Here is a 115,343-nt window from a genome sequence, read left to right as displayed (position 1 = left end):
AGGGCTAGGAGGGGATAGATGATTACTGTAGGCCCGTCCAGCAGGAGGGCAGGAACTTGAAAGCACAAAGATTTTCCGGCACCTGTGGGAAGGAGAATAATTTGCCTGCCCCGCATAATTCCATCCTCATCGTAAAGGGACGTTATTTTTTCTTCTTCGGTGTTTGAGTTAATTTTTTGCAGCAATTTTGTTTTTGCATCCTTGTCCGAATCTTCCTCATCTTTATTTTTAAGTTCGGTTTGTTCGGCTTCAATGCGGGCTTCCACTGCGTGAACCGCATCTAAGATATTGGCTATTGCAAGCCTCTGCCAAGGATAGAGCGACGGAATACCGAAAACGTTTTTTGCACAAACTGCAACGGCATCTTCGGTTTTTTCCAAACTGTATTCGGGATTATCGGTCTCGCAGACAAAGGGACAATAAAGGTCATCCGGCGTATCCTCCAATCGGTACAACTCTTCGTTTCCTTTTAAATTTTGATTTTTCATTTTCACCTCTCAATATTATTGTACGAGATAGATGAAAGAAATAGTAATTTTTTAAAAAGAAATCTAAGGAAAACCTCAAAAAACTGAAGTTTTTCAAGGTTCCCTATACATAATATTTTATGCCTCTGCCGCGTCCTTCTTTTTGAACATAGTTTTTTTCAAGCAAAGAACCGATAAGTCTTACAACCTTATTCTTTCCAAAACCGCTTTTTAAAACCAGCTCACTGCTGGATAATCGTATTCCTTTTGACAAAATTTCCAGAATAATCATTTCATCCGAATTTACTTCTTTTTTTCGGTCGACAACGGGAAGAGTTACACAAATATTGTTTTCTGAAATATCAAAAATCGGTTTTACCTCATATTCTTCATAGCAGTCCATGATACGCTTGATACCTGTTCCAAACATTTCTATTAGGTGTAATCTAAAAAAAACATTGGCTATAATTGGATTCCGCAATCTGGAGATATAGCCCTTCAAATATTCTTCCTTGCTGATACCTGAGGGTAATCCGCCGGGGGAATATATTTCTATTCTATCGGGGTACATAGCAATACGAATATGTGCCGGAATATCCCAGACCCTATGAACGATTGCATTAGCAAGAGTTTCTCGGAAAGCTTCTATCGGTATGCGTTCAATTAAAATCCGCTCCATTCCTTCAATTTTTTCATATTGATAATATTTTTCAAAAAAGAAAATTGCCTGATTATATTCTTCTAAGATTGATTTATTTGTCAAAATATCCCTATCTAAAATTTCGCTGATTGAGGCTCCGAACCGAACCATATCAATACCGGAGAAGTTATTTTTATCTGCAAATAATGCAGCAGCATGATTAAACTCTCCTTTTTTCGTATAAAAGCCGAGAGTCTTTAGGACATCGGTACTTAAGCTTTCCAGTTTTAATTTTTGTTGAATAATCCGAAAAAAGGACTCAAAGGTCAAATCTTGTGCAGGGGACGGCAGCTCCTCAAAGGACATGTTGTCTCCCATAAAAAGTCAACAAACAAAATCGACTTTCTTAAAAAAAATTAAAATAGATGGCAGATAAAAATTAAACTGCAAGATTCATACGGTTGTATGTTCCTTTCATCTTTTCACAGTCAAAATCTTCTTTATTGCTGAGCATTGCCCATACAATCTCTGCCAACTTCCTCGCAGCGGCTATGATTGACTTTCCGCTGCCCTTATGTGTTTTCATATATTCATAACGCTGCATTAAACGCCAACAGGCAGTATCTTTGCAACGTCTTATACCCATTACCAATTGTACAAAGCTCACTCTTAATTCCTGCGGGCCTCGCTTCGTAATTTTTCCATGCCTAATACTTTCATTAGAATCAGACACCCATGGAACAAGTCCGCAAAAGGCTGCATATTTTTTTGCACTTGCAAACCTTCCCATATCCTCAGTATAGGCTCTTATAGTCCATGCCGTTATCTTTCCACAACCTCGTATACTCAAAAGACGATTTACCATTTGATCATCCTTTGTCAATTCTGTAAGTTGTTTTTCTATTATCTTGACACTTTCTTCCATTTGCCTTATAATTTCAAACATCAGTTGTACTGATTGTGCCTCGAGCACGTTGTCGTTATTCGACTCAAGGACGTCCAGAACTCTCTGGCGTCCTTTTTTTTACTTTGTAGGCTCCTGCTTTCATCTTTTAGCCCCATACTTACCAAAAGAGCATGAACTTCATTCTTTTGACCTACTATCGAGCGAACCAGCCTTTCCCTAGACTTTAAAAGCCGCCTCATATTTTCAGTTTCTTTACTGCAAAGATAGCTTTCAGGTAGCATGTCTTTTGAAAGAAACTCTGAAATTGTACAAGCATCATGCTTATCAGTTTTTTTAGCAGATTCAGTTATAACCTTGAACTTCAAAGTATTTATGACTGTAACTTCTGCTCCGGCTTTTTCTACCTCGTGTTTGAAAAAACGGGTGTTCCCTGTTGATTCAACTCCAATTTTTACAACAGCTCCGATTTCTTTGTAAGCTTTTATTCTTGTCATAAAGTCGGCATAACCTTTGTCATCAGTTTTATATTGTCTTATCTGATTTAGGGTTTCAGACCTTTCTTCCGTTCTTACATGAACTGTAAACTGTGTTTTGTGCAAATCCACGCCAATAAAAAATGTCATTTCGACCTCCCTCCCTTTGTGTTTCAGCGGAAAGTCTTTTCGGTAATATATTCCAATCTCCCATTCAGTCTTTAACGACTACTGTATGATGCGGCAAAAGCTCTTCATTCTCCCATTCGGAGGTCATTGCCTCCACTAAACATGACGAACTATTGCCTGGTTTCCACTGAACTTCTTTTTAGTTCAGTTTATCACATTACCGTTTGTTTGTTTACTATTTTATCATACCTCCCATTAAAATCAGCCGTTTTAATTCAATTTGATCTACTTCGACTGTTGCCGTATCGCTTCGCCTGTATGCTTTTCCCTTATATAAATAGGGTTTAAATACTCCGTCTTTTACTTCTAATGTGATTACGCCGGTATTGCGGTTAATGGAAAAAGAAAAGTCAGGCTTTGGCTGAATACTGTCATTGATTTTATTTTCAATATCCAAACACATCTTATCAGGATTTTGAATTCCTTTTATAGAACCGTCGTCTTTAATTCCAAACAATATTTTTCCGGTACCGAAGTTGGCAAAAGCCGAAACCGTTTTTAAAAAGCCGGAACTAAGGTCTTCTTTAAATTCCGTAAATCTATTTTCTTTCATAGTAAAACTCCTGATTTGTTTATTGTATTAGTATACCACATAACAAACGTAAATACAACGTATTTTTTTACGTTTCATTTGCGTTTGCAACATAATTTAAAAAGAAAATTACAACAGAAAATTACAGGATTCAAGGGTTTTAAAATTTGAACCTGCTGCGAGCCTTATAAGATAGAATAAAAAATCTTTTAACTCGGCGTAGGCTTGATCCGATAGGTTTAATTCTCTTGAAATTTTAGGGATAAGATTTTGAACTGCAAAGAGGTATAAAAGGCTTTCGCCTGAAAGGGGAAAGGCCGGTTCGTGTTTATCAAGGCAGGAACTGCAAACGCAAGAATCCTCATGCGGAACGAAAAAAGAGTTTTTTTCGGTGTAAGAAAAGGCTGAAACACTTTTATTAAAGCAATCCGTTTCCGGTATGTTACTTGAAACCCTTATTCCGCAGCGGCAGCAATGTTCCATATCCGGGGCAAGACCCGATAAGGAGATTACCCTCCACAAAAAACGGAGCAGGGCTGTTCGGCATTCGCTCTCGGAAGAAACGGCAATTCCCGTTAAAAAGGAATTTATGATTTGCCAATCGATGTTTCCCTTAAGCTTTACGGCTAATTCGGCTGCAAAGGCGGCACACCAAATACGGGTCAGGTTATCGCTGAGGCCTATGCGGTAGTCGCTTACCTTAAAGTCGCTTATCTTGTTTGAATTTTTTATGGGGTTGGAATAAATCCAAACTTCTCCTGTATGATAAGGAATGACCATGCTTCGCAGTTTGCTTTTCGGTCCGCCGAAGACGGCTGCATCTACCAACTTGCAGGAGTGTTCCGTATCGGGTAAGAGGAGGAGGGCGTTTCTGTGTCCCTCCCCGAATGTCTTCAATGAAAGAACAAGGGCTTCGGAAGACCAAGAGCGGTTTGCCATTTTTATTTAGTGCCTGTTTGATTATTTTGAGAGCCGTTTGTATTACCGGATTGTAAGAGGTCTTTAGCTCGTCGGCTTAAAGCTCCGTTTTTTTCGTCTTCGGCAATTAAGGAAACAAGAGGCACCAGCTCGGGATATTTATTCCGTTTGAACATATCAAGCCCTATACTCTTAAAAATCGGATCCTTATGGTTTAGATAGGCCTCGGCTATAGGCGCCGTTCCTCTGTTTTCAACTGTTGAAATAACCTTGCCGAGCTCTGCGGAAAATTTATTTTTTTGTTTGTCCGAAATAGCTTTTAATGCAGCCTTCTTTACATCATCGAAAATTACATCAAAATTATTCTTTAAAAGGCTTTCGGCAATTTTTAAGCGGATTGATAAGCCTGTCCTTTCTTCATTAAAAGAATCTATAAGCCATTCGTTTGCTTCCGCATTGTTAAAATGTGAGAGGGCTTCAATGGCGGCCAGTTTTACAACATTTTCAGGATCTTTTTTTGCACGGTATAAGATAAAAGGAACGGCATCTTCTGCTTTTTCTTCTTTTGCAGACTGAACGGCTTGAAGCCTTACTTTATAATAGGAATCCTTAAAGGCTTGAGTTAAGATGTTTTTGGCTTTTGCATCCTTAAAGCCTGCAATGCCCTTTATCGCAGCTGTTCTTAAAACCGGATCCTTATCTTCAAAAAGTTCCGACAAAACCGGAACAGCATTTTCGTTGCCGATTTTTCCAAGAGCTGAAGCTGCACTACCTCTTATGATGGAATTTTCATCGGAATCTTCAGCGACTCTAATTAAAAAATCACTGATTTCGGGAGTGTGCAGCTCTTCCAAGGCAAACATTATGTTTTGTTTTATTATCAGTGATTTTTTTTCGTCATCAGAGGCCTCGGAGTCAAAAAGCTCTGTAAGGAAAACGGCATCTTCCGGTTTTCCTATTTTTCCTATTGCCGAAATACAAAGGTCCCTGTATTCGTCTTGTTCATCTTTTAAGATTTGTCTTAAAAAATCTATGCCTTCATATATCTCAAGGTCCCGTATGTAGGAGATCGCTGAACGTACGGTTTCTTGGGGGGCGTCATCTTTATTTTCTAAGAGCATGAGGGCATCGGCCTTTAAGCAATCGTTCTTTTTTTCGGCAAAGTAAGCAAATAAGGCTTCTCTGATTGCAGGAATCTTGGTCTCGGCAAATACTTTCTGTAAATCGGCATCAAAGCGGTCATCTTCATCGGCTTTTAGCCTTTTTATAAGCTCCAAGATATCGTCGCCGATGCCGTAAAGAATCGTATCTCTTTTTTCTTCAAATTCCGAAACTTCTTTTTCCTTTTTTTCATCAGCTTGAGCTGCCTGATTTTCTGCAGGAGGCTGGGCGGTTTCTTGGGCTCCAAGTAGAACTGCTAAGCTTAAAATAAATAAGAGGCTTAGTACGCCGGGTTTTAAAAAAAAGTTTAATTCTTTTTTTAGGGTTTTCATAAATTATCCTCCGTGATACAAGTTTTTGCCTTACAAAACACTAACGGTTTTAAGACTTACACAATACTCAGTCTAAACGGTTTTCATATTTCTTTAAAAGGTTTTTATAATAATCGTTAAAAGAATCGTTTTGAATGGCCTCTCTTATGTCTTGTACCATACTATATAAAAAAGCCAAGTTATGATAGGTTGCAAGCATTGAGTATAAAATTTCTTTTGTTCTAAATAAATGCCGCAAATAGGCCCTTGTATATTGTCGGCAAACCTTGCACTTGCATTGAGAATCGATCGGGTTAAAGTCAAACTCGTATTCTTTCCGCTTAATTGAAATGGCTCCTTCATGGGTAAAAAGGTTTCCATTCCGGGCATTTCGGGAAGGCAGTACACAATCAAAAATATCGACTCCGTTTTTTACGGCTTCGAGGATGTAGTCGGGGGTTCCTATTCCCATTACATAGAGAGGTTTATTTTTTGGGATATGCTTTGCGGTAAAACTCAAATATTCTTGGTAGAGGGCTTTAGGTTCTCCTATGGAAAGGCCGCCTATGGCAATTCCCCTAGGCTCATGCTTTAAGATAGCTTCAAGACTTTGAAGTCTTAGGTCTTCAAAGAACCCGCCTTGCACGATAGGAAAGAGGGCTCCGTCATATTCATCGGGGGTATTATGCCAAGCTGCAAAGGCCCTGTCGAGCCAGTTCATAGTTATTTTAAGGTCGGCAAGGGTTTGGGTTTTGCTTATCCCAAAAGAAGAGCAGATGTCCAGCTGCATTTGAATGTCGCTGTTAAAGCCCGTCTGCAATTCTACCGCAATTTCAGGGCTTAAAAATTGACGGCTTCCGTCTATGTGGCTTTGAAATTTTACACCTTCTTCGGTAATTTTTCTTAATTGTGAAAGCGAAAAAACTTGAAAGCCCCCCGAATCGGTTAAAAGGTTTTTTTTCCAGCCTGAAAAGCCGTGTAAGCCTCCTGCCGCTTTTATAACTTCAATTCCCGGCCGCAAAAAAAGATGATATGTATTGGCCAAGATAATTTCAAAACCTATTTCATCTAAGGCATCTTTTGTCATCGCCTTTACGGTAGCCGCCGTTCCCACAGGCATAAAGGCCGGAGTAAGCACCTTTCCATGAGGCAGCTCCAAAACTCCCGTCCTTGCAGGTGAAGCCGCATCTTGATGTAAAAGTGTAAAAATTTCTTTTTTTTCTTTCATTAAATGTTCAATCCTTTAACCGCTTGAAAGTTTATCATAAAGACGGGAAAAAATCAATTAAAGGGGAAAGTTGCCGGCAGGGACAGCTGGGGTTCGGTATTTAACCGCAACGAGGTTTGTCCGTATATCGGTTGCGAACCTATGTTAGACTTATTATCGCTCAGAAGTAAAAATAATGATGTTATCACTATATCGTTTATAGATTTTATGATATAATATCAGAGAGGTGACTAAATGAAAACTGAATTGATTTTAAAAATAGATAAAAATATTGCTGAATCGATGAGACATTATGCGGTCAAAAATAAAAAAAGTATGTCAAAATTTGTTGAAGATCTTTTTAATAATTCAATGGGTATAACTCAAAGGATAGGAGAAATATCTCCGCTTGTCAAAGAATTGAGCGGCATTATAAAAGAGCAGGATTTAGAAAATATAAGTTATATGAGTTATTTGGAAAAAAAATATGAGTAAAAAAATATTTGTTGATTCAGATGTAATTTTAGATATTTTATGCCAACGTGAACCCCACTATGAATATGCTGCTTATGTATTTTCATTGAGTGATACAAAAAAAATTGTTTTATACACAACATCGTTGGTATTTTCAAATGTATATTATATACTTAGAAAGTTATTAGGTATAAAAAAATCAAAAGAAGCATTACGAAAACTGAGGTTGCTTGTTAAAGTAATACCTGTAGACGAAAAAGAAGTAGATTTAGCTTTGAATTCAAAGTTCTCAGATTTCGAAGATGCTTTACAATATTATACGGCAATGAGGCATGGAATAAAAATATTATTAACACGAAATATAAAAGATTATAAAGAAAGAGAAATAATAGTACAAACACCTGAAGAATTTATAAGCGATAATAAAAAAATTAAAGTCTAACACCCGCTTCAACCTGACATTGCGAACAGCTGGGGTTCGGTATTTAACCACAGAGGGCGCGAAGAACGCAGAGGATTTTTTTTGAGCGCAAAATGTCAAATTGGTTCTGTATACCTGCCTTTAGATAAGTTAATTTAAAGAGCGGAGGATAAGCTACAAGAAGCGGAAAACTGTAAGGCTTTATAAGCTTCGCCGTCAGCTTAATCCGCATGTTGGATATTACTAAGCGCTGGACGACCGGTGGGCGTTATAAGAATAGCCTTTTAATTTATCTAGCAGCCGATCCACCACCCCAAACTTTTTGTCCGCCAGTATGATTGGTATATCTATGTAACTCTTCATCAACTAATTGTATTATACCTTTCTTATCACTATGATGCCAAACAAAACCTGAAGGCTGATTCCCATTATTAATATTTTCAATAAAATTTTCCCATGTTCTTTCTTTTAATATTTCTTGGCGTTCTGCTAATTAAAACTTTTTACAAGTTTTACCTTCTGCTATTCGTTTATTTTGTGCATCAAAACCTTTTTTTATTTTTAACCTAAAGCTTGCATCTGAATTAAATCTACTTCTAAATTGTCTATTACATTCAGGAAATTGAGCTGCGTAATTACTTGCCTGCTGTAACTGTTTAGGTAACTTAACAGTAAATATACTTTTAAAACGAGGAAAAAAATCTGTCACTATTTTACCAGATGCATCTTTATATATTTTTCGAGTAAATTTTATACCTGTCATTGAATGTCTGATAGATTTTAATGAAGGGAAAGGCATAGCCCGTCCACTCATTAGACCAAAGATATATATAAGAATAGCGATGATAATTATTATAACAATACATATAATAATCACCACATTCATGACTTTCTTATTTTTTCTCACACTGTTTTCTTTAACAGATGGAATATCGCTAATTTTTTGTTCAGTTACAATTTTTTCTTCTGGAACTTGAGGTTGTATTTGTGTAATGACAGGCATTGTATGAATGTATTCTATCACAACCCAGCCTGCTTTTTGTAGAATATTACTATCTTCTAAGTATCCATGTATATTTTTTTCAGTAATTATAAAATTATCACTTCTATCTTGAAGTTCTTGCCTACCATCAGTACAAATGATAAATTTATCCTGATCAGACTTTTCTACATTGTGTATGTATTGAAAAATAGTTTTCAGATTTGTCCAAGGGCCATTTGCAAGAAGCAAGTTGACCCGTTCTTGTGCATATGCAATGTTGGTATAATTTTTTACAACTTCATCATATATCAAAACCGATCTACCATAAAACTTATATATCTGTAAGCGAGCCCCAATTGGAACCTCTGGAATCAGTTCGTTCGTAATATATGATTGAACATCAGCCAAAACAGTATACATGGAGCCGGATATATCGATAAAAATTGTTACATTTTTTGGGACAGCATCCTGTGACTGTGAAATACATGGCATAAGTACCACAGCACTTAGCAATATCATTACCAAAAAAAGATGTCGTTTCATTTAAGCCTCCTTTATACTCTATACAAATATATATTTAGGACAACAATAATGTTATGGTCACTGGTTCAGTATAAATTTTGTGCATACCCTTCAGGCAATTTAATCTAACTATATTTATAACTATATCATACTATATTTAATTGTGTCAATACTATATTTAGTTAAAATATTATGAATGAGTGTGTTTTTAATAGAACAACAAAATCTTGTTATCAATAGACTTCGTAAAGAAAGAGAAAAAGCAGGTTTATCCCAGTTGGAATTGGCTTTGAGGGCGGATATTTCTCAAAATATGATCAATTATATTGAAACGGGTAAAAGAACCCCAAGCCTCGATACTCTTTTAAAAATTTGTCATGCTCTGAATATCAATCCGGCTGTTCTTTTTTCCGATACGGAAGAAGAAAAGGAAGAAGCAAAAAAGCAAGTTCTTGATATAATACAAAGATGGATGTAGGCTTGTATTGAAATTAGTCCGTCTAAATTCCCAACAAGTTTTTATACACGATTACTGGGAGGGATTCTTAAATCTTAAATACCTCGATATTTGGAAAATCTTTTACATCATAATACGGTTCTTCATTTTCCCATAATTGATGAAATCTTACTATAATGTGGTCGTTAAAATCACAATCCAAATAGACATAAAAATGTTTATTTGGGAAGCTTGTTTTTAAATTTTCAATTAAATTTTTCGTAATTAATTTTGCAGAAGTTACGGCTATATGTTGAGCACGTTTTTTAACTTTACTGCAAATATGAATATGATTTTCATATGCCTCTAATTGTGTTTTATCGGATACTTTATCCAATGAATTTATCATTGAATCTTGAGTTCTTAAAAATATATATTCATTATTTTCAGAATCCATTGCTGTATAAAATTTCGGGAAGAGAATATCTTGTAATTCGATAATAGTTTTAAAACAATTCATATCTTTTTATAAAGCCTCGCACCCCAGCGTTGAAGCGGGTGTTATGGAATTTTATTTTTACTATTCCAATCAATTTCTATTGTTTGGAATAAAATTAAAAAAATAATACAATATTATTTTTGGATTGCTTTTCTTATTGTATCAATCACTATGAAATAAGATAGCTCCTCATCCATGAATTTTTGAAACCCGTAATGTTCATAAAAGCTTTTTGAAGTTTCTTTCGCATCTACTATTATCAAATATAGGCCTGTTATCTCTGCGACTTGAATAGTCTTTATAAAAACTTGTGAAAGAAGCCATCCTCCTACTCCTTTCCCCTGTAATTCTTTATCAACAGCAAGCCTTGCAATTCTTAATGCAGGAATTGGATATTTTGGCAATTTATCTCTATATTTATCTGGGATTTTTTGATAAGCCACTTGAGCTGTTGCTAATGTAAAATAGCCTGAAACGAAGTTATTGTGATTCAAAGCAACAAAAGTTCTACCTATACCTAACTCATCATTCTTTATTGCATATTGTGATAAAAATTCATTTAACACTTCAATATCACAATCAAATTTTCTAAGTATCGATTTTTGTTGTATTTCTTTGATTGAAACTAATCTATAACTGCTAATCATTGAAATAATTTTTTCAAAGCCTCATTTGGTTCCGGCGGATTATCTAAAGCCATCATCACTAAATCTCTATCACGATTAGAAAGTATAAGAGTGTCATTTTCCGTTAAATCTATTTGTGCTTGTTTTAATGAAGTTGAAAGAATATATGAAGAGAGAGAAATATGTTTAAGTTCAGCAGCTTTCTCAAGTGTAAATTTTTGCTGAATACTAGCTCTCAAGTCAATTTTTACATCTTTTAATGCAACTGCCATTTTTATTACCTCCATAGTAAGTATATCATAAGATGTATAATTTGTACATACAATATATAGATATTTTCAAAAACTTCATACACAAGCCGATGCTGCATGTTGATTCTTCTTTAAAACTTTCCTGTTAAATCACCTATTAATTTTTCATAAGGCGGCGGATTTCATAATGAGTCCACATTACCAATCCAATTCCTTTACGCTGTCAATAATAAATACGATGACTTTTTCTTCTGACACTTTATAAAAAAGACGGAAGGCTCCTAATCTAAAGCGGTATATCTCTTTGTAAATGCCTTTTAATTTTTTTATGTTAGGTCCGAAATGCGGATTTTTTCTTAATATGGGATATACATAATTTTTAATTTTTTGATATAGAAATTCGTACTTTTTTGATTTTATTTTTTTCTCAAAAGCCGCTGTTTCTGCAATTTTATAGTTAGTCAATTACTTTATACCTTCCTGCAGATATATCCGATAGGCCTTTTTTTAAGTCTTTTTCGAATTCGAGTATTTCCTGCATTTCTTCATCATCAACGATAGATTCATTAATGGTATAGTTTAATGCTGCATATTCCATATAATTTGAAATAGTGCGTTTTTGTCCTTCGGCTGCTTTTTTAAATATATCGTATATAGTATTGTCTATGCGTATGGTAATGGTCTTTTGCACTTGTTTTCCTCCTCTTCAATTTTATTCAATTTTATTCAATTTGTCAAGGTTTTGTAATTAGACGAGGAATTAACATTTCTTTTTTATTTTCCGCATCGCAACAGCTCTATCCGACACTTCATACCAAGACCCCTTACAAAACCAGCTGTCTTTTAGCAGTTTACCCCATCGCAAAAATAATCCCCCTTAACTCATCATTTTGAATTAAGGGGGCTACACATTTTACTTATTAATTCCTCCTGCAGAATAATCCGACGGGGGGATTAAAAATTTCACCTTACAAAAGCAACTACTTACCTACATATTTTACGACACGGTATACGCTGCCCGGCGTATAACCTACCGCCGCCTTCCAGTCGGTTACAGAAGACGGGGCAACGGCAATACAAGCACGTGCATCGCCGGCACGATGTTTCATTGCGGCAGTCATAATATTCCATGCGCCTGTTTGATCCGCAGAACCGTTAGGCTTCCATGTTTTTACCAAATTCGCGTCATAATACGCAATTTGAATGCCGTCATACGCATTTGTTTTACTCAAATACGCAACGTAGGGGGTTGTACCGTCTATCGTAAGCTCTACCCGTGAACCGTTTTCCGCAACGACAACGCTTTTTCCAAAAGTATAAGCGGAAGCTCCCGCATTGGCATTTGTGGATTTTACATAGCAAATCTGTCCTTTTGTGTTGCGGAACACAATGTGCAAATGACCGGTAGAGTCGAATTGCGCGGCAAAATAATCCGCTGCACGCCCCGTATTGGCATCGCCTGCGGGAAGTACCTTTTGTACTTTCCAATCACTTGCAGCAGTAGGAGTTGCTGAAGAAGCCCGTGCAAGCCGCAGGGTACCTTTGTCGACATCGGCATAGACAATGACCGGTCTGTTTGAACCGTCCAAGGCAATAGCGCAGTATTCGGTAGTACCGCCGGTACGTTGAAGCCCGTTTTCGAATTGACTATTCGAAAGTACCGCAACAGTACCGACTCTCTTTAAATTAGGATCGGGTGGTAGTACATCCGGGAGAGTACTGCCGTCCAAATCTACCCATGCTATTTCACTGCAATTATTTTTATTATCTGCAGGCTCCTGCCATTCGTCCTCACCATTGTGGGAAGTAATATCTGCATTTGTTGTTCCCGACTGAACCGATGAGTACTTAACGGATGCTGCCATAGTATCATAATACGCTATATGTATGTTATTATTTTTCCTTGCAATACGGAAGTTCTTAAACTGCTGTAATTGCTTTTGGTGATAAAAAAGTTCAAACCGATATATTTTCCCGCCATTACTATGAAAAAATTTCAAATCCGGCGCATTGGCATCATAGCAGTATAAGCCTCCTGCTCCGTAGATGTTCGCCTTCCAGTTTGCTATAGCACCTGCATGATAATTAGCGGAATATAAAATATTTACCGCATTCGCGCCATTCACGCTTATCGCAGCCTCTTCCGGCGGATCATATCCCCAATAAACGGATTGAGGCGCGCCGCCTAACTTTGAGTAGTATACTTTGGATTCGGAATAATTACTGTACGCTGCATATAAATCTCCGTTTGAACCCATCGCCATACTCGGATATTTCGGATTATCGCTGCCGGCAAACTGTTCGTCATCTTTCCATACATCGATGGTCAAATCGTCAGTCCAATACTTTGTTTCCGGACGGTTTTCAATATCCTGCCGGTTATAGGGCTTGCTGTTGTTATTCTTATTATTAATAGCTTCTACCGCCGGTTTTGTTCCGGCACCGTCAGGATCAACAGTAATAACAATCGAACCGGACTTTGCCGCAGCAGGAAGTGTAAATTTGTTGCCGGAAATGGGGGCTTCCGAACCGCTTGCAGTTCCATTGGGAATTACGGCTTTTACGGTTGCGCCTGCTCCGCCGAGATTAAACCCTGTAAGGGTTACCATATCGCTCCGCAGCAGATTATATGCACCCGATGAGGAACGGTTGGTATTATAGGTATCCGGACGTTCTAAGCCCGTAATAAAAGGCACGACGTTTACATTCGTTTTCGCTTCGTTTGCATTATAGCCGTACACAAAAACGTCTTTTACATCAACGGGAACGTTGTTTTCCAGCGTTACTTTATTACCGGATACGCTTGCAAGACGGGTAAGATATTGCTTTTCACCTTTTGTGAATACAACAAATTGTCCCGGATTTTTATCGGTAAAAACATCGTTTTGTGCAGAGTTTTCGTTTGCTCTGGTAACGCCCGTTACGGCATTAGGCATATTCGCTTTGCCGTCCGACGATGCGGTTGTTCCGTCGTTTACGGTTATTTTAATTTCTTGTGCGAGACCGACATTCGTTGTTTTTTCCGTATCCCAATCCAAAGTCCATTTGACGTAATAGCCGAGATAGTCGGCACCAAGCTTTTCAACGGTCAATACGGCACCGTCTGAAGCCATAGTTCCCGCCGTCCACTTAGGACCGGCACCGGAAAGCGTAGCCGACAAGGTTTTGCCGGGTAATACCGCCGTAACCGTATCTATCTTAATATTGTCGTAGGCAAAACCGCGCAAAGTAACTTTCCCTGAAACGGATGAATAACTGTTATTATCCGACGTATTAGCGGTAAGGCCTGTAACGGGAGCAATTTCCACATGTCCGTTTTTACTGCTGCCCCCATACAAAGAGTTCAGAGAATTATTGTTCAAATCTTTGCCTTCTCCGTTCCAATAAAACGGAAGCACGACTACCTTAGGCGCTTTATCGTCAAGCGCATCAAAGAGTGTATTGATTTTAATTTGGGCAAAAGAGCTCTTTTCAAGCGGAGCTGTGCCGGTCGGTGTACAACCGGATGCGCTATCCCACAGTTCCAAAACCAATTCTTTGGTTGTTTCGCCTGTAGTATTACCGATCGTAGTCAAATTAGCTTCGCTCAATGTTATGATGTCGCCGTTGCTGATATTTTGCATATCATGCCCGGCTAAAACAACATTGTTGTATTTCAGTGTGTACTTTACCTGAGGCTGTCCTCCTGTAAATTCAACCTTTATTTTCGAATTGGTTTTATTTTTAAAGGCAAATGCACTGCTGGTATAATTCGCGGTAAAGTCGAGATTAGAATCTACGTCTATATCCTTGAGGGCTTTGTTCACATTATTATTTGCGAACTCGACAGCACTTCCTCCTATATCAGTAACGAGCGTTATTGTCTTTACCTTTACCGGCTTGTTTTTTACCCGCACAGCGACGGCCGGTGCCGTATACGTATTCCCGCTCTTGTCGGTTATCTTGTAATGCAGTGTTCCTTTTCCGTCTTTAAGAGAGCTAAGGTCTATCTTCCCTTTCCACGTAACTTGTCCGCCAAGCTGCCGCGTTATTTTATTGGTATTATCGGTTTCGGTTATAATCGTGTGGGCTGTTTCCGTGCCATCCACTTTAACCCAAGCTTCAACTTTCGCAATGCCGGAACCGTCGTCATTTGCAACACCTTTTACGATCCATGGACTGGAAGATTCTCCGTTGTATATCAGCTCTTCCGGTTTATAAAGGATATAGCTGTATTCTTTAGCAGATATCGAAGGAGTAAAATTCACCACACTTCCTGACACACCGCTTACCGTCAGTTCTGTATTTTCAGCCAATATTTTGCACCCTGCGCCTGAAGATTCACCTGCTCCCAACTCCCGTAATTTATCGGCAAGAGCAGTATTTGTAATTGAAGATGTACCAAAATATCCGCTGTTGATATACAAACCGGATCCGAAGAAACCTGTCGGGGCAGTCGTATCAAACCGGAATGTAAACGTACTATCAGACTTTAGACCTGTAGTTGTATCTTCTGTAATTTCAACCTTGATCGAAAAATCATTACCCAACATACCGCTTATATTAAGCGGTATGCTTAACGTATAGCCCGAAACACCGCCTGCACTATAAGGTGTAAGCCACCCTGTGGGCGCCGTAGTCTGTGTATAGGATATACCGCCGCTCATTTTGTCTGATGTAATTTTAACTTCTTTTATTCCCGAAGGATCGGTCAATTTTGCCGTAAGCTTTTTACCGCTTCCAATCCACATATTCGTTTCATAATTTTGCGGCGACGGCGGCGTCGAAATATTTTCAATTTTTACGTCGGTAATTAACGGAGCATCTTTATCGACGATTATTTTTACCGGTGTCGTCCACTCGCCCCACCGATCGCTGTAGTTCTTATTTTTTGCACGGAATCTGAAATACAAATCTTGCCGCTGAGATGTACCGTTGAATGCGCCGTTTCCGTTTATTTCAAGCCGCCACTCAGCACCGCTTTGTCCATGGGCTGGATTCGTTCCCGGAACAAGCTGTCCGTTTCCACTCTTATACCAATCGGCATCGTATCCACCTCCGGTAGTTCCGAAAGTCATATTCGACACATTCGTAAAATCAGAAGTCTTTGAAAACTGTACATATACCTCACCGACAGCGCTTGGTCCGCCGGTAACAGCGCTTGCCGTACCAAAAATTTGTATAGTTCCGCCGACAATAGCATCTGCTTGCGGAGAAAGTACTCTTACAACCGGCTTCGTTCCGTCGGAATTAAAAAGAATTTCTTTTGTATGAACAGTTGCATTACCGAGCATATCTTCAGTGCGGATATAAAGCGGTACTTTATAGTAAGAACTCGTGCCGACTTGGGTTCCGTAATTTTCCGGATGAGCACTCATCGTATCCAAATCAACATCCACGTTCCACGAACCCTTTGTAGAAGTGGTCATATTCTGCCAACCTGAATCGGTGAGCGCAGGTGTAGAAGACTTTTTACCCAGTATATATTTTGTACCAGCCTCTTTAACGCTCGATCCTGTTCCGTCGGTAATAGTGCCCGAAATAGTGATTTTCCCCGCTTGCGGGTCGGCAGGAAGAGGGTAGCTTATATCAGCAGTGGGCGGTGTTTTATCAATCGCAAAATCGGTTTTATCCGCATCGGTTGAACCTGAACCTGCCTTAACCAAAAAGTGAATTTCATGGTCGCCGTCGGACAGGCTGCTTACATCAATTGTAGCCTTATATTTATGATCGCTCTGATTTGCGGGATCAGCTTTTGTAAGCACTGTCGCTGGGTACGGACTGGTGGGTACAGATCCACCTATATTATAATAAACAACACCCGTTGAATCGATGCCGGTAACAGCGGCAAAGATTTCAAAATTCCCTTTTTGGAAACCTTGCGGGCGAATCGCCCGTATACGCGGCCCGTTTCCGACGGCGAGGAAATTTATAATATAAAAGCCGCCGCTTGCCGTATTGGAATCGTCATATGCTTCAAATTTATTTGAATCCTCATCGGAAATGTCGGTACCGTCTACTTTTACGGCATAGTAGCCTTCACCCTTATCGGAAGGGAAGGTGCACTGTATGCGTAAATTCCCACCTTCCTTTTTGATCATATCGGGATGGGTATTAAAATATGTTTCAGTTAAAGTTTCAAAATCTATCAGCGATATTGGGTTGCCGCTATCAAAATCGCTTCCATTCCATTTCAGTAAGACGATTTTTTTTATTTTGCTGTTTTTATAAGCTGCAAAGCCAGAGCCTCCTACCAGCGGAATATTATCCTTGTTGGGAATAAGCTCTACCGAAAATTTAGTGTCGCTTCCGGCTTTAAACAGCATTGAGGACGATTGAGAGACAATTCCCGGCGTCATAGGCCCGGACAAATGCTTTACACCGATAACCTTAAATCCCGGCGATTTGCTCGGGTCAAGTTTAAAGGAGCTGCGCTTTTCGCTCATTTTTTCTATTTTCGATTTAAGCTTGGCCAAAGCGGCTGTATCGCTGCGCAATTCTTTTATTTTTTTATCGTGATCGTTTTTATCTGATCCTTTTTTACCGGCAAAATAATCGCTGATTACTTCAGCCGTATAGCCTTTTTCAAGGACACTCTCGTAAATATTCTCCCTAAGATAGTACCACTCAGCTTTATTTCCTTCGCCCGAAGCTTCGCCGCCATTATATTCGCGGGCATTATCGTACAGATATAATTGACCTCTGATAGGCTTCGTTTTATCCTGTGCCTGCAAACCATATAAAGCATTTGTAGGCGTGTAAACGGCAACTTGAGCGTTTATATTATTTCCGACAAACATATTGGTTATATCAATCGGACTTGCTCCCGGAACATGCACATTCAGTTTTTCTACCGTATTTCTTTCACCTGCTTGCCCTATAACCGAAAAGATAGCTCCATAACCGTCAGCCTGCAGCGTTGTCGTATCGTCTGCATATACAACCGTTGACGGGCGCGACACGATAAATACAGGAGGAGTATTGTCTATTTTATAATTCTTTGTAAATATGGATGACACTCCGCCCTTGTCTGTAACAGTTACTTGTGCCGTATACTCACCGTCAGGAATAGGGTACACTTTTACCAGCTCATGTTCGGGGTCGTGCCCCGTAGATTTGTTGTTTATATCTGCCGACCATGTTACGCTGTTCGTACCGGAGCCGGTGAGAACGGCCTCAAACACTTCTGTCTTTTTATCCGTTTCGATATTTTGAAACACGATCGAAACTGACTTAATGCCGTTCTCGTCACTCGCCGTTCCTCGCATCACAAAACTTCCGCGTATGGGCGTTTCTCCTGCATTAGGGTAGCCGATTTCACCGATGGGCGGCGCAACATTGACACTCGCCCCCAAACCTATGTTTTGTTTACATGTAAAAACCGTCATTACGGTACATATAACCAATGTAAAAAATAATATGTTATTTTTCTTTTTCATAAACATCTTCTCCTTCCAAAGCCGGAATATATTTTAATCTTATGCCGCACAAAATACGGGGCATAACCTGTTTTATTGCCGATTTTTTGTTCCGCCTTCGATTAAATTTCTTGAGCAAACAAAACTACTATGCCGAACCATTATCGGCAGAAAAATCAAAAATCTTTAATTTATGAAATTCTCCTCTAATTTTGGCAATAAAAGCACTTTTTAAGTATTTTATAAAATTGTTATGTATAATTAAAATAACACAAATATACAAAAAAATCAAATTTCTACAAATTATTTATTAAAATTATTTGCAAATTTCTCTTTTTAGTATGAGTTGATACGGTAATTATTCCCTTAATAATATTTCCACATAGTAATGTGTTGCAGTCTGCCTAAAATTCATCAGCCTTAGAGGCCTCCGCGGTTAAACACCTTGAAAATTAACCGCAAAGGGCGCCAAGATCGCAAAGATTTATTAAAGGCCATGTCACAGTTTTCACCGATTATATTTCTTTTTTTTTCGATAAGGCCTCCGGTATTTTACTACTCTACCTTTTAACAATCAATCCTAAAATTTTTTCCATTGGATCAAAATCCCTATCATTGTGTATTAATGAAAATCCGTTTTCTATACAAAATGTTGCGATTATAACATCTATTGTTTTTCTTACTGTAATGCCCTGTTTTCTCAATTTTCTATAATTATTTGCAGCTTGTATTGCAATTTCCTTTCCGAGAAAATCTCTGTATTCCAGACTATCCATAATGTGCTTTGCCATGAGGTATTCTCTATCGTTTTTAAATCCTTGTAAAAATTCAGTTATTATTATATCACCGGTTACGACTCTGTTACGGATTAATTCATTATCCAACATATCGGTATGAGGTGCATCAATCCCTTTTACATAATCAATCCAAACCGATGTATCTGCGATAATCATTTATCAAGCCTCATTTTTTCCAAATCACCATCCCAAAACAGTTTCCCGCGGAAATTTCTTATGCTTGCTTGATTTTTTAATGTTATTAAAAGTTTTAAAGCTTCTTCAACTGTTTCTTTTTTTGTTTTATAACCGGAAGCATGCAAAGCCTCATTCATTAAGGTATCATCAATAACGATATTTGTTCTCATAACAACTCCTATGTGTATATTTTAATATAATTATACACATACTTTGATAAAAAAACAATATTATTATTGATCAATTATTCTGTAAATAACTGTTTTTTCCTGTGAAAAATATTAAAAACATCCGCAGTTTTCCTCATCACATAAAATATCCCCCGCCGGTAAGCCGACGGGGGGATAACTCGCTAAGCGGAATGCTTACTTCGTCAGCACCGCCATCTCATAGTTCTTGTTGGTAAAGTATGCGGCGATAACCTTATTTGCATAATCACCGCTCGAAGGTACACCCTGACAAATCGTGTACTGCTGAATACCGTTGCTTTCTGATGTTATATGTTATTTTTTCCCAAAAGATATAATCCATGTTGTAGATTTTTTTCTTTATCAAAGCAATCTTTAATTATTGAATAATATGCATTATCATTATATTCAAAATTTCTGAATAATGAAAATGCTATTAAATCGGCAATTTGTATAGAACGAGACATTTCCGAATCTAAAAACAATGGTACTTCTGAAAAATTATTTAATTTCTCTTTCCATTGATTTCCCATCGTTTGATAAATCTTCGACCAGTTCTGATATTGATTTTCCATTTTTGATTTATCAAAAACAGCTAAACCTCTTGCCGGTTCTTTATTTTTCAAGTATTTTCGTGTTAAGAATTTATCAAACCTGCTTGTGATTTGTGTAAATAGATTCTCAGGTACACTTTCTGTTGAATTATCAATTACTGCACCAAAAAGAATAAACTGGCGGGGATAGTTGTTTTTTACATAATCAAGGCATTCCTTTAGAATAGATTCTCTATTTTCTTTTGGAAAGCTTCTCCATATACCTTTTCCGCTTCTTATAGGACTTGCATGTAATTCCAAGTCTGCCCTGCCTATATATTTTAACATAATATCATCTACAGCTTTTTGAATCCAATATGTTTGATTTTCAAAAGTTGCAAAACCTGCCAAAACACTATATTTTACCTTTGGGTCTGAAATTACTCCTGAATCATCAGCATATAGTAAATACATGAAAGTCCTCCGGACAAAAAAAGAGAGCCAAGCGAGAAAACTCGACGCACCACTTAAAGGCAGCACTCTTGACTCTAATTCAGAGTATACACACATTTCATACTAAAGTCAATATCTATTTTTCTTTTTTATCATCGCGGCAGTTCCATTCGACACTTCATACCAAGCTACCTTACCAAACCAGCTGTCTTTCCTCAGTTTTTCCCCATCACATAAAATATCCCCCCGCCGGAAAACCGACGGGGGGAATAAGTAGAACCGATTACTCATCAAGCCAGTTGCCGAATTCGATATGACTTCCAAGATACCCCAATACCGGCCGTCCATCAGTATCAAAGCCTAAATTTACCTTTTTAAATTTAGGTGTACCACCTTGTGCCGTGGTAAGAGTAGTTAAGTATATGTTATATATTCAACGTTGATAATCTTTCCTGATATTTGATTGGAAGAAGCGATTTAAATTCAATAAAGGGTTGATCTGAGAATAAAAAAAGAGTAGGAGATATCCGAAATGTTGGTATATGCTTTTTTATACCTTTTAATCTATGTTCAAATAAATAAGAAGAGAGTAACTTAGTGTTAATTTGATTCATTTCCTTATGGATGTCTTCTGGATTATCAGTGTTTTTGGCCTTCTTCATAAGAGTGCTATAGTCTATACCTAATAGTTTTTTTACTAATAGTTCATTCAACTCAGGGCCATAGATAATAGGCGCCCTTGCATGTTCTTTTGATAAAGCTTCAAGACGGGCTGCTGTATTGATGACATTGCCTATATATGTTTCTATTTTTGTTTCTGCAATTTTTGCATAAACCTTCTTAACAAATCCAGATTCTATTCCAATTCCAAAAAAATATTCACCATCTTCCAGAACTTTATTTGTCGTATCTGCAAATACTTTGGATAATTTTTTATGCAACATTAAGCCAATCAAAAAACCTAATAGGAAATGATCTTCGCCGAATACTACTATTAAATATCCATCACCTGTTGAATTTATGTAGTAATTATCTGAATCAACTATTTTTGACGAAATTTCTATTCCAGTCAAATAAACTTTCTCAAGTAAATCAATAAATGAATCAGAATTAGATGTATTATTTAACTGTTCAGTAAAATTTCTAATATCAACAAACAATGCCGTACAGGCATATTCTTTCAAATCAGCCTTTTCATTCATTTTATTAATATCCTTCTTTTATTTTTTGAACTTTTGTAAATGCCTTCTTGTTTGGAACTGACGACCACCCAGGGCGACGTTCTATCATATCAAAATAAAAAACAATTCCCCCAGAACTGCTTATATGTTTAACAGGAATTCCTTCATTGATTACATAATTTACAACTAATTTTGACGGGTGTTCGCTATCGTCATCAGGAGCAGACACAAACATTTTCTTAGGCTTAATGAGGTTTATAATATCCTCATTTATATTTTTTATACTTCCATGATGTGGCATTTGCATTAATGCAACATTTTGATATTCTAAATTTTCAGCATCAGCATTTCTTAAAGCTTTGCATATAGAATTAACTCCTGCATCACCTGTAAATAGAGCAATCGGTTCTTTTTTGCTATTATATAACAGTATTATCATAGATGAATCATTTTTAGCTGATGTCTTTGGATCATCGAGGAAATGTTTAAATAATGGTTGATAGTCAAATTCTTTATCTGTATATACACTTTCACTGGAAATATGCCGTTCATTATCCATTCCCGGAAATTCAGAGAGATATTTCAGATAATCGTTTTTATTTGGTCCAAGGATATATAACCCAAGATTTTTATTGCCTGCAACACCAAATATTTCGTTGTTCTTTTCACCAAGTAAATCTAAGGTTTCTGATAAAATTGAAAGATTTTCACCAAGAGTTGATCCGATGGATTTTATTGTTCTGCGGCCATCCTTACTTCGTGTAAATAATTCAACCTTATGATTCCAAGGATCATGAATAAATGTATTTGATATTTTTATTTTCTTACGCTTTAATAATTCTAACAATCCAGAAATATGATCAGAATCAGGGTGCGTAATAAATACATAATCTATTGTATCAGTATGGTAATAATCACTTAAATATTTTTCTATGTTCTCGGCAGTACTCTTATAACCACTATCAATCAATATTACCTTTTGTTTATTGTTGTAGTGATTATCATATGAAAATGAACCAATTCTTAATAAAATTGCATCCCCACCTTTTTTTTCAGATGAAGCAGGCAAAACATCAATTTCTATCATATTTATTTCTCCTTCTATTAATTTTCTTCCCGCCCTTGTAAAAAGCAGGAAAAAGGCAATACAAAAAAAAGGGGCTCAAAAGTTTTAACTTTTTACGCCCCTTTATGAGATTTACCAATGTTAATCCGTTAAATCAGGCATGCGGGTTAAATATTCAATACCTTTACTTCCTGATTGATTATTAGAGTACCCGATAACCGGTCTACCGTCAGTTCCAACGCCGATATTAAACCGGTTGGAATCGCTGTCTACAATGCGTGTGGGAATAATTTGTGATTCCCATGCACCGGTAAACTTATCGTTATCATTTACACCGCTGGCAAGAGAGTCGACAGCAGGCACACCATTATTCGCTTTATACCATGCAACCTTGGCAACAGTTCCAAGTCCTTTGTAAGCAATATACGGCGTGTTACCGTGTACCGTAAGCGTCAATTTTCCTCCAACGGCAAGATACGAATCAACTTTTACCATTTTTCTGTTAGCAGGATTGCTGTATTCCGGGATATAAATATATTTTACATCACCGCCGAAAGAATCTTGATATGCAATATGGACATGCTTATCTTTGTCTACAACCATACTCACATAGTCCCCGCCGCAGTTCGTATCAAGTTCAATAGGAGTTGACCATGACGTATTTTCATCATTTTTTGCGTAGATATAGTTGAGCGATGTGCCGCTATAGTAAACCAGAATACCGCGTGCAGTATTGACAATATTATCTGTCGTCGTAACCGGAACCCCCGCGGCAGCAGAATACACCCCATTACCGGTGCCGGTTGCGAATTCTTGCGGCTGTATTGTAGTACCGCTATAGTTACCAGTGGCATTAAATCTTCTGTTATCATTGTTGTTATCATTGTAAGAAGGCCAGTTAGTACTATTATACGTTACTTGATTCAGCTCATTCTTATTGATATAGAGGTTGAGCGTTTCGGTATCCTTGTGTACCTTATGTGCATTTGCATTGTTATTATTTCCTACAAGGGTTGCATTCGTTCCGACTTTAAAATACCGGAATATAATACGGTCATCAAGCGCATCATAGGTAGAATAAAATACATGCGATAGGCTGTCGGTACCAACCATTTTGATGCAAGGATACTGATACCTATCCAAAACAGCCGTAACCCCGCTCTTGTATAAACCGTCCATCCAAACGTTATAATTCCTAAAAAAATATGACGTTCCATTCGATGTTGTATTGGGCGGCTTATAGAAAAAGTTTGTCATTATTCCGCCGGTATCGGGAGCATTCCCAGTACCCCGAAGCGCAACATTGATATCGAATAAGGCAGCCCTGCTGTTATCGCTATTTAACGCAAGCGCAGAAAAGGTGAATAAATCCCAGTTTGAATATATTTTTATTTCAGCGCTTCCATCCCAGAATTCCGCAAGACCGTATCCTCCGGCATTATTGACGTACGCAAACTGAGGGGTGTTTTCCTTCATCACCATAGAAGGATAAACAGCATTTTGTGCTTTAGGTGCGGCAGAGTTCTTCCATAGCTGTGTAAAATCCCACAGTTCAATTTTGCGGTCGTTATCCGCATTTGCTTGAATAAGCGACGCCTCTTTATTGTATTCTGCACTATTATTGTCAATATTATTGATACTCGGAACACCGTTTACGATAAACGTAAGATAGCCGTTACCGTCAGACTCAATAGTTACGTTCCATTTGCTATTATCACCGGCGGTAACCTGAGTGGCGGTAAGACCTTTACCTTTTTTCGTTACTGTACCGTCAGTAGCAATTTCACATCCTGTTTTAGAGTTGGATAAGCGGATATCGGAACCAGTGCCGGAAATTGTTGTAGGCTGTAAATTAAACCCTGTTACGGTTACGTTTTCATATTCCGATGCAGAGGTTTTTGCCCGTACGGTGTACGCGCCTGTAGCAGTACGCATAAAATCTTCTCCAAGCAGCGTTTTGATACTTGTTTCAATCTCCGTAATATACGGCACAACATCCACCTTCCTGCTATCAGACTTGGTATTTGTTTGAGCTGTATCTTTTACAGTTACCGTAATAGTTTTATCGGTCCCGACACCGTCCGTTATCTTTGAGCTGTCCCAGTCAAGCTGCCATTTAACGGTATGACCGTCTTCAACACTGAAATCATTCGATACAATAGCAAACTTCCAGCCGTCTGTATCAAAATTACCGGATTCTACCGTAAAATTACCGTTTGAAGCATTATAAGTTGCAAGTCTGTGTCCTAATTGGGGATCTGTAGTATTTGCACCGGTAAATGTAAAGGCATCAATCTTTGCCCAAATTTCCGTGATAACCTGATCGTCATACGCAGTACCGGTAATGCTTATCTTGCCGGAAACTTTATCGTCTTTATCCATAAGACCGTTTGGTTGGTTAAACGCGCTTGGTAAATCGGTTCCTATTTCGATGTGTCCGTTAGCTTTGCTGTTGCCGTACAGGCTGTTATCGGTTTCGGAAACCCACTTAAACGGGTCTATCTCGTTTGTCGGCGCAATTCTGTCCTTCGTATCGACGATAACATCAAATTCCAGTTCCGCCTTCCATGTATTGGTACCGCAAGTCAAACCGGCCGCGGAATTCCATACGGTAAGCACCAAAGTGCGCTTTATAGGATTAGAACTTTCAGGATTATCACTTTGTTTTATTTTGTCAAAATCAGTTTGCGCCAGCTCAATTATACCGCTTGAAGGTAGGGAGCTCAAATTATGCACTTCCACTTCAGGTAATGAATCGCTTATTTTTTTTCGTTTAAGCGTGTATTTTTTAGCAGTAGCTCCCACATCTTCCGCAGTAATTTTAATCTGCGACTTATTGTTTTTAAATCTAAAAGTTCCGCCGTCAGCTTTACCGTGCCAATCGTATTTTTTGCTGTCGATACCGTTAGGTTTGTCGGCATCATAGGTCAGAGCCAAGGTTTTGGTTTCAACCGTAGGAGCAACATTCGCGATAGAACCATTCCTGTTGATATCCGTTCCTAGTTCTACACCGGTGATTTTCAACAGATTTTTCTTCAGTTTTACATCTGCTTCAATGGGTGTAGGTGTATTATGCGCACGGTCAATCGGGGTAATCACGATTTTTCCTTTACCGTCAACAATGCTTGTGGGACTTACATCGATTACACCTTTCCATGTTACAAAGTTGACATCGCCGTTACCGACATCCGTCAATACACCGCTCGGAGACTCCAATTCAATTTCTGTTGAAGAAACTCCGTTATAGTTTACCTTAATCTTTTCGACACCGGAGCCCACATCATAAGCTGCGCCAACTACGCTAACCTTACCGCTTGCGTCAGGCCGTAAATACTCAATGGGACTGTAGATAAGATAACCCGTCGTCGGATTTGCCGGAGCAGAGGCAAGTGTAACCGTACCGGTATCCTTATCGAACGCCGTAATTTTAATATCCTGCCCCGAAGCAAAAAACCTCATTGTCGTGTCAATATTTGTTTTTCCTACCAATGCAAGGTCGCTAAACGAAGTTCCGCTCACCGTTACGGTACCCGATGAAGCTATTTTCGTACCGAATACAGCTGTAGGAGCAGTATTATCGTACTTAAAGGAGAATGTCGTCGAAGACTGTAAGCCTTCGGTATCCCCCTGTTTTTTAGCCTTTATCTTTATAGTAATAGTAAATCCATTATTGCGTCCGGGTTTTGTTGTCGTTTTTAACGGGATGCGCATTTTATAATTTTTGGCAGTAGTAGTGGACGGCACCGAACTTTGCGTAAACCACGCCTTACCTGAACCGTTAATATTTGAATCGGTTATTTGGCTATCATCTTTCAATGTAATAGTAGATGCTCCGAAGTAGCTGCCCGATATATCAATTTGTTCTATACCGGCATTATGCGCCAAATCCGCACATAGATACAGAGCATCTCCCTTTATCCACATATTCGAAACATAGGTTTGGTTTTCAGGGTCAACCGAAGAAGGAATAGCCGTACCAATTTTAGCTTCGGTTGCAACTTTCATACCGGTAATGGTCGGAGCTGCTTTATCAACAGTGATTTTAACCGGTGCTGTCCATTGACCTGCAACAGGGGTAGTCTTATTATTTTTACCTCGCAGTCTAAACCAAATATCTCGTTGCGTACCGCTCGAAGGCTCAAATTCTTTATTTGCATTTATTTCCACAGACCAATATGAACCGCCCGCCTTATATTCCGGATTGGTTCCTGTACTGGATAACTGTTTTCCGTCAGGATTGGGACACCAGTTGACTGAGCCGAATGTAGCATTCTGTGTAAAATCAGGGTTGCCTAAACCATCTTTTTTGTCTGTAATCTGAATCCACATAGAACCGACTTGTCCCGCAGAAGGATCCGGTACATTGACAAATCCTGAAATACGGATCGTACCGCCTAACACTTGACCAGCGTCAGGTGTTGATACGGTTACTATAGGGATATCACCATTCGGGTCTACTCTGAGTACTTTCGTAATGATAGCGGTATTACCTTTTTGAGCTCCTCCATGCGTATCTTTCGCGGCTGCTTTATCTTCCACTAAAAAGAAGATCGGAATATCATACAGTTCGTCCGAACCAACCTTTTTACCGAGCGATTCGGCTGTAGTTTTTTTCGTAATATTATTGCTGCCGGTAAAGTCGATACTCCAGTTTTCTCCAGATAACACAATATTTTTCCATTCTGCAGCACTTTCAGCGGGTTGTACCGTTATATCGGCATCCTGTTTACCGACGATATATTTTATGCTCTTTACGCCGCTTGGCGTATCGATAACCGATCCGCGCATAGTAAAATCGCCGCTCTGATTTTTAGATAAATCGGGGCTAAATATTTCTTTTATTTCGGGCGCTTTTGTATCAAAAACAAAATCCGTTTCATCGGTATCGGTTAAACCGGGTCCTGCTTTCGATAAAAACTTAATCTTATGAGTTCCGTCGGAAAAGCCGTCAGGAAGCTCTTTTTGTTTAGATAATCCGGCAGGATCCTTCCATTTTATAACATACTTTCCCGATACTTTAACTATTTCAACTTCTACTTCATATCGCGGATTAGTAGCTGCTGCAGTAGCTTTTTTCAGTTCTATATCGCTATCGTTAACGCTCGTACCTATATTACAATAGACATGTCCGTTTGCTGCATCGATTCCGGTAACCTCAGCAGCAATGATGAATTTTGCATTTGCTTTTTTAAAACCTTCCAGACTAATCGGCCGTGTCCGCGGACCGCTTCCGGCAGAGTAAAACTTTAAGGCATACATACCGCTTGCTGTGTCAGAATTATCATACGCTTTAAATTCGTTTGACTCTTCATTGCTGGTATCTCGGCCTTGTACATCTACGGCATATATCCCCTCACCTTGGGCCGAAGGGAATGTACATTGTATTCGTAACTTATCGCCTTCCGTTTTAATCAGATCCGGGTGGCTGCTTAAATAAGCATCGGTAAAGGAGTCGAAATCAACCAGCGTTATCGGATTAGCAGTATCAAAAGCATTATCGGCCGGCTTCCATTTATACAGTACAATTTTTATTTTACTTGCATTATATGCAGCAGCATTGGATCCGCCGACCAGCGGAATATTATCTTTGTTCGGGATAAGCTCTACCAAAAAAGAAGCCTCGCCTCCGTCTTTATACATAATTGCAGATGCCTGACCGAGAGCCGCTGATGCATTAGCGGGTGTTTCCGTTTTTATCTGGTCAGGAGTCGTTGATAAATGTTTTGAACCGATAACCTTAAATCCAGGAGATTTACTAGGATCAAGTTTAAAGGTACTGCGCATATCGCTCATTTTTATCATAGCAGACTTTAGCTTAACCAAAGCAACCGTGTCACTGCGCAATTCTTTTATTTTTTTATCGTGCTCATTGGCATCGGAACCTTTTTTACCGGCAAAATAATCACTGAGAACCTCAGGCGTGTAACCTTTCGCTATCACTTCGGTATAAACCTCTTTCCACAGATAGTACCAATCAGCTTTATTTCCCTCACCCGAAGCATCGCCGCCTTTATATTCGCGTGCATTGTCATACAGATATAATTGACCTCTGATAGGCTTCGTTTTATCCTGCTCCTGTAAATCGTATAAAGGGTTTAAAGGAGGTGCAGCACTGTAAACTGCAACTTGAGCATTTATATTCTTGCCGACAAACATATTGGTTATATCAATCGGCGTTGCTCCCGGAACATGCACATTCAGCTTTTCAACGGTATTTCTTTCACCTGCTTGCCCTACAACTGAAAAAATTGCTCCATAACCGTCGGCCTGCGGCGTTGCCATATCGGCTGCATCGACAGTCATGGACGGTCTTGAAACGATAAATACCGGCGGCGTGTTATCTATTTTATAGTTCTTGGTAAATATGGATGGTACTCCGCCCTTGTCTGTAACGGTTACTACTGCCGTATACTCACCGTCGGGAATCGGATAAAGCTTTACCAAAGGATGACCGTCTTCGGTTCCTGTAGATTCGTTGTTTATATCTGCCGTCCATGTTACGCTGTTAGTACCGGAGTCGGAAAGAACGGCCTCAAAAGCTTTTGTCTTTTCATTAGTTTCGATATTTTGAAACACGATTGAAACTGACTGAATGCCGTTTTCGTCACTCGCTGTTCCTTTCATCACAAAACGTCCCCGTATGGGTGTTTCTCCTGCATCAGGATAGATGATTTCACCGGTGGGCGGCGCAACATTAACACTCGCCCCCAAACCTATGTTTTGTTTACAGGTAAAAACCGTCATCACGGTACATATAAGCAATGTAAACAATAATACGTTATTTTTCTTTTTCATAAATATCTTCTCCTTCCAAATACGGAATATATTTTAATCTTATGCCGCACCATTATCGGCAGAAAAATCAAAAATCTTTAATTTATGAAATTCTCCTCTAATTTCGGCATTTTTTAAGCATTCTATAAAACTGTTATATATAATTAAAATAGCACAAATATATAAAAAAATCAAATTTCTACAAATTATTATTAAAATTATTTGCAAATTTCTCTTTTTTGTGAGTTGATGCGGTAATTATTCACTTAATAATATTTCCCCATAGTAGTGTTGCAGTCCGCCTAAAATTCATCAGCCTTAGAGGCCTCCTCAGTTAAATACCTTGAAAATTAACCGCAAAGAGCGCCAAGAACGCAAAGATTAATAATCCCCCGCCGATAAGCCGACGGGGGGAAAATTAGTTGTTGTAATAATGTTTTACTTTCCTACATAGAATGCAGCGCGGTAATCCGAACTGGTTTTAAACCCTACCGCAACAGGCATCTTCTCCGTAGCATTGTGATACTTTGCCTGTGTTTCAATGCAGATACGGCCGCTTGCCGCCCGTTGGTTAAGCGGAGCGGTCATTGTTTCCCAGCCAGCTACATCCGTTCCCGTATTGTTAAAGTCCATAGAGGTTTTATAGGCAATGCGGATAGCATCGTACGAGTTGGGACGGGACATATACGTGATATAGGGCGTTTTGCCGTCCATGGTCATATCTATAGATATAACGGAATCATCCAGTACTTCGGAAGTGCCGAACTCATACTTTGTTGAACCGTCATCGGACGTATTCGTGGATTTTACATACACAAGTTGCCCTTTAGTGTTTTGGAACGCGATATGCAAAACCCCATCGCTGCCGATACATGCATTTATGTAGTCGCTTGCAATCTTACCGTTCGAATCCGAAGCGGCAAGAACGCTTTGAATCTTCCAATCGGCTGGCGCCGTAGGTTGTTTTGAGGTACTTCTTGCAAGCCGTAAGGTTCTCGAAGCAGCATCCATGTACACTACAACAGGATAACCGTCCTTAGTTACCGTAACTGCAACGGATTCCCACACCGCATTTGAAACGGAAAGCCCGTCTTCAAAATTACTCAATACATACGGAGATGCATAAGTTGAACCGTTGGGGCTCACAAATGTAAATATATTATCCGGCGGATTAGCTCCCGGACTATTAACCAAGTGATCCGGAACTTTACATTCTCTATCTGTTATGTCGGTATTGCCGTCTATGACACACCATGGGAGTGCATGGGTTATTGTATTCGGTTTTTTGCTGTCATCTACCCAGGCGAATTTTGCAGCTTCGGTTAATCTGTCATAATAGACAACATAGATATTGTCGCCGGAACGTACAGTCCGTATGTTTTTAAACTGCTGTAATTCATTATCGTAGGTAAAGAGTTCGAACCGATACACCTGACTATGCCTACCGCTACTGGCTGCATCTTTATCATAGAGGTATATACCGCCCGCATACTCAGGATTAGTATCATTCCATGGGTATTTTTTTGTTCCGTCTGCGTTGGCTGTACCATTACCCCAGTTATTAGCACCACCGCCATGATAATTTGCAGCATAGAGTACATTTACTTCCGTTCCGTTTACGGTTATATCCGTTTCTTCCGGCGGATCGTAACCTGTAAACAACCTTTTTGTACCGTCTCCTTCTACGGCAACAGCAGTATCTCCCGTAAATTTATTTGAATAATACACTGCCGAAGTTGAGTTATTGCTAAACGATGCATATAGCGTACCGTCAGAACTTTTAGTCATTGCAGGATAGATGGCATTTTTACTGCCTTTAAACGTATCTTCCTTATTTACACGCCAAATATGTACAAATCTATCGTCGGAATGTTCCTTAGCTCCGTATGTATCGGCTTCCTCAGTATTGCTTGCGGTATACGCATTCGTATTATTTACTGCAGCAACACCGTTTACCACAAGATGCAGATACCCGTCTTTTGCCGTATCGGGAACTTTAAAGGTAAAACTCTTCTTATCACTACTTAATGTCAGACTCTCCATTTCAACTGGAAAAGAACCGCTTCCGTCTTTATTTACGGTAATCTTTAAAGAGGGAGTGCTTCCTTCAAAGTTAAAGCCTGTAATCGTATTGCCAGCTTCCCCGCGGAGTAAGGGTATGGCACCGCTTCGCGCTCTGTTTGTATTATATGTACTGTTTCTGCTGACTCCCGTAATATAGGGTACAACGTTAACACTTATCGAAGGCTTATTTGTTGTATCTTGATACAGCGTAGCAGTCACAAAACCGGTATCTACCGCATTTATAAGCTCAATCTTATTACCGGTAACTGATTTTACGCGGGTTAAGTGCTGTGCTTCACCCTTTGTAAAGAGAATAAACTGACCGGGCTTTGCAGCGGCAAAATCCGCATGTTCCGCCGTATCATTAGTACTGCGAGTTAAGGAGGAAGATGAGGAAGACGGATCGGCAGCAGAGGTTCCTGAAGGATTGGTTCCGTCATGAGCCGAAACACTGATTATCTGTCCAAGACCTACAGATGTTTTTTCACTGTCCCATTCCAGCTTCCATTTTACATAATAGCCGAGATAGTCGTATTTAGACTCTTCAACTTTAAACTTGATATTCTTTGAAGTATCTTCGCCTATAGACCAGTTATTATTGGTATTCGTAACGGTTATATTTGAAGCGTTAGGAAGTGTTGCTGTAAGTGTCTTTAGCTGAACATTATCATAGGCAAATCCACGGATTGTAACCTTACCCGAAACGGAAGACGTAGCAATTTCCACATGTCCGTTAGCACGGCTGTTTTGATACAGCGAGTTATCGGTTTCACTATTCCAATGGAACGGAAGGATGACTACCGTCGGCGGCTTAGTATCGATAGCTTCAAAGAGCGTTTTTATCGTTATTTTTGCAAAAGAGCTATCATTTCCTTGAATAAAGCCATGTGCCTCGTCCCACAACTCAAGAATTATCTCGGTAGGCGTACCGTTTGAGTTATTTATTTTATTTGGTCCCGTGCCGAAGTGAGTTATTAAGTCAATTTCGCTGCCGGATGTTACCGCGGTAAGATCCTGCAATAGAGTTCCATCACTTTTTCTCAGCCGGTATTTTACGGTACCCTGACCTCCGGAGAATTCAACCTTTATCTTTGAGTTATTTTTATTTTTAAAGGCAAATTCCGTACTTGTAATACTTCCGATAAAATCGCGGTCTGCATTTAAAGCACCGGACAAACCTCCGATGAAGGAGCTCGGCGTACCGCCTATGTCGGTAGAAAGGGTTACCGCACTTACCATGATAGGCTTATTTTTTACATGCACGTCTACACTATGGCTATATATATTACCGCTTTTGTCGGTTATCGTATAGTGCAGTTTTCCCTTACCATCAGTGACAGAAGGGGTAAGATCTAAATCTATTTTTCCTTGCCATGTAACCGTTCCGCCGAGCTGCTTGGTTATCCTGTTTTGCTGACCAGCTTCAGTCATCGTTATTTCAGGTGAAGAGGTCCCGTTTACGACTATCTTTGCCTTCACTTCTTTTACGCCTGAACCGCTGTCATTCGCAACTCCGTTTATAATCCATTCACCGCTGCTGCCTTCGTATATAAGCAGTTCCGGTTTATATAAGATATAGCTGTAACTTCCTGCCGTAAGCGCAGGTGAAGCGGTAAACTCGACTTTGCTTCCCGTTACCTTCGTTACCGTGAGTATATGATTGTCCGCCAGTATTTTGCATCCGCTGCCGGAAGATGCTGTAGCGCCCAAATCTTTCACTTTTTGCGCCAGCTGTGCGTCGGTTATCGAATCGGAAGCAAAATTTCCGATATTCATATATTTATCGGTACCGAAATCACCGATAGGATCGGTTGTGTCAAAGCGGAAGGTAAATGTTTGTTGTGTACTCAATGCCGGAGATGTTGTATTTTCTGTAATGGAAACGGTTACACTAAACTCTCCAGCCGCTTTTGCAGCAGGGCTCAGCGCATCTAAGTCGAACGGAATCTTTAGCTCATAATTTCCGCCTGTAACAGGAGCTATCCAACCCGCTGTTTGAGCTTGACTAAGATCATAGCTCACACCGCCAGCCAAACCGTCTGAGGTAATGTGGACAGCCTTTATACCCGAATCGTCTTTTAATGAGCCTATCAGTTTTTTATTGCGTCCTACCCACATATTAGGCGTATAGTCTTTTGCGTTCGCACTGCCGGCAAGAACGGTACTAGAAGAATCGTCTACTTTAACGGCATTGGGGCTTCCAATCGTAGGAGCAGACTTATCGACGATTATTTTTATTTTATCGCTCCATTCCCCTATCGATGTACCATTTTAATTTTTCGCACGGACTCTAAAATAGACATCTTGGTTTTGATTGGTCGCATGATTAAATGAACCGTCGTCGTTTATACTAATTCTCCAGTCTGCACCTCCATTGGTATCTGTACCTGAAATAAGCTTTCCATTTCCGCCATTGTACCAGTCGATTATACCGAACGTTCCATCTGCGGCAGAGGTAAAATTACCGTCACGAGAAAATTGAATATATACTTCACCCACCGCTGCCGGTCCGCCTTTAGGTACACTCGCACTTCCGAATATCTGTATAGTACCGCCTAATTTTGTAGCAGGAGTAGTATTCTGCGGTGAAAGTACTTTTACAATCGGCTTTGCTCCCTCAGTATCAAAGAGTATCTGTTTTTCATGTACAGCTTTATTCCCTAGTTCGTCTTCCGTAAAAACATATAACGGTATTTTTCTATATCTACCGATAACCGCACCGTATTCCGATGAAGGAACGTTATCCAAATTTATGTGAATACTCCACGAACCTTTTGTCGAAGTATCAGGAGCATCTTTCATTATTTTCCAGCCGGCAGCAGTATCAACCGTCGGCGCAGGAGTCTTTTTACCCAATATGTATTTGGTTTTTTCGGGATTTACTCCGGCCCATTCATCGCTGACACGGCCCGAAACGACAATCTCTCCCGCTTGCGGATCGGTCTCTTCAGGATATACTATTTCAATCGTCGGACCCGTGTTATCCACGGTAAATTCGGTTTTATCCGTATCGGTAGAACCGGAACTTGTTTTTGCTAAAAAGTGAATTTTATGGATTCCGTCCGAAAGAGGTGCCCCATTCCAAAGAAGCTTCCCCTGCGAATCAGTAGTTAAAAGAACCGTCGCTTTGTAGCGAGGATCGGTCGGGTCGGAACTGACCTTTGTAAGCTTCTTTGTAGCATCCGGACTCGCAGCATTTACCGGCGCATCTATGTTGTAATACACCGCACCGCTTGCATCTATGCCGGTAACATCCGCTTCTATATCAAAATTTGCGTTTTTAAAGCCTTGCGGACGGATCGGCCGTATTCTCGGCCCATTTCCGGTAGCAAGAAAGTTTATTATATAAAGGCTGTTGATTACCGTATTAGAGGTGTCATAGGCTTCAAATTTATTTGAAGCGGCTCCGGAGGTGTCGGTACCTTTAACTTTTACGGCATAGTATCCTTCAGCCCAAGACGGATCAAAGGCACATTTTACGCGTAACTTTCCATCTACTACCGTAATATTGCTTGTATCCGTCAACTCAGAAAATTTTACCAGTTTCTTCTCTTCATAATTTTCATCATTTTTTAAGCTATCCGCTTCATTCGTACCTGCCGCTTTATTCCATTTGCGTAAAACGATCTCAATATTGCTTGCCTGATACGCTGCAAGGTCAAATCCGGCCGTCAATGGAGTGTTATTTTTATTACGGATAAGCTCTATCGCAAATGCCGTTTCGCCTCCGTTTTTAAAGAGCATCGATGTAGCGTCTGAAAGAGTTAAAGCAGGGTCTACAGGTAAACTTTTTACACCGACAACTGTAAAACCGGGAGATTGGCTCGGATCAAGTTTAAAAGTACTGCGCTTTTCAGTCATTTTAATCATCTTCGTTTTAAGTATATTCAAAACTTCCGTATCGCTGCGCAATTCTTTTATTTTCTTATCATGATCATTTTTATCCGATCCTTTTTTGCCGGCAAAATAATCGCTGATTACTTCGGGCGTGTAGCCTTTTGCTATGACATCTTTATAAATGCTATCCCACTGATAATACCAATCAGCTTTATTACCTTCGCCTGTTGCCATCCCCCCAGTATATTCGCGGGCATTATCATATAAATATAATTGACTTCTGATAGGCTTCATTTTATCCTGTGCTTGCAAATTATATAAAGGGTTTGTTTCATTGCCTGAAATAACTTCCGATACGGCAACTCGCGCGTTTATATTGTTGCCCACGAACATATTAGCCATATCAATCGGCGGCGTTCCAGGAACATGTACATTCAGTTTTTCAACGGTATTTTTTTCACCTGCCTGTCCCACAACAGAAAAAGTCGATCCATAACCGTCTGCCGGATCCGATGGTGAAGGAGAGGTACTTCCATCAACAAACATCGACGGGCGCTGCACGATAAATATGGGCGGAGTATTGTCGATTTTATATGTTTGATTTAAATCCGTTCGTTCACCCTGTTTATCGGTAATGGTTACCAAAGCTTTGTATTCACCATCAGGAATGGGGTACACTTTTACTAACTCATGACCGGGTTCGGGTCCCGTAGATTCGTTGTTTATATCCACCGACCATGTTACGCTGTTCGTACCGGAGTTGGAAAGAACGGCCTCAAACACTTTTGTCTTTTCCTTAGTTTCATTATTTTCAAACACGATCGAAACTGACTGAATGCCGTTCTCGTCGCTTGCCGTTCCTTTCATCACAAAACTTCCGCGTATGGGCGTTTCTCCCGCATCAGGATAGATGATTTAGCCGTTGGGCGGCGCAACATTAACGCTCGCCCCTAAACCTATGTTTTGTTTACAGGTAAAAACCGTCATTACGGTACATATAACCAATGTAAAAAATAATACGCTATTTTTCTTTTTCATAAACATTTTCTCCTTCCAAAGCTGGAATATGTTTAATTTATGAAATTTGCCCTTAATTTCGGCAATCAAAGCACTTTTTAAGTATTTTATAAATTTTTTATGTATAATCAAAATAGCACAAATATACAAAAAAATCAAATTTCTACAAATTATTTATTAAAATTATTTGCAAATTTCTCTTTTTAGTATGAGTTGATACGGTATTTATTCACTTATCTCGTCAAGATTTATACTGAATTCGCCTAAAAGCTTTTCTCTTATCGTTTCATCGTCAATGCGGTTAAAAACGGGTTTAAAGGCAGCCTCGATTAAGAGCTTTTTAGCACTCAGCTCATCAAAACCGCGGGTCATAAGGTAGTAAAGCTTAGCCTTATTTACCGCCTCAAAGCTCGCAGCGTGCTCTCCTATAACGTCATCTTCGTCGCAAAAGATTGTCGGGATTGTAGCTCCGGCCGTAGTTTTATCGAGCATAATCGTGTTATCCGAAAACCTTGCAATGGACTTTGAGCAGCCCCTGTTTAAAAAGATATTGCCCCGGAACATCTTGTGAGCCTTGTTCTTTAGTGCACCCTTTGCCGTGATTACACCTAGGGAGTTTTTTCCGTTGATGATAAAATTTTGCTCCAAGTCGATGCGCCTTGTCTTATCTGCAAAATAGAGGGGGTATATTTGAACTTCGGCCCAATCCTCAGGCATATAGGTAGAAGTTGAAGCTCCGTTTATCTTTGCTCCAAGCTGAATATCATAAAGGGTAACTTGTGCCTTCTCCATAGCAGAGATTTTTACGGTTTCAAAGTTAATGCTGCAGTGACTTAAGTTTTGTACCTTTATAAATTCTACTTGAGAGTTTTTTTCGGCAACTATGCTTAAAAGTCCGTTTCTAAAAATATCGGCCTTTGAGCAATCGTATTCTTTTACATCATGATAAAAAAAGATTTTAGCCCTTGCCCCTTCTTCAATTATAATCAGATTTTGGTCATAAAGAACATTATTGGCCTGATCCATTGTAAAATGGATTAGAACATTGGCGATCTTTTCCTTATCTTCGCATTTTTTTACTCTTATATAAATACCGGAATTCCTTTTATCCTTTACTTCTTGGATATAATTATCTCCGAGGCCGCAATTTTTTTCGCGTTTTGTTTTCGTAAAATCAAAGAATTTTTCTATATCTTTTGAAGGGGCTATTTTTAAAAATTGCTCTATCGGCATTTGTTCTATATTTTCAGCTTCGGTGCAGTCTTTGGTACAGCCGTTGACCTTACAGTTTAAATTGCAAAAAGGCTTTGAAGGGATATCCGTTTTTGTGTAGTCAAGCCGTTTAAAATAAGTTCTGTCACTCATATCTATCCTATAGTTCCTTCCAATTCGATTGTAATAAGATTGTTCAATTCAACGGCATATTCCAGAGGCAGTTCCTTGGAGATAGGTTCTACAAAGCCCTTGATGATAAGGGATTTTGCGGCAGCCTCATCCAAGCCTCTTTGCATAAGGTAGAACACCATTGATTCGCTTATCCTTCCGATTTTAGCCTCATGGCCTATGTCTACATCGTCGATATGGGATTCTATAATCGGAATCGTATCGGAGCGGGATTTATCGTCAAGCATTAGGGATTCGCATTCGGCCACAGCCTTAGCTCCCGTTGCATTTGCTCCTATGGACAAAAGGCCTCGGTAGTTTGCTTCCCCGCCGTTTTTTGCGATGGAGCGGGAGCGCATTTCCGAAACGGTGTTTTTTCCGATGTGGACGGTCTTAGTTCCCGTATCAAGGCACTGCCCTTCCGAAGCGAAGGTAACCCCTGTAAATTCGGAACGGGAGCGGTCGCCTTTTAAGATACTCATAGGATAAAGCATGGTAACCCTTGAACCGAACGAACCCGAAACCCATTCAATAGCTCCGTCTTCTTCAACTATGGCCCTTTTGGTGTTTAAGTTATATAGGTTGCGCGACCAGTTTTCAATCGTCGAGTAACGCAGGGTTGCTTTTTTTCCTACATAGAGCTCAACGGCTCCTGCATGGAGGGCGTTTTTATAGTATTTGGGAGCACTGCATCCTTCAATAAAATGGAGGTAGGCTCCTTCTTCTACAATTATAAGGGTGTGCTCAAATTGCCCCGACTGCTGGGCATTTAGCCTAAAATAGGATTGAAGCGGAAGCTCGACCCTTACGCCCTTGGGAACATACACAAAGGAACCTCCCGACCAAACGGCACCGTGGAGGGCTGCAAATTTATGGTCATTCGGCTTTATAAGCTGCATAAAATGCTTTTTTACTATATCTTCGTACTTGCGGACGGCTGTTTCCATGTCTAAGTAGACTACACCTTGTTTTTCCAATTCTTCTTTTAGGCTGTGATAAACGACTTCCGAGTCATATTGGGCTCCAACTCCTGCGAGGGAGCTGCGTTCAGCTTCCGGTATACCGAGCCTGTCAAATGTCTTTTTTATTTCTTCCGGAACATCGTCCCAAGTTTCGGCCAAGGGCTTTGTATCGGAAACAATGTAGTGGATTATCTCTTGAATATCCAAATCGGAAATATCGGCTCCCCAGTCCGGCATGGGTCGAGCATTAAAGTATGCGAGGGATTTAAGGCGCAAGTCCAGCATCCATTCAGGCTCATTTTTGCGTGCGGATATTTTTTTTACGACTTCTTCGTTTAAGCCGAGTCCTGTAGAATACTTATAATCGATGCTGTCCTTTATGTCATAGACTCCGCGTTCTATATCCGAAACAAATGTACGTTTTCTTTCTTGAAAGAGGGCGGCATCCTCCGGTGCTTTATCTGTGGTTTGGTTTATGGCTTTACTCATAGGCTTTCTTTTATGTTTTCGTACCCGTTCTTTTCGATATATTCTACCAGTTCCAGACGGCCTGTTTTGACAATAGTGCCGTCCACAAGAATGTGTACAAAATCGGGCTTTATATAATCTAAAACTTTGTTATGATGGGTAATTATTAAAATTCCCATATCGGGGGTGCGTATTTTAGAAACACTTTCAAAGACAGTCTTTGTAGCGTCAATATCCAGTCCCGAATCCGTTTCATCAAGGATTGCGAGCTTCGGGTTTAAAACGGCAAGCTGTAAGATTTCGTTTTTCTTTTTTTCGCCGCCCGAAAAGCCGACATTTAAGCTGCGGTTTGCATATGCAGGGTTGATTTTAAGCTGCTTCATTGTGTCCGATAAAAGTTTATGAAATTTTATCATAGGGATTTTTTCGCCGGTTACGGCTTCTTTTGAAGCACGCAAAAACTCTTCTATTTTTAGGCCCGGCACCTCTTCAGGTATTTGAAAAGAAAGAAAGATACCTTTTCGAGCCCGCTCATAAACAGGAACATCATTTATAAGTTCATCTTCAAAGAAGATTTTACCTGCATCGATTGTGTATCGAGGATTCCCTACTATGGCAGCCGCCAATGTGGATTTTCCGGCTCCGTTCGGGCCCATGACCACATGAACCTCACCCTTGTTTATACTCAAATTAAGGTTTTTAAGAATCTGCTTCTCGTCAACCGACATTTGAAGTCCTTGTATATCTAATAATTTCATCATAACTCCTATAAAACCTTTTTGCAGCAAATATCAATTTGCAAAAGAAGTTTTTTCAAGCGGTTTGTTTACAAACCGCATACAACAACACGATGTTTTGTACTTAATGTACAAAACTCGTCAGATAAACAGTGAGGCTGAATTTCAGCCGAATTGTTTATCATAACTCCTGTGATTGTCTATGATAATATAACAATTTGAGGACTAATATTCAATAAGAAAATAGGCAAAATTTATACTTGATTATGGGTTTTAGCTGTAGGCCTTTTGTAAAAAGGCAGCAGCATGTTGATTTTTCGGTTCTTTTTCCAATATATATTGAAATATTTTTATAGCTTCTTCTTTCTTTTTTAAGCGCATTTGAAGGATGCCCTTTATAAGAAGGGTATCAGTCTTAGTTCCGAACATTTTTTCTGCTGCCTTAAGCAATTCAAGAGCAGTCTTGCTTTGGCCGATCTTATCAAGGCAGAATACGAGGTTATGTAATAAAAGCCTTTCTTCAGGTTTAGCTCTAAGCATTTTTCTGTAAAGAATAGCGGCTTTTTGGTATTGTCCGGCTTTTCTGCGGAACAAGGCAAGCTCAGGGTCAAAATTAACTTTTCCGCTTTGGCTCATTAAAATTTCAAGCTGATTGCCGGCATCTTCCCAACGCTCACATTTTTCTAAGAATAGTACATAGTCCCGTCTTATGTAGATATTCTTTCCCCATTCTTTTAGATATGCCCCATAAGCTTCATCTGCTTCCTTATTTAACTGCAAATTTTCGTAAGAAGCGATAATTCCTATTTTAGCTTCTTCATCTTTTTCATTCATATCCAAGGTTTTTTCGTACCATCTAAGAGCTAAATCGGGCATGTTCAGTTTTATATAGCAGCAGCCCATAGCATTAAAGATAGCCGAATCGGCTCTTCCGTTTTGGACAAGGGCTTGAAGATGAGGCAAGACCTCTTCGGGAGGGTTATCTATATGGGCGGCGGTGATTATTTTATAATAATAAATATCGTCGGCATCGCAAACTCCGCTTGCTTCGGCCCGCAGGATTGCAGCACTAAGTTCCTCCCAGCGGTATGCTTCTTGAAGGGCGAGCATTATGCCGTAATAAGGATAAGGATTTTCAGGCTCGTGTTCTATTGCACATTTATAATGTCCTAAGGCCGCATTAGTGTTGCCCATAGAGCGCTGAGCTTCGGCAGCGAGAAGGCGTATTTCGGCATCGCTTCCAAAGGTCTTAATAAAGATGCGGGCAGCAACGGCGGCTCTTGAGTAATCGCCCCGCTCCATATGCTTTTTGATAACGCCCATTGCAAAAAAACGGTCCGAAATTCCGTCATCGGGAATCTCGATACCCAGTTTTGCAAAATCTTCTGCAGCAGCAGCTGTATCGCCCAGCTGCATCTTAATCATTGCAGGATACCACTTTAGGGCGGGATCATCGGGCTCGAATTCGCAGGCAGCTTCGTATTGGCCTAGAGCCTCCGGAAGGTAGCCCTCCATTTTTAGGGCATGAGCAAGATAGAGGCGAGGAGCAACTCCGTCTATGCCGTTTTTTATTGCAAAGCTGAACATTTGGCGAGCCATATCTGCATTGCCGTTTCTTAATTCATAAATTCCTTCAACAAAAAGAGAATTTAAGTATCCGGCATTCAGCTTTGTATCCGAGGGAGCAAACTTTAAGGCCTCTTCAAATGTTTCTCTGGCAAGGCGGGGCTTTTTCCATTTTAGATAGGCAGAACCGAGCATTGCCCTTGTTTCAAGAGGATGGGGATTGAGCTTTAAGCTTTTTTCAAGACAATAAACGGCTCTGTCATACTGCCCCGCCGCCAAATATGAGCGGCCCAAAAAAAAGAAGCCCATAGGTAAGTCCGAATGAGCGGAGGCAGAATCCGATGAACATCTTTTAATATAGGCCTTACCATAGGCTATGGCTCTGCCGTAATTGTTTACGGCAGCCCAAGCCCTTGAAAGGTATAAATATATTTCGGGATTTCCCTTTTTTTCACCGTAAAAGGGAGAAGATACTTCGGCTAAGCCTTCTGCGGCTAACTTTTCTAAGATTAAAATTGAAGTCTTATAGTCGCGTTTTTTTCCGGCTTCAATAGCTTCATTTATAAGCGCATTTACAGACTTAGCCATAAGTTTATTTTCTTCCGGCTTGAACCAAGGTTACAGCCGAGGTGGTGATTATGTCGTCTACCGAGCAGCCTCTGGAAAGGTCGGATATGGGCTTTGCAAAGCCTTGGAGGAAGGGGCCGAGGGCTTCTGCTCCGGCAATTCTCTGTACCAGCTTATATCCTATGTTTCCGGCTCCGAGGTCGGGGAAAATCAGGGTATTGGCCTGCCCTTTTACGGGAGAGTCGGCCGCTTTCTTTTGCATAACGGAAGGAACTATGGCACAATCCAACTGGATTTCTCCGTCAAAGACAAAATCGGGTTTTCTTTCCTCTAAGATTTTTACAGCTTCGCGGACGCGTAAAATATTTTCATCTTTGTCGCCGCCCGATCCCTTGGTAGAAAAGGATAGCATTGCAACAATGGGCTCAACCCCGGCAAAGGTTCGGCAGCTCATAGCTGCGGAGCAGGCAATGTCGGCTAACTGTTCAGAGCTGGGAGTCGGAATTACGGCACAGTCCGAAAAGATAAAGACTCCGTTTGCTCCGAGTTTGGGATTTTTTGTGTCCATCAAAAAGCAAGAAGAAGCGGTTTTCATTCCCGGAAGAGTTCCGATAACTTTTAAGCCTGCACGGAGTACATCGGCTGTTGTGTTTAAGGCTCCTGCAACCATTGCATCTGCCTTATCTTGAACCAACATCATCGCTGCAAAGCCCAGCTCTGCACTCATTTCTATTTTAGCCTGTTCAAGGGTCATTCCCTTGGCCTTCCGTTTTTCATAATAGCTTTCGGCAAAGGAATCGAGCCATTCCGATTTTTTCGGATCGATTATCTTGATACCGTCAAGTTTTACCCCTGCCTTAGAAGCCGCTGCAGAAACAGCATCATCGGAACCGATTAAAAAAAGCTCCGATACCAATTTTTCATCTACGATAGATCGGGCTGCTTTGAGAGTCCTCTCTTCAGTACCTTCAGGCAAAACAAGGCGGTTAGCATACATCTTTGCCTTTCTTTTCATTTCATCTACAAAACTCATAATTTTTTCTCCTTACTTTAATTTATCTATTATTGTGAAAATACCGCCAATTATTGTAACAATAGTTCCAATAAAGGTTATATATGGCATTACATTATATAAAAAAGCATTGGAACTTGCAGTGATTATGGAACCTGGAAGAATATAATCCTTTTTATTCATTTTTTTATCGGCAGCATCTCTAATCTTTACTGACGATATAGCATTTCTCTGTAAATCAAAACCGCCTGCCAAAGCAATATAATACTCATAGGTCTTTCCGGGAACGTAGGGGTAAGAGCCGGGCCTAAGAACAGCTCCTATAACTACTACGGTTTGCTGTAAAACGGGAACAGAAATAATGTCATTTTTTTCTAAAGCAATTAATTCATTATAATCTCTATCATAAAAAATTCTATTAAAATTAGTATATATTTTTTCACCATTCCTCATTAAATAGGCATTTTTTGTATCTGACAGAGAAGAAAATTTGCTCCTATATGCTCTGACTACCGATAATAAGTCTGCTCCCTCTATAAAAGGAATAGATGTAACATCTGCTCCTGCTTCCAAAATAATTGATGATTTAAATTCCGCCTCATTCGGAATATGCACAATATCATTATTTTGAAGCTTAAAAGGTTCCATCTTTTCTGCGTTTTCAATTTTAAAAAAACTGCCTATCGGGAATTCTTCGGTCTTATTATTCCTCGTTACGGTAAGTTTTGAAACATCCGTGAATTCCCTTAACCCGCCGCCATAAATTTCAATCAGTTCTTTTATATTTTCATTTTCTAAAAGTTCATAAGTTCCCGGTCTTTCAACGCTTCCCGTAATTTTTACCTTTCTGCCCAGGCGTTTTATAATAATTATGTCACCGGGACGTAAAAAGGGATCTTGAGAGAAATCTCCATTTCTATAAGCCATAAAAAGATCATAGCTTCTTTTTTTTCCATTCAAAGATACTATTTCGATATTTCTGGTAGAAGAATATTCCGTAAAAGAGTTTTGTATAACATTGGACAATCTTGTAAGAGCGCTTGCCTCAACCTCGGCAACTTTTAATACTTCACCCTTTATTATCACCTTAAATACCGAAGGCTTTATCATAAGCAATTGAGCCCCGCTTAAAGGATAATTTTTTCTTATAATATCCTCAACCTGTCTTTTAAATTGCGAAAAGGTAAGACCGTTTACGTTTATTGTTGCCAGATTTAATATCTTCACATTATAAGAAATATCGACGATTAAATTTATATTGACAATCTTACCTCCCATAGCATAGGAAAGGCCGTAAACATCTCCGGCTGTAACTAAATAGTTTGGATCAGACATGGCAATATAGGCGCCTTCTTTTATTTTTGTCAAAATCGACTCGTCCGTATTTTTTGAGTCTTGAGCAAAAATCATAATTTGCACAAAAAGCAAAACTAAAAAAGCTAATCTATTTTTTTTCATTTTTATTTCCTCTTAGTTTTGCCATTGTTTCAGGATCTTTTTTTATATTGCTTATTGCATTAAGTAAAAAAGCTAAAAATATCGAAAAGAAAAAGGCAGCAAAAGTAAATATAATGGACAGCTTTCCTCGGCTTGGGCCCGACTTTTGATCCGGTATCTCAGGGTATTCCAAAATTTGTAATATCGGCGTATTACTGTTGATCTTTATTTTGATCATTTCATACTGAGCCTTTAATTGGGCATATATGTTTTTTTGCGCAGTCAGTTCAAGATTTAATTTTTCTGCATCAATACCTACAGAAGGAATGTTTGAGCCGTAAATATTCATAGAAGCTGTTTCAAGTCTTTTTAATTTTTCAGTAATACTATCTATTTCTGCTAAAACATTTTTTATACTTTTTTCAAGGTTATCTTTTTCTATTTTATCTCTATCCAAACCAAGATCGGTAAATTTATCCTCATAGTATTTTACACAATGCATTACCACTTGTTTTGCAAATTCCGGATCTATATCCTCAAAACCTATTTCTAAGACTCCGGTCTTATCATCAAACTTGATTTTTAACTTTCCTGTTAAGATTTTCCGGCTTTCGGCCCTTAAATGATTTTTTATTTTGTACTTTTCGATTAAATTAAATTCATCTACTATGTTATCCAAAAAAGAATTGGTTGTCGATAAAAAAATAGCTAAACGGCTATAAGTTTGTCCTCCGCTAGCAGAAGCCCCCATTAAACCTGCAAGACTCCCTAATCCGCTTGAAGCTAGTTTTCCGGCTAAACCGCCCCCTTGCGAATTTGCATCATTTATCAACATCAAGGCCTTAGGCCTATAAACATTCGGCATATAAGATTTTTCAGGCGGCAGTTTTACAGAAATCAAAGAATAGCTAAAAATAAAAACTGCAGCAAAAAAGGTAGTAAATATTATAAGTTTCTTATATTCTAATAATACGGCAAATAAGTCAATTAAACTTATTTCATCATTATTGTTTTCTTGAGCATCCATAGACTTGCGATTATACCAGTTTTTTTGATTTATGTCTAGCAAAGCATTTGTTCAAAGATGAGCTTTTTTAAGGTTCAAGCCCCAAACTAACCTCGCCCGAAATTAACTCATTTTTTTTGCCGTCATCGGTTTCTATGATAAGATGCCCTAAATCGCTGATTCCCAAAACCAAGGCTTGATAGGGGATGCCGGCAAAGGGAAGAACTCTTACCTTTTTTCCCGTAAGGAGGGAGAGGCTTTTATATTCTTCCATTAAGTTTTCTTGAGAGTGCAGACCGTAAAGGGATTCAATCAAGCTCGATATAATAGAAGAAGCTAAAACATTCCGGTTGAGGGATGGAGCTTCGGCTTCACTAAAAGATGAGCCGGCTTCGGTAAAAAGAGAGCCGGCCTTGTTTTTAAGTTCGGGAGGAAAATTAGACTCTTTTACATTGAGGCCTATACCTATAATTACGGCCTGCACTGAGGAAGTTTCCATATCGATAATTCCCTCGCTTAAAATGCCGCAGATTTTTTTTCCGTTAAGATAAATATCATTTACCCACTTTATTTGCGGAGCAAAGCCCAGAACCTTTAAGCAGCGGCAGATAATAACTGCCGAAATTGCCGTGTAAAGAGCGGAAGCGGGCACTTCCTTTTCAGTCTTTGCCGGAATTGAGGGGCAAAAAATCAGGCTAAAGTATAAGCCCGCTCCTCTCGGCGAATAAAAACTGCGTGAAAAGCGGCCTCTGCCTGCACTTTGATGCTCGGCAAAAAGAACCGTTCCGTGAAGGGACTCGGCTCTGCTTGAAGAAGTTAAACGCCTTTTTGCCTCGGTATTAGTGGAATCTATTGTCTTAAAAACTTCAACCTTCCCCTTGCAAACGGATTGAGCAAAGGCAGATAGGTTCTTTTCAATTGAAAAAGCGTTCAGCACATCTGAAGAGGATTTTAGAATATAGCCCTTGTTCTTTCCGCCTTCAATTTCATAACCTTCGTCCCTCAGCTTTTGCACAGCCTTCCAGACGGAAACCCTCGAAAGGCCTAAGTGCAAAGCCGCTTCTTCGCCCGAAAGAGGCCTTCCGTTTTGTTCTATAAGCATATCCAAAAGGATATTGCTCGTCGTCCTTGATATAAGCTCTCCCATAAAAATCTTTTAAAATAAGCCTCCTTTAAAATACCCCGTCCTTTAACATTAAAAGGAATTCTAGCATATTTCTTCTTTTTTTTCTATTGCAACCTTTTCGGGAAAGCCTTGTCTATAGTCTTATAAGGTGAAACTATGTTTTATAAAGAATATATAAACTATATTGAAAGCGATGATTGGGAAACCGTACATAATTCTTTTTCAGTCAAAGCTCCCGAAAATTTTAATTTTGCTTATGACATAATAGATAGAATAGCGAAGGAATACCCCGAAAAAGAGGCTCTTGTCTGGTGCGATGAAACCGAAGAAAGGATTTTTTCGTTCGGAGAATTGGCAAAGCAGATAAATAAGACGGCCAACTTTTTTAAGGCTATGGGAATAGGAAGAGGCGACACGGTTTTGCTTTTTTTGCGAAGAAGATACGAGTTTTGGTTTGTTCTTCCTGCCCTGCATAAAATAGGGGCAATAGCCGTTCCTGCAACGGTCCAGCTCGCAGCCCACGATATCGAATACCGTATTCAATCAGCCAATATAAAAATGATAATGGCCGTACAAGAAAAGAATTTGCAAGAAGAAATTCAAAAAGCTGCCGAGTCCGCTTATAATAAGCCCCTCCTTGTTTGGGTGCATGACGAAATGGATGGTTGGATTTCCTTTGATAAACTCGTAAAAAATATGAGTGAAGATTTTACACCTCCCCAAGGAGAAGCCTACCCTTGCGGAAAGGACACCGCTCTTTTGTACTTTACCTCAGGCACTTCGGGTAATCCCAAAATGGTGGAACATAATTTTTTATATCCGCTTGGGCACATTGCGACCGCAAAATTTTGGCAAAACGTCAAGGAAGACGGAAGACACTTAAGCGTTGCCGAGACAGGTTGGGCAAAGGCTATGTGGGGAAAGATTTACGGTCAATGGCTTTGCGGCTGTGCCGTATTTGTATATGACATGAAAATGTTTATCCCTAAAAACCTGCTCGAAAAATTATCAAAATACAGGATAACTTCCTTTTGTGCACCTCCCACCGTTTACAGGTACTTAATCCGCGAAAAAATAGAAGATTATGATTTATCCTCATTGGAAGAATGTACAACGGCAGGTGAAGCCCTTAGCATGGACATCTTCAATATATTCAAAGAAAAGACCGGAATAGAACTGCGGGAAGGCTACGGGCAAACAGAGCTCACCCTCACAACAGGAACCTTCCCCGGCATGAAAATCAAACCCGGTTCAATGGGAAAGCCCGCCCCCGGCTATGAGATAGATATTATCCGCCCCGACGGATCTTCTTGCAAAGCAGGAGAATCGGGAGAAATCATCTTGCGTTTGGATAAAAAAGTTCCCTTCGGAATGTTCGGAGGCTATTATAAAAATGAAGAAAAACCGGCCGAGGTTTTTAAGGACGGAGTTTACCACACGGGAGACGCCGCCTATAGGGATGAAGACGGTTATTTTTGGTTTGAAAGCCGAACCGATGACCTTATAAAAAGTTCCGGTTTCCGTATAAGCCCCTTTGAGGTGGAGTCGGTTCTTTTACAACATCCGGCAGTCTTTGAATGTGCGGTAACAGGCGTCCCCGACCCTAAAAGAGGACAGGCTGTAAAGGCCTTTGTTGTTTTAAATAAAACCTATCAACCGAGCCAAGCCTTGGAAAAAGAGCTTATGTTCTTTGCAAAGAAAAATGCGGCCCTCTACAAGGCCCCGCGTTCTCTCGAATTTGTAGAAACGTTGCCTAAAACCCATAACGGCAAGATAAGCCGGGCTGCAATCAGAAGCCGAAAGGCCTGATAAAAGTCGACGGATAAAAACCGGCCTTGACAGAGAAGGCGTAAGCAAGTAGACTTTGTTCTATAAGCTGTTCTGTAGACAGCCTGACATAAAAAACGTTCTTTAATAAAGAACAATAAAGAGTACAAAAATGCGGAAATTTACGCAAAAAGGAGTTTATATGAGAAGAGTTGTAATTACAGGCCTCGGTGCCGTAACCCCCATAGGAAACACCCTGGATGAAACATGGGAAGGAATCAAAGCAGGTAAATGCGGAATCGGAAACATTACCCAATTTGATTGTTCCGATTTTAAGATTCAGATAGCGGCAGAAGTAAAAAACTTTGACGCTTCACAATTTATGGATAAAAAAGATGCCCGTAAAATGGCTCGGTTCACTCAATTTGCCGTAGCCGCAGCTTCGCAGGCAATGAAGGATGCCGGCCTTTCAAAAGAAAACATCGATGCAAACCGCACAGGTATAATACTCGGAAACGGTATAGGCGGTTTTGAAATCTACCAAGAAGCCTTTAAAAAATACTTTCAAGTTGCTCCGGATCGTATTCCGCCGATGACTGTTCCTCTTCTTATTCCGAATGAGGCAGCCGGAAACATAAGTATGCAGTTCGGCATAAAGGGCCCCGTCTTGGACCTTGGCTACGGCCTGTGCTTCCGGTACCGATGCTCTCGGAAACGCTTTAGACCTTGTCCGCTCAGGAAGGCTTGATGTATGCGTATCGGGCGGTACGGAATCTACAATTACCGGTTTCGGTATAAGCGGTTTTACGATTTTGCAAACCCTCGCCTCAGGTGATCCTGCCAAGGCTTGCTGTCCCTTCGATAAAAAGCGTTCAGGCTTTGTAATGGGCGAAGGCTCAGGCATTCTCATTCTTGAAGAATATGAACATGCAAAAAAGAGGGGTGCTAAAATATATGCGGAATTTGCAGGCTATGGAGCTTCCTCCGATGCCTACCACTTAACCAGCCCCGACCCCTCAGGAGACGGAGGAGCATTGGCCATCACCAAGGCCTTAGCCGATGCAGGCATAAAACCTGAAGAAGTTCAATACTATAATGCTCACGGAACCTCGACACCGATTAACGACCCTGCAGAAACAGCCATGATTAAAAAAAGCTTTCGGAGACCATGCATATAAAATGAAGGTTTCTTCAACCAAGTCGATGATAGGCCACTGCTTAGGTGCCGCAGGAGCTCTTGAAGCTATTTTCTGTATAAAGGCAATGGAAGATGGATTTTATCCCCCGACCATCAACCTAACCGAACCCGACCTTGAAGCCGGCTGCGATTTGGACTATGTTCCGAACAAGGGCGTCAAGGGCGAAATAAACTGTGCCGCCTCAGGCTCTCTCGGCTTCGGAGGCCATAACGGCGTCGCTGTCTTCAAAAAGATAAAGTAAGGGCTTTTAAAAAGCTTTAATTAGATAAGCTAAAACCGAAACAATACATTTAACTTCGGCCTTCGGAATTTCCGTACCGAAGTTAAATGTGCAATTCTAAAAGAAAAAGAAATCGAAGACTTCATAAGAATAAATTTTTCAAATAAAGTAGGATAAAAATATTTTTTAGTCATCGGTATCCCATTATTAGCCTTCTAAATATTAGTTTAGTTTGATTCAATATGAACATACAATCAGCAGTCATTTTAGCATTTATCTGCTGTGTTGTATAGCCTTGCTATTTGAGATTCTACTTGAAAAAGATAAGTTTTTGAGGTAGGATAGTGGTAAGGAGTAAATGATGTTTGGCTATTGGAAAACAGTGGTGAGATAAATTCAAGTATTGGTTTAGTAAAAACACAGAGAGCACAAAGGAAAAATATGATATTAGTTACATGGAATTGTTGCTGCGGTCTAACAAGCGAAAAAGCAGAGAAAATAATCAAAGAATTTCCGTCTGATATTTACATTATTCAGGAGTGTAGAGACCTAGACAGATACAATTTATCAAATTATTTCAAGTTTTCAAACTGGTATGGTGATAATACCGAATATGATGAAAAAACAGGTAAAGGTGATTTAGGTGTCGGAATATTTTCAAATAGATACTGTATTACACTTCAGTATTATCATAATAGGAATATAAGATATTTCATTCCTTTCAAAGTATTTAACAATGAAGAATATTATACAATATACGCTGTATGGACAAAAAAAGAGAAATGTGATTTTCCTTATATTGGTCAAGTAATCGAAGGGTTAAAAGAAGAAGACTATAGAAACATATCTGAATCGATTGTTGTTGGAGACTTTAATACGGATATAAACTATCAAAATGAAAGAGAATATTTTGCTTACATGATAAACTTATTCAAAGATAAAAACCTAAAAAGTTGTTATCATAAATTTAATAAAATTGAATTTGGAGTAGATAAAGAAATAAAAACCTATAAAAACATTGGTCATGTTGATTATTGTTTTATTCCAGAAAAATGGAAGGTTTTATCGGTAAAAACTGGAGAACATGATAAATGGTATCAAAATCAATGGAAATTATCTAAAAATACAATAGATCATATCCCAATGCAGATTGTATTTGAAACTATAGACTAATATCCGAAGTAGTGATAGGATTCTGGAAAAGCCTACATTTGATAAATATATAAAAAGTGATATTAAACAGAAAAAGAAGTTCTATAAGGAAATTTAAAAGATTAACACAACTTTCAAAAGTCGACAAATGCTAAAATTTCCGAGATATAAATCTGATGGATTTAAATTGCAGCTTTCAAAAATATTTCGTAGAAATTATTGACAGAAAGTAATTAATTATTATATAATAGTATAAGTAAGGAAAGTAAGGAGGCGTTTTATGGAGCTTGCAAAACTAACATCTAAGGGTCAGATTACAATTCCGCTTGCGATAAGAAATATGCTCGGGTTAAAAACCGGCGATAAAGTCTTTTTTGAAGAAAGCAGAGGAAAAGTTTATATTACAAATGCTTCTCAAATAGCTTTAGCAAATATTCAAACTCAAATGCAAGGAGAAGCAGAAAAGCCGGCTTTCAAACAGAGATGACGTTATTGCTTATATTAAAGAGCTAAGGAAAAGAGTTGAGGATTTTCATAGATTCAAACATTGTGATTTCTGCGATACTTTTCCCTGATGGTAAGGTTGCTAAAGTTTTTTCTCATTTGCTTGAAAATCATACGGTAATAATTTCTTCATATACAAAGGAAGAATGCAAAAAAGTTTTTGAAAATAAATTTCCATTTAAAAAAGAGTTATTGGGTATTTTCTTTGATGGAATTACTTTTGAAGAATTTAAGAGTCCCGATACAATTGATGAAAATAAATATCAAAGTTCGGGATATAAAAGATTTACCGGTTCTTGTATCCGCAATTTTATCTGATTCAGATATTTTGATTACGGGAGACAAGGATTTTGAAGATGTAAAAATTGATAAACCATTAATTTTTACACCATCAAAATATTTCGAATTGATTGCAGAAAAATATTGATATATTTAGGGGTGAAAATAATTTTAAAAACCGGAGGATAAAATTAAAATGGATAATTGTATATTTTGTAAAATTATCCGAGATAGAAAACTTATAGACTAATGGCATATGCGTACATATAAATTTTGAACGGTTTTTTGTTGGTTGAAAAAGATGATTTTTTGAGGTAGGATAGGTGTAGGCCTAATGTGTGTAAGAGGCGGCAAAGGAATTGGAATACGATGAAATTGATTAGTTGGAATATGAATTACTGGCAACAGAAAGATAACCATGATTTAGCTTGGGATTATTTAGTAAATACAATAAATCCTGATATAGCATTACTTCAAGAAACCGTTGTTCCTGAATTATATAAGGAGCAAACGGTATTTTTGGAAAGCCATACTTGCAGAGTTCAGGACCCGATAAAATGGGGAACATGTGTATATATCAGCAAAGATCTACTACAGAAAAGTTCATTTAAGAATGTTACTGAATTGTATGTCGATAATGTGTGTGTAGATAATGAAAGTATAAATGGAAAACAAGTATTTGCAGAATTAATGTTTAATAATAATATTTTCACTATATGTAGTTTACATACTAATACTTCGCCTGATGATATTTATTCAATTAGAAACCATATTGAACAAATCTTCAATAATAAAATAATGAATGATAGCATTAGTAAATTTATCATTGGTGGAGATTTTAATGCTGATATTGAAATGTATAAGGGTTTTTTCTTGAAAACTTTCAATAGCATAAAAGCGCAGTATCATGAATGTATACCAAAATACACACAAACATTTTTTGGAAATAATATGGCTGAAAGAAATCATTATCAAGATGATCATATATTTGTCAGCAAGGATTTGTCAAATAATATAGGTGAAACATTTTCTTGGAATTATGGTAAAGTTAAGCAATATAGCGATCATACGATTTTGGAGGTAGAGCTTAATATATAAGAATAACCTGACACACACATTAATCTGATATTCATTTAATAAAACATAGATGAAAAATAAAACTATTTTTATTTTTCCGGCATATTAAAAAATCTTATATAGAATGGAGATGAATAAATGTTAACTGATGTTATTGAACGAGAAAAGGATAAAATTTATGAAGAATTCAACAATGAATTTCCTTTAGAAAGAGTACGAAATTTAACTTTGGAAGAATATACAAATACGGAGAGGAGTAACTCATTTTGTTATTGGGTTGAGAAAAAAACAGAAAAGCTAGGTTCAATATGGGGCGGATCAGCTTATAAATTTGGAATATTTAAAATAGGCGGTAAAATAAAGGGGAGAAATGGAACTTTATCCGACAATGAATATGCTTGGTATAGTAAATACGGGAAAGATCGACAGGAAGCCTATGAAAATGTACACTCAAATATAATCAGAATTATTGAAGCATCTCAAAAAGGTCATTTTGAAGAAATAGATTTAATTGATTTAGGCGATGCATATAAATGGAAAATTGCTTTTTTATACTCTAATAAAAAACTGCTAAATATTTATTTACCAAAAGCAATATTATATTTAGCAAATAAAGATAATAATTTCACTATTAACAGTCCCATTTCAAAAATGCAGCAAATTATACTTTCAAACACTGATTCTAAAAAACTATATGGCAAAGGAGATGAATTATGGAGTATTTGGGAAAATAGTCCGGAAGCAAAAAAGATAATACTGAACAAGAAGAGGGATGAACCTGATACAAATGATTTAATCCTCAAAACAAATATACAAAATTACAAAATTTCCTTAAAAGCACCACAATATAATTCTACACGGTGCTCCCGGAACCGGAAAACATATCTTACAAAACAGATAGCTAAACTCATGGATGCAGAAACGGATTTGTTCAGTTTCATCCAAGTTATGACTATACGGATTTTGTTGAAGGGTTAAGACCTGTAAATAATACCGATAAAACTAACATGATGTTTGAACGCAAGGATGGAGCCTTTAAGGCTTTCTGTAAAAAGCCGTTAAGAATTTACAAGATAGTAAAAATCTATTCATGAAATGCAGAAAGAAGTTTCCTTCAATAAATTTTTTTGAATTGCTTGATAAGATACGTAATGGAGATTTAAAGGAGTTACATCAAAGAACAAATATCCCTCTGGATATTTTACAAGTAACAGATAATGATAATATCGTTGTTAAAACAAAGGCTTCCGGGAAAGAAACAACATACATTGTTTCTTACGATCGTCTTGAAAAACTGTCAAAAGTGTTTGTTGATAAACAAAGTTTGGATAATATAAAAAATATTGATAAAGAATTTAGAAATGTGATAGGAGGCTCTCATTCTTCTGCATATTGGGCTGCATTAAATTGGATTTATACAAATCAAAATTCTTCAAGTATTTTGGAAATCTCCGAACCTATAAAGCAAAAAGATTTTATTTTTATTATTGATGAAATCAATCGTGGAGAAATAAGTAAAATTTTTGGAGAACTTTTCTTTTCCGTTGATCCCGGTTACCGTGGTAAAAAAGGACTGGTAAAAACACAGTATCAGAATCTTGTTGAAACAGGCGACATTTTTGAAGACGGTTTTTATGTTCCCGAAAATGTTTACATCATAGGTACAATGAACGATATTGACCGCAGCGTTGAAAGCATGGATTTTGCTATGAGACGAAGGTTTGCTTTTAAAGAAATTACGGCAGCTCAAAGTGCGGAAATTTTGAGCTTTCAGAAAACACAAAACGCGTATGGAGAGTCTTAACAATGCAATAAGCAAAATTGACGGTCTTAATTCTGCATATCATATAGGAGCTGCTTACTTTAAGCAATTGGATGATGACATGGAAACTTCTGATGAACTTTGGGAAAAATTCATTGCATGATCTTCTTGTTGAATATTTAAAGGGAAGCGGAAATGAAGAAAGCAATCTTGAATTATTAAAGAATGCTTTTGATATGATAAATATTGAATAATTTTTATGGCTATTTTAAGACTACAGACAATAACGGCGGCAAACAGTTACAAACTATTAGCCAAGAATACGAAGAAACAGATTTTAAGGCTGCCGTAAATGATATAAAAGATTTCAAATAAAACGCTTGCAGAACTTTCAACGGAGGAAAACCTTTTGATATTTCCGACAAAGTTGGAAGATTCCGCAGACTTACTAAAAGAGTCAAAACTCGGAAGCCTTACAAAATCAGACAAGGAAGAAAATTATATTTTTTCTACGGAAAATATAGCGGGATTCATTGGCATAAATGATACTGATATTTCCATAACCTCACGATTTGCAAAAAACGAAGAAGATTTTTTTCTTCATTACATGATTCAAAAAGTATTAAACCTTAATATTACAAACCTCAATTTTTCATCTTCACAAGAAAGTGTATTAAACTTACTTATTTATATATTCCCACGGCTTTTGCAAAAAGCTCTCTCTCAAGGCATGTATAAAGAATATAAAACTTTTCATAAAAATGATGAAAACGTCAGGGGCGTCATTGAGATTTCCCGTCATATTCAAAAAAATATTCCATTTGAAGGAAAGATTGCATATAAAACAAGAGAATATTCTTATGACAATACAACAACAGAACTTATACGGCACACGATTGAATATATCTCAGCCAAAAAAGATATTGCCGGTATTTTAACTTCTTCTCAAGAAATTCGTGATGCTGTCAAAACAATCAAAATGGCAACGCCTCTTTACAATTCAGGTGAAAGACAAAAAATAATAGCTGTTGCTATAAAAAAACAAAACCATCCGTATTTTACCTATTATGTTCCGCTAAAAAAATTATGTATTCAAATTCTTCAAAATAAAAAAATAAAATTTGCACGGCAGAAGAATCGTGTATACGGAATTTTATTTGACGTTTCATGGCTTTGGGAACAGTATCTTGCAACAATATTAAAACAAATCGGATTTTTCACCCTGAAAATAGAAAGGAGTAGGGGAATATCTGTTTTAACCAATAATATCGGCCGATTTATTCCTGATTTTTATAGAGATGATTTTGTGCTGGATGCTAAATATAAACCTTTTGATAAAAGGAATCCGCCTCCGATGATTTAGCCCAAGTTATAGCATATATGCATATTATAAAACTATGAAGGGAGCTTACATATATCCATTTGAAAATGAAAATGAGACAATTTTAAATGAGTTAGGAGAAATAAAGGGAATGGGAGGAATGCTTTACCTATGTCCTTTTTATATTCCGCAAAATTGCAGCACTTTTTCGGAATTTTCAGAAAAAATAAGGAAAAAAATGGAATCAAAATTAAGAAGATGGATAAATTCAGATGAATTCTGATAAAATCGATTTACGTATAAATGGTAAAAGATATTGTAAAAGCTGAAGAAAAAAATCAGAGGGAGATATAAAGTTATCGACACTTATTGATTATGTTGATAGTATTGGAATGGGGCTGGAAATAAAAATATACCCTAAATTAGATAACTCAAAGTTAAAGAAGAAGTTTTGTTGAGAATATAAGAGAGAAAAAGTAGAGAAAAGAGTTAAGGAGAGCTCAACTGTAAACATAAGGAGTTCCCGCTAATAATCATCTTTTCCGATTGACTTTTTTTTAAATTATTGAGATATTTAAAGAATGAGTGATAAAAAAGAAATTGTTCCGATAGAAAGCTTGCTGCCTCAGAAGTTGAACATTATTCCTTTGAGCGGCAGGCCGATTTTTCCCGGCATTTTTACGCCGCTTTTAATTAATGCCCCCGAAGACATAAAGTCAATCGAAGATGCCTATGCGGGCGACGGTTTTATAGGGCTTACCCTTCTTAAAAACAATATAGAAAACCCTCAAGCCAAGGACTTGTACAAGGTAGGCTGTGCTGCAAAAATCGTGCGTAAGATAAATCTGCCCGACGGCGGGCTCAATGTTTTTATAGCCACTCAAAAACGCTTTAAGATACGCAAAACCGTCAATGATACAAATCCCATAGTCGTAGCCGTTCAATATCTGGATGATGAAGAAGAAAAAAGCCACGAGGTGGAAGCCCTTACCAGAGCCCTCATAAGCGAGATGAAGCAGCTTTCTGAAAACAATCCCCTGTTCTCCGAAGAGATGCGGCTCAATATGATCAATATTGACCATCCCGGAAAAATAGCCGACTTTATCGCAAGTATCTTAAACATTCAAAAAGAAGATCAGCAAAAGATTCTTGAAACTCTAAATGTAAAAAAGAGAATGGAAGAGGTCTTTGTTCACATTAAAAAAGAACAAGAACTTTTACAGGTTCAGCGCAAGATACAGGATGACCTTAACATGCGTGTCGAAAAAAATCAGCGCGATTATTTTTTAAGGGAAGAACTTAAATCCATCAAAGAAGAATTGGGGCTGACCACAGATCCTAAGACCAATGAAGAAGAAAATTTTGCAAAGAGGATAGAAGAGTTTCAATTTACCGGAGAGGTAAAAGAAGTGGTGGACTCCGAATTTGAAAAATTTAAGATGCTCGACCCCTATTCTTCCGAATACATAGTTACCCGCAATTATCTGGAAACCATTCTTTCCCTTCCGTGGAAAAATTCGGAGCCGGAAGAATACGATATTGCAAAAGCTCAAAAGATTTTAAACAAGGATCACTATGGGCTTGAAGACGTAAAGACCCGAATAATAGAATACCTTTCCGTGCGAAAGTTAAAGAAGGACACCAAGGGTTCGATCATTCTTTTGTTAGGCCCGCCCGGTGTAGGTAAAACGAGCGTCGGAATGTCCATAGCCAGAGCTATGTCTAAGCCCTTCTTTAGGTTTTCGGTCGGAGGCATGAGGGATGAGGCCGAAATAAAGGGGCACAGAAGAACCTACATAGGTGCCATGCCCGGTAAAATCCTTCAGGGTTTAAAGATAGTAAAAACCAATTCTCCCGTTTTTATGATAGACGAGGTCGATAAGATGGGGCAAAGCTATCAGGGAGACCCTTCAAGTGCCCTCCTCGAAGTTTTAGACCCCGAGCAAAATATAAACTTTAGAGACCACTATTTGGATTTGCCCTTTGACCTTTCCAACATAGTTTTTATTCTCACGGCAAACACCCTCGATTCCATTCCCCGCCCTCTTTTGGACAGGGCCGAGGTAATAAAGCTTTCAGGCTACATTGATTCCGAAAAGGTGCAGATAGCAAAAAAACACCTTATTCCGAAAAGCCTTGAAAAGCACGGTCTTAAAAAGAATCAGGTAGTCTACAGTCAGGATATGCTCCTTTACATTGCCAACTCTTACGCAAAGCCGGCGTGCGCAACTTTGAAAAGAAGCTGGATAAGATTCACCGCAAGGTTGCAACCGAAATTGTAAACGGCAAAGAAAGAAGACGAAAACTGATCGTAACAAAGGCCGACATTGAAAGATGCTTGGCAAGGTTATCTTCCGCGATGACGATATTAAAAAGCCGATGTTCCAGGTACCTCGATAGGTCTTGCATGGACATCTATGGGCGGAGATACTCTTTGATAGAAACTGCATCTATGCTTGGAAAGGGCGGCTTTAAACTCACAGGCCAAGCCGGAAACGTTATGAAAGAATCTGCAGGCATAGCCCTTTCATGGACTCGAATGTTTGCCGTAGACCAAAAGATAAAAACCGGACTGGTTCGAAAAAATATAATTCACCTTCACCTGCCGGAGAGCTACCCAAAGGACGGCCCATCCGCCGGTATCACTATGGCCACAGCTCTTTTATCTCTTTTTTCAGGGAAAACCATCAAGTCTAAACTTGCCATGACCGGAGAGCTTTCACTTACAGGACAGGTTCTTGCCATAGGCGGCCTAAAAGAAAAAACAATCGCCGCCCGCCGCAACGGGATAAAGGAAGTTATTATTCCTCAGGCTAACACAAGGGACTTGGACGAAATCCCCGAATACATTAAAAAGGGCATTAAGTTCTACCCTGTAAGCCATGTTGAAGAAGTTTTGGATATAGCCTTTAAGGGAGCATTGACTAAGAAAAAAAGATAAGCGACCGGATTTTAAGTATAATCAATCAATTATAGAAAAACTTGACAATTTGTGGTATACTAAAAATGTTAAGGACTATGTATGCTGTTAACTGCTGTTCAGGAAAAATTGGAAACAATTCCGGATGAATATGTTGCAGAGCCTAATGCAAAATACTATGTGCTTATTACGGGTTATATTGATGATGATAAGCTTTTCCGCGGAGGTAACTATGCAGTAAAAATCGGAGCTGCTCCTTTTAATCCTGACGGTGAAGGTATTACCGACGGATCCCGTACTGCAGCTGAAAACGATACCCATGAAGATGACAATACACCTGCTAAAGCTAAGGCAAAGGGTGATGCATGAAATCGGGCATTTGCCTGTAACTTGGTTTCTCCCGGTAAGGATGCGCATGGCAATGATAAGCTGGATTATGACTTTTTCTACATTGAAATACCGTAATTAAGAACGGTTATTTAAGCTCTTATGCTTTTAACCTCCGTAAGACGGATGCCTTAAAAGGCCCTTACGGGGGTTTTTTGTATTTTCCTGTTTTTTTGTGATTTTCCGTTTATAGACCGCATATTGAAACAAGTTTTCTTTTTAACCCTTCAAGTCCCTCCCGTCTTAACCGAAATTTCGACGGCTTCGGGGTAACGCTCTTTTAAGCTCAGTATTTGAGCCTCATCAAAAACTTCATCTATTTTGTTTATTGCGATTATGGCAGGCTTATTGCTGCAAGAAAGCTCGTCTAAGACTTTTTTTGTTACTTCAAGACATTCAGGCATTGCAGGATGGGCAGCATCGCAGACTATGATTAAAAAATCTGCAAGGGCGGCTTCTTCCAAGGTCGAGCGGAAGGCATCAATCAACTGGTGAGGAAGATTACTTACAAAGCCTACAGTGTCTATCAATAAATTTGAATATTTTTTCGCCCGTTTGTAAAAACTTTTCTGGTTTCGGCATCAAGGGTGGCAAAAAGCTTGTCTTCGGTAAAGACTTCCGCCCCCGAAAGTTTTTTTAAAAGGGAGGATTTTCCGGCATTTGTGTAGCCTACGATAGCTCCTATTTTTTTATCCCCGTTTAAGCGGGTTTTACGCTGTTCACTCCGTTGAAGTCTTACCCGCTCTACCTCTTTTTTGAGCTTGGCAATTTCGGTTTTTAAGCGCCTTCTGTCAAGTTCCAGCTTTTTCACCCGCACCTCTGGAAGCTCCCTTGTTCCTTTTGCCCCGCCTCTTTGTTGGGCAAGGCTCGTCCATCTTGTAAGGCGGGGCATAGAGTATTCTAAACGGGCGAGTTCAGCCTGCAAGACGGCCTCCCTTGTTTGAGCTCTATCTGCAAATATTTGGATAATAACCTCGGAGCGGTCTATAACGCAGGTGTTAAGGGCTGCTTCAAGGTTTCGCTGAATGCGGGGGCTTACCGCACTATTAAACACAACAAGGTCGGCTCCTTCTTCTTCGATAGCTTGAGCAATTTTTTCAAGCTGCCCCGAACCTACAAGAGTTGCAGGGTTTTCTTTTGCTATTCTAAAGCGGAGGGAGGATAGGGGCTTTAAAAAGATGGTTTCAACGAGGCTTTGCAGCTCCTTTTCTTCTATTTCTTTTAGGGCTTCCGCACTTTTTTCCTGTAATGCGGAACGGCTTATATGAGAGTTTGAGGCCGCTCCTGAAAATATATCGGTAAAAATAAGTAAGGCCTTTTTTGTTTCGTTATCGGTTATATACATGAGGTGAAGCTCCTTTGTTACTAAATTGGTTTCTCAAGTAAATCTAAATTGACGAGGTGTTACAACAAAGGTTTCCACCTCATTATAAATTGGGATGATTTTGCCTGCATACATATAGTTAATCACAAAACGAGGAATAGAATTTTCTTTTAAAAATGCAGAAACAAGAACATTTGTATCAATTACAGCGTACAGAGGCACTCTATTTTCCTCTTCGTGCTGCATCAATTTCATTATTAATTTCCTCAATGCTCATTTCGGAAACGCCATAAATTGCTGCACTTTTAGACATAGATTGCATTGCTGAAAGAATGTCCGGAGGGATTTCTTTTTTTATTAAAGTTTGTTTGGTATTTTCCAGTTTCATATTAAAAGGAATCCCATTTTCAGCAACACTACGCTTAAAAAATATACGTACGGCTGTGGATAAGTCTAATCCTAACTGCTCATAAACAGCAGTCACATCATCTTTCAGTTTCTCATCAACCCTAATTTGAACTAATGTACTTGCCATACTTACCCCCTCATAATATTATAATACAAAATATTTTTTTTGCAAGTACAATGTAATGATAAAATTCTAAAATTATCCGATAATACTTTTGATATTTTATAATTTTTGGATCATTATCAGACAAGGATTCCATTCATCCCAGAGTGTGGGAAAAACTTCTAATTTTTTAAATCCTTGTTTTTTATAAAAGGCTATTGTTTGGTCATATTCTTTATAGTGTCCTTCATCTACCGTTTTTACCTGTATATAATCATATTTAGTTGAAGCAAATTTTTTCAGCTCATTAAATAATAATGTGCCGATTCCCTTATTGTGATATATTTTTTTTTTACTCCCATACAATGCACATCAGCGCAATCAGGGCTTGATTCGGTTAATGTTATAAACCCGATAATTTCATCATTTTCTTTTGCTGCCCATAAATCCAATTCTTTTGAATCATTAATATACTCTTTTGTGCTTTCAGGCAATCCGAACCATTCCGGTAAATCCGTCAAAACTTCTTCGACAATTTTTGCTTTTTCGTCTTTGTTTTCTATTTTTAGAATTTTTATCATAAACGGCTCCTATCTTCTACCGGTATATTATCTTAAAGTGCAGTTTAAGTCTAGCAAAGGATGATGAAAAAGTAACAAAATTTAGAAACATCCCCGAAACTACAAAACGCTGCGGCCATTCAGCGGCTGCCTTTTAAGCATTATAAGGTACTATTAAAATAACTAAAATAGTGTTATAATTGTTCCTATAGTTTTGGGATATGAGAACATTAGGATATATTTATGACGGAATACAAGAACAATCATAATTTCAGATATGACGGCCTATTGCCTGAGCAAAAAGCGCGTGTTTATATAGATGCATATCTTGAAGATGCCGGCTGGACGGTAGTCAACCGGGATGAGTTTGTTCCCGAAGCGATAAATGCACAAGCCGTCCGTGAAAATATCTTAAAAGGTAATAAAGAAGCTGATTACATTCTTTATCTTGACGGAAAAGCTATAGGGGTTCTTGAAGCAAAAGGAAAAGAGAATAATTTAGGCCTTGAAGTTGCAGAACAAGCGCAAAATTACGGAAATATTCTGCCCGATTGGATACGGGCATGGAAACCTCCGCTTCCGTTTATTTTTCTTTCAAACGGCGGACTTTGCTCTTTAAGGATATGCACGACGAAAACCGAGTTATAAAGTTCTTAAAAATGCTCTCTCCGAAAGATATTGTTAAATTGGCGGGCGGCGACATTGATTCGGAATATGCAAAACTTCCTTCTGTCCCGGCTGTAGGGGCAAAAGGGTTAAGAGGATGTCAATTTGAAGCAATCACGAAGCTGGAACTTTCATTTAAGCAGGGATTCAAAAAGGCTCTTATCGTTTTAGCTACGGGTGCCGGAAAAACATTTACCGCCTGTACCGCTGCGTATCGTCTTTTGAATTATACATCCGCAAAGCGGGTTCTTTTCCTTGTCGACCGTAACAATCTTGGGAAGCAAGCCGAAGGCGAGTTCGGCACCTATAAACTTACGGAAACAGGTAATCCTTTTTCCGATGAATATATTGTTCATCGTCTTAAAAGCGTTGAAAAAATAGGAAATGCAAGTGTCGTCATTTCAACGATTCAACGGCTTTTTGCAGTGCTCACGGGGCAAAAATAAACGATGCCGGCGATGACGAAGAAATGGATAATGATGAAAATGCACCGGGAAAACGAATTCAGTTTACCGGAAACATACTTTACCGCCGGTTTCTTTGACGTAATTATAATTGATGAATGTCATCGTTCGATTTACGGAGATTGGCGGCAGGTTCTTACTTATTTTAATAATGCAAAAATCATCGGACTGACGGCAACTCCGACACCTGAAGCTGAAGCGTTTTTTAATAAAAACCGGGTAGTAAATTACACTTTGGAAAAATCCATTGCCGACGGGTTAATGTTCCTCCGTGTGTATAGAATTAAAACCGAAATTTCGGAAACCGGCGGCACCATTAAAGACGGTGAAAAATCAAAAAAGTTTCCAACTGGAGCGGTAAAAGAAAAACGCAAAAGCAGCATGAAGACCGGCAATTCACCAAAACGGATATAGACAGAAGTGTCGTGATTCCGGCACAAATAGAAACGGTTGTTCAAGCATATAAAGATTCCATCTATGAGTCTCTGTACCCGGACAGAAAAAAAGATTGGACTATGATTCCAAAAACGCTTTTCTTTGCAAAAACAGAAAACCATGCAGAAGACATATTGAAAGCAATCAAAAGGTTTTCAAAACGAATTTCTAACGGAGAAATCCCCGAACATTATGCCCAGTTGATTACGTGTAAATCCGGAAATTCAAATCAACTGATCAGCGATTTTAGAAATGATAAAGATTTTCGGATTGCAATTACCGTTACCCTTGTTGCAACAGGCACCGATATCAGACCTTTGGAAATTCTTGTTTTTATGCGCGATATACATTCCGAAGTTCTCTACACTCAGATGAAAGGACGCGGATGCAGAACATTTGCCGACGATAAACTAAGAAACGTAACCTCAAATGCGATCTCAAAAGATTTTTACTATCTTGTGGATGCTGTAGGCGTAACGGAGCATGAAAAATCAATGCCGGCTCCGGGCGGAAACGGCGATGTAAAAAAAGTCTTGCCGCTCAAGGACCTTCTTGAACATCTTGCACACGGAGAATTATCCGATAATAATTTGGAACTTTTAGCAGACTATCTTTCACGCGTAAATAAAAAAGCCGAATCGGAAGATATTATCGAACTTAATGACTTACTCGGCGCTATTACCGTAAAACAATTGGCTGTAAATATTTTTGAATCAATCGCACCCGAGTCTTGCAGTTTACCCCCCTACAAAGATATTAACGAGCCGAACACAAAAAGAAAGATTTTAATTTCCCCGCTCATAAACAACGTAAAAGCCCGCAAAAACTTTTGAAATCAATGCCGGATTTATTAAAATTGCCCTTGAAAAACAGGATACGTTAATTTATGCAGGATTTTCAAAGAGCAGGCAAAAGAATATATTGCGACATTTGAAACCTATCTTGATGACAATAAAGATGAAATTGAAGCGTTACGGATTCTTTATAATCAGGAAAAAATCGCCATCACGTATACAATGCTTAAAGATTTGGAAAAGAAGCTGATTGCGTATAATAACCAGTTCAAGCCGGGAATTCTTATGGACGTGCTATCAAACGCTGGACGGAGAAAGCGGAAAAGTAAAACCCTTAAACAGAGAAACGGAGCTGGGCGTTTTACCAATCTTATTCAACTGGTAAGATATGGATATAAGTTGGATGATGAACTTGTGTCCCTTAAAAGGCGATTCGGCAGCTATTTCAACCTTTATTGCGGACAGGCTTGTAAATTACGCCGGAACAAATTGAAATCGTGCGGCAGATTGCAGAATATATCGTTCAAAACGGCTGTATCACGAACATTGAATTAAACAATGCAAAGCATGATTTGTTTGTAAAAGCCGTTCCAATCTTCGGAGCCGACAAACTAAATGCGGAAATGCAGACAATTTCAAAATACTTATTCTACGGAAGGCAGCATAAAATGGCAAAAAAGCAACACAAGCAAAACCGGAACAGGCTCTTACGAAAAAGTTTGGAACATGGCAGACGTTCTTGCAGCAGCCGGCATCGGATTTACGGATTATATTATTCAGCTGACATATCTCTTATTTCTAAAATGGATTTTGAAAAGAATCATACGATTTAGGCAGCGCACTTCCTGACGGAAGTAAGTGGAAAGATATTGTTCAACTGGACGGACTGATCAACTTGCAAAATATGAAAAGATTCTGGAAATTTACAGGCAACTGACGGACTTATCGGCGCAATTTTACGGAAGCACAAAATAAGATTACAAAACCGGCTCTTCTTAAAAACTGATCGGAATGATTGATGAAGAAAACTGGTTCAGTATGGACGGAGACCTAAAGGCGCAATTTACGAAAGTATTCTTGAAAAAACGGACAGGATAAAAATCCGGAGCAGGGCAGTACTTTACGCCGCGCCTTGATTAATGCTATGGTTGATGTTGTTCAGCCGAAGATTATGGAGACTGTTGCCGACCCGGCATGCGGAACCGGAGGCTTCTTGCTTGCTGCCTATGATTATATGCGCAAACAAAGCGACGAACAGAGTAAAGTGGATTTCTTACAAACGAAGGCGCTGAGGGGCAATGACATTACGCCTCTTGTCGTAACGTTGGCTTCTATGAATCTTTATCTTCACGACATTGGAGCGGACACCACGCCGATTAAATGTGAAGATAGTTTGGAACACGAACCCGAACATCTTGTAGATGTAATTCTTGCAAATCCGCCTTTCGGCGCTCGGCCTGCAGGAAGCGTCGATATTTCGACCATGCGTTCCGATTTAATTGTAACAAAAACAACCAGTTAAATTTTTACAGCACATGATGGTCATGTTAAAGGACGGCGGGAGAGCCGGAATCGTTCTTCCCGATAATGTGCTTTTGCAGACGGTGCCGGAGAAATTCTCCGCAAAAAACTGCTAAAAGATTTTAATCTTCATACGATTCTTCGTTTGCCGACCGGTATTTTCTACGCAAACGGCGTAAAAGCAAATGTACTGTTCTTTGAAAAGGTAGCCCGACACAAAGAGACATGGTATTACGATTACCGGACAGGGATTAAACACACACTTGCAACGAAACCGCTTAAACGTTCCGACCTTGAAGACTTTGTAAACTGCTACTGTGGACATTTTGAAGACCGCAAAGAAACGTGGTCGCCCGAAAATCCGACGGCAGATGGCGTAAATATCACGTCGATGAACTGCTTGCACGGGATAAAACCGGTCTGGATATTTCTTGGATAAAAGACGGTTCCGATACAGTGGACTGTTCACTCGCCGAGCTTATGCAGACAATTCAAACCAAAAGCGCAAATGTCGCCGCTGCTGTTGCCGAACTTTCCAAACTGATTGAAGGAATTGAAGAATGATAGATCGGAACGAAGAACAAATTTTAATAAACTTTCAAAGTTATAAACTACAACAAGCTGCAATTCTCAGCAGCTTGATTATGATAAATTCTATTTATATTCGATTATCACACATTCAACCGCAATAGAAGGTTCTACCGTAACGGAAATTGAAAATCAGCTTCTCTTTGACGAAGGGATAAGTGCAAATAAACCGATTCATGAACAGCTTATGAACCTTGACCTAAAAGCTGCATACGAAAAACTTTGAACTTGCAAAACAGCACACCAAATGACACCGGAAATCCTCTGTGAACTTTCGTCTCTCGTAATGAAAATACCGGCACTGTGTACAATACCATCAGCAGAACATTTTCTTCTGCAAAAGGAGAGCTCAGATTGGTAAATGTCAGTGCAGGACGAGGCGGAAAAAGCTATATGGCGTGGCAGAAGCTTCCGCAAAACTGGAAGAATTTTGCAGTTGGCTCAATTCGGAAAGAAAAGCATTGCGCAAAAGCGAATAGAAGTTCAATACGCTTTTAGCTTTCGCTCATTATAAACTTGTTTACATTCATCCTTGGGCAGATGGAAACGGACGGATGAGCCGGCTCTTAATGAATTTTATCCAATATGAGGCTGGAATAATTCCTTCGATTATAAAAAGGAAAATAGGGCAGAATATATTCAAAGTCTTTCTTCTTCACAAGACAAGGATGATCCTGCGGAGTTCTTACATTTTATGTTTCGCACCATATACGGAATTGAGCGAGCAGATAGAAGAATATAAAACTCGCTTGAAATGAGCGGCAGCTGATAATGGCAGTTACAGGAGATTATAACGTGAACACAAACGCATTACGTCAAAAATTTTAGACCTCGCCATTCACGGAAAGCTGGTAAAAGCAAGACCCGTGATGAGAGTGCAGCCATACTCCTTGAAAAATCCGTGCAGAAAAGAAAAAATCGCTTCAGGTGAACTGAAACGCGGTAAAATGATTCTTATATTTTTTCGGTGATGATAACAGGCACTATGAGAGTTCGCAGACGGCAGGGTGAAGGATATCGAGGATGAAATCCCGTTTGCCGTGCCGGAGGGCTGGGCGTGGTGTAGACTGGGGAGATTGGGCAATATAAAAGGGCCATTTGGTAGGTTCCCTTACAAAATCTCTATTTGTACCTAAGTCTGATAATACACTAAAGGTATATGAACAAAAAATGTAATTCAAAAAGGCACACATTAGGTGAATACTATATTACAAGGGAATATTTTGAGTCGAATATGAAAATCATTCGGAATATCAATATCATTATTTTGAAGCTTAAAAGGTTCCATCTTTTCTGCGTTTTCAATTTTAAAAACTGCCTATCGGAATTTTCGGTCTTATTATTCCTCGTTACGGTAAGTTTTGAAACATCCGAATCTCTTTAACCCGCCGCCATACCAATCAGTTCTTTTATATTTTCATTTTCTAAAAGTTCATAAGTTCCCGGTCTTTCAACGCTTCCCGTAATTTTTACCTTCTGCCCAGGCGTTTATAATAATAATTATGTCCGGGACGTAAAAGGGATCTTGAGAGAAATCTCCATTTCTATAAGCCATAAAAGATCATAGCTTCTTTTTTCCATTCAAAGATACTATTTCGATATTTCTGGTAGAAGAATATTCCGTAAAAGAGTTTTGTATAACATTGGACAATCTTGTAAGAGCGCTTGCCTCAACCTCGGCAACTTTTAATACTTCACCCTTTATTATCACCTTAAATACCGAAGGCTTTATCATAAGCAATTGAGCCCGCTTAAAGGATAATTTTTCTTATAATATCCTCAACCTGTCTTTTAAATTGCGAAAGGTAAGACCGTTTACGTTTATTGTTGCCAGATTTAATATCTTCACATTATAAGAAATATCGACGATTATTTATATTGACAATCTTACCTCCCATAGCATAGGAAAGGCCGTAAACATCTCCGGCTGTAACTAAATAGTTTGGATCAGACATGGCAATATAGGCGCCTTCTTTTATTTTGTCAAAATCGACTCGTCCGTATTTTTTGAGTCTTGAGCAAAATCATAATTTGCACAAAAAGCAAAACTAAAAAGCTAATCTATTTTTTCATTTTTATTTTCCTCTTAGTTTTGCCATTGTTTCAGGATCTTTTATATTGCTTATTGCATTAAGTAAAAAGCTAAAAATATCGAAAAGAAAAAGGCAGCAAAAGTAAATATAATGGACAGCTTTCCTCGGTTTGGGCCCGACTTTTGATCCGGTATCTCAGGGTATTCCAAATTTGTAATATCGGCGTATTACTGTTGATCTTTATTTTGATCATTTCATACTGAGCCTTTAATTGGGCATATATGTTTTTGCGCAGTCAGTTCAAGATTTAATTTTCTGCATCAATACCTACAGAAGGAATGTTTGAGCCGTAAATATTCATAGAAGCTGTTTCAAGTCTTTTAATTTTCAGTAATACTATCTATTTCTGCTAAAACATTTTTATATTTTTCAAGGTTATCTTTTCTATTTTATCTCTATCCAAACCAAGATCGGTAATTATCCTCATAGTATTTTACACAATGCATTACCACTTGTTTTGCAATCCTGGATCTATATCCTCAAAACCTATTTCTAAGACTCCGGTCTTATCATCAAACTTGATTTTAACTTTCCTGTTAAGATTTTCCGGCTTTCGGCCCTTAAATGATTTTTTATTTTGTACTTTTCGATTAAATTAAATTCATCTACTATGTTATCCAAAAAAGAATTGGTTGTCGATAAAAAAATAGCTAAACGGCTATAAGTTTGTCCTCCGCTAGCAGAAGCCCCCATTAAACCTGCAAGACTCCCTAATCCGCTTGAAGCTAGTTTTCCGGCTAAACCGCCCCCTTGCGAATTTGCATCATTTATCAACATCAAGGCCTTAGGCCTATAAACATTCGGCATATAAGATTTTTCAGGCGGCAGTTTTACAGAAATCAAAGAATAGCTAAAAATAAAAACTGCAGCAAAAAAGGTAGTAAATATTATAAGTTTCTTATATTCTAATAATACGGCAAATAAGTCAATTAAACTTATTTCATCATTATTGTTTTCTTGAGCATCCATAGACTTGCGATTATACCAGTTTTTTTGATTTATGTCTAGCAAAGCATTTGTTCAAAGATGAGCTTTTTTAAGGTTCAAGCCCCAAACTAACCTCGCCCGAAATTAACTCATTTTTTTTGCCGTCATCGGTTTCTATGATAAGATGCCCTAAATCGCTGATTCCCAAAACCAAGGCTTGATAGGGGATGCCGGCAAAGGGAAGAACTCTTACCTTTTTCCCGTAAGGAGGAGAGGCTTTTATATTCTTCCATTAAGTTTTCTTGAGAGTGCAGACCGTAAAGGGATTCAATCAAGCTCGATATAATAGAAGAAGCTAAAACATTCCGGTTGAGGGATGGAGCTTCGGCTTCACTAAAAGATGAGCCGGCTTCGGTAAAAAGAGAGCCGGCCTTGTTTTTAAGTTCGGGAGGAAAATTAGACTCTTTTACATTGAGGCCTATACCTATAATTACGGCCTGCACTGAGGAAGTTTCCATATCGATAATTCCCTCGCTTAAAATGCCGCAGATTTTTTCCGTTAAGATAAATATCATTTACCCACTTTATTTGCGGAGCAAAGCCCAGAACCTTAAGCAGCGGCAGATAATAACTGCCGAAATTGCCGTAAAGAGCGGAAGCGGGCACTTCCTTTCAGTCTTTGCCGGAATTGAGGGCAAAATCAGGCTAAAGTATAAGCCCGCTCCTCTCGGCGAATAAAAACTGCGTGAAAAGCGGCCTCTGCCTGCACTTTGATGCTCGGCAAAAAGAACCGTTCCGTGAAGGGACTCGGCTCTGCTTGAAGAAGTTAAACGCCTTTTTGCCTCGGTATTAGTGGAATCTATTGTCTTAAAAACTTCAACCTTCCCCTTGCAAACGGATTGAGCAAAGGCAGATAGGTTCTTTTCAATTGAAAAAGCGTTCAGCACATCTGAAGAGGATTTTAGAATATAGCCCTTGTTCTTTCCGCCTTCAATTTCATAACCTTCGTCCCTCAGCTTTTGCACAGCCTTCCAGACGGAAACCCTCGAAAGGCCTAAGTGCAAAGCCGCTTCTTCGCCCGAAAGAGGCCTTCCGTTTTGTTCTATAAGCATATCCAAAAGGATATTGCTCGTCGTCCTTGATATAAGCTCTCCCATAAAAATCTTTTAAAATAAGCCTCCTTTAAAATACCCCGTCCTTTAACATTAAAAGGAATTCTAGCATATTTCTTCTTTTTTTTCTATTGCAACCTTTTCGGGAAAGCCTTGTCTATAGTCTTATAAGGTGAAACTATGTTTTATAAAGAATATATAAACTATATTGAAAGCGATGATTGGGAAACCGTACATAATTCTTTTTCAGTCAAAGCTCCCGAAAATTTTAATTTTGCTTATGACATAATAGATAGAATAGCGAAGGAATACCCCGAAAAAGAGGCTCTTGTCTGGTGCGATGAAACCGAAGAAAGGATTTTTTCGTTCGGAGAATTGGCAAAGCAGATAAATAAGACGGCCAACTTTTTTAAGGCTATGGGAATAGGAAGAGGCGACACGGTTTTGCTTTTTTTGCGAAGAAGATACGAGTTTTGGTTTGTTCTTCCTGCCCTGCATAAAATAGGGGCAATAGCCGTTCCTGCAACGGTCCAGCTCGCAGCCCACGATATCGAATACCGTATTCAATCAGCCAATATAAAATGATAATGTACAAGAAAAGAATTTGCAAGAAGAAATTCAAAAAGCTGCCGAGTCCGCTTATAATAAGCCCCTCCTTGTTTGGGTGCATGACGAAATGGATGGTTGGATTTCCTTTGATAAACTCGTAAAAAATATGAGTGAAGATTTTACACCTCCCCAAGGAGAAGCCTACCCTTGCGGAAAGGACACCGCTCTTTTGTACTTTACCTCAGGCACTTCGGGTAATCCCAAAATGGTGGAACATAATTTTTTATATCCGCTTGGGCACATTGCGACCGCAAAATTTTGGCAAAACGTCAAGGAAGACGGAAGACACTTAAGCGTTGCCGAGACAGGTTGGGCAAAGGCTATGGGGAAAGATTTACGGTCAATGGCTTTGCGGCTGTGCCGTATTTGTATATGACATGAAAATGTTTATCCCTAAAAACCTGCTCGAAAAATTATCAAAATACAGGATAACTTCCTTTTGTGCACCTCCCACCGTTTACAGGTACTTAATCCGCGAAAAAATAGAAGATTATGATTTATCCTCATTGGAAGAATGTACAACGGCAGGTGAAGCCCTTAGCATGGACATCTTCAATATATTCAAAGAAAAGACCGGAATAGAACTGCGGGAAGGCTACGGGCAAACAGAGCTCACCCTCACAACAGGAACCTTCCCCGGCATGAAAATCAAACCCGGTTCAATGGGAAAGCCCGCCCCCGGCTATGAGATAGATATTATCCGCCCCGACGGATCTTCTTGCAAAGCAGGAGAATCGGGAGAAATCATCTTGCGTTTGGATAAAAAAGTTCCCTTCGGAATGTTCGGAGGCTATTATAAAAATGAAGAAAAACCGGCCGAGGTTTTTAAGGACGGAGTTTACCACACGGGAGACGCCGCCTATAGGGATGAAGACGGTTATTTTTGGTTTGAAAGCCGAACCGATGACCTTATAAAAAGTTCCGGTTTCCGTATAAGCCCCTTTGAGGTGGAGTCGGTTCTTTTACAACATCCGGCAGTCTTTGAATGTGCGGTAACAGGCGTCCCCGACCCTAAAAGAGGACAGGCTGTAAAGGCCTTTGTTGTTTTAAATAAAACCTATCAACCGAGCCAAGCCTTGGAAAAAGAGCTTATGTTCTTTGCAAAGAAAAATGCGGCCCTCTACAAGGCCCCGCGTTCTCTCGAATTTGTAGAAACGTTGCCTAAAACCCATAACGGCAAGATAAGCCGGGCTGCAATCAGAAGCCGAAAGGCCTGATAAAAGTCGACGGATAAAAACCGGCCTTGACAGAGAAGGCGTAAGCAAGTAGACTTTGTTCTATAAGCTGTTCTGTAGACAGCCTGATATAAAAAACGTTCTTTAATAAAGAACAATAAAGAGTACAAAAATGCGGAAATTTACGCAAAAAGGAGTTTATATGAGAAGAGTTGTAATTACAGGCCTCGGTGCCGTAACCCCCATAGGAAACACCCTGGATGAAACATGGGAAGGAATCAAAGCAGGTAAATGCGGAATCGGAAACATTACCCAATTTGATTGTTCCGATTTTAAGATTCAGATAGCGGCAGAAGTAAAAAACTTTGACGCTTCACAATTTATGGATAAAAAAGATGCCCGTAAAATGGCTCGGTTCACTCAATTTGCCGTAGCCGCAGCTTCGCAGGCAATGAAGGATGCCGGCCTTTCAAAAGAAAACATCGATGCAAACCGCACAGGTATAATACTCGGAAACGGTATAGGCGGTTTTGAAATCTACCAAGAAGCCTTTAAAAAATACTTTCAAGTTGCTCCGGATCGTATTCCGCCGATGACTGTTCCTCTTCTTATTCCGAATGAGGCAGCCGGAAACATAAGTATGCAGTTCGGCATAAAGGGCCCGTCTTGGACCTTGGCTACGGCCTGTGCTTCCGGTACCGATGCTCTCGGAAACGCTTTAGACCTTGTCCGCTCAGGAAGGCTTGATGTATGCGTATCGGGCGGTACGGAATCTACAATTACCGGTTTCGGTATAAGCGGTTTTACGATTTTGCAAACCCTCGCCTCAGGTGATCCTGCCAAGGCTTGCTGTCCCTTCGATAAAAAGCGTTCAGGCTTTGTAATGGGCGAAGGCTCAGGCATTCTCATTCTTGAAGAATATGAACATGCAAAAAAGAGGGGTGCTAAAATATATGCGGAATTTGCAGGCTATGGAGCTTCCTCCGATGCCTACCACTTAACCAGCCCCGACCCCTCAGGAGACGGAGGAGCATTGGCCATCACCAAGGCCTTAGCCGATGCAGGCATAAAACCTGAAGAAGTTCAATACTATAATGCTCACGGAACCTCGACACCGATTAACGACCCTGCAGAAACAGCCATGATTAAAAAAGCTTTCGGAGACCATGCATATAAAATGAAGGTTTCTTCAACCAAGTCGATGATAGGCCACTGCTTAGGTGCCGCAGGAGCTCTTGAAGCTATTTTCTGTATAAAGGCAATGGAAGATGGATTTTATCCCCCGACCATCAACCTAACCGAACCCGACCTTGAAGCCGGCTGCGATTTGGACTATGTTCCGAACAAGGGCGTCAAGGCAGAATAAACTGTGCCGCCTCAGGCTCTCTCGGCTTCGGAGGCCATAACGGCGTCGCTGTCTTCAAAAAGATAAAGTAAGGGCTTTTAAAAAGCTTTAATTAGATAAGCTAAAACCGAAACAATACATTTAACTTCGGCCTTCGGAATTTCCGTACCGAAGTTAAATGTGCAATTCTAAAAGAAAAAGAAATCGAAGACTTCATAAGAATAAATTTTTCAAATAAAGTAGGATAAAAATATTTTTTAGTCATCGGTATCCCATTATTAGCCTTCTAAATATTAGTTTAGTTTGATTCAATATGAACATACAATCAGCAGTCATTTTAGCATTTATCTGCTGTGTTGTATAGCCTTACTATTTGAGATTCTACTTGAAAAGATAAGTTTTGAGGTAGGATAGTGGTAAGGAGTAAATGATGTTTGGCTATTGGAAAACAGTGGTGAGATAAATTCAAGTATTGGTTTAGTAAAAACACAGAGAGCACAAAGGAAAAATATGATATTAGTTACATGGAATTGTTGCTGCGGTCTAACAAGCGAAAAAGCAGAGAAAATAATCAAAGAATTTCCGTCTGATATTTACATTATTCAGGAGTGTAGAGACCTAGACAGATACAATTTATCAAATTATTTCAAGTTTTCAAACTGGTATGGTGATAATACCGAATATGATGAAAAAACAGGTAAAGGTGATTTAGGTGTCGGAATATTTTCAAATAGATACTGTATTACACTTCAGTATTATCATAATAGGAATATAAGATATTTCATTCCTTTCAAAGTATTTAACAATGAAGAATATTATACAATATACGCTGTATGGACAAAAAGAGAAATGTGATTTTCCTTATATTGGTCAAGTAATCGAAGGGTTAAAAGAAGAAGACTATAGAAACATATCTGAATCGATTGTTGTTGGAGACTTTAATACGGATATAAACTATCAAAATGAAAGAGAATATTTTGCTTACATGATAAACTTATTCAAAGATAAAACCTAAAAGTTGTTATCATAAATTTAATAAAATTGAATTTGAGTAGATAAAGAAATAAAACCTATAAAAACATTGGTCATGTTGATTATTGTTTTATTCCAGAAAAATGGAAGGTTTTATCGGTAAAAACTGGAGAACATGATAAATGGTATCAAAATCAATGGAAATTATCTAAAAATACAATAGATCATATCCCAATGCAGATTGTATTTGAAACTATAGACTAATATCCGAAGTAGTGATAGGATTCTGGAAAAGCCTACATTTGATAAATATATAAAAAGTGATATTAAACAGAAAAAGAAGTTCTATAAGGAAATTTAAAAGATTAACACAACTTTCAAAAGTCGACAAATGCTAAAATTTCCGAGATATAAATCTGATGGATTTAAATTGCAGCTTTCAAAAATATTTCGTAGAAATTATTGACAGAAAGTAATTAATTATTATATAATAGTATAAGTAAGGAAAGTAAGGAGGCGTTTTATGGAGCTTGCAAAACTAACATCTAAGGGTCAGATTACAATTCCGCTTGCGATAAGAAATATGCTCGGGTTAAAAACCGGCGATAAAGTCTTTTTTGAAGAAAGCAGAGGAAAAGTTTATATTACAAATGCTTCTCAAATAGCTTTAGCAAATATTCAAACTCAAATGCAAGGAGAAGCAGAAAAAGCCGGCTTTCAAACAGAAGATGACGTTATTGCTTATATTAAAGAGCTAAGGAAAAAGAGTTGAGGATTTTCATAGATTCAAACATTGTGATTTCTGCGATACTTTTCCCTGATGGTAAGGTTGCTAAAGTTTTTTCTCATTTGCTTGAAAATCATACGGTAATAATTTCTTCATATACAAAGGAAGAATGCAAAAAGGTTTTTGAAAATAAATTTCCATTTAAAAAAGAGTTATTGGGTATTTTCTTTGATGGAATTACTTTTGAAGAATTTAAGAGTCCCGATACAATTGATGAAAATAAATATCCAAAAGTTCGGGATATAAAAGATTTACCGGTTCTTGTATCCGCAATTTTATCTGATTCAGATATTTTGATTACGGGAGACAAGGATTTTGAAGATGTAAAAATTGATAAACCATTAATTTTTACACCATCAAAATATTTCGAATTGATTGCAGAAAAATATTGATATATTTAGGGGTGAAAATAATTTTAAAAACCGGAGGATAAAATTAAAATGGATAATTGTATATTTTGTAAAATTATCCGAGATAGAAAACTTATAGACTAATGGCATATGCGTACATATAAATTTTGAACGGTTTTTTGTTGGTTGAAAAAGATGATTTTTGAGGTAGGATAGGTGTAGGCCTAATGTGTGTAAGAGGGCAAAGGAATTGGAATACGATGAAATTGATTAGTTGGAATATGAATTACTGGCAACAGAAAGATAACCATGATTTAGCTTGGGATTATTTAGTAAATACAATAAATCCTGATATAGCATTACTTCAAGAAACCGTTGTTCCTGAATTATATAAGGAGCAAACGGTATTTTGGAAAGCCATACTTGCAGAGTTCAGGATCTGATAAAATGGGGAACATGTGTATATATCAGCAAAGATCTACTACAGAAAAGTTCATTTAAGAATGTTACTGAATTGTATGTCGATAATGTGTGTGTAGATAATGAAAGTATAAATGGAAAACAAGTATTTGCAGAATTAATGTTTAATAATAATATTTTCACTATATGTAGTTTACATACTAATACTTCGCCTGATGATATTTATTCAATTAGAAACCATATTGAACAAATCTTCAATAATAAAATAATGAATGATAGCATTAGTAAATTTATCATTGGTGGAGATTTTAATGCTGATATTGAAATGTATAAGGGTTTTTTCTTGAAAACTTTCAATAGCATAAAAGCGCAGTATCATGAATGTATACCAAAATACACACAAACATTTTTTGGAAATAATATGGCTGAAAGAAATCATTATCAAGATGATCATATATTTGTCAGCAAGGATTTGTCAAATAATATAGGTGAAACATTTTCTTGGAATTATGGTAAAGTTAAGCAATATAGCGATCATACGATTTTGGAGGTAGAGCTTAATATATAAGAATAACCTGACACACACATTAATCTGATATTCATTTAATAAAACATAGATGAAAAATAAAACTATTTTTATTTTTCCGGCATATTAAAAAATCTTATATAGAATGGAGATGAATAAATGTTAACTGATGTTATTGAACGAGAAAAGGATAAAATTTATGAAGAATTCAACAATGAATTTCCTTTAGAAAGAGTACGAAATTTAACTTTGGAAGAATATACAAATACGGAGAGGAGTAACTCATTTTGTTATTGGGTTGAGAAAAAAACAGAAAAGCTAGGTTCAATATGGGGCGGATCAGCTTATAAATTTGGAATATTTAAAATAGGCGGTAAAATAAAGGGAGAAATGGAACTTTATCCGACAATGAATATGCTTGGTATAGTAAATACAGGAAAGATCGACAGGAAGCCTATGAAAATGTACACTCAAATATAATCAGAATTATTGAAGCATCTCAAAAAGGTCATTTTGAAGAAATAGATTTAATTGATTTAGGCGATGCATATAAATGGAAAATTGCTTTTTTATACTCTAATAAAAAACTGCTAAATATTTATTTACCAAAAGCAATATTATATTTAGCAAATAAAGATAATAATTTCACTATTAACAGTCCCATTTCAAAAATGCAGCAAATTATACTTTCAAACACTGATTCTAAAAAAACTATATGGCAAAAAGGAGATGAATTATGGAGTATTTGGGAAAATAGTCCGGAAGCAAAAAAAGATAATACTGAACAAGAAGAGGATGAACCTGATACAAATGATTTAATCCTCAAAACAAATATACAAAATTACAAAAATTTCCTTAAAAAGCACCACAATATAATTCTACACGGTGCTCCCGGAACCGGGAAAACATATCTTGCAAAACAGATAGCTAAACTCATGGATGCAGAAACGGAATTTGTTCAGTTTCATCCAAGTTATGACTATACGGATTTTGTTGAAGGGTTAAGACCTGTAAATAATACCGATAAAACTAACATGATGTTTGAACGCAAGGATGGAGCCTTTAAGGCTTTCTGTAAAAAAGCCGTTAAGAATTTACAAGATAGTAAAAAATCTATTCATGAAATGCAGAAAGAAGTTTCCTTCAAAGATAAATTTTTTGAATTGCTTGATAAGATACGTAATGGAGATTTAAAGGAGTTACATCAAAGAACAAATATCCCTCTGGATATTTTACAAGTAACAGATAATGATAATATCGTTGTTAAAACAAAGGCTTCCGGGAAAGAAACAACATACATTGTTTCTTACGATCGTCTTGAAAAACTGTCAAAAGTGTTTGTTGATAAACAAAGTTTGGATAATATAAAAAATATTGATAAAGAATTTAGAAATGTGATAGGAGGCTCTCATTCTTCTGCATATTGGGCTGCATTAAATTGGATTTATACAAATCAAAATTCTTCAAGTATTTTGGAAATCTCCGAACCTATAAAGCAAAAAGATTTTATTTTTATTATTGATGAAATCAATCGTGGAGAAATAAGTAAAATTTTTGGAGAACTTTTCTTTTCCGTTGATCCCGGTTACCGTGGTAAAAAAGGACTGGTAAAAACACAGTATCAGAATCTTGTTGAAACAGGCGACATTTTTGAAGACGGTTTTTATGTTCCCGAAAATGTTTACATCATAGGTACAATGAACGATATTGACCGCAGCGTTGAAAGCATGGATTTTGCTATGAGACGAAGGTTTGCTTTTAAAGAAATTACGGCAGCTCAAAGTGCGGAAAATTTTGAGCTTTCAGAAAACACAAAAACGCGTATGGAGAGTCTTAACAATGCAATAAGCAAAATTGACGGTCTTAATTCTGCATATCATATAGGAGCTGCTTACTTTAAGCAATTGGATGATGACATGGAAACTTCTGATGAACTTTGGGAAAATTCATTGCATGATCTTCTTGTTGAATATTTAAAGGGAAGCGGAAATGAAGAAAGCAATCTTGAATTATTAAAGAATGCTTTTGATATGATAAATATTGAATAATTTTTATGGCTATTTTTAAGACTACAGACAATAACGGCGGCAAACAGTTACAAACTATTAGCCAAGAATACGAAGAAACAGATTTTAAGGCTGCCGTAAATGATATAAAAAGAATTTCAAATAAAACGCTTGCAGAACTTTCAACGGAGGAAAACCTTTTGATATTTCCGACAAAGTTGGAAGATTCCGCAGACTTACTAAAAGAGTCAAAACTCGGAAGCCTTACAAAATCAGACAAGGAAGAAAATTATATTTTTTCTACGGAAAATATAGCGGGATTCATTGGCATAAATGATACTGATATTTCCATAACCTCACGATTTGCAAAAAACGAAGAAGATTTTTTTCTTCATTACATGATTCAAAAAGTATTAAACCTTAATATTACAAACCTCAATTTTTCATCTTCACAAGAAAGTGTATTAAACTTACTTATTTATATATTCCCACGGCTTTGCAAAAGCTCTCTCTCAAGGCATGTATAAAGAATATAAAACTTTTCATAAAATGATGAAAACGTCAGGGCGTCATTGAGATTCCCGTCATATTCAAAAAATATTCCATTTGAAGGAAAGATTGCATATAAAACAAGAGAATATTCTTATGACAATACAACAACAGAACTTATACGGCACACGATTGAATATATCTCAGCCAAAAAAGATATTGCCGGTATTTTAACTTCTTCTCAAGAAATTCGTGATGCTGTCAAAACAATCAAAATGGCAACGCCTCTTTACAATTCAGGTGAAAGACAAAAAATAATAGCTGTTGCTATAAAAAAACAAAACCATCCGTATTTTACCTATTATGTTCCGCTAAAAAAATTATGTATTCAAATTCTTCAAAATAAAAAAATAAAATTTGCACGGCAGAAGAATCGTGTATACGGAATTTTATTTGACGTTTCATGGCTTTGGGAACAGTATCTTGCAACAATATTAAAACAAATCGGATTTTTTCACCCTGAAAATAGAAAAGGAGTAGGGGGAATATCTGTTTTAACCAATAATATCGGCCGATTTATTCCTGATTTTTATAGAGATGATTTTGTGCTGGATGCTAAATATAAACCTTTTGATAAAAGGAATCCGCCTTCCGATGATTTAGCCCAAGTTATAGCATATATGCATATTATAAAAACTATGAAGGGAGCTTACATATATCCATTTGAAAATGAAAATGAGACAATTTTAAATGAGTTAGGAGAAATAAAGGGAATGGGAGGAATGCTTTACCTATGTCCTTTTTATATTCCGCAAAATTGCAGCACTTTTTCGGAATTTTCAGAAAAAATAAGGAAAAAAATGGAATCAAAATTAAGAAGATGGATAAATTCAGATGAATTCTGATAAAATCGATTTACGTATAAATGGTAAAAGATATTGTAAAAGCTGAAGAAAAAAATCAGAGGGAGATATAAAGTTATCGACACTTATTGATTATGTTGATAGTATTGGAATGGGGCTGGAAATAAAAATATACCCTAAATTAGATAACTCAAAAGTTAAAGAAGAAGTTTTGTTGAGAATATAAGAGAGAAAAAGTAGAGAAAAGAGTTAAGGAGAGCTCAACTGTAAACATAAGGAGTTCCCGCTAATAATCATCTTTTCCGATTGACTTTTTTTTAAATTATTGAGATATTTAAAGAATGAGTGATAAAAAAGAAATTGTTCCGATAGAAAGCTTGCTGCCTCAGAAGTTGAACATTATTCCTTTGAGCGGCAGGCCGATTTTTCCCGGCATTTTTACGCCGCTTTTAATTAATGCCCCCGAAGACATAAAGTCAATCGAAGATGCCTATGCGGGCGACGGTTTTATAGGGCTTACCCTTCTTAAAACAATATAGAAAACCCTCAAGCCAAGGACTTGTACAAGGTAGGCTGTGCTGCAAAATCGTGCGTAAGATAAATCTGCCCGACGGCGGGCTCAATGTTTTATAGCCACTCAAAAACGCTTTAAGATACGCAAAACCGTCAATGATACAAATCCCATAGTCGTAGCCGTTCAATATCTGGATGATGAAGAAGAAAAAAGCCACGAGGTGGAAGCCCTTACCAGAGCCCTCATAAGCGAGATGAAGCAGCTTTCTGAAAACAATCCCCTGTTCTCCGAAGAGATGCGGCTCAATATGATCAATATTGACCATCCCGGAAAAATAGCCGACTTTATCGCAAGTATCTTAAACATTCAAAAAGAAGATCAGCAAAAGATTCTTGAAACTCTAAATGTAAAAGAGAATGGAAGAGGTCTTTGTTCACATTAAAAGAACAAGAACTTTACAGGTTCAGCGCAAGATACAGGATGACCTTAACATGCGTGTCGAAAAAAATCAGCGCGATTATTTTTTAAGGGAAGAACTTAAATCCATCAAAGAAGAATTGGGGCTGACCACAGATCCTAAGACCAATGAAGAAGAAAATTTTGCAAAGAGGATAGAAGAGTTTCAATTTACCGGAGAGGTAAAAGAAGTGGTGGACTCCGAATTTGAAAAATTTAAGATGCTCGACCCCTATTCTTCCGAATACATAGTTACCCGCAATTATCTGGAAACCATTCTTTCCCTTCCGTGGAAAAATTCGGAGCCGGAAGAATACGATATTGCAAAAGCTCAAAAGATTTTAAACAAGGATCACTATGGGCTTGAAGACGTAAAGACCCGAATAATAGAATACCTTTCCGTGCGAAAGTTAAAGAAGGACACCAAGGGTTCGATCATTCTTTTGTTAGGCCCGCCCGGTGTAGGTAAAACGAGCGTCGGAATGTCCATAGCCAGAGCTATGTCTAAGCCCTTCTTTAGGTTTTCGGTCGGAGGCATGAGGGATGAGGCCGAAATAAAGGGGCACAGAAGAACCTACATAGGTGCCATGCCCGGTAAAATCCTTCAGGGTTTAAAGATAGTAAAAACCAATTCTCCCGTTTTTATGATAGACGAGGTCGATAAGATGGGGCAAAGCTATCAGGGAGACCCTTCAAGTGCCCTCCTCGAAGTTTTAGACCCCGAGCAAAATATAAACTTTAGAGACCACTATTTGGATTTGCCCTTTGACCTTTCCAACATAGTTTTTATTCTCACGGCAAACACCCTCGATTCCATTCCCCGCCCTCTTTTGGACAGGGCCGAGGTAATAAAGCTTTCAGGCTACATTGATTCCGAAAAGGTGCAGATAGCAAAAAAACACCTTATTCCGAAAAGCCTTGAAAAGCACGGTCTTAAAAAGAATCAGGTAGTCTACAGTCAGGATATGCTCCTTTACATTGCCAACTCTTACGCAAGGGAAGCCGGCGTGCGCAACTTTGAAAAGAAGCTGGATAAGATTCACCGCAAGGTTGCAACCGAAATTGTAAACGGCAAAGGAAAAGAAGACGAAAAACTGATCGTAACAAAGGCCGACATTGAAAAGATGCTTGGCAAGGTTATCTTCCGCGATGACGATATTAAAAAAGCCGATGTTCCAGGTACCTCGATAGGTCTTGCATGGACATCTATGGGCGGAGATACTCTTTTGATAGAAACTGCATCTATGCTTGGAAAGGGCGGCTTTAAACTCACAGGCCAAGCCGGAAACGTTATGAAAGAATCTGCAGGCATAGCCCTTTCATGGACTCGAATGTTTGCCGTAGACCAAAAGATAAAAAAACCGGACTGGTTCGAAAAAAATATAATTCACCTTCACCTGCCGGAGGGAGCTACCCCAAAGGACGGCCCATCCGCCGGTATCACTATGGCCACAGCTCTTTTATCTCTTTTTTCAGGGAAAACCATCAAGTCTAAACTTGCCATGACCGGAGAGCTTTCACTTACAGGACAGGTTCTTGCCATAGGCGGCCTAAAAGAAAAAACAATCGCCGCCCGCCGCAACGGGATAAAGGAAGTTATTATTCCTCAGGCTAACACAAGGGACTTGGACGAAATCCCCGAATACATTAAAAAGGGCATTAAGTTCTACCCTGTAAGCCATGTTGAAGAAGTTTTGGATATAGCCTTTAAGGGAGCATTGACTAAGAAAAAAAGATAAGCGACCGGATTTTAAGTATAATCAATCAATTATAGAAAAACTTGACAATTTGTGGTATACTAAAAATGTTAAGGACTATGTATGCTGTTAACTGCTGTTCAGGAAAAATTGGAAACAATTCCGGATGAATATGTTGCAGAGCCTAATGCAAAATACTATGTGCTTATTACGGGTTATATTGATGATGATAAGCTTTTCCGCGGAGGTAACTATGCAGTAAAAATCGGAGCTGCTCCTTTTAATCCTGACGGTGAAGGTATTACCGACGGATCCCGTACTGCAGCTGAAAACGATACCCATGAAGATGACAATACACCTGCTAAAGCTAAGGCAAAGGGTGATGCATGAAATCGGGCATTTGCCTGTAACTTGGTTTCTCCCGGTAAGGATGCGCATGGCAATGATAAGCTGGATTATGACTTTTTCTACATTGAAATACCGTAATTAAGAACGGTTATTTAAGCTCTTATGCTTTTAACCTCCGTAAGACGGATGCCTTAAAAGGCCCTTACGGGGGTTTTTTGTATTTTCCTGTTTTTTTGTGATTTTCCGTTTATAGACCGCATATTGAAACAAGTTTTCTTTTTAACCCTTCAAGTCCCCTTCCCGTCTTAACCGAAATTTCGACGGCTTCGGGGTAACGCTCTTTTAAGCTCAGTATTTGAGCCTCATCAAAAACTTCATCTATTTTGTTTATTGCGATTATGGCAGGCTTATTGCTGCAAGAAAGCTCGTCTAAGACTTTTTTTGTTACTTCAAGACATTCAGGCATTGCAGGATGGGCAGCATCGCAGACTATGATTAAAAAATCTGCAAGGGCGGCTTCTTCCAAGGTCGAGCGGAAGGCATCAATCAACTGGTGAGGAAGATTACTTACAAAGCCTACAGTGTCTATCAATAAAATTTGAATATTTTTTTCGCCCGTTTGTAAAAAAACTTTTCTGGTTTCGGCATCAAGGGTGGCAAAAAGCTTGTCTTCGGTAAAGACTTCCGCCCCCGAAAGTTTTTTTAAAAGGGAGGATTTTCCGGCATTTGTGTAGCCTACGATAGCTCCTATTTTTTTATCCCCGTTTAAGCGGGTTTTACGCTGTTCACTCCGTTGAAGTCTTACCCGCTCTACCTCTTTTTTGAGCTTGGCAATTTCGGTTTTTAAGCGCCTTCTGTCAAGTTCCAGCTTTTTTTCACCCGCACCTCTGGAAGCTCCCCTTGTTCCTTTTGCCCCGCCTCTTTGTTGGGCAAGGCTCGTCCATCTTCTTGTAAGGCGGGGCATAGAGTATTCTAAACGGGCGAGTTCAGCCTGCAAGACGGCCTCCCTTGTTTGAGCTCTATCTGCAAATATTTGGATAATAACCTCGGAGCGGTCTATAACGCAGGTGTTAAGGGCTGCTTCAAGGTTTCGCTGAATGCGGGGGCTTACCGCACTATTAAACACAACAAGGTCGGCTCCTTCTTCTTCGATAGCTTGAGCAATTTTTTCAAGCTGCCCCGAACCTACAAGAGTTGCAGGGTTTTCTTTTGCTATTCTAAAGCGGAGGGAGGATAGGGGCTTTAAAAAGATGGTTTCAACGAGGCTTTGCAGCTCCTTTTCTTCTATTTCTTTTAGGGCTTCCGCACTTTTTTCCTGTAATGCGGAACGGCTTATATGAGAGTTTGAGGCCGCTCCTGAAAATATATCGGTAAAAATAAGTAAGGCCTTTTTTGTTTCGTTATCGGTTATATACATGAGGTGAAGCTCCTTTGTTACTAAATTGGTTTCTCAAGTAAATCTAAAATTTGACGAGGTGTTACAACAAAGGTTTCCACCTCATTATAAATTGGGATGATTTTGCCTGCATACATATAGTTAATCACAAAACGAGGAATAGAATTTTCTTTTAAAAATGCAGAAACAAGAACATTTGTATCAATTACAGCGTACAGAGGCACTCTATTTTCCTCTTCGTGCTGCATCAATTTCATTATTAATTTCCTCAATGCTCATTTCGGAAACGCCATAAATTGCTGCACTTTTAGACATAGATTGCATTGCTGAAAGAATGTCCGGAGGGATTTCTTTTTTTATTAAAGTTTGTTTGGTATTTTCCAGTTTCATATTAAAAGGAATCCCATTTTCAGCAACACTACGCTTAAAAAATATACGTACGGCTGTGGATAAGTCTAATCCTAACTGCTCATAAACAGCAGTCACATCATCTTTCAGTTTCTCATCAACCCTAATTTGAACTAATGTACTTGCCATACTTACCCCCTCATAATATTATAATACAAAATATTTTTTTTGCAAGTACAATGTAATGATAAAATTCTAAAATTATCCGATAATACTTTTGATATTTTATAATTTTTGGATCATTATCAGACAAGGATTCCATTCATCCCAGAGTGTGGGAAAAACTTCTAATTTTTTAAATCCTTGTTTTTTATAAAAGGCTATTGTTTGGTCATATTCTTTATAGTGTCCTTCATCTACCGTTTTTACCTGTATATAATCATATTTAGTTGAAGCAAATTTTTTCAGCTCATTAAATAATAATGTGCCGATTCCCTTATTGTGATATATTTTTTTTACTCCCATACAATGCACATCAGCGCAATCAGGGCTTGATTCGGTTAATGTTATAAACCCGATAATTTCATCATTTTCTTTTGCTGCCCATAAATCCAATTCTTTTGAATCATTAATATACTCTTTTGTGCTTTCAGGCAATCCGAACCATTCCGGTAAATCCGTCAAAACTTCTTCGACAATTTTGCTTTTTCGTCTTTGTTTTCTATTTTTGAATTTTTATCATAAACGGCTCCTATCTTCTACCGGTATATTATCTTAAAGTGCAGTTTAAGTCTAGCAAAGGATGATGAAAAGTAACAAATTTAGAAACATCCCCGAAACTACAAAACGCTGCGGCCATTCAGCGGCTGCCTTTAAGCATTATAAGGTACTATTAAAATAACTAAAATAGTGTTATAATTGTTCCTATAGTTTTGGGATATGAGAACATTAGGATATATTTATGACGGAATACAAGAACAATCATAATTTCAGATATGACGGCCTATTGCCTGAGCAAAAAGCGCGTGTTTATATAGATGCATATCTTGAAGATGCCGGCTGGACGGTAGTCAACCGGGATGAGTTTGTTCCCGAAGCGATAAATGCACAAGCCGTCCGTGAAAATATCTTAAAAGGTAATAAAGAAGCTGATTACATTCTTTATCTTGACGGAAAAGCTATAGGGGTTCTTGAAGCAAAAGGAAAAGAGAATAATTTAGGCCTTGAAGTTGCAGAACAAGCGCAAAATTACGGAAATATTCTGCCCGATTGGATACGGGCATGGAAAACTCCGCTTCCGTTTATTTTTCTTTCAAACGGCGAGACTTTGCTCTTTAAGGATATGCACGACGAAAAACCGAGTTATAAAGTTCTTAAAAAAATGCTCACTCCGAAAGATATTGTTAAATTGGCGGGCGGCGACATTGATTCGGAATATGCAAAACTTCCTTCTGTCCCGGCTGTAGGGGCAAAAGGGTTAAGAGGATGTCAATTTGAAGCAATCACGAAGCTGGAACTTTCATTTAAGCAGGGATTCAAAAAGGCTCTTATCGTTTTAGCTACGGGTGCCGGAAAAACATTTACCGCCTGTACCGCTGCGTATCGTCTTTTGAATTATACATCCGCAAAGCGGGTTCTTTTCCTTGTCGACCGTAACAATCTTGGGAAGCAAGCCGAAGGCGAGTTCGGCACCTATAAACTTACGGAAACAGGTAATCCTTTTTCCGATGAATATATTGTTCATCGTCTTAAAAGCGTTGAAAAAATAGGAAATGCAAGTGTCGTCATTTCAACGATTCAACGGCTTTTTGCAGTGCTCACGGGGCAAGAAATAAACGATGCCGGCGATGACGAAGAAATGGATAATGATGAAAATGCACCGGGAAAACGAATTCAGTTTACCGGAAACATACTTTTACCGCCGGATTTCTTTGACGTAATTATAATTGATGAATGTCATCGTTCGATTTACGGAGATTGGCGGCAGGTTCTTACTTATTTTAATAATGCAAAAATCATCGGACTGACGGCAACTCCGACACCTGAAGCTGAAGCGTTTTTTAATAAAAACCGGGTAGTAAATTACACTTTGGAAAAATCCATTGCCGACGGAGTTAATGTTCCTCCGCGTGTGTATAGAATTAAAACCGAAATTTCGGAAACCGGCGGCACCATTAAAGACGGTGAAAAAATCAAAAAAGTTTCCAACTGGAGCGGTAAAAGAAAAACGCAAAAGCAGCATGAAGACCGGCAATTCACCAAAACGGATATAGACAGAAGTGTCGTGATTCCGGCACAAATAGAAACGGTTGTTCAAGCATATAAAGATTCCATCTATGAGTCTCTGTACCCGGACAGAAAAAAAGATTGGACTATGATTCCAAAAACGCTTTTCTTTGCAAAAACAGAAAACCATGCAGAAGACATATTGAAAGCAATCAAAAAGGTTTTCAAAAACGAATTTCCTAACGGAGAAATCCCCGAACATTATGCCCAGTTGATTACGTGTAAATCCGGAAATTCAAATCAACTGATCAGCGATTTTAGAAATGATAAAGATTTTCGGATTGCAATTACCGTTACCCTTGTTGCAACAGGCACCGATATCAGACCTTTGGAAATTCTTGTTTTTATGCGCGATATACATTCCGAAGTTCTCTACACTCAGATGAAAGGACGCGGATGCAGAACATTTGCCGACGATAAACTAAGAAACGTAACCTCAAATGCGATCTCAAAAGATTTTTACTATCTTGTGGATGCTGTAGGCGTAACGGAGCATGAAAATCAATGCCGGCTCCGGGCGGAAACGGCGATGTAAAAAAAGTCTTGCCGCTCAAGGACCTTCTTGAACATCTTGCACACGGAGAATTATCCGATAATAATTTGGAACTTTTAGCAGACTATCTTTCACGCGTAAATAAAAAGCCGAATCGGAAGATATTATCGAACTTAATGACTTACTCGGCGCTATTACCGTAAAACAATTGGCTGTAAATATTTTTGAATCAATCGCACCCGAGTCTTGCAGTTTACCCCCCTACAAAGATATTAACGAGCCGAACACAAAAAGAAAGATTTTAATTTCCCCGCTCATAAACAACGTAAAAGCCCGCAAAAAACTTTTGGAAATCAATGCCGGATTTATTAAAATTGCCCTTGAAAAACAGGATACGTTAATTTATGCAGGATTTTCAAAAGAGCAGGCAAAAGAATATATTGCGACATTTGAAACCTATCTTGATGACAATAAAGATGAAATTGAAGCGTTACGGATTCTTTATAATCAGGAAAAAATCGCCATCACGTATACAATGCTTAAAGATTTGGAAAAGAAGCTGATTGCGTATAATAACCAGTTCAAGCCGGAATTCTTATGGACGTGCTATCAAACGCTGGACGGAGAAAGCGGAAAAGTAAAACCCTTAAACAGAGAAACGGAGCTGGGCGTTTTTACCAATCTTATTCAACTGGTAAGATATGGATATAAGTTGGATGATGAACTTGTGTCCCTTAAAAGGCGATTCGGCAGCTATTTCAACCTTTATTGCGGACAGGCTTGGCGTAAATTTACGCCGGAACAAATTGAAATCGTGCGGCAGATTGCAGAATATATCGTTCAAAACGGCTGTATCACGAACATTGAATTAAACAATGCAAAGCATGATTTGTTTGTAAAAGCCGTTCCAATCTTCGGAGCCGACAAACTAAATGCGGAAATGCAGACAATTTCAAAATACTTATTCTACGGAAAGGCAGCATAAAAATGGCAAAAAAAGAAGCAACACAAGCAAAACCGGAACAGGCTCTTACGAAAAAAGTTTGGAACATGGCAGACGTTCTTGCAGCAGCCGGCATCGGATTTACGGATTATATTATTCAGCTGACATATCTCTTATTTCTAAAAATGGATTTTGAAAAAGAATCATACGATTTAGGCAGCGCACTTCCTGACGGAAGTAAGTGGAAAGATATTGTTCAACTGGACGGACCTGATCAACTTGCAAAATATGAAAAGATTCTGGAAATTTTACAGGCAACTGACGGACTTATCGGCGCAATTTTTACGGAAGCACAAAATAAGATTACAAAACCGGCTCTTCTTAAAAAACTGATCGGAATGATTGATGAAGAAAACTGGTTCAGTATGGACGGAGACCTAAAAGGCGCAATTTACGAAAGTATTCTTGAAAAAAACGGACAGGATAAAAAATCCGGAGCAGGGCAGTACTTTACGCCGCGCCCCTTGATTAATGCTATGGTTGATGTTGTTCAGCCGAAGATTATGGAGACTGTTGCCGACCCGGCATGCGGAACCGGAGGCTTCTTGCTTGCTGCCTATGATTATATGCGCAAACAAAGCGACGAACAGAGTAAAGTGGATTTCTTACAAACGAAGGCGCTGAGGGGCAATGACATTACGCCTCTTGTCGTAACGTTGGCTTCTATGAATCTTTATCTTCACGACATTGGAGCGGACACCACGCCGATTAAATGTGAAGATAGTTTGGAACACGAACCCGAACATCTTGTAGATGTAATTCTTGCAAATCCGCCTTTCGGCGCTCGGCCTGCAGGAAGCGTCGATATTTCGACCATGCGTTCCGATTTAATTGTAACAACAAGCAACAACCAGTTAAATTTTTTACAGCACATGATGGTCATGTTAAAGGACGGCGGGAGAGCCGGAATCGTTCTTCCCGATAATGTGCTTTTTGCAGACGGTGCCGGAGAAATTCTCCGCAAAAAACTGCTAAAAGATTTTAATCTTCATACGATTCTTCGTTTGCCGACCGGTATTTTCTACGCAAACGGCGTAAAAGCAAATGTACTGTTCTTTGAAAAAGGTAGCCCGACACAAGAGACATGGTATTACGATTACCGGACAGGGATTAAACACACACTTGCAACGAAACCGCTTAAACGTTCCGACCTTGAAGACTTTGTAAACTGCTACTGTGCAGGACATTTTGAAGACCGCAAAGAAACGTGGTCGCCCGAAAATCCGAACGGCAGATGGCGTAAATATCACGTCGATGAACTGCTTGCACGGGATAAAACCGGTCTGGATATTTCTTGGATAAAAGACGGTTCCGATACAGTGGACTGTTCACTCGCCGAGCTTATGCAGACAATTCAAACCAAAAGCGCAAATGTCGCCGCTGCTGTTGCCGAACTTTCCAAACTGATTGAAGGAATTGAAGAATGATAGATCGGAACGAAGAACAAAATTTTAATAAACTTTCAGAAGTTATAAACGAATACAACAAGCTGCAAATTTCTCAGCAGCTTGATTATGATAAATTCTATTTATATTCGATTATCACACATTCAACCGCAATAGAAGGTTCTACCGTAACGGAAATTGAAAATCAGCTTCTCTTTGACGAAGGGATAAGTGCAAATAAACCGATTCATGAACAGCTTATGAACCTTGACCTAAAAGCTGCATACGAAAAAAGCTTTGAACTTGCAAAACAGCACACCCAAATGACACCGGAAATCCTCTGTGAACTTTCGTCTCTCGTAATGAAAAATACCGGCACTGTGTACAATACCATCAGCAGAACATTTTCTTCTGCAAAAGGAGAGCTCAGATTGGTAAATGTCAGTGCAGGACGAGGCGGAAAAAGCTATATGGCGTGGCAGAAGCTTCCGCAAAAACTGGAAGAATTTTGCAGTTGGCTCAATTCGGAAAGAAAAAGCATTGCGCAAAAGCGAATAGAAGTTCAATACGCTTTTAGCTTTCTCGCTCATTATAAACTTGTTTACATTCATCCTTGGGCAGATGGAAACGGACGGATGAGCCGGCTCTTAATGAATTTTATCCAATATGAGGCTGGAATAATTCCTTCGATTATAAAAAAGGAAAATAGGGCAGAATATATTCAAAGTCTTTCTTCTTCACAAGACAAGGATGATCCTGCGGAGTTCTTACATTTTATGTTTTCGCACCATATACGGAATTTGAGCGAGCAGATAGAAGAATATAAAAACTCGCTTGAAATGAGCGGCAGCTGATAATGGCAGTTACAGGGAGATTATAACGTGAACACAAACGCATTACGTCAAAAAATTTTAGACCTCGCCATTCACGGAAAGCTGGTAAAGCAAGACCCGGCCGATGAGAGTGCAGCCATACTCCTTGAAAAAATCCGTGCAGAAAAAGAGAAAAAAATCGCTTCAGGTGAACTGAAACGCGGTAAAAATGATTCTTATATTTTTTTCGGTGATGATAACAGGCACTATGAGAAGTTCGCAGACGGCAGGGTGAAGGATATCGAGGATGAAATCCCGTTTGCCGTGCCGGAGGGCTGGGCGTGGTGTAGACTGGGGGAGATTGGGCAATATAAAAAAGGGCCATTTGGTAGTTCCCTTACAAAATCTCTATTTGTACCTAAGTCTGATAATACACTAAAGGTATATGAACAAAAAAATGTAATTCAAAAAAGGCACACATTAGGTGAATACTATATTACAAGGGAATATTTTGAGTCGAATATGAAAAGCTTTGAAGTTTTTCCGGGTGATATTCTTGTAAGCTGTGCTGGAACAATTGGAGAAACGTATATTCTTCCTGATGATATTGAACAAGGAATAATTAACCAGGCTCTTATGAGAATGAGTATCACAAAACATATTGATAAGTTTTATTTTCTTAAATATTTTGATCATAGCTTAAAGGAAATAGCAGTAGCTTCGGGAAAAGGGATAGCTATTAAAAATATTCCTCCTTTTGATGTCTTTAAAAAATTTTTATTTCCCCTTCCCCCTCTCGCAGAACAACAGCGCATCGTTACAGCAATAGAGACAATCTTTGCACAGATAGATATTCTGGAAACAAACAAAGCCGACTTACAGACAGCCGTCAAACAGGCAAAGTCAAAAATCCTCGATCTTGCAATCCGCGGGAAACTTGTTCCGCAAGATCCTGCCGACGAACCGGCGTTCGTGATGTTGGAAAAACTGCGTGCTGAGAAAGAAGCTAAAATCGCTGCCGGAGAGATAAAACGCGGCAAGAATGATTCGTATATTTATAAAAATTCTACTGATAATTGTTATTATGAGAAGTTCTTTGAAAAAAAAGATCTTTGTATTGATAATGAGATTCCTTTTGAACTACCGGAAAACTGGCAGTGGACAAAATTAGGACGAATTTGCGATAAGCTTGTAGATGGAGATCATAACCCACCTAAAGGTATCGAAGAAAAAACAGAATATATAATGATTTCTTCAAGAAATATTAATCATAACACAGTAGAAGATTTAGAAAATGTCAGATATTTAACGAAAGAGATGTTTGATGCAGAAAATTTGAGGACCAATGCTACAACGGGTGATATACTTTTCACATCCGTAGGTTCATTAGGAAGAAGTTGCATTTACGACGGCCGAATGAATATCTGCTTTCAACGGAGTGTTTCCATTCTTAACACCAAGGTTTACAACAAGTATGTAAAATTTTTTTTTGATAGTAATTTTTATCAAAATTATGTAGCTGAACATGCTACCGGTACTGCTCAAATGGGATTTTATTTACACGAAATGGCAGAATCTTTTATTGCTATTCCTCCAATTTCAGAGCAAAAAAGAATTGTTGCTAGAATTGAAGAAATATTTTATGTTTTAGATAATATTTAGATAATATTCAAAGAAATCTTGTCTAATTGGCTAAAAAGTTCATCAATTTTATCTAAAATCCGTTTTTGTGCAGCTAATGGCGGTAATGGAAATAAGATACGCTGAATACTTGTTTTGGTTAAACTCGGCAATGTTGTACTGCTGTCCAATGATGTAAAGTCAAATGATTTACAGAAATAAAATAGATATCGAGGCAGAACAATTGATGATGGTGCAAGGCCAAAAGCAGTGTCGACATTCCAGAGCTTTTCTTCCACAAATATAGGATTGTTTATTGAACCTTTGCGTCCGATTATTGTGCAATTTTCCGGGCAAATATAGTCATTAGCGTATCCCATAATACCGCCGCTTCCATAAATTGGATATTCACCAGTGTCATCTTCTACCTGTGATTGATTTTTTCCGTTTATTACATCAGCAACATCGCCAAAATGGCTCCATGTCCACGATTCGGGAATAGCAGAGAGCATTTCTGTAGCTTTTTCGGTTCCATCACCAAACTTCTCATAATAACAAGAAATCACATTACAAGTATACTCTCTGGTAAGCGAGAGATCGCTAATCTTGTTTATTGGGAGGTCGTTATGGAAAACGGCACAAGTTTTGAAGAGTATTTGAAGAAAAGCAATCTTTCTCAGAATACTCTTACATCGTATTTATGGACAGTTAAATACTACACAGAACATTATGATTCTGTCAGTAAGGAAAATCTGCTTGCATACAAAGGCTATCTGATTGAGTTTTTTAAACCGAAAACGGTGAATTTAAGGATTCAGGGAATTAACAAGTATTTGCAGTTTATACATAAAGATCAGCTGCAGTTAAAATTTGTAAAAGTTCAGCAGAAGAACTTCCTTGAAAATGTTATCAGTAATGCTGACTATCAATTTTTGAAATCAAGCCTTAAAAGAGATGGAAATCGAGAATGGTATTTTGTCGTGTGGTTCCTCGCAGCGACAGGGGCGCGAGTCAGCGAGCTTATTCAGATAAAAGTTGAGCATGTTAAGTTGGGATATTTTGATCTATATTCAAAGGGCGGAAAACTCAGGCGGCTCTATATTCCAAAAATTTTGAAGGAAGAAGCCATGCAATGGCTGGAATCAATTGGACGTGAGTCCGGCTATCTATTCTTAAATCGCTTTGAAAAGCACATTACTACCCGCGGAATTGCGCAGCAACTAAAGAATTATGCCAGAAAGTACGGGATAAGTGAAAAGGTTGTGTATCCGCATTCATTCCGGCATCGTTATGCAAAGAATTTTCTTGAAAAGTTCAATGATATTTCCCTTCTTGCCGATTTAATGGGACATGAAAGTATTGAAACAACGCGCATTTATTTACGCCGCACCGCAAGCGAACAGCGGGAACTGGTTGATAGCATTGTAACGTGGTAAAAATTGAAACTGTCCAGAAACTTCAGTTTTTGGACAGTTCGTTAGCTTCAAATTATCCGCATGACTAACATTTGCTTAATATGTAATGACAAAGGCAATGACGGGTTAAACAGGAGGGAAATAATGTATCTTTGTTATAAAGATATATCAATAATCATTGGTAAATGGTCGCTAATTTTAGTTTTTTCAAATTCTAATAGCTTTATATTATTAACTCTTATGCTATTAGGTACAAAACAATAATCAATATGATAATTGCCTTGTGATTGATATGATGTTGCTTGGTTTTCTTGTCCAAACTTTTCATTGGTGAATGTATGGTAAACACTTTTCAGATTATGCGATTTAATACCGGACAGTGCATTTTCAAATGAGCTTACATTTTCTTTTATATCCCATATCTTATTAGCATTGAAATCACCGATAAAGATCGAATTATCTAATAACGGCTGATATTCCGGATAATTCAATGCTTCATTGATTTGTCCAATATAAGGTTCTTTACATCCTTCGGTTTTTGTCCATACTGAAAATAAATATATCTCTGTATTTTCAATTTTTACTTTATAGGGTACGACATAACGAATTGCAGTGTTGTGAAATTCAGAAATACTAAAAGTATATTTATTTGAAAAAATACCTATACCTAAATCTCCGCCTTTTCTGTATTTACTAAATTCTAAATGATCGCCGTACCAATCTACATTTAACCATACTTTTTTACACTCTATCATGTCAGATTCCATGCATTCCTGAATAACCAATAGATCCGGATGTAATTCGGCAATATAATCGATCTTCTCTTTTGAAAAACCATATCGACAATTCCAAGTAATAATTCTCATAGCACACTCCTTTTTTATTATGTTCTGCGAAGTATAGTTCGCCTAATATTCTCATCCAACAGTAACTGAACTTGCCTCTATTGTCAACTTGAATCGACTGTTATTCATCGCTAATCTCTTTTAGTTTTTTAATAGTATCTTGATCTTTTATCCATACATCCATCGAACCAAAACAATATGTTACGGCCTCATCTTCATCACCAAATCCATAATAGTCCGGTAAATATTCAGGCAATTCACTTTCATGCAGTAAATATTTCACTACATACGGATTTGCATTTTTGGCTTTTATGTATTTTTTTAAGATTTTTGTGTCGCTTTCTTGTTTTTTTATAGAAAGTAATAGGTCGCTAAACAACATGAATGCAGTCTCTTCCTGATATTGTTTTAGTAATTCCGTTCCTTTGTCCAACTGATTTTGGTCTATCAACCAGTTTATCAAAGTATAGCGTAATCCCTGATTATCATTCGGATTCAATTGTAATAACTCTTCATATATTTGTATTGCTCCATCCTTTTTCTCATTATCCCATAATAATTGTCCATATCCTGCCGAAAGCCGCATAAACGGCCTTGTTTCAAGTATTCCCCAGAAATATCCACTATTTTCTGAAAAATACTTCTCCCCATATTTTTTTCTAAATACTTCTATTCCTTTCTTATAATACTCATTTTTCTTTTTATATGATGTATACTCTGTTGCCAGAATGCAGTATGCATCTACACAGTTCGGATCAAGTTCAAGTGCTTTTTTCGCTAATCGTTTCCGTTGTGCGGATGAGTCACTATCCCATGCATCATAAACAATATCTTGAGCTTTTTGCTCATTATTCTGTTCAAATTCAAATGGAAAGTCAGGGAAATCTAAGATATTAGTCATTTGCTTATCCTCCTATATATTTTATTCTTATGTATAAGAATAAGTCTTTATTTCTTCAAGTGCGGTGCAAGTTTCTATTTTGCATTGTCTATTATCCTTATAAACAAGTTCTGTTTCTTTATCCGCAACACTCTTTATCACATTGGTATTATAACTGTATTATGTGTATATGTCAAAGCGCAGTCGTGATAAGATCAAGCTGAGCAAACAGTTCTTCAATTTTAGCCACAATTCTTTGTTGCTCGAAAAGCGGGGGAAGGGGAATAAGAAAACTGTTCATTGATTTTAGAGATACGTTTTTTATTGTTGAACCTGTTGCAACTTCCTTTGCATATTTTTGAAAATATTGACTATTAAGTAAAAATTAAAAAAAATATTTCAATCTTTCATTAACTAAATTAAAATAACATACGCTCTTTCCTAAAATTATATGTTCATTATTATAAAAAGCAATGCTCCCAAGTGTTCCATTTATCGAAACAAACATGGTTTTAGAAGATAAACTTTTCTTATATCTTCTATACTGTTCTTCACCTACAGTTTTTGTTTCCTTTTTTATTATAATTTTACCATTCGATAAATTATTGCCATTTATAAAATAGCAACTTCCATTTTGTTTGTATTCGGGAGTTCCATGAATTCCATCGCCTAACTCACTGGAAATCTCTCCCAACCTACACCACATCCATCCTTCCGGTACGGTAAACGGAATTTCATCAGAAATATTTTCCTCGCAGCCATCGGTATATTTTTGATAATAACAATTATCAGTAGAATTTTTATAAATATGCGAATCATTCTTGCTGCGTTTTATCTCTCCGGCTGCGATTTTAGCCTCTTTTTCCGTACGCAGTCTTTCCAGCATCACGGACGCAGGTTCATCGGCAGGATCTTGCGGAACAAGCTTCCCTCGGATTGCAAGATCAAGGATTTTTGACTTCGCCTGTTTGACAGCTGTTTGCAGATCGGCTTTGTCCTGTTCCAGGATATCTATCTGTGCGAAAATAGCTTCTATATTTGTAATTATACGCTTCTGCTCTAAGAGTGGAGGAAGGGGAAATAAAACTTGCTTTACCGTATCAGCCTTTAAATTTTTGACAGTTGAACCTGCGGCAACCAAAGAAAATGAGTTGTAAATATACTGAGAACTTAGAGCATAATACAAGAAATCTTTTAGAAGATACTTTATTATATCAGCAAAAACAAGCCAGCCGTCATGTATGCAGCCATCTATTTTTAAAATATAAGGCCGACCGAAACTCATAGAATTTGTTAGTAGGAAGTCCTCTACATGAACAAAACGAGAATATTTTTTGCCTTCGGGTTTGATTTTTCCTTTTGCAGAAGTTATATATTTACTTTCCGGAACTGTATCACCTATTTTTATCCAATTTATGCCATTTTCTTTATCAGTAATGAAGTCTTCAATAGGTCGCGGGGAGCCGCCTCTCGCAATATCTGCGACTTCCCCCAACCTGCACCACGCCCACCCTTCCGGCACGGTAAACGGAATTTCGTCCTCGATATCCTTTACCCTGCCGTCTGCGAACTTCTCATAGTGCCTGTTATGTCATATTCTTTTCGTACAGGGCTCGTCTTACAAAACCGCTAATTTATCGATAGGAACGGTTTTGGATGCTTCGCCGCATTTAATGCCTTGTCATCAAACGCGGCGACAGGCTGGGGATTCATTTGTGCTGTTACAGTTTTGAATCGTCTATAGAATTAAGCCATTTTTCACATTCGGGGGTAACCGAAGCGATGCAGCCTTCTTCAAAGGGATTTTTTAGGTTTGCAAGTTTTAAAAGCTCCAAGAAGGGAAGGCTTCCGCCGGCCTTGCAAAGGCGCAAATAATCTTCCCAAGCTTTTTTGCGGTCGGCATTGGCTTTTACCCAGAACTGTAAGGCACAAACTTGGGCCAATGTGTAGTCTATGTAATAGAACGGAGAAGCAAAGATGTGTCCCTGCTTCACCCAAAAGCCGCCTCGGTTCAGGTAGCCGTTATCGGCATAATCAATTGAAGGATTATACTTTAATTCGATTTTATGCCATTCGGCCTTTCTTTCGGCAGGGCTTGCTTCGGGGTTTTCATATACCCAGTGCTGGAACTCATCGACTGTCGCTCCATAAGGGAGGAATTCGAAGGCTCCGGAAAGATGGGTAAACTTAAATTTTTCGGTTTGGTGTTTAAAGAACAGCTCCATCCATGGCCATGTAAAAAACTCCATACTCATAGAGTGAATTTCGCAAGCTTCAAGCGTCGGCCATCCGTATTCGAGAAGGCGCGCATTTCTGCTCTGATAGGCTTGGAAGGCATGGCCTGCTTCGTGGGTCATAACCTCAACATCGTGCTGGGTTTTATTAAAGTTTGCAAAGATAAAGGGTACCTTGTACAAGGGGAAGCCCGTACAATAGCCGCCGCCTGCCTTTCCCTTGGTTGAAAGTAAGTCCATCAGGCCGTAATCGGTCATCATCTTAAAGAATTCGCTTGTTTCGGGCGAAAGCTCATTGTACATCTTCTTTGCCTGTTCTACAATCCAATCAGGCTCGCCTTGAGGAACGGCATTCCCGGTAAGATATTTAAGCCCTGAGTCGTAATAATAAACCTTATCCAGCTTTAACCTCTTGCTTTGGCGTTTTTTTAAACTTTGGGCGATGGGAACAACAAGCTCGTAAATCTGCTTGCGGTATTTTGCGACCATTTCGGCATTGTACTCGGTTCTGCCAAGGCGGTCATAGGCAAGCTGAACAAAGTTTTTGTAGCCCAGTTTTTTTGCTATTTTTGTACGAACCTTTACAAGCTCATCATAGATAGAATCGAATTCGGCTTCATTTTCTTCAAAAAAACTGTAGTAGGCCTTTGCTGCCGCCTTTCTTACCTCCCTATCCATGTCCTGCATAAAGGGACTTAATTGGGAAAGGGTTCGCTTTTCGCCTTGGAATTCGATTTGGGCAGAAGCTATGAGCTTACTGTATTTACTGGTCAGTTTGTTTTCGGTCATGAGATCGTCCATAATTTCGGGACTGAATACCTTTAAGGATAGATCTGTTAAATCAAAGATCTGATAACCGAATTCCTTTTCGAGCTCGGCTCTGAATTTGGACTTGACCATTTCTGCACCGAATTCGTTTGAAAGCTTACTAAAAAGAGGTCCTGCTTCATCATAAAAGTCATTCTCTTTATCGTAGAATTCATCCCTTGTGTCGATGGTATGCCTGACCGAGGCCAAAGAAGACATGGTGCTGTACTCGCGGTTGATAGCCTGCACCATATCGATAGCTTCGATTTGTTCTTTTACCGAAGATGCTGCCTTAAATTTAGATAGGGCATCGGCAAAGCCCTTTTCAATAGCCTTCATATCCGGTCTCGTATAAGGCATTTCCTTAAACGGAACCAGAGGAAGTGTTTTTACTGTAGATGTGTTTGACATAAGTTCTCCTATAATAATGCGAAGTTTTGTACCAAAGGTACAAAACTCGGCAGATAAACAGTGAGGCTGAATTTCTGCCGAACTGTTTATCGTACCTCCCATGAAAAGTTTTACAAAAATAAGTATATAGAATAAAGCAGCTTATGTCAATTAAAAATCATTGAAAGCCAGGGAAATACTGAAAATGTTCTGCATAAAGTATTTTTCAGTATATATTATCCGAAACCTTTAGAACATAATCCAAACTGCCGGAAACATCTTTTGTATGGTTTCCTTTTAAAACTCCAGCAGTGCATGAATATAACCTTGGCTTAACTTAAACACCAATCGGCAATTCCGGTTGAGGCCGTTATTAGGTAAAATTTCTATATACCAATCTTATTTCTTCTTTTGATTTACTACTATTTATTTCTACTCTATTATATTCTACATATTTATTTTTTGAAAATGCTTTTAGACTTCGTAAGTTATAATCAAAAATAACACCAAATATCATATCAGCTTTTTTCTCGGTAACCCCATATTTTGTAAGCATATTTATGACTCTGCTTCCAATTCCTTTGTTCCACAACTCTTTCCTACCAATCATTAAATCAATTCTATAAATATTTTTATTTGGTAGTCTTTCCATAATATCGTTTAAATTCATTTCTTGAAGCCAGCACTCGCCAATTATTTCATTTAAATATTCAATAATAAAAATATCTGCTTTTTGTGAAACATATGTATATATCTGTTTTGTTTCTTCATTAGAATATTCAGAAATATCATCACCTTCTGAAAAATATAATATTTCTTTATCTTTATTCCATTTAAATAAATATTCCCAATCTGTTTCACATATTGGCCTTAGTTTTATATTATCTTCTTGAATTATATGATTATGGTTCTTATAGTTCATTAAAGCCTTCCAATTCCTCACTATACCGCAAAAACTACTAATTTTCAATCTAAAATGACACAAAGCAAAACAGGAAAGTATCGATTTGTTTAAAAATATTTGAGTTTAAAACCTCTTCACGGTATTTGTCTTAGAATGAAAACAAAAGTCGCATTTCTTGCCGCCTATTCCTAAGGTTTCGCTTCTGTCGAATTGCAATTTTTTTATATTTCCGAAGACGATATGATCGCATAAACAAAATATCTCACAGATTTCAGGACAGTTAAAATAGGTACAGGTATCAAACCAAAGACATTTTAAAACATCCATAGAATATTCATGAGCATTGTCGGCTAAAGTTTTACTTATCCAAATTTCTTCACCGGTCATTCCCTTTCTCATAAAAAAACGGAACAGCTTAAAAAAGCCGGGAATATGAAACAATGCATTCAAAATACGGTGTGCTTTTTCTGCAATATAAAAAGAATATTCTTTTACAAATTCCTTTGCCTCTTGTGCAGGAATTCCGTTGCCGATAAAAATTTTATAAAGCGCTATGTTTGATATGATACTGCTTTTTTGCCGCTTCTTTTGTTTTTTTGTCCATGCTCCGCGATCGAGTTCTTGAATAAGAAGTTGCATTTTTTCTTTATGCGCCGCATCTATATGCTCTAATATGTGCGGCGTTAATTTCCCTGAATCAACAAAACCTCTGCGTGAATAAAACCTTTTATATTTCATGCTTCTCTCCGATCAATCTTCCACCCAATTGCTTCTTCACGGATGCCGACAAATCTCCGGTACAAACCTTTCTGCTGCATAAGCTCGGTATGAGTGCCCCGCTGCACAATACGACCTTCGTCAAGCACAATAATTTGATCCGCTTTGCGTACCGTATTTAAACGATGAGCAATCATCAAGAGTGTTTTATTTTTAGTCAGCTCCTCTATGGCTGTTTGCAACTCGTGTTCATTTTCAGGATCGACACTGGCCGTCGCTTCGTCTAAAATAACAACAGGTGCATCCTTGAGAATTGCCCGCGCGATGGAGATACGCTGCTTTTCTCCCCCCGACAATGTTGCTCCGTTTTCGCCGATTTTAGTTTGATAGCCGTCCGGCAATGCAATGATAAAATCATGACAGCAGGCTTTTTTTGCTGCGGCAATCACTTCGTCCATCGTTGCATCCGGCTTACCGAAACGGATATTGTTTTCTATTGTATCTTCAAACAGATATACTTGCTGAAACACAATAGAAAAATTTTTTAAAAGACTGTCGCATGTGTAATCTTTAACGTTGATACCGCCGAGTAAAATTTCACCATCGTCGACGTCCCAAAAGCGCGCAATTAAATTACACAGTGTTGTTTTTCCCGAACCGGACGGATCGACAATCGCGCAGCTTGTTTTCTGCGGCACCGTAAAATCGGCATTCCGTATCACTTCTTTTGTGTCATCCCTATCGTAAGAAAAAGAAATATTCCGAACCGTAATGTCATAATTATTCGGAATATGCTCCGTACCGTTTTCATCCAACAACGGCATATCCGATATTTCTTCCAGCCGGTCAAGAGAGGCATCAACCACCCGTGCAACAGCTGCCATACTTCCGGCAAGTTCCACGGTTGCATAAATCATAAAACTTGCGACAGTCAGCAACAAACACTTTTCCGGTGTTATATTTCCATGCATTAAAAGATATGGAACCGTAATCAGCATCGCAGCTCTAACTACTTTGAATATTGTTTGAAAAGCAGCTGCGAGTTCGGAGAAGATTTTTTCCAAAATGATATTTGCCGCTGCACTTTCACTGATTGCTGCATCAACCGTTTTACCGGATTGCTCGCCGAGTCCGAATGCTTTTACCACTGTCATCCCTTGAATGTATTCCAAAATACCGGTTACCAGTTGTGCTTGTGCCGCCTGTCTGCGCGGTGAATATTTTTCTCCCGCGGCTTGAGTTTTTGCATAAATCAAGAACGAGATTAAAAGACCTGCAAACATCAGCAATCCGATTCTCCATTCATAAACCAATAGCCATACATTGATAACAAAGGCATGAATAAATCCGCCTGCAACCGCCTCCAGCACCGTTACCGCACTTGTTTCAAGATCGCCGAGTGTGGTGGTAACCGCAGCGGTAATGTCTCCTAATCGATGCTCACTAAAATATCCCATCGGTGCGCGCTTTAATTTTTCGCCGAGGTTCATCCGCCACTCGCTGCACATGGCAAAACTTCCCAATGTTCTATTTATGGAAGCGATATTGATGAAAATGATTTTGCCTACAACACTGAGCAGCATAATTCCGAGAGATACCCAAATCGTTTTGTACGGCATTCCATTTCCTGAAATGGCGGAAAGGATTCCGGAGAGAACCGTCAGAATTGCCATAATGGGAAGCATCTCAAAAAACGAATTACCGATATGAAAAATAAAAGAGAGTATCAATCTTCTTTTTTCCGCACCTGAAAAATGCAACAATCGTTTAAACATATTAATCATACAGCCTCCTCCTTTTTGTCGCTTACGCTGATGTGCGCATTCCAAAGCGTGCGATACAGTTCGCACGATTCCAAAAGCGATTGATGCCCACCCTCCGCTTCAATTCTTCCGTGATTCATAACGATAATTTTATCCGCCATCGTGATAGTCGAAAGCCGATGCGCAATGACGATCAATGTTTTTCCTGCGACCAGTTCTCCGATGGAACGCTGAATGACAGCTTCATTTTCGGGATCGGTAAAAGCTGTCGCTTCATCCAGTACAATGATGGGGCTGTCTTTTAGTATTGCGCGTGCGATTGCAATGCGCTGCTTCTCTCCGCCGGAAAGATTATTCCCTCCGTCTCCTGCGACCGTATCATAACCTTGAGGAAGTGCGCTGATAAAATCGTGACAGCTTGCTTTCTTTGCAGCTTGTTCTATCTCGGCATCCGTCGCGTCCGGTTTCCCAATCCGTATATTTTCCCGAATGGATAAATGGAATAAATAATTGTCCTGTGAAACATAGCCAACCCGCTCCATTACTTGCGAAAGCGGAATGTTTCGTACATCGCAGCCGCCCATCATAACCGAGCCTGTACTCGCTTCCCAAAACGAGGCGATTAATCGGGCAACGGTAGATTTTCCTGAACCGGACGGACCGACAAATGCAGTCATTCCATTCGGAACCGCTTGAAATGAAATATCATGCAAAACTTCCGTATCGCTATATGCAAACGATACATGAGAAAACGCAATAGTATTTTCTTTAATGGGCACAGCATTTTCCGGCCGGTTCATTTCTTCCGCTTCCAGGAGTTTCGCAATTTCTTTTACTGTGGAGTCTACCATTGCAAGGCTGTCCGTGTAACGCAGCGCCTGAATGAGCGGTGCAATAAGACCGAGCGACAAGATAATGCACGATATAAAACTTCCGGCGGATATGCTCCCGTGTATAAAAAACCAACAGCCGAGGGGCAGCACACCTAACAAACTGGAAGGAGCAATTGCAATTCCCGCAGCGTAGTAGGGATTGGTCTTTTTAAACCATTCCGCTTTAGCATTTTCATTTTCCGTGATTGCCTCAGTATATTTCCGATATGATACGGTGCTTTGATTAAAGGCTTTTATCACTTCAATGCCGCCGATGTATTCAACCGTTGAGGCATCCATATTTTTACTTGCTGTAAGAACTTTTGCATACCGTTTTTCGTAGTCCTTCATCATCCCCATATAACAAATAAGACCGAGCGGAAATGTTGCAAACGCGGTAAGCGCTAAGCGCCAATCAAGATAAAAGAAATAGACTAACATTAAAAAGGGAATCAACAGGTTTGCCGTCAGTTCCGGTATGATATGAGCAAGCGGTAATTCCAGTTTTTCTACCGTATCGACCAGCATTGTTTTGAATTTACCGGAAGGGGTGTCCAATATAAAGCCCATCGGAACGCGGGAGAGCTTTGCCGTCAGCTGCATACGGATATTTTTCAGCACGGTAAAGGCCGCACGGTGAGAATGTATCGTAGAAAGTGTTGACAAACATAACTGTCCAAGATACCCGCCAAGCGCAATAAGAGCCGTTACAAAAATTGCCTGTAAGGTATAATCCCGTGCGCATATCCGAATGATAACGCGGGATACGGCAAGATATGGAACAATTCCAGCCGCTGCTCCCAAAACCGCAAAAATCACGGAACTTATTAGAAGACCTTTGCACGGTTTTGCAAGCCCAAATAAATACTGCAAAGCATTTTTTTGATTTGTATGTTCAGAGTTTTTCATTATTGTCTCCTACTAAATAAAATAGCACTGCTATTTTATTTAGTATACATAATCCTTTTTTGACTGTCAAGATAGCAATGCTATTTTTTTAATAATTTACCGAGTATTATTATCATCATATGGTAGAAAAAAATGAATTTAGGATGATATACTGCCGGTAAATAGTGAAAAATAGAGTATTCCTGTGGATATTATTGAGAATTTATGGTATAAAAAGAAAAGAATATTTAGGGTAAGTTATATGGAGGGAACATATTTTATGCACAATGGGATATCTATAGGAAAAGGCATTTTGTGGGTGCTTGTTTGGTTTGGCTTTATGATCTTGTATACTATTCTTGATGTTTCGATATGGAGAAAGATAGCCCCTGAACATAGCAGAGTTTTGAATATAATTACTGTTATTTTGTGTATGACTATATTCCTTGTTTTACTAATGAGAAAAACAAATTTCAGACCTAATTTATTTACGAATATTTCTTTTCAAGGATTAATATTAGCTGTAGGCTGTTCCATATTATTCTATTTCCTTTTAGATAAAGGATTAGATCCTATATTTGAAAGTTTTTTTCCATCAAGCAGAGAAAATTATCAACAAACAATTCAATTAATAAGAGCTGCACCAATTATCGGTTTACTTGACTTTTGCATACTTGCACCTATTCTTGAAGAAATCTTAATGAGAGGATTTCTGCTTGAGGGTCTATCAATAAATTATGGAAAAATTGTTGCCTTACTTATATCTGCAGCACTCTTTGCTATGCTCCATTTCAATATAGCTCAAATAGTTCCTTCATTTATTTGTGGTGTGATTTTAGGCTTACTTTATTTTCATACAGGCTCAATATTTTCTTGTATACTTGCTCATATGGGATACAATTTAATTGCGTACAGTGTGATAGTTTTACCCATATATAACAAATAATGGAAGAACTGAAAAGTACAGACTACCGCTAAAACTGTAATTATACATTTTCTGTTATTTAATTAAATATCCTTTTTCAACGGCTTTTCCCAATAATTGCAGGACAAAATTCCATATTTTTTCCGAGCCTTCTTTAATATGTATATTCTTATTTATTACCATATCATATGTTATGTTATTTTTCTTCCAAGAATAACCTTCAGACATATAATTTTGAATTATAGGTTCCAATCTATCAAATACGGAAGCAAATTTTGCTTCATTCGTTTTTCTTTCTTCAAATTCTTCCCATAAGCTTAAAAAATATTTTTTTTGATCCGGTTCCAATAAACCGAATATTCTATCCGCTGCTTTTTTTTCATTATTATAAGATTCATCTCTTTGTGAAGAATATAAAAAGGTATCTCCTGCATCTATTTCAACAATATCATGGATTAATAGCATTGAAATAACTTTTTCAATATTAACTTCAAAATCGGCATATTCTTTTAACAAAATACACATTATTGAAATTGTCCAAGAATGTTCGGCATCATTTTCCAATCTTTCGGAATTAAATAATTTTGATTGCCGGAAAATATGTTTAACTTTATCTATTTCTATAATAAAATTCAGTTGATTAACTAATTTATCGTTTTGACTAAAATCAATTAAAAATGCTCCTATTCTTTTCGACTCCATTTTTTTCTCCTTTCGTTTTTGTAACTTCCGCTTAGCCTGCATTTGCAGCTTGTTCGTTTTGTCGACTTTGAAAACGGTATAGACGATTATTTTATGATATGCCGGCGGGAATCGGTTCTTCATAAATATAACAAAAACCTTCCAGAGGAATTGTTGTACCATCGGAGAATTCAATTTCGCAGCAGAGTTTTATCCAATAATCACCGCACTCATTTATGATAGTGTAATAATCGTTAGTTTCAGAAATGAAGAAATTTGCTGCAGGATATTTTTTTATTGTAATCGTTTTCTTACCTTTCTTCACTTCAATTTCTATGTCACCGGCGCTTTCGTTTTTGTTATGGGCATCATAAAAATGTAAGACGGCTTTTTGATTTTCCCCGGGCTTTTTATTTAGATAAATTTCCATGTCAACTGTGTCAAACGCTCTATGATAATCAGCTTTTGAAAACCGAATTATACCGTATTTTTCTTTAGAATCATTTTCTTTCGGAAGAAAAACTGCATCGTCTTCAAGTATTTTTGCATCATTCCATTTATTCCAAATGTAAGACCATTTTGTCTTATGCGGATTATTAAATATCTTTATGTATTGCAAATTTTCTATATCACCGAATGCAAGCGCACCTACATACTGAACCGATTCCGGAATTTCTATAGATTTCAACTTAGTTCTGAAAAATGCTTGTTTTTCGATTCGCTCAAGCCCGTCGGGAAGAGTTATATTCTCCATATCTGAGGCAAGACAGAAGGTGATGGTTTTTGTAGTTTTCGGCAGTACCAGAGACCTGACATTTTTTAGATTTGTAATGAAAATATTACATTCTTTATTTTTAAATGTACAATTACTCAAATCCAAATCAATAGGACCGATTTTACCTTTTTCATCACTATTACAGGCCAACGTCAGATTGTGAATTTTTTCCGACGAAAGTTCATCTTGAATTTTTACGCTTATTTCCTTATTGAGATTAAGGGAGCAAAACTCTGTTATAGTTATTGACTCATTTGTCTGAATATTTTTAGAATTTTGTGCAACCACTATTTCTCCAAAAATTATAATCAGAAAAATTGGCGTTATAAATTTTCTTTTCATTTTTTATCCTCTGTGTTGTAAGCATCTACCTAACATTGTTTTAAACCGCAACGCAGCTTGTCTGCGTTGTCGGCTTTGAAAACTGTGTTATGTGATTTTCATTTCAGTCCTAATAATGGTATTATTTATTTGCACAACAGTATAAAATTTTATTTTATCAAAATTGTTATAATTCATTTTTATACAATTAATTATAGTATTGATGTCAGGTTTTGAGGCATTACTACCAAAACTTATACTTTCAATAATATTTTCATCATAATAAACTTTTGAATCATCATCTTCGATACAATAATAAAAACCTCGATATTCGTTTTCGTATTTCCAATTATTTGTTTTATGAAACAAATTATATTTTATGTTTTGACTGTTAAAACTTTCACTGTTTAAATTTAGCATATAGTTTTTATCATATTGCTCCTTAAAAGGATTATAACAATGTAGTCTATCATTATCGTATTCAACCTTTTTTAAAACAAAATAATAGTCAGAATTATATTTAAGAAAATAGGGAGTTCTTGTTGAAACAGTTCCTTTTACTTTTATAAAATAACTACCAAAATTTTGCTGCTGTACTTGCTCAGATAAATAACCAATACAAATACCACTGAAGTTATTACAATAATCAGTATGATTCCACATTTTTGCATTATTAAAATCATCAGTTAAACTAAGAAGATGGAATTTATTAGCAGAATTATTTTCTGCATTTTCAAATATTCTTTTTAAAATACCTGTACTAGCAATACTTTTTTTTACTTTATCGACAGTATTAAATGGAAAAGTTGAAGGATTTTCCCCAATTAATCTTCCCATTTTCTTTGCATGTTTTATCCATTTTAGTATTTCTGAATTTGTTGCGTCATAACAAAATGGAGTTCGACAGTCTACAGGATCATTTAATTGTTGCGGTGTAGAAAAATAGAAATATTTATTTTTAATAGAATCTATCGTGTATTGATTTATATTCTTAAACTTATAAAAGATTTTTGACATTTTTTTCTCCGTACCCCAATGTGGATGTCCACATAACATATATTAGATCTATATAATATATTACATAAAAAAATCAGCTTTTTCAAGTAATAAAAAACATTTTATCTCACCCTTACGAATGCATATACCGTATTTCAATCCATCATTTCCGTGTTGTTAAAATGTCTCCAGCTGCATTTCAAGTTCATTCTTTTTTTCGCCGCACAGTTCTTTGACAATCTTTCCGCCGGATAAAATCAGTACACGCGAACAGATTGTTTTGATAAACTCAATATCATGGGTGATAACGATAACAGTCTTTTTATCGTCCGCCAGCCGCTTGATTATGCGTCCTGCCTCTTGCATGCTTTTAAGATCAAGTCCGCTGGTGGGTTCATCAAAGATAAGGATGTCCTTTCCGCACAGTACACTGACCGCTACTGCAAGCCGCTGCTTTTGCCCGCCGGAAAGGGAAAGCGGATGCCTCTCTTTTAGCCGGTTAAGCGAGAGTTCCGTTAACACTTCATCGATAGCGGGATCCGGCAAGTCTTTGATACCTAATCGGCATTCGGCATATACGCTGTCCGTAAAAAGCTGATGACCGACATCCTGCATCACCATATATGAACGCTCTCTCCGCATTTTTCTCGATAGGGGGTTGCCGTCAAAAGATATGCTTCCCGCTGCTTCTTGTGTAAGACCGCATAGCGTACGCGCCAATGTCGTTTTCCCCGCTCCATTTTCTCCCGTTATTGCAATAATCTCTCCTCCTCTTGTAGAAAACGAAATATCTTGCAGAACGGATGTATGCCCTAATTTGACGGTAATATCTTTTACTTCAAACGTATGTCCGCCGGAAGATACGCGTACATCGGAAGATGCACTTATATCGGGAGTTGCGTTTACAGTCTCTGCTTTAACATCAGCAAGATTTCTACAGCGCAATTCCATATGTTTTATTTGCGCTTCAGGCAGATTTACAAACGTTTGAATATCCATATCCTGTGCAATCTTTCCGTTTTCCATAAAAATCACCCTATCAGCTATATCCATCAAATACCATATCCTATGTTCGGCAATGACGATAGTCTTTCCCTGTAATTTGATTTTTTTAATCAGTTCGCTCAGTTCTTTGATAGAATGATAATCCATATTAGACGAAGGTTCATCCAAGACAAATATTTCAGGCTCGGCAGCATACACTGAAGCAAACGCGATCTTTTGTTTTTCTCCTCCGGAAAGTTCAAAGATGCTGCGTTCGCGCAAGTTTTGTATCTGTAAATCCTCGGTAACTTTTTCAAGGCGGCTCAGTAATTGCTCCGGAGGAAGTCCTCGGTTTTCCAAACCGAATACGATTTCACTATCGGTATCGGTATTAAAAAACTGTGTTCTTGGATTTTGAAAGACCGTACCGACGCTATCGGAAAGCTGCGCAATATCCGCTTCCGCACTGTTCATTCCATTTATAATTGCTTCTCCGGAAAATTCACCTTCAAAAAAATGGGGAATTAAACCGTTAATTAACCGAGTCAATGTTGTTTTACCGCAGCCTGAACCGCCGCAGAGCAGAACGCATTGTCCTTTCGGGATATGCAGAGATATATCACACAAATTATTTTCTTTTGTTCCATTATAAGAAAAAGAAATATTCCGTAAAGTAATCAAGGAAGAACCGCTCCTTTTGCAGTATTAAAAATGATAAGCACAACAAGACTCGAGTAAAGAATGAGCAGGAGTGCATCCCTCATCCGGAACCTTATGTTTTCAAGACAACTCCTCCGTTCAAGATGATCTATTCCCCGAGTAATAGCAGCCTGTGTTATCTCGTCGGATATTTTTGACGCTGACACAAGCATCGGTACATACACATATTCCATTGTTCTTACCGGATGAAAAAGCAATCCTGCAGGAGATGCCGATATGCCCCGCAAGGACATCGCATCCTTGATAAAACCCCATTCTTCCGTCATTGTCGGAAAATAGCGCAGCGTGATCGATAATGCAATGGTAAAACCTTTCGGCAGGTGTAAGCGGCTGATTGCCGCCAAGAAAGTACTTACCTTAGTTGTCCGAATAAGAAGGGAACCAAGCATAAAACACGGAATGAGTTTGCGTATGTATACGGCAAACATATAGAGAATGCCGCCTGCCGTTACCGGGAGGTGCGGCACTAGCAGCATCGGCAGTGCCAGCAAAATGATAAAGGCCGCACCGCTTTTAAATGCAAGCCGAATATGTTTTGCCTGTAAGAGCAGCAAAAAGGGGATAAATATAAAAGCACCTTCTATCAGCGTACTCTCATTCAAAAAAACCGATACACTCGTAATTGCAAGAATGAGTAATTTGGTGCGGGGATCCAAAAACATTTACACAATTCCCGCTTTTTCAAAATGTTTTTTCAGCAATTTTTTTCCGATCATTCCGCCTATTATTGCACACACAACCGTTCCCGCTATCATTGCCGGAACCACCCATCGGTTAGCACCGATTGCGTTAATGACTTCGGCAAAAGATGAAAAGTCTCCTTTTTTGCGCATAAACGCATCAAACTGAGCGGGCATCACTGCCATCGGTATATACGCCCCCATCGGTGCAAGCGCAAAAATACAATACGCCGTAAGGTTTTTCTTAAAAGATTTAAACTCGCCGAAAGATGCAATACCGTCTGCAATAAAACCGAAGATGATAAAAAAGACCGACATCATCCAAAACATTCCGGTAATAAAGAGCAACAATCCTGCTAAAATCCCCAAAATCGAAATTGCACCCCGTTTTGGAATTTTTGCGGTATATAGCATAAAAATACTGCCCGCAAACAACGCGACAATCATCGGCATAAACGGAAATGTAACCGGTGTCATCTGCGCAACACCGCCGATGATAAAAGCAGCCGCAAAATAAACAAGCGAGAAAACACCGATAGAAATAAAATCCTTGGTCTGTAATGTGTTAATTTTTTTATTTTTCATATTCTTCTCATACTAGCTTTAAAAGCCCCTCCCATCCTGAATTAAAGAAAACGGCGATTTCTTCTACATATCCCATCGCCTGTTTTTTTGGCATGTCATGTACTACGGTTTCAAATACTGCGGTAAAATAGGCACTTGTAATCATATGATGAAGTTCATAACTGATGCTCCCTTTGATTTTTCCCTTTTCCCGCAATAGACGGTAATATGTTTCGGTACGTTCCACATCAAGCTCTACCAAATCATGAATATAGTTTGCGTATTTTGTGCCTTCCGCGCAGCAAAGCACAAGCTTGAACTCATCAAAACGGTCATACACGTAATTTACAAAGTGACGTAAATACTCTGTCGATAAATCTCGGCTTTGCGCAGTTCTGTCTTTAGGAATCAACTCAAAGTGTGCCTCTTGGGCCGCCTTAAATTGTTCGACCAAGCCGTCTGCCGCTTCGGAGACAAGGGCTTCAAACAAAGCGGCCTTATCCGCATAATACCGAAAAATCGCACCGGTCGTTAAACCGGCTTTCTTTGCAATTGTGCGGACAGAGGCAGCGTTATAGCCTTTTTCCAAAAACTCCCGTTTAGCCGTATCCAAAATCAGTTGTTTGGTATCTTCACTTTTGCTCATAAACGAACCGCCTTCCACTAAAAAATAGCAATGCTATTTTCTTTAGTATACATAATTTCTTTTTAGCTGTCAAGTTAATTGTCAAGATTTCTCAATAATTTTTAAATTGTGATAATAAACGGAAACTTTATTATGTTATTGTTCACTCACTATTGCAATGCCGCTGCTTGCACCTATTCTGGAACAACCCAGACCTATGTATGTTTCGGCATCTTTCCGTGTACGAATTCCGCCGGAAGCTTTAATTTTAGTATCTTTTTTTAAATATTTTTTAAAAAGTTTTATATCTTCTACTGAAGCACCTCTCGTTCCATAACCGGTAGAGGTTTTTATAAAATCGGCACCCGCATTTTCTATAATTGCACAAATATCTGCAATATTTTTTTCTTCAAGGTAGCAGGTTTCTACTATCACTTTGAGAAGAACTTTTTTAGCATGACAAGCTTTTGTTATTCGGCTGATTTCGTTTTGAGTGTATTCTAAGTTACCTTCTAAAAGTTTTCCTACATTTATAACCATGTCTATTTCTTCAGCACCGTCTTCAATGGCTTTTATAGCTTCTTCTAATTTTACATCTGTTGTAGATGTTCCAAAAGGAAAAGAAATTACGCTGCAAACTTTTACATCCGAACCTTTTAGTTCTTTTTTCACTAAAGCAACATGACACGGATTTACACATACGGAAGCAAAATGATATTCCTTTGCCTCATTGCATATTTTTAATACATCCTTTTCTAAGGCCATAGGTTTAAGAATAGTGTGATCTATATATTTATTTAATTCCATATTAAAACTCCTGATGTTTTAAAATAATAATATATATTTTATATTTTGTCCAGCTATTTAAAAGACTTATCCAATTTGTTTGATTAAATTGTCTATCTTTATAATGCAGGCTGATGCAAATCCCTTATCAGGAAGCTTAGAGGCCACTATACGCAAATAGCCCAGAACATCTTTTAATGTCTTATCGGTAGAACTCTTAGGTTCTATTGCTTTTTTAAGCGTATCTTTTACGTTTATAAGAATCATTCTGCGCTTTAATCCGACATCGCCTGATAATTTATTTATAACATATTCCATCTGAATTCTTTCATTGCTTATAAGAAAATCTTTTAGATCTGCAGCGGGGAGATTGTCCATCATATCACGTAAGTAGACAAAGAGTTTAACTATCTCATAGCTTTCAATTGTATCAAGTTCTTCTTCAAATTGAGGAGATTTTTTTAAATTATGAGGTAAGGCTGTAGAGTAAAGATTTTCCTGATTATCATTTTTTCTCTCTCCGATTAAGCTGCTTTTTTCGGGATCTTCAAATGAAGAAGGTATAAGGGAATCAGGAGCGGATTCGGCATCAGTTTTAATAGCATAATCGTTGTCTTCATTATCTTCAGGCACTTCTAAACTTAATTCCGGAGTTTCATCTATGCTTTCAGGGGTATCTTCAAGCAGGGGACGACTTGGTTTATCGATTCCTTTATCATTTGTGTTAAGCTCCTCCTGCGGTTTACTTAAAGAGCTGCCGGATGAGTTTTTAGGAGCATGGACAGGATTAGCAGCCCCTCCGGCTTCTTTTTGAATACCGCTGTCCGCATATATATCTTCCGGCTCTTCGAGGCTCACTGCAGACTGAGGCGCTATATCAGCATCAGGTTTTTGAGGGCTCATCCTTTGTTGAGGCCGATAAGGCTGTTCATCAAAATTTTCATTATAAGGCTCTTGATAAGCTTCGTTCGGCATTTGAGGATTCTGAGGTTTAGATTCATTTTGAGCGGGAGCAAAGGTATCCGGAAGTTGAAATTCTTCTTCAGGAATATCATTTTTACTGCTATTTCCTCCTAAGGGACTGCCGAATTCAAGAGTTTCATATTCATCCTTTAATTCAGGACTATCATCAATCGGAGCATCAACATAGACCAAGCTTTCTAAAGATTCATCGTCCTCGTCTCTTTGCATAGCCTCATCGTCAGCCAGTTCAATTAAATCATTAAAAGGCATTTCTAAGTCAGGCATAGATTCAAAACTTTCGCTTAAAGTCAGCTCTTCATCATTTTCAAAATTTAAATCTCCCGGCTCATTAAATTCCGGTTCAAGACTCATATCGAGTTCTTCCTGCGGAGGACGAAGTTTTTCAAGATTTTTGTTTAGAATACCGTCATTACCATATGAGCGCACAGCATCTTCATATAATTGAACGGATTCGGATAGACTGTTTATATTATCATTATCCATATTATCTGTTTGGATATCAACAATATCATTCGCAAGCTTTACAGCATCAGCCGTATTTCCTTCTTTTTCATTTAATTTTAAAATTGCGGTAAGAGCATCCGTATTTTTTGAATCATTTTTTATTATTTTATTGTACTCGTTTTTTGCCAAATCATATTTTTGCATTTGTTCATAAGCTTGTCCCAACTTTAGCCTTGCAGAAATTTCTTGAGGTTTTTCATTTAGATATTTTGTAAGTTCATCCGCCGCTTCTTTGTATTTATCATTATGTAAATATAGGTCTGCCAATTCTGAACGTAAATTTATTTCACTTGGCGAAATCTGGAGTAAATGCTCAAAAATCTGTTCAGCTTTTTTTGTATCACCCAATACGGAAAAAAGTTTCCCTTGCATTTTGAGTATTTCTTTATCTCCTTTTATTTTAGCACTCAAGTTGTTTAATATTTCTTTAGCTTTTGAATAATCTTCCAGCATCAAACATACATCAGCCGTGCTTAACATAAGTTCTTTATTATCTGCATGTTTATCTTTATTATTTATTAAAATATTATAAGCATCAAAATACCTTTTTTGAGATTTTAGCATATTTGAATAATCCAAAACTGCCGGCAGAAAATATTCATTTAACGATATTGCCTTTTTATAAAAATCTTCCGCTTTTTTATATTCATTATTTTTTTCATATAGCTCTGCCAGTTTTGTTAAACTATTTTCAGACTTACCATTAGAATCGATAATTGTTTTATATGCTTCGATAGCTTTTTGTAATTCACCCATCTCAACATAGCAATCGGCAATAGAAACTAATGCGTCATACCAGTTAGGTTTTGTTTTTAAAGCGGCTTGATATGAGTTGACTGCTTCTTTATAAAGCTTTTGTGTTTTATATAATTCAGCAAGATTAAAATTCAAAAAGGGATGATTAGGGTCTACTTTTAAACCTATTTTATAAGCATCTAAGGCTTTTTGATATTCTTTACACAGAAAATAGACACTTCCTAAATGGTTATATGCAAGAGCATCGTCAGGTTTTATCTCAAGAACTTTTAAGAAACTCTTCAGAGCCTGTTGATAATCCCCTTTTTGCTTGTAGGTATTTCCTAAATTATATAGAGTTGTTTCATTTTTACTGTCTATCGCTTTAGCCTTTTCAAGTATAACTACGGATTCATTATATAATTCAAGATGTCTATAAATAACACCTAAATTATTTAGTATTTCTACATCATTGGGATTAAGACTATTTAATTCCTTATAAACTTCCAATCCTTTTTTTATTTCTCCGGATCTAATATATAATTTTCCCAACATGGTTTTTAATTTGTAATATTCATCAGGCGTTTTTTTTGTTTTTTTTAACTGATTCAGTAAAATTTTTTCTGCAAAATCATAATCCCGCGATAGAATAGCCGAATTTGCCTGCTCCATTATAATGTTCAAATTACTCGACATTTGTTACTTCCTTTTTACTTTGAAGAGGTCTGGCCCAGACTTCTTTTGATGTATCACCTGCATGTTCCCCATTTTCTTCATCATAAGCAGCAATCGAAAAAAAGTATAATTTACCGTTTTGTAAATTCTCTATCTTATAATTTGTTACATTTCCTGCATTGATGGGAGAATTCGAATCAAGATATTCTCCATTTCTATTCCCGAAATATATTAAATAGCCTTTTACATCCGCATCTATTGAAGGTGCCCAAAAAAGTTCCACCGATGAGTCAGAAGCTCTTGCAATAATCTTTACGGGAGGAAGAGGCGGGTTGTCTTTTTCATATTCTAAAGAAAAAGAATGGATCAATGGAGATTTAAGACCTGATGCATTCGGATAAATATCACATGCAATTTGAAAAAATC

96 protein-coding genes and 18 pseudogenes (2 of these 114 running past the window's edge) are annotated in these 115,343 nt (G+C 38.2%); 47 read left to right on the top strand and 67 right to left on the bottom strand.

Annotated elements, in window-relative coordinates; all coding sequences use genetic code 11:
* The 8 genes from E4N78_RS02670 to tgt form a co-directional block, all read right to left on the bottom strand.
* Positions 1-488, bottom strand: the beginning of a protein-coding gene (locus tag E4N78_RS02670) for a RecQ family ATP-dependent DNA helicase (RefSeq protein WP_255811538.1). It extends 1,216 nt beyond the left edge of the window; only the first 488 of its 1,704 coding nucleotides appear in the window; the start codon lies at positions 486-488; the stop codon falls past the left edge of the window.
* Between the two features lie 103 nt (positions 489-591).
* Positions 592-1,473 carry an ATP-binding protein gene (locus E4N78_RS02665; protein ID WP_255811537.1) on the bottom strand — a complete coding sequence of 294 codons (882 nt, stop codon included), beginning with the start codon at positions 1,471-1,473 and terminating at the stop codon, positions 592-594.
* Positions 1,474-1,546: 73 nt separating this feature from the next.
* Positions 1,547-2,032 (bottom strand): transposase, encoded by a 486-nt coding sequence (locus tag E4N78_RS02660; RefSeq protein ID WP_255811315.1) that lies wholly within the window; start codon positions 2,030-2,032, stop codon positions 1,547-1,549.
* Positions 2,033-2,052: 20 nt separating this feature from the next.
* Entirely contained in the window at positions 2,053-2,637 is a 585-nt protein-coding gene (locus E4N78_RS02655; RefSeq protein WP_255811536.1) for an IS110 family transposase, read from the bottom strand.
* Between the two features lie 214 nt (positions 2,638-2,851).
* Positions 2,852-3,229 (bottom strand): AlbA family DNA-binding domain-containing protein, encoded by a 378-nt coding sequence (locus tag E4N78_RS02650; protein ID WP_255811535.1) that lies wholly within the window; start codon positions 3,227-3,229, stop codon positions 2,852-2,854.
* 108 nt (positions 3,230-3,337) lie between these two features.
* The gene (gene recO, locus E4N78_RS02645) at positions 3,338-4,147 is read right to left on the bottom strand and encodes a DNA repair protein RecO (RefSeq protein WP_255811534.1); all 810 of its coding nucleotides are present in this window, start codon (positions 4,145-4,147) and stop codon (positions 3,338-3,340) included.
* A gap of 2 nt (positions 4,148-4,149) precedes the next feature.
* Complete coding sequence (locus E4N78_RS02640) at positions 4,150-5,619, bottom strand: HEAT repeat domain-containing protein (protein ID WP_255811533.1); 1,470 nt, start codon at positions 5,617-5,619, stop codon at positions 4,150-4,152.
* A 67-nt stretch (positions 5,620-5,686) separates the two neighbouring features.
* Positions 5,687-6,826: a tRNA guanosine(34) transglycosylase Tgt gene (gene tgt / locus E4N78_RS02635; RefSeq protein WP_255811532.1), complete on the bottom strand. Its 1,140-nt coding sequence runs from the start codon at positions 6,824-6,826 to the stop codon at positions 5,687-5,689.
* 234 nt (positions 6,827-7,060) lie between these two features.
* Here tgt and E4N78_RS02630 point away from each other — a divergent pair, with 234 nt between their 5' ends.
* Together E4N78_RS02630 and E4N78_RS02625 are read left to right on the top strand one after the other, a co-directional pair.
* On the top strand, positions 7,061-7,300 hold the full coding sequence (locus tag E4N78_RS02630; protein WP_253730988.1) for a DUF6364 family protein: 240 nt from the start codon (positions 7,061-7,063) through the stop codon (positions 7,298-7,300).
* The gene (locus E4N78_RS02625; protein WP_255811531.1) at positions 7,293-7,721 is read left to right on the top strand and encodes a type II toxin-antitoxin system VapC family toxin; all 429 of its coding nucleotides are present in this window, start codon (positions 7,293-7,295) and stop codon (positions 7,719-7,721) included. The genes E4N78_RS02630 and E4N78_RS02625 overlap by 8 nt, the downstream gene beginning before the upstream one ends.
* A 268-nt stretch (positions 7,722-7,989) precedes the next feature.
* Here the strand turns inward: E4N78_RS02625 and E4N78_RS13800 are convergent, their stop codons facing one another.
* Together E4N78_RS13800 and E4N78_RS02620 are read right to left on the bottom strand one after the other, a co-directional pair.
* Positions 7,990-8,175: an HNH endonuclease gene (locus E4N78_RS13800; RefSeq protein WP_442267883.1), complete on the bottom strand. Its 186-nt coding sequence runs from the start codon at positions 8,173-8,175 to the stop codon at positions 7,990-7,992.
* A gap of 18 nt (positions 8,176-8,193) precedes the next feature.
* The gene (locus E4N78_RS02620; protein WP_255811530.1) at positions 8,194-9,225 is read right to left on the bottom strand and encodes a vWA domain-containing protein; all 1,032 of its coding nucleotides are present in this window, start codon (positions 9,223-9,225) and stop codon (positions 8,194-8,196) included.
* Between the two features lie 175 nt (positions 9,226-9,400).
* Between E4N78_RS02620 and E4N78_RS02615 the strand changes: the two genes are divergently transcribed.
* Complete coding sequence (locus tag E4N78_RS02615) at positions 9,401-9,682, top strand: helix-turn-helix domain-containing protein (RefSeq protein ID WP_255811529.1); 282 nt, start codon at positions 9,401-9,403, stop codon at positions 9,680-9,682.
* A gap of 67 nt (positions 9,683-9,749) precedes the next feature.
* Here the strand turns inward: E4N78_RS02615 and E4N78_RS02610 are convergent, their stop codons facing one another.
* From E4N78_RS02610 to E4N78_RS02495, 24 genes are all read right to left on the bottom strand, one after another.
* A complete protein-coding gene (locus tag E4N78_RS02610; protein WP_255811528.1) occupies positions 9,750-10,160 on the bottom strand; it encodes a hypothetical protein in 411 nt (136 codons plus the stop codon).
* A gap of 113 nt (positions 10,161-10,273) precedes the next feature.
* On the bottom strand, positions 10,274-10,786 hold the full coding sequence (locus E4N78_RS02605; RefSeq protein ID WP_255811527.1) for a GNAT family N-acetyltransferase: 513 nt from the start codon (positions 10,784-10,786) through the stop codon (positions 10,274-10,276).
* Positions 10,783-11,037, bottom strand: a complete 255-nt coding sequence (locus tag E4N78_RS02600; protein WP_255811526.1) for a type II toxin-antitoxin system TacA family antitoxin — start codon at positions 11,035-11,037, stop codon at positions 10,783-10,785. Before E4N78_RS02600 ends, E4N78_RS02605 begins: the two co-directional genes overlap by 4 nt.
* Positions 11,038-11,214: 177 nt before the next feature.
* Positions 11,215-11,481, bottom strand: a complete 267-nt coding sequence (locus tag E4N78_RS02595; RefSeq protein ID WP_255811525.1) for a type II toxin-antitoxin system RelE family toxin — start codon at positions 11,479-11,481, stop codon at positions 11,215-11,217.
* Positions 11,474-11,707: a hypothetical protein gene (locus E4N78_RS02590; RefSeq protein ID WP_002692434.1), complete on the bottom strand. Its 234-nt coding sequence runs from the start codon at positions 11,705-11,707 to the stop codon at positions 11,474-11,476. The genes E4N78_RS02595 and E4N78_RS02590 overlap by 8 nt, the downstream gene beginning before the upstream one ends.
* Before the next feature lie 289 nt (positions 11,708-11,996).
* On the bottom strand, positions 11,997-18,434 hold the full coding sequence (locus tag E4N78_RS02585; protein WP_255811524.1) for an Ig-like domain repeat protein: 6,438 nt from the start codon (positions 18,432-18,434) through the stop codon (positions 11,997-11,999).
* Entirely contained in the window at positions 18,418-18,552 is a 135-nt protein-coding gene (locus tag E4N78_RS02580) for a hypothetical protein (RefSeq protein WP_255811523.1), read from the bottom strand. Before E4N78_RS02580 ends, E4N78_RS02585 begins: the two co-directional genes overlap by 17 nt.
* Before the next feature lie 421 nt (positions 18,553-18,973).
* Positions 18,974-19,366, bottom strand: a complete 393-nt coding sequence (vapC, locus tag E4N78_RS02575) for a type II toxin-antitoxin system VapC family toxin (protein ID WP_255811522.1) — start codon at positions 19,364-19,366, stop codon at positions 18,974-18,976.
* Positions 19,363-19,557 carry a type II toxin-antitoxin system VapB family antitoxin gene (locus E4N78_RS02570; RefSeq protein WP_006188519.1) on the bottom strand — a complete coding sequence of 65 codons (195 nt, stop codon included), beginning with the start codon at positions 19,555-19,557 and terminating at the stop codon, positions 19,363-19,365. Before E4N78_RS02570 ends, vapC begins: the two co-directional genes overlap by 4 nt.
* Before the next feature lie 326 nt (positions 19,558-19,883).
* Positions 19,884-20,582, bottom strand: a complete 699-nt coding sequence (locus E4N78_RS02565) for a DUF3800 domain-containing protein (RefSeq protein ID WP_255811521.1) — start codon at positions 20,580-20,582, stop codon at positions 19,884-19,886.
* Positions 20,583-20,986: 404 nt separating this feature from the next.
* On the bottom strand, positions 20,987-21,763 hold the full coding sequence (locus tag E4N78_RS02560) for an adenylate/guanylate cyclase domain-containing protein (RefSeq protein WP_255811520.1): 777 nt from the start codon (positions 21,761-21,763) through the stop codon (positions 20,987-20,989).
* Positions 21,764-21,767: 4 nt separating this feature from the next.
* On the bottom strand, positions 21,768-22,829 hold the full coding sequence (locus E4N78_RS02555; RefSeq protein ID WP_255811519.1) for an MBL fold metallo-hydrolase: 1,062 nt from the start codon (positions 22,827-22,829) through the stop codon (positions 21,768-21,770).
* 120 nt (positions 22,830-22,949) lie between these two features.
* Entirely contained in the window at positions 22,950-29,603 is a 6,654-nt protein-coding gene (locus E4N78_RS02550) for a hypothetical protein (RefSeq protein WP_255811518.1), read from the bottom strand.
* A 417-nt stretch (positions 29,604-30,020) separates the two neighbouring features.
* Positions 30,021-33,764: a hypothetical protein gene (locus E4N78_RS02545; RefSeq protein WP_255811517.1), complete on the bottom strand. Its 3,744-nt coding sequence runs from the start codon at positions 33,762-33,764 to the stop codon at positions 30,021-30,023.
* 153 nt (positions 33,765-33,917) lie between these two features.
* Positions 33,918-36,353, bottom strand: coding sequence for a hypothetical protein (locus tag E4N78_RS02540; RefSeq protein ID WP_255811516.1), 2,436 nt, complete (start codon positions 36,351-36,353; stop codon positions 33,918-33,920).
* A 45-nt stretch (positions 36,354-36,398) separates the two neighbouring features.
* Positions 36,399-36,521, bottom strand: a complete 123-nt coding sequence (locus E4N78_RS02535) for a hypothetical protein (RefSeq protein WP_255811515.1) — start codon at positions 36,519-36,521, stop codon at positions 36,399-36,401.
* Positions 36,522-36,725: 204 nt separating this feature from the next.
* Entirely contained in the window at positions 36,726-37,865 is a 1,140-nt protein-coding gene (gene sufD / locus E4N78_RS02530) for a Fe-S cluster assembly protein SufD (protein WP_255811514.1), read from the bottom strand.
* A gap of 2 nt (positions 37,866-37,867) precedes the next feature.
* Positions 37,868-39,334, bottom strand: a complete 1,467-nt coding sequence (gene sufB, locus E4N78_RS02525) for a Fe-S cluster assembly protein SufB (protein WP_255811513.1) — start codon at positions 39,332-39,334, stop codon at positions 37,868-37,870.
* Positions 39,331-40,071, bottom strand: coding sequence for a Fe-S cluster assembly ATPase SufC (gene sufC, locus E4N78_RS02520; RefSeq protein WP_255812307.1), 741 nt, complete (start codon positions 40,069-40,071; stop codon positions 39,331-39,333). The genes sufB and sufC overlap by 4 nt, the downstream gene beginning before the upstream one ends.
* Before the next feature lie 252 nt (positions 40,072-40,323).
* Positions 40,324-42,204, bottom strand: coding sequence for a tetratricopeptide repeat protein (locus tag E4N78_RS02515; RefSeq protein WP_255811512.1), 1,881 nt, complete (start codon positions 42,202-42,204; stop codon positions 40,324-40,326).
* A gap of 4 nt (positions 42,205-42,208) precedes the next feature.
* Positions 42,209-43,216, bottom strand: a complete 1,008-nt coding sequence (gene pta / locus E4N78_RS02510; protein ID WP_255811511.1) for a phosphate acetyltransferase — start codon at positions 43,214-43,216, stop codon at positions 42,209-42,211.
* A gap of 12 nt (positions 43,217-43,228) precedes the next feature.
* The gene (locus tag E4N78_RS02505) at positions 43,229-44,653 is read right to left on the bottom strand and encodes a polysaccharide biosynthesis/export family protein (RefSeq protein WP_255811510.1); all 1,425 of its coding nucleotides are present in this window, start codon (positions 44,651-44,653) and stop codon (positions 43,229-43,231) included.
* Complete coding sequence (locus E4N78_RS02500) at positions 44,640-45,659, bottom strand: GumC domain-containing protein (RefSeq protein ID WP_255811509.1); 1,020 nt, start codon at positions 45,657-45,659, stop codon at positions 44,640-44,642. Before E4N78_RS02500 ends, E4N78_RS02505 begins: the two co-directional genes overlap by 14 nt.
* Positions 45,660-45,726: 67 nt before the next feature.
* The gene (locus tag E4N78_RS02495) at positions 45,727-46,785 is read right to left on the bottom strand and encodes a biotin--[acetyl-CoA-carboxylase] ligase (RefSeq protein ID WP_255811508.1); all 1,059 of its coding nucleotides are present in this window, start codon (positions 46,783-46,785) and stop codon (positions 45,727-45,729) included.
* Between the two features lie 135 nt (positions 46,786-46,920).
* On the opposite strand from E4N78_RS02495, the gene E4N78_RS02490 reads away from it, so the two are divergent.
* The 14 genes and pseudogenes from E4N78_RS02490 to E4N78_RS02425 all read left to right on the top strand — a co-directional run bounded on the left by E4N78_RS02490 (position 46,921) and on the right by E4N78_RS02425 (position 59,334).
* The gene (locus tag E4N78_RS02490) at positions 46,921-48,573 is read left to right on the top strand and encodes an AMP-binding protein (protein ID WP_255811507.1); all 1,653 of its coding nucleotides are present in this window, start codon (positions 46,921-46,923) and stop codon (positions 48,571-48,573) included.
* A 160-nt stretch (positions 48,574-48,733) separates the two neighbouring features.
* Positions 48,734-49,971, top strand: a pseudogene (gene fabF, locus E4N78_RS02485) (beta-ketoacyl-ACP synthase II).
* A 351-nt stretch (positions 49,972-50,322) separates the two neighbouring features.
* Positions 50,323-51,123: an endonuclease/exonuclease/phosphatase family protein gene (locus E4N78_RS02480; protein ID WP_255811506.1), complete on the top strand. Its 801-nt coding sequence runs from the start codon at positions 50,323-50,325 to the stop codon at positions 51,121-51,123.
* Between the two features lie 259 nt (positions 51,124-51,382).
* A pseudogene (locus E4N78_RS02475) lies at positions 51,383-51,677 on the top strand (AbrB/MazE/SpoVT family DNA-binding domain-containing protein).
* Positions 51,625-52,033 (top strand): annotated as a pseudogene (locus E4N78_RS02470) (putative toxin-antitoxin system toxin component, PIN family). Before E4N78_RS02475 ends, E4N78_RS02470 begins: the two co-directional pseudogenes overlap by 53 nt.
* Before the next feature lie 242 nt (positions 52,034-52,275).
* Entirely contained in the window at positions 52,276-52,983 is a 708-nt protein-coding gene (locus tag E4N78_RS02465) for an endonuclease/exonuclease/phosphatase family protein (protein ID WP_255811503.1), read from the top strand.
* Between the two features lie 117 nt (positions 52,984-53,100).
* Positions 53,101-53,940 carry a hypothetical protein gene (locus E4N78_RS02460; protein ID WP_255811502.1) on the top strand — a complete coding sequence of 280 codons (840 nt, stop codon included), beginning with the start codon at positions 53,101-53,103 and terminating at the stop codon, positions 53,938-53,940.
* A gap of 112 nt (positions 53,941-54,052) precedes the next feature.
* Entirely contained in the window at positions 54,053-54,766 is a 714-nt protein-coding gene (locus E4N78_RS02455) for an AAA family ATPase (protein WP_255811501.1), read from the top strand.
* Positions 54,753-54,887, top strand: a complete 135-nt coding sequence (locus E4N78_RS02450) for a hypothetical protein (protein WP_255811500.1) — start codon at positions 54,753-54,755, stop codon at positions 54,885-54,887. The genes E4N78_RS02455 and E4N78_RS02450 overlap by 14 nt, the downstream gene beginning before the upstream one ends.
* Before the next feature lie 83 nt (positions 54,888-54,970).
* Complete coding sequence (locus E4N78_RS02445; RefSeq protein WP_255811499.1) at positions 54,971-55,099, top strand: hypothetical protein; 129 nt, start codon at positions 54,971-54,973, stop codon at positions 55,097-55,099.
* Between the two features lie 34 nt (positions 55,100-55,133).
* Entirely contained in the window at positions 55,134-56,087 is a 954-nt protein-coding gene (locus E4N78_RS02440) for an McrC family protein (protein WP_255811498.1), read from the top strand.
* 34 nt (positions 56,088-56,121) lie between these two features.
* The gene (locus E4N78_RS02435; protein ID WP_255811497.1) at positions 56,122-56,328 is read left to right on the top strand and encodes a hypothetical protein; all 207 of its coding nucleotides are present in this window, start codon (positions 56,122-56,124) and stop codon (positions 56,326-56,328) included.
* Positions 56,329-56,626: 298 nt separating this feature from the next.
* Positions 56,627-58,986, top strand: a pseudogene (gene lon, locus E4N78_RS02430) (endopeptidase La).
* Between the two features lie 81 nt (positions 58,987-59,067).
* Positions 59,068-59,334 carry a hypothetical protein gene (locus tag E4N78_RS02425; RefSeq protein ID WP_255811480.1) on the top strand — a complete coding sequence of 89 codons (267 nt, stop codon included), beginning with the start codon at positions 59,068-59,070 and terminating at the stop codon, positions 59,332-59,334.
* A gap of 245 nt (positions 59,335-59,579) precedes the next feature.
* On the opposite strand, the gene E4N78_RS13795 is transcribed toward E4N78_RS02425, so the two are convergent.
* The 5 genes and pseudogenes from E4N78_RS13795 to E4N78_RS13790 all read right to left on the bottom strand — a co-directional run bounded on the left by E4N78_RS13795 (position 59,580) and on the right by E4N78_RS13790 (position 61,768).
* Positions 59,580-59,882, bottom strand: coding sequence for a P-loop NTPase family protein (locus E4N78_RS13795; protein ID WP_370645003.1), 303 nt, complete (start codon positions 59,880-59,882; stop codon positions 59,580-59,582).
* Positions 59,879-60,697 (bottom strand): GTPase HflX, encoded by an 819-nt coding sequence (gene hflX / locus E4N78_RS02420; RefSeq protein WP_370645002.1) that lies wholly within the window; start codon positions 60,695-60,697, stop codon positions 59,879-59,881. The genes E4N78_RS13795 and hflX (E4N78_RS02420) overlap by 4 nt, the downstream gene beginning before the upstream one ends.
* A 78-nt stretch (positions 60,698-60,775) precedes the next feature.
* Positions 60,776-60,931 (bottom strand): annotated as a pseudogene (locus E4N78_RS02415) (toxin PIN); the annotation flags it as partial.
* Positions 60,900-61,211: a type II toxin-antitoxin system RelB/DinJ family antitoxin gene (locus E4N78_RS02410; protein ID WP_010693046.1), complete on the bottom strand. Its 312-nt coding sequence runs from the start codon at positions 61,209-61,211 to the stop codon at positions 60,900-60,902. The pseudogene E4N78_RS02415 and the gene E4N78_RS02410, both read right to left, overlap by 32 nt.
* Before the next feature lie 96 nt (positions 61,212-61,307).
* Positions 61,308-61,768, bottom strand: a pseudogene (locus tag E4N78_RS13790) (GNAT family N-acetyltransferase).
* 222 nt (positions 61,769-61,990) lie between these two features.
* Here E4N78_RS13790 and E4N78_RS02400 point away from each other — a divergent pair.
* The 11 genes and pseudogenes from E4N78_RS02400 to E4N78_RS02355 all read left to right on the top strand — a co-directional run.
* Positions 61,991-62,395, top strand: a complete 405-nt coding sequence (locus tag E4N78_RS02400; RefSeq protein ID WP_255811494.1) for a hypothetical protein — start codon at positions 61,991-61,993, stop codon at positions 62,393-62,395.
* Positions 62,311-63,291: pseudogene (locus E4N78_RS02395) on the top strand (DEAD/DEAH box helicase family protein). The gene E4N78_RS02400 and the pseudogene E4N78_RS02395 overlap by 85 nt, the downstream one beginning before the upstream one ends.
* Before the next feature lie 11 nt (positions 63,292-63,302).
* Positions 63,303-64,145: a hypothetical protein gene (locus E4N78_RS02390; protein WP_255811493.1), complete on the top strand. Its 843-nt coding sequence runs from the start codon at positions 63,303-63,305 to the stop codon at positions 64,143-64,145.
* 60 nt (positions 64,146-64,205) lie between these two features.
* Positions 64,206-64,661 (top strand): type I restriction-modification enzyme R subunit C-terminal domain-containing protein, encoded by a 456-nt coding sequence (locus E4N78_RS13785; protein ID WP_370645024.1) that lies wholly within the window; start codon positions 64,206-64,208, stop codon positions 64,659-64,661.
* Entirely contained in the window at positions 64,604-64,939 is a 336-nt protein-coding gene (locus E4N78_RS02385) for a hypothetical protein (RefSeq protein WP_255811492.1), read from the top strand. Before E4N78_RS13785 ends, E4N78_RS02385 begins: the two co-directional genes overlap by 58 nt.
* 311 nt (positions 64,940-65,250) lie before the next feature.
* Positions 65,251-65,628 (top strand): HsdM family class I SAM-dependent methyltransferase, encoded by a 378-nt coding sequence (locus E4N78_RS02380; protein WP_255811491.1) that lies wholly within the window; start codon positions 65,251-65,253, stop codon positions 65,626-65,628.
* A 13-nt stretch (positions 65,629-65,641) separates the two neighbouring features.
* Positions 65,642-66,066: pseudogene (locus E4N78_RS13780) on the top strand (HsdM family class I SAM-dependent methyltransferase).
* Complete coding sequence (locus E4N78_RS02370; protein WP_255811490.1) at positions 65,973-66,191, top strand: hypothetical protein; 219 nt, start codon at positions 65,973-65,975, stop codon at positions 66,189-66,191. Before E4N78_RS13780 ends, E4N78_RS02370 begins: the two are co-directional and overlap by 94 nt.
* Positions 66,192-66,518: 327 nt before the next feature.
* Positions 66,519-66,713: a hypothetical protein gene (locus tag E4N78_RS02365; protein ID WP_255811489.1), complete on the top strand. Its 195-nt coding sequence runs from the start codon at positions 66,519-66,521 to the stop codon at positions 66,711-66,713.
* A gap of 26 nt (positions 66,714-66,739) precedes the next feature.
* Entirely contained in the window at positions 66,740-66,973 is a 234-nt protein-coding gene (locus E4N78_RS02360) for a Fic family protein (protein WP_255812305.1), read from the top strand.
* 37 nt (positions 66,974-67,010) lie between these two features.
* A pseudogene (locus E4N78_RS02355) lies at positions 67,011-67,294 on the top strand (restriction endonuclease subunit S); the annotation flags it as partial.
* Positions 67,295-67,595: 301 nt separating this feature from the next.
* Here E4N78_RS02355 and E4N78_RS13775 read toward each other — a convergent pair.
* The 4 genes and pseudogenes from E4N78_RS13775 to E4N78_RS02340 all read right to left on the bottom strand — a co-directional run bounded on the left by E4N78_RS13775 (position 67,596) and on the right by E4N78_RS02340 (position 70,392).
* On the bottom strand, positions 67,596-67,682 hold the full coding sequence (locus E4N78_RS13775) for a hypothetical protein (RefSeq protein ID WP_370645023.1): 87 nt from the start codon (positions 67,680-67,682) through the stop codon (positions 67,596-67,598).
* Positions 67,683-67,776: 94 nt separating this feature from the next.
* Positions 67,777-67,950, bottom strand: a complete 174-nt coding sequence (locus E4N78_RS02350; RefSeq protein WP_255811488.1) for a hypothetical protein — start codon at positions 67,948-67,950, stop codon at positions 67,777-67,779.
* 850 nt (positions 67,951-68,800) lie between these two features.
* On the bottom strand, positions 68,801-69,277 hold the full coding sequence (locus E4N78_RS02345) for a hypothetical protein (protein WP_255811487.1): 477 nt from the start codon (positions 69,275-69,277) through the stop codon (positions 68,801-68,803).
* A 67-nt stretch (positions 69,278-69,344) separates the two neighbouring features.
* Positions 69,345-70,392 (bottom strand): annotated as a pseudogene (locus E4N78_RS02340) (biotin--[acetyl-CoA-carboxylase] ligase).
* Between the two features lie 135 nt (positions 70,393-70,527).
* On the opposite strand from E4N78_RS02340, the pseudogene E4N78_RS02335 reads away from it, so the two are divergent.
* The 13 genes and pseudogenes from E4N78_RS02335 to E4N78_RS02280 all read left to right on the top strand — a co-directional run bounded on the left by E4N78_RS02335 (position 70,528) and on the right by E4N78_RS02280 (position 82,946).
* Positions 70,528-72,173, top strand: a pseudogene (locus E4N78_RS02335) (AMP-binding protein).
* Between the two features lie 160 nt (positions 72,174-72,333).
* A pseudogene (gene fabF / locus E4N78_RS02330) lies at positions 72,334-73,568 on the top strand (beta-ketoacyl-ACP synthase II).
* A 349-nt stretch (positions 73,569-73,917) separates the two neighbouring features.
* Positions 73,918-74,331, top strand: a complete 414-nt coding sequence (locus E4N78_RS02325; RefSeq protein WP_255811486.1) for a hypothetical protein — start codon at positions 73,918-73,920, stop codon at positions 74,329-74,331.
* A 640-nt stretch (positions 74,332-74,971) separates the two neighbouring features.
* Positions 74,972-75,220 (top strand): AbrB/MazE/SpoVT family DNA-binding domain-containing protein, encoded by a 249-nt coding sequence (locus E4N78_RS02320; RefSeq protein ID WP_255811485.1) that lies wholly within the window; start codon positions 74,972-74,974, stop codon positions 75,218-75,220.
* Positions 75,217-75,627 carry a putative toxin-antitoxin system toxin component, PIN family gene (locus tag E4N78_RS02315; RefSeq protein ID WP_010694433.1) on the top strand — a complete coding sequence of 137 codons (411 nt, stop codon included), beginning with the start codon at positions 75,217-75,219 and terminating at the stop codon, positions 75,625-75,627. Before E4N78_RS02320 ends, E4N78_RS02315 begins: the two co-directional genes overlap by 4 nt.
* A 239-nt stretch (positions 75,628-75,866) precedes the next feature.
* Positions 75,867-76,028: a hypothetical protein gene (locus E4N78_RS02310; RefSeq protein WP_255811484.1), complete on the top strand. Its 162-nt coding sequence runs from the start codon at positions 75,867-75,869 to the stop codon at positions 76,026-76,028.
* Positions 75,995-76,573 carry an endonuclease/exonuclease/phosphatase family protein gene (locus E4N78_RS02305; RefSeq protein WP_255811483.1) on the top strand — a complete coding sequence of 193 codons (579 nt, stop codon included), beginning with the start codon at positions 75,995-75,997 and terminating at the stop codon, positions 76,571-76,573. The genes E4N78_RS02310 and E4N78_RS02305 overlap by 34 nt, the downstream gene beginning before the upstream one ends.
* Before the next feature lie 117 nt (positions 76,574-76,690).
* Positions 76,691-77,011: a hypothetical protein gene (locus E4N78_RS02300; RefSeq protein ID WP_255811482.1), complete on the top strand. Its 321-nt coding sequence runs from the start codon at positions 76,691-76,693 to the stop codon at positions 77,009-77,011.
* 191 nt (positions 77,012-77,202) lie between these two features.
* Positions 77,203-78,579 (top strand): McrB family protein, encoded by a 1,377-nt coding sequence (locus E4N78_RS02295; protein ID WP_255811481.1) that lies wholly within the window; start codon positions 77,203-77,205, stop codon positions 78,577-78,579.
* A 5-nt stretch (positions 78,580-78,584) separates the two neighbouring features.
* Positions 78,585-79,064 carry a 5-methylcytosine restriction system specificity protein McrC gene (locus E4N78_RS13770; protein ID WP_370645001.1) on the top strand — a complete coding sequence of 160 codons (480 nt, stop codon included), beginning with the start codon at positions 78,585-78,587 and terminating at the stop codon, positions 79,062-79,064.
* 36 nt (positions 79,065-79,100) lie between these two features.
* Positions 79,101-79,931, top strand: a pseudogene (locus E4N78_RS13765) (5-methylcytosine restriction system specificity protein McrC); the annotation flags it as partial.
* A gap of 299 nt (positions 79,932-80,230) precedes the next feature.
* Positions 80,231-82,598 (top strand): annotated as a pseudogene (gene lon, locus E4N78_RS02285) (endopeptidase La).
* An 81-nt stretch (positions 82,599-82,679) separates the two neighbouring features.
* Complete coding sequence (locus tag E4N78_RS02280; RefSeq protein WP_255811480.1) at positions 82,680-82,946, top strand: hypothetical protein; 267 nt, start codon at positions 82,680-82,682, stop codon at positions 82,944-82,946.
* A gap of 205 nt (positions 82,947-83,151) precedes the next feature.
* Here E4N78_RS02280 and hflX (E4N78_RS02275) read toward each other — a convergent pair whose 3' ends face one another.
* The 4 genes and pseudogenes from hflX (E4N78_RS02275) to E4N78_RS02260 form a co-directional block, all read right to left on the bottom strand.
* Positions 83,152-84,321 (bottom strand): GTPase HflX, encoded by a 1,170-nt coding sequence (gene hflX, locus E4N78_RS02275; RefSeq protein ID WP_255811479.1) that lies wholly within the window; start codon positions 84,319-84,321, stop codon positions 83,152-83,154.
* Positions 84,322-84,341: 20 nt separating this feature from the next.
* Positions 84,342-84,548, bottom strand: coding sequence for a PIN domain-containing protein (locus E4N78_RS02270; RefSeq protein WP_255811478.1), 207 nt, complete (start codon positions 84,546-84,548; stop codon positions 84,342-84,344).
* Positions 84,526-84,837, bottom strand: coding sequence for a type II toxin-antitoxin system RelB/DinJ family antitoxin (locus E4N78_RS02265; RefSeq protein ID WP_010693046.1), 312 nt, complete (start codon positions 84,835-84,837; stop codon positions 84,526-84,528). The genes E4N78_RS02270 and E4N78_RS02265 overlap by 23 nt, the downstream gene beginning before the upstream one ends.
* A gap of 96 nt (positions 84,838-84,933) precedes the next feature.
* A pseudogene (locus E4N78_RS02260) lies at positions 84,934-85,403 on the bottom strand (GNAT family N-acetyltransferase).
* A 206-nt stretch (positions 85,404-85,609) separates the two neighbouring features.
* On the opposite strand from E4N78_RS02260, the pseudogene E4N78_RS02255 reads away from it, so the two are divergent.
* The 4 genes and pseudogenes from E4N78_RS02255 to E4N78_RS02230 all read left to right on the top strand — a co-directional run bounded on the left by E4N78_RS02255 (position 85,610) and on the right by E4N78_RS02230 (position 92,289).
* A pseudogene (locus tag E4N78_RS02255) lies at positions 85,610-88,412 on the top strand (DEAD/DEAH box helicase family protein).
* A 2-nt stretch (positions 88,413-88,414) separates the two neighbouring features.
* A complete protein-coding gene (locus E4N78_RS02240; RefSeq protein ID WP_255811473.1) occupies positions 88,415-89,857 on the top strand; it encodes a type I restriction-modification system subunit M in 1,443 nt (480 codons plus the stop codon).
* Positions 89,854-90,669 (top strand): Fic family protein, encoded by an 816-nt coding sequence (locus E4N78_RS02235; protein ID WP_255811472.1) that lies wholly within the window; start codon positions 89,854-89,856, stop codon positions 90,667-90,669. Before E4N78_RS02240 ends, E4N78_RS02235 begins: the two co-directional genes overlap by 4 nt.
* Positions 90,670-90,696: 27 nt before the next feature.
* Positions 90,697-92,289, top strand: coding sequence for a restriction endonuclease subunit S (locus E4N78_RS02230; protein ID WP_255811471.1), 1,593 nt, complete (start codon positions 90,697-90,699; stop codon positions 92,287-92,289).
* Here the strand turns inward: E4N78_RS02230 and E4N78_RS02225 are convergent.
* Positions 92,286-92,813 carry a restriction endonuclease subunit S gene (locus E4N78_RS02225; RefSeq protein ID WP_255811470.1) on the bottom strand — a complete coding sequence of 176 codons (528 nt, stop codon included), beginning with the start codon at positions 92,811-92,813 and terminating at the stop codon, positions 92,286-92,288. The genes E4N78_RS02230 and E4N78_RS02225 overlap by 4 nt on opposite strands.
* A gap of 60 nt (positions 92,814-92,873) precedes the next feature.
* Here E4N78_RS02225 and E4N78_RS02220 point away from each other — a divergent pair, with 60 nt between their 5' ends.
* Positions 92,874-93,683 carry a tyrosine-type recombinase/integrase gene (locus E4N78_RS02220; RefSeq protein WP_002673445.1) on the top strand — a complete coding sequence of 270 codons (810 nt, stop codon included), beginning with the start codon at positions 92,874-92,876 and terminating at the stop codon, positions 93,681-93,683.
* A gap of 134 nt (positions 93,684-93,817) precedes the next feature.
* On the opposite strand, the gene E4N78_RS02215 is transcribed toward E4N78_RS02220, so the two are convergent.
* From E4N78_RS02215 to E4N78_RS02175, 9 genes and pseudogenes are all read right to left on the bottom strand, one after another.
* Complete coding sequence (locus E4N78_RS02215; RefSeq protein ID WP_255811469.1) at positions 93,818-94,528, bottom strand: endonuclease/exonuclease/phosphatase family protein; 711 nt, start codon at positions 94,526-94,528, stop codon at positions 93,818-93,820.
* A 100-nt stretch (positions 94,529-94,628) separates the two neighbouring features.
* The gene (locus E4N78_RS02210; RefSeq protein ID WP_255811468.1) at positions 94,629-95,408 is read right to left on the bottom strand and encodes a tetratricopeptide repeat protein; all 780 of its coding nucleotides are present in this window, start codon (positions 95,406-95,408) and stop codon (positions 94,629-94,631) included.
* A 172-nt stretch (positions 95,409-95,580) separates the two neighbouring features.
* Positions 95,581-95,742, bottom strand: a pseudogene (locus E4N78_RS02205) (restriction endonuclease subunit S); the annotation flags it as partial.
* A 510-nt stretch (positions 95,743-96,252) separates the two neighbouring features.
* Positions 96,253-96,975, bottom strand: a pseudogene (locus E4N78_RS02200) (restriction endonuclease subunit S); the annotation flags it as partial.
* Between the two features lie 133 nt (positions 96,976-97,108).
* A complete protein-coding gene (locus E4N78_RS02195; protein WP_255811466.1) occupies positions 97,109-98,839 on the bottom strand; it encodes a M3 family oligoendopeptidase in 1,731 nt (576 codons plus the stop codon).
* Between the two features lie 352 nt (positions 98,840-99,191).
* Entirely contained in the window at positions 99,192-99,740 is a 549-nt protein-coding gene (locus E4N78_RS02190; RefSeq protein ID WP_255811465.1) for a GNAT family N-acetyltransferase, read from the bottom strand.
* A 105-nt stretch (positions 99,741-99,845) separates the two neighbouring features.
* Positions 99,846-100,460 carry an L-2-amino-thiazoline-4-carboxylic acid hydrolase gene (locus E4N78_RS02185; RefSeq protein WP_255811464.1) on the bottom strand — a complete coding sequence of 205 codons (615 nt, stop codon included), beginning with the start codon at positions 100,458-100,460 and terminating at the stop codon, positions 99,846-99,848.
* On the bottom strand, positions 100,457-102,223 hold the full coding sequence (locus E4N78_RS02180; protein WP_370645000.1) for an ABC transporter ATP-binding protein: 1,767 nt from the start codon (positions 102,221-102,223) through the stop codon (positions 100,457-100,459). Before E4N78_RS02180 ends, E4N78_RS02185 begins: the two co-directional genes overlap by 4 nt.
* Positions 102,220-103,983, bottom strand: a complete 1,764-nt coding sequence (locus tag E4N78_RS02175; RefSeq protein WP_255811462.1) for an ABC transporter ATP-binding protein — start codon at positions 103,981-103,983, stop codon at positions 102,220-102,222. Before E4N78_RS02175 ends, E4N78_RS02180 begins: the two co-directional genes overlap by 4 nt.
* A 259-nt stretch (positions 103,984-104,242) precedes the next feature.
* Here E4N78_RS02175 and E4N78_RS02170 point away from each other — a divergent pair, with 259 nt between their 5' ends.
* On the top strand, positions 104,243-104,908 hold the full coding sequence (locus tag E4N78_RS02170) for a CPBP family intramembrane glutamic endopeptidase (protein WP_253702458.1): 666 nt from the start codon (positions 104,243-104,245) through the stop codon (positions 104,906-104,908).
* A 54-nt stretch (positions 104,909-104,962) separates the two neighbouring features.
* On the opposite strand, the gene E4N78_RS02165 is transcribed toward E4N78_RS02170, so the two are convergent.
* From E4N78_RS02165 to E4N78_RS02120, 10 genes are all read right to left on the bottom strand, one after another.
* Positions 104,963-105,589 carry an HD domain-containing protein gene (locus E4N78_RS02165; RefSeq protein WP_255811461.1) on the bottom strand — a complete coding sequence of 209 codons (627 nt, stop codon included), beginning with the start codon at positions 105,587-105,589 and terminating at the stop codon, positions 104,963-104,965.
* Between the two features lie 91 nt (positions 105,590-105,680).
* Complete coding sequence (locus E4N78_RS02160) at positions 105,681-106,685, bottom strand: leucine-rich repeat protein (RefSeq protein WP_255811460.1); 1,005 nt, start codon at positions 106,683-106,685, stop codon at positions 105,681-105,683.
* Between the two features lie 87 nt (positions 106,686-106,772).
* Positions 106,773-107,681, bottom strand: coding sequence for a DUF2971 domain-containing protein (locus E4N78_RS02155; RefSeq protein ID WP_255811459.1), 909 nt, complete (start codon positions 107,679-107,681; stop codon positions 106,773-106,775).
* Positions 107,682-107,837: 156 nt separating this feature from the next.
* Positions 107,838-109,325 carry an ABC transporter ATP-binding protein gene (locus E4N78_RS02150; protein WP_255811458.1) on the bottom strand — a complete coding sequence of 496 codons (1,488 nt, stop codon included), beginning with the start codon at positions 109,323-109,325 and terminating at the stop codon, positions 107,838-107,840.
* Positions 109,322-110,026, bottom strand: a complete 705-nt coding sequence (locus E4N78_RS02145) for an energy-coupling factor transporter transmembrane component T family protein (RefSeq protein WP_255811457.1) — start codon at positions 110,024-110,026, stop codon at positions 109,322-109,324. Before E4N78_RS02145 ends, E4N78_RS02150 begins: the two co-directional genes overlap by 4 nt.
* The gene (locus tag E4N78_RS02140; protein ID WP_253699359.1) at positions 110,027-110,629 is read right to left on the bottom strand and encodes an MptD family putative ECF transporter S component; all 603 of its coding nucleotides are present in this window, start codon (positions 110,627-110,629) and stop codon (positions 110,027-110,029) included.
* Positions 110,630-110,636: 7 nt separating this feature from the next.
* On the bottom strand, positions 110,637-111,254 hold the full coding sequence (locus tag E4N78_RS02135; protein WP_255811456.1) for a TetR/AcrR family transcriptional regulator: 618 nt from the start codon (positions 111,252-111,254) through the stop codon (positions 110,637-110,639).
* A 135-nt stretch (positions 111,255-111,389) separates the two neighbouring features.
* Positions 111,390-112,040, bottom strand: a complete 651-nt coding sequence (gene deoC, locus E4N78_RS02130; RefSeq protein WP_255811455.1) for a deoxyribose-phosphate aldolase — start codon at positions 112,038-112,040, stop codon at positions 111,390-111,392.
* Positions 112,041-112,106: 66 nt separating this feature from the next.
* Positions 112,107-114,938, bottom strand: a complete 2,832-nt coding sequence (locus E4N78_RS02125) for a tetratricopeptide repeat protein (protein WP_255811454.1) — start codon at positions 114,936-114,938, stop codon at positions 112,107-112,109.
* Positions 114,928-115,343, bottom strand: partial view of a fibronectin type III domain-containing protein gene (locus tag E4N78_RS02120; RefSeq protein WP_370644999.1) — the 3' portion only. The gene runs 1,132 nt beyond the window's last position; 416 of the gene's 1,548 nt are visible here — the last part of the coding sequence; the start codon falls outside the window, past its right edge — the gene reads right to left on this strand; it ends in the stop codon at positions 114,928-114,930. The genes E4N78_RS02125 and E4N78_RS02120 overlap by 11 nt, the downstream gene beginning before the upstream one ends.

The sequence above is a fragment of the Treponema denticola genome (genome assembly GCF_024400535.1).
GTDB lineage: Bacteria > Spirochaetota > Spirochaetia > Treponematales > Treponemataceae > Treponema_B > Treponema_B denticola_C.
Note: the sequence above shows the minus strand (reverse complement) of the source record. Positions and strands in the feature narration are given on the sequence as shown.

What these genes read in the sequence shown, in the direction of transcription:
- E4N78_RS02625 (WP_255811531.1), top strand. Translation starts at nt 7,293, where the DNA reads ATGAGTAAAAAAATATTTGTTGATTCAGATGTAATTTTAGATATTTTA.
- E4N78_RS02505 (WP_255811510.1), bottom strand. Translation starts at nt 44,653, where the DNA reads ATGAAAAAAAATAGATTAGCTTTTTTAGTTTTGCTTTTTGTGCAAATT.
- E4N78_RS02190 (WP_255811465.1), bottom strand. Translation starts at nt 99,740, where the DNA reads ATGAACTATAAGAACCATAATCATATAATTCAAGAAGATAATATAAAA.
- E4N78_RS02650 (WP_255811535.1), bottom strand. Translation starts at nt 3,229, where the DNA reads ATGAAAGAAAATAGATTTACGGAATTTAAAGAAGACCTTAGTTCCGGC.
- E4N78_RS02280 (WP_255811480.1), top strand. Translation starts at nt 82,680, where the DNA reads ATGCTGTTAACTGCTGTTCAGGAAAAATTGGAAACAATTCCGGATGAA.
- E4N78_RS02555 (WP_255811519.1), bottom strand. Translation starts at nt 22,829, where the DNA reads ATGATAGAAATTGATGTTTTGCCTGCTTCATCTGAAAAAAAAGGTGGG.
- E4N78_RS02490 (WP_255811507.1), top strand. Translation starts at nt 46,921, where the DNA reads ATGTTTTATAAAGAATATATAAACTATATTGAAAGCGATGATTGGGAA.
- vapC (WP_255811522.1), bottom strand. Translation starts at nt 19,366, where the DNA reads ATGATTATCGCAGATACATCGGTTTGGATTGATTATGTAAAAGGGATT.
- tgt (WP_255811532.1), bottom strand. Translation starts at nt 6,826, where the DNA reads ATGAAAGAAAAAAAAGAAATTTTTACACTTTTACATCAAGATGCGGCT.
- E4N78_RS02215 (WP_255811469.1), bottom strand. Translation starts at nt 94,528, where the DNA reads ATGAGAATTATTACTTGGAATTGTCGATATGGTTTTTCAAAAGAGAAG.
- E4N78_RS02460 (WP_255811502.1), top strand. Translation starts at nt 53,101, where the DNA reads ATGTTAACTGATGTTATTGAACGAGAAAAGGATAAAATTTATGAAGAA.
- E4N78_RS02435 (WP_255811497.1), top strand. Translation starts at nt 56,122, where the DNA reads ATGAAGGGAGCTTACATATATCCATTTGAAAATGAAAATGAGACAATT.
- E4N78_RS02640 (WP_255811533.1), bottom strand. Translation starts at nt 5,619, where the DNA reads ATGAAAACCCTAAAAAAAGAATTAAACTTTTTTTTAAAACCCGGCGTA.
- E4N78_RS02170 (WP_253702458.1), top strand. Translation starts at nt 104,243, where the DNA reads ATGCACAATGGGATATCTATAGGAAAAGGCATTTTGTGGGTGCTTGTT.
- E4N78_RS02345 (WP_255811487.1), bottom strand. Translation starts at nt 69,277, where the DNA reads ATGGATGCTCAAGAAAACAATAATGATGAAATAAGTTTAATTGACTTA.
- E4N78_RS02160 (WP_255811460.1), bottom strand. Translation starts at nt 106,685, where the DNA reads ATGAAAAGAAAATTTATAACGCCAATTTTTCTGATTATAATTTTTGGA.
- E4N78_RS02135 (WP_255811456.1), bottom strand. Translation starts at nt 111,254, where the DNA reads ATGAGCAAAAGTGAAGATACCAAACAACTGATTTTGGATACGGCTAAA.
- E4N78_RS02145 (WP_255811457.1), bottom strand. Translation starts at nt 110,026, where the DNA reads ATGTTTTTGGATCCCCGCACCAAATTACTCATTCTTGCAATTACGAGT.
- deoC (WP_255811455.1), bottom strand. Translation starts at nt 112,040, where the DNA reads ATGGAATTAAATAAATATATAGATCACACTATTCTTAAACCTATGGCC.
- E4N78_RS02570 (WP_006188519.1), bottom strand. Translation starts at nt 19,557, where the DNA reads ATGAGAACAAATATCGTTATTGATGATACCTTAATGAATGAGGCTTTG.
- E4N78_RS02615 (WP_255811529.1), top strand. Translation starts at nt 9,401, where the DNA reads ATGAGTGTGTTTTTAATAGAACAACAAAATCTTGTTATCAATAGACTT.
- E4N78_RS02495 (WP_255811508.1), bottom strand. Translation starts at nt 46,785, where the DNA reads ATGGGAGAGCTTATATCAAGGACGACGAGCAATATCCTTTTGGATATG.
- E4N78_RS02195 (WP_255811466.1), bottom strand. Translation starts at nt 98,839, where the DNA reads ATGTCAAACACATCTACAGTAAAAACACTTCCTCTGGTTCCGTTTAAG.
- E4N78_RS02660 (WP_255811315.1), bottom strand. Translation starts at nt 2,032, where the DNA reads ATGGAAGAAAGTGTCAAGATAATAGAAAAACAACTTACAGAATTGACA.
- E4N78_RS02400 (WP_255811494.1), top strand. Translation starts at nt 61,991, where the DNA reads ATGACGGAATACAAGAACAATCATAATTTCAGATATGACGGCCTATTG.
- E4N78_RS02550 (WP_255811518.1), bottom strand. Translation starts at nt 29,603, where the DNA reads ATGAAAAAGAAAAATAACGTATTATTGTTTACATTGCTTATATGTACC.
- E4N78_RS02310 (WP_255811484.1), top strand. Translation starts at nt 75,867, where the DNA reads ATGAATTACTGGCAACAGAAAGATAACCATGATTTAGCTTGGGATTAT.
- pta (WP_255811511.1), bottom strand. Translation starts at nt 43,216, where the DNA reads ATGAGTTTTGTAGATGAAATGAAAAGAAAGGCAAAGATGTATGCTAAC.
- E4N78_RS02620 (WP_255811530.1), bottom strand. Translation starts at nt 9,225, where the DNA reads ATGAAACGACATCTTTTTTTGGTAATGATATTGCTAAGTGCTGTGGTA.
- hflX (WP_370645002.1), bottom strand. Translation starts at nt 60,697, where the DNA reads ATGTATATAACCGATAACGAAACAAAAAAGGCCTTACTTATTTTTACC.
- sufC (WP_255812307.1), bottom strand. Translation starts at nt 40,071, where the DNA reads ATGAAATTATTAGATATACAAGGACTTCAAATGTCGGTTGACGAGAAG.
- E4N78_RS02185 (WP_255811464.1), bottom strand. Translation starts at nt 100,460, where the DNA reads ATGAAATATAAAAGGTTTTATTCACGCAGAGGTTTTGTTGATTCAGGG.
- E4N78_RS02425 (WP_255811480.1), top strand. Translation starts at nt 59,068, where the DNA reads ATGCTGTTAACTGCTGTTCAGGAAAAATTGGAAACAATTCCGGATGAA.
- E4N78_RS02175 (WP_255811462.1), bottom strand. Translation starts at nt 103,983, where the DNA reads ATGAAAAACTCTGAACATACAAATCAAAAAAATGCTTTGCAGTATTTA.
- E4N78_RS02545 (WP_255811517.1), bottom strand. Translation starts at nt 33,764, where the DNA reads ATGTGGGTAGGACGCAATAAAAAACTGATAGGCTCATTAAAAGACGAT.
- hflX (WP_255811479.1), bottom strand. Translation starts at nt 84,321, where the DNA reads ATGTATATAACCGATAACGAAACAAAAAAGGCCTTACTTATTTTTACC.
- E4N78_RS02380 (WP_255811491.1), top strand. Translation starts at nt 65,251, where the DNA reads ATGGTTGATGTTGTTCAGCCGAAGATTATGGAGACTGTTGCCGACCCG.
- E4N78_RS02560 (WP_255811520.1), bottom strand. Translation starts at nt 21,763, where the DNA reads ATGAATGAAAAGGCTGATTTGAAAGAATATGCCTGTACGGCATTGTTT.
- E4N78_RS02585 (WP_255811524.1), bottom strand. Translation starts at nt 18,434, where the DNA reads ATGAAAAAGAAAAATAACATATTATTTTTTACATTGGTTATATGTACC.
- sufD (WP_255811514.1), bottom strand. Translation starts at nt 37,865, where the DNA reads ATGAGTGACAGAACTTATTTTAAACGGCTTGACTACACAAAAACGGAT.
- recO (WP_255811534.1), bottom strand. Translation starts at nt 4,147, where the DNA reads ATGGCAAACCGCTCTTGGTCTTCCGAAGCCCTTGTTCTTTCATTGAAG.
- E4N78_RS02610 (WP_255811528.1), bottom strand. Translation starts at nt 10,160, where the DNA reads ATGAATTGTTTTAAAACTATTATCGAATTACAAGATATTCTCTTCCCG.
- E4N78_RS02630 (WP_253730988.1), top strand. Translation starts at nt 7,061, where the DNA reads ATGAAAACTGAATTGATTTTAAAAATAGATAAAAATATTGCTGAATCG.
- E4N78_RS02350 (WP_255811488.1), bottom strand. Translation starts at nt 67,950, where the DNA reads ATGATAAAGCCTTCGGTATTTAAGGTGATAATAAAGGGTGAAGTATTA.
- E4N78_RS02265 (WP_010693046.1), bottom strand. Translation starts at nt 84,837, where the DNA reads ATGGCAAGTACATTAGTTCAAATTAGGGTTGATGAGAAACTGAAAGAT.
- E4N78_RS02300 (WP_255811482.1), top strand. Translation starts at nt 76,691, where the DNA reads ATGTTAACTGATGTTATTGAACGAGAAAAGGATAAAATTTATGAAGAA.
- E4N78_RS02455 (WP_255811501.1), top strand. Translation starts at nt 54,053, where the DNA reads ATGAAATGCAGAAAGAAGTTTCCTTCAATAAATTTTTTTGAATTGCTT.
- E4N78_RS02180 (WP_370645000.1), bottom strand. Translation starts at nt 102,223, where the DNA reads ATGATTAATATGTTTAAACGATTGTTGCATTTTTCAGGTGCGGAAAAA.
- E4N78_RS02320 (WP_255811485.1), top strand. Translation starts at nt 74,972, where the DNA reads ATGGAGCTTGCAAAACTAACATCTAAGGGTCAGATTACAATTCCGCTT.
- E4N78_RS02155 (WP_255811459.1), bottom strand. Translation starts at nt 107,681, where the DNA reads ATGTCAAAAATCTTTTATAAGTTTAAGAATATAAATCAATACACGATA.
- E4N78_RS02240 (WP_255811473.1), top strand. Translation starts at nt 88,415, where the DNA reads ATGGCAAAAAAAGAAGCAACACAAGCAAAACCGGAACAGGCTCTTACG.
- E4N78_RS02235 (WP_255811472.1), top strand. Translation starts at nt 89,854, where the DNA reads ATGATAGATCGGAACGAAGAACAAAATTTTAATAAACTTTCAGAAGTT.
- E4N78_RS02295 (WP_255811481.1), top strand. Translation starts at nt 77,203, where the DNA reads ATGCAGCAAATTATACTTTCAAACACTGATTCTAAAAAAACTATATGG.
- E4N78_RS13770 (WP_370645001.1), top strand. Translation starts at nt 78,585, where the DNA reads ATGGCTATTTTTAAGACTACAGACAATAACGGCGGCAAACAGTTACAA.
- E4N78_RS02140 (WP_253699359.1), bottom strand. Translation starts at nt 110,629, where the DNA reads ATGAAAAATAAAAAAATTAACACATTACAGACCAAGGATTTTATTTCT.
- E4N78_RS02220 (WP_002673445.1), top strand. Translation starts at nt 92,874, where the DNA reads ATGGAAAACGGCACAAGTTTTGAAGAGTATTTGAAGAAAAGCAATCTT.
- E4N78_RS02450 (WP_255811500.1), top strand. Translation starts at nt 54,753, where the DNA reads ATGGAGAGTCTTAACAATGCAATAAGCAAAATTGACGGTCTTAATTCT.
- E4N78_RS02600 (WP_255811526.1), bottom strand. Translation starts at nt 11,037, where the DNA reads ATGGCAGTTGCATTAAAAGATGTAAAAATTGACTTGAGAGCTAGTATT.
- E4N78_RS02665 (WP_255811537.1), bottom strand. Translation starts at nt 1,473, where the DNA reads ATGTCCTTTGAGGAGCTGCCGTCCCCTGCACAAGATTTGACCTTTGAG.
- E4N78_RS02410 (WP_010693046.1), bottom strand. Translation starts at nt 61,211, where the DNA reads ATGGCAAGTACATTAGTTCAAATTAGGGTTGATGAGAAACTGAAAGAT.
- sufB (WP_255811513.1), bottom strand. Translation starts at nt 39,334, where the DNA reads ATGAGTAAAGCCATAAACCAAACCACAGATAAAGCACCGGAGGATGCC.
- E4N78_RS02165 (WP_255811461.1), bottom strand. Translation starts at nt 105,589, where the DNA reads ATGGAGTCGAAAAGAATAGGAGCATTTTTAATTGATTTTAGTCAAAAC.
- E4N78_RS02605 (WP_255811527.1), bottom strand. Translation starts at nt 10,786, where the DNA reads ATGATTAGCAGTTATAGATTAGTTTCAATCAAAGAAATACAACAAAAA.
- E4N78_RS02565 (WP_255811521.1), bottom strand. Translation starts at nt 20,582, where the DNA reads ATGTATTTACTATATGCTGATGATTCAGGAGTAATTTCAGACCCAAAG.
- E4N78_RS02270 (WP_255811478.1), bottom strand. Translation starts at nt 84,548, where the DNA reads ATGCAGCACGAAGAGGAAAATAGAGTGCCTCTGTACGCTGTAATTGAT.
- E4N78_RS02535 (WP_255811515.1), bottom strand. Translation starts at nt 36,521, where the DNA reads ATGAAAAAGAAAAATAGCGTATTATTTTTTACATTGGTTATATGTACC.
- E4N78_RS02465 (WP_255811503.1), top strand. Translation starts at nt 52,276, where the DNA reads ATGAATTACTGGCAACAGAAAGATAACCATGATTTAGCTTGGGATTAT.
- E4N78_RS02515 (WP_255811512.1), bottom strand. Translation starts at nt 42,204, where the DNA reads ATGGCTAAGTCTGTAAATGCGCTTATAAATGAAGCTATTGAAGCCGGA.
- E4N78_RS02210 (WP_255811468.1), bottom strand. Translation starts at nt 95,408, where the DNA reads ATGACTAATATCTTAGATTTCCCTGACTTTCCATTTGAATTTGAACAG.
- E4N78_RS02655 (WP_255811536.1), bottom strand. Translation starts at nt 2,637, where the DNA reads ATGACATTTTTTATTGGCGTGGATTTGCACAAAACACAGTTTACAGTT.
- E4N78_RS02500 (WP_255811509.1), bottom strand. Translation starts at nt 45,659, where the DNA reads ATGGATGCTCAAGAAAACAATAATGATGAAATAAGTTTAATTGACTTA.
- E4N78_RS02125 (WP_255811454.1), bottom strand. Translation starts at nt 114,938, where the DNA reads ATGTCGAGTAATTTGAACATTATAATGGAGCAGGCAAATTCGGCTATT.